The organism is Achromobacter mucicolens (assembly GCF_902859725.1).
Classification (GTDB): domain Bacteria; phylum Pseudomonadota; class Gammaproteobacteria; order Burkholderiales; family Burkholderiaceae_B; genus Achromobacter; species Achromobacter mucicolens.
The window spans coordinates 57672-173014 of the sequence record NZ_CADIJP010000001.1 but is presented as its reverse complement, the minus strand read 5'-3'; the positions used below and the strand labels follow the sequence as shown (position 1 = coordinate 173014).

The window sequence follows — 115343 nt, the reverse complement described above, 5'->3', positions numbered from 1 at the left end:
GGCGCGCCCATTCGTCGGTCAGAGGAATCAGGCGGATCGGCATGGATCGCGCGTGCGGCTCGGCGGCAATGCGCGGCAGGATGCCCACGCCGCGCGTGGCCGCCACCATGCGGCAGATGGCGTCAAAGCTGCGCACCTGAATGCGCAGCCGCATCGCCCGGCCCATGCGGCCGCTTTCCTCGGACAGGCGGGTCGCCAGCGACGTCGCGGGCGGCAGGCCCACGTAGTCGTAGGCCAGCGTGTCCGCGAAGGCGACCTGCGGTTCGGCCGCGAGCGGGTGGCGTTGCGGCACGATCAGCACCAGTTCGTCCAGGCGGTACGGGAAGGTAGCCAGGCCATCTGCCGGTGTGCGATCGGCAAACACGCCGATGTCCGCGCGGTTCTCAAGCACGGCGGTGACGATGTCGATGCTGTTCTGCTCTTCCAGGTCGATCCGCACCGCGGGGTGCTCGTCCATGAAGGCGGCCAGGTCCTCGGGCAGGAACTGCGTCAGCGACGAGGTGTTGGCGGCGATCCGCACCTGCCCGCGCACCCCTTGCGCGAAGTCCGACAGCGCGCCGGCCATCTGTTCCACTTCCTGCAGCACCCGCAGCGCGTGCACCAGGCACGCCTGGCCGGCGTCGGTCAGTTCCACGCCGGCGGCGTTGCGGTACAGCAGGGGCGACCCGAGCGCCGCTTCCAGGTCGGAGATACGCTTGCTGGCCGCGCCCACCGCCAGATGCGACTGGCGCGCGCCGGCCGAGATGCTTCCCTGGCGAGCCACGGAGACAAACAGAGCGAGCGTGACGAGGTCGATCCGGGCAACGTTCATGAAAAAGGACTACAGCACAGGGAAACCGGGCTGAAACTATAGCCGCAGGAAAGCGGGATAAATGTGTCCCTATTTTAGTCCTTCTGACCGGCTCCGCGCGGGCAAGCCTGCCACTACAATCCCGCCTATGAATACGAATAGCCCCACGAACACCCCCGCCAGCCCCCCTGCAGACACCGCCGCAGACGCGTCCGCCCAGCCCGCCGTGAGCCCTGCCGCCGCGCCCGCCGCCGTCTCGGCCGAAACGCAGGCCGCGCTGGCCAGCGCCGCCTATGCGCCCAACAGCCCCGGCGCCACCCACATCCGCAGCTTCGTCCACCGCCGCGGCCACATCACGCAGGGCCAGCTCGCCGCGCTGGAGCGCCTGATGGGCCAATGGTCCATTCCGTACGCCCCCCGCCGCCTGGATCCGGCCGCCGCCTTCGGACGGCAGGCCCCGACGGTGCTGGAGATCGGCTTCGGCATGGGCGAGACCACCGAAAAAATCGCCCTCGCCCGGCCTGGCGACAACTTCCTGGGCGTGGAAGTCTTCAACGCCGGCGTCGGTTCGCTGCTGCGCCGCATCGAAGACTCCAGCATCCAGAACCTGCGCATCATCCAGCATGACGCCGTGGAGGTCGTGCGCGACATGATCGCCCCGGATTCCCTGGCCGGCGTGCACATCTACTTTCCGGACCCCTGGCCCAAGAAGCGCCATCACAAGCGCCGCCTGATCCAGCCCGCGTTCATCTCGCTGCTCGCCAGCCGCATCGCTCCCGGCGGCTACATCCACTGCGCCACCGACTGGGAAGATTACGCGGTGCAGATGCTGGAAGTGCTGAGCGGCGAGCCGCTCTTGAAGAACACCGCTGACGGTTACGCGCCGCGCCCCGACTACCGTCCCCTCACCAAATTCGAGACACGCGGCCTGCGCCTGGGCCACGGCGTCTGGGACCTGATCTTCAAGCGAGCCGCCTGATGCTCTATCCGCCGATCGAACCCTACCGTCAAGGCATGCTGGATACCGGAGACGGACACCAGATCTATTGGGAAATGTGCGGCAATCCCAACGGCAAGCCCGCCGTCTTTCTGCATGGCGGACCCGGCAGCGGCTGCTCGCCCGTGCACCGGCAGTTGTTCGATCCGCAACGCTACAACGTGCTGCTCTTTGATCAGCGCGGCTGCGGCCGTTCGCATCCCCACGCCAGCCTGGACAACAACACCACGTGGCATCTGGTCGCAGACATCGAGCGCCTGCGCGAAGAAATCATGGGCGCGGAAAAGTGGCTGGTGTTTGGCGGCTCGTGGGGGTCGACGCTGGCGCTGGCATATTCCGAAACGCACCCGGCGCGCACCAGCGAGCTCGTGCTGCGCGGCATCTTCGGGCTGCGGCGCGCCGAGATTCAGTGGTTCTACCAGGAAGGCGCGTCGTGGCTGTTTCCCGACCGCTGGGAAGGGTACCTGGCGCCGATCCCCGAAGCCGAGCGCGGCGACCTGGTCGCGGCGTACCACAAGCGCCTGACGGGCAGCGACCCCGCCGAGCAACTGCGTGCCGCCAAGGCCTGGAGCAAATGGGAAGACAGCACCATCACGCTGCTGCCCAGCCCGCGCCACCAGCAAAGCCATGCCGCCGACCGCGCGGCGCTGGCCTTCGCGCGCATCGAGAACCACTATTTCTTCAACGCCGGCTTCATGGAAGAAGGCCAACTGATCCGCGACGCGCACAAGCTGCGGGGCATCCCGGGCACCATCGTGCAAGGCCGCTACGACGTGTGCACGCCCGCGCGCACCGCGTGGGACCTGCATCGCGCGTGGCCCGAGGCGCACTTTCATCTGGTGCCCGATGCCGGCCATGCCTTCGACGAACCCGGCACGCTGGCGCGCCTGATCGCCGCCACCGACGACTACGCCAAACAGTGAGGACCCCTGTCATGCACATCACCCTGAACGGAGACGCCCGCGAGTTCCCGCTGGACACGACGGTGAACGAACTGCTCGAAACGCTGGGCTATGCCGGCAAGCGCGTGGCCGTCGAACGCAACGGCGAAATCGTGCCCAAGAGCCAGCACGCGCAGACGACATTGACCGACGGCGACCAGATCGAAATCGTCGTGGCGGTGGGCGGCGGCTGACCGCCTTATTTGCAGCGCTTCGGCGCCGCACCGCACGTCACCTTGAAGGCCGCTGACACACAGCGGCCTTTTTGCATGCCGCCCGGCGCATGAGGCGGCGTACATCCGCGGATACCAACGTCCTGCGAAGGTGCCAGCATTGTTGCGTAGTCTGGCAAGAGGCTAGCAACCTGTTACACCGCGCCCTCTCGTCGTACGGCAAATGTGCGAGTCATAATCGTTTCTGTCGCGCCGCCATGCCCCCGGCAGGCGCCTTTGGAGCACGCAGGTTTTCTCACCGCAACATCGATAAAAGGAAACACTATGGGTCTGCTCAATTTCATCAAGGACGTTGGAGAAAAGCTCTTCGGCGCCAGCGAGGCTAAGGCCGCGACGGCGGAAGAATTGAAGAAAGAGCTCGATAAGCACGGCCTGAACGCGGATGGCCTGCAAATAACGGTGGACGGCGACAAGGTCACGGTCGCCGGTCAGGCGTTGAGCACGGAAGAGGCCGAGAAGATTTCGCTGGCGCTGGGCAACACCGTGGGCGTGGCCGCGGTGGACAATCAGTTGCAGGTCAAGCAGGCCACGCCGGAAGCCAAGATGTACACCGTGCAAAAGGGCGACAACCTGTGGAAGATCGCCGAAGCGCAATACGGCAAGGGCCAGGGCGCCAAGAACACGCTGATCTTCGAAGCCAACAAGCCCATGCTCACCAGCCCCGACAAGATCTACCCGGGCCAGGTGCTGCGCATCCCGCCGCTGTCGTAAGCGGCCCGCATTCCGACAATCCGGGGGACACCCATGCGTTCTCCGGCTTGTGTCGCGGCGCGGCGCCCCCTGCCCGCCGCGATTGCTTGGCCAGACGCAACGTCTGGCCATTTTTTTGAACGCGCCGATCACTGCGGAGGCCGACAGGCGCGCCTGCGGCTTTACACAGCCTAGGCTAGAATGGCCGCCCCGCCGCCCGGCCGCCCGAAGGCGGGGCAGCCCCCTCGGGGGGCAGCAAGCGAGCAAAGCGAGTGCGGCGTGGGGGCCTATTTCATTCCGAATCGGCCCAAGCCCTTCATGCCGCCCATGGCGCGCATCATCTTGGCCATGCCGCCCTTTTTCATCTGCTTCATCATGCCCTGCATTTGCTCGAACTGAGCCAGCAGGCGGTTGACCTCCTGGACCGGCACGCCGGAGCCGGCCGCGATGCGGCGCTTGCGCGAGGCCTTGATGAGTTCGGGCTTGGCGCGTTCGGCGGCCGTCATGGAATTCAGGATGCCTTCGGTGCGGCGAAGCTGCTTTTCAGCCTGGCCGCCCTGCAACTGGCCGGCGGCCTGCTGGAACTGGGCGGGCAGTTTTTCAAGCAGCGAGCCCATGTCGCCCAGCTTTTTCACCTGGCCGAGCTGGTCGCGGAAGTCGTTCAGGTCGAACTTGTTGCCCGACTTGATCTTGGACGCAAGCTTCTGCGCCTCGGCGATGTCGATGTTCTTCTGCGCCTGTTCAACCAGCGAGACGATGTCGCCCATGCCCAGCACGCGCTGCGCCATGCGGTCCGGATAGAAGGGCTCCAGGCCGTCCAGCTTTTCCGACACGCCGACGAACTTGAGCGGCTTGCCCGTCACGTGGCGCACCGACAGGGCCGCGCCGCCGCGCGCATCGCCGTCCAGCTTGGTCAGGACGACGCCAGTCAGGGGCAGCGCTTCGGCAAAGGCGCGCGCGGTGTTGACCGCGTCCTGGCCCTGCATCGCGTCCACCACGAACAGCGTTTCCACCGGCTTGACCAGGTCATGCAGCGCGCGGATCTCGCGCATCATGGCCTCGTCGATACCCAGACGGCCGGCCGTATCCAGGATCAGCACATCGTAATGATGGCGGCGGGCGTGATCCACGGCGCCGCGCGCGATGTCTTCGGGCTTCTGGCTGGGGTCGGAAGGCAGGAAATCCACGCCGACCTGCGCGGCCACGCTCTTTAGCTGGTCGATAGCGGCCGGACGATAGACGTCGGCGGACACCACCAGCACTTTTTTCTTGCCGGTCTTGCGGCCGTGCTGGGTGTGCTGGCCCTCGGTGAGCCAGCGCGCCAGCTTGCCGGTGGTGGTGGTCTTGCCGGCGCCCTGCAGGCCCGCCATCAGGATCACGGCGGGCGGCTGGACGGCCAGCGACAGTTCGTTGGCGTCGGCGCCCAGGTCGCCGCCCATGAGGGCGGTCAGTTCCTTGTGGACGACGCCGACCAACGCTTGGCCCGGGCTGAGGCTGCCGGCGACTTCTTCGCCCAGCGCCTTTTCCTTCACCCGCGCGACAAAGTCGCGAACGACCGGCAGCGCGACGTCGGCTTCCAGCAGCGCCATGCGCACTTCGCGCAGCATCTCCTGCGTGTTGGCCTCGGTAAGGCGGGCTTCCCCGCGCAGCGTCTTGACGACACGCGACAGGCGTTGAGTTAGGTTATCGAGCATGAGAGGCGTTTCCGCTTAAACTAGTCGATTGAACGGTGGCCGCAGGCGCGGATTCTGCGCTTTCGGGTGACGTGCACCCCAAAGGCCCCATCCAGACAACGGTTTCTATGTCACTAGGCATTGTATTTCACACAGCGGCTGCCTTGGCGTACGCAGTGCTCGGGGGGTCGCTCTGGATCCGCCTGGCCGGCGCCAAGGAAGTGGAACAGACCGGCAAAATTGCCCGTCTGTGCCTGCTGGGCGCCCTGGTTCTCCATGGAATCGGGCTGCAACAATCGATGCTGGGCGCCCAGCATCTGTTCATCGGATGGGCGCTTGCCCTGTCCGCCGCCGTCTGGCTGGGCATGGTGGTGTTCTGGGTGGAAAGCCTGCTCGTGCGCATTGACGGCCTGCAGTTGCTGCTGCTGCCCGCCGCCGCCATCGCCAGCGGGCTTGCCGCCATCTTCCCGCAAGGGCAGTTCGTGCCGCATGCGAACGACGCCTGGCTGCGCGTGCACCTCCTGATCGCCCTGGCGGCCTACGGGCTCATCACCATCGCGGCCCTGCACGCCATGATGATGGCGCTCCTGGACCGCCACCTGCACCGGCCCCTGGACGCGCCGGCCGAGCGCAGCATCATCGGGCGCGTGCTCGATTCACAGCCGCCGCTGCTGGTGCAGGAGCAACTGCTTTTCCGCATCATCTGGATCGGGTTCGTCGTACTGACGCTGGCGGTGGGGTCGGGCTCGATCGCCTCCATGAAGCTGACCGGCAAGATCCTCCCGTTCGACCACAAGACCGTTTTCACGCTGCTGTCCTGGCTGACCTTCGGGGTGCTGCTGGCCGGGCGGCACATCTGGGGCTGGCGCGGCCGCGTCGCCCTGCGCTGGACCCTGACGGGTTTCGGTTTTTTGATTCTGGCCTACACCGGCAGCCGGTTCGTGCTGGAAATGATTCTGCATCGAGGCTGACGTGGGCAAGTTGCTTTTCTGGATCGTTCTGATCATCCTGGTCCTGTTTGTTGCCCGCGTCGCCGGCCGCATGGCCGCCCAGCGGCAGGCCGGCCCGAAGAAAAAGGCGCAGGCCGACGCGGCCCCGCCGACCCTGGAATCCATGGTGCGCTGTGCCCATTGCGGCATCCATCTGCCCCGCTCCGAGGCCTTGCTGCAGAACGGCCAGACCTGGTGCAGCGCCGACCACGCGCGCCTAGGCCCGGCCAAGCGCTGATCCCCAGTCCTCTGGGCGGGCCAAGTGGCCGGATAGGGCAATCGGCGGGCCCACGGCATAATGGGTGCCGGAATCCTCACTCGCTCCCTCCCTATGCCTTTGCTCCTGGATCGACATGGCTGGCTGGCGCCGGCTCCGGGCGTTTCCCTCTTGCGCTCGCCCAACTGCGACACGCGCCCCGCGGGCGCGCAGGTCTCGCTGCTGGTCCTGCACAACATCAGCCTGCCGCCGGGCAAGTTCGGCGGCCCCGAAGTCGCGGGCCTGTTCCTGAACACGCTCGACTACGGCTCGCATCCCTGGCTGGAACGCCTGCGCGGGTTGCGCGTGTCCGCGCACTTTTTCATTCGCCGCGACGGCGGCATCATGCAATTCGTCTCCACGGACCGGCGCGCCTGGCACGCCGGCGTGTCGCGCTTTGCAGGACGCGAGCGCTGCAACGATTTTTCCCTCGGCATCGAACTGGAAGGCACGGACACGCTGCCCTACACTGACGAGCAATACGCGTCGCTACGCAAGCTGACCCACACGCTGCGCGCGCGCTATCCCCTGGTCGCCGCCCAGGGACACGAGCATATCGCCCCGGGGCGCAAGACCGACCCCGGGCCGGCATTCGACTGGACGCGCTTCGGGCGCGACAGCGGCTTTGCGCGGCGGCACCTGCCGCCGCCCTGACCCTTGAAAGGATTGGCTATGTTGAAGATCTGGGGACGCCTGACATCCGTCAACGTTCAAAAAGTAATGCTGGCCGTACGCGAGCTGGCGCTGCCGCACACCTTTGTCCAGGCAGGCGGCCCCTACGGCGTGGTCGACACCGACGATTACGCGGCAAAGCTCAATCCCAACCGCCTGGTGCCGGTCATCGACGACGGCGGCTTCATCCTTTGGGAGTCCAATGCCATCGTGCGCTACCTGGCGGCACGCTACGGCGTGGGCACGCTGTGGCCTGAAGATGTCTGCCTGCGCGCCGACGCCGACCGCTGGATGGACTGGCAGGCGACCGAATGGCAGCCGGCCATGGTGCCGGCATTTCTGGGCCTGATCCGCACGCCCGAAGACAAGCGCGACAAGGCCGCCATCGAGAAATCCGTGCAGCGCTCGAACGCGCGCGCCCTGATCCTGGACCAGGCCCTGCAAGGCCGCGAGTTCATCGTGGGCCGTCATCTCACGATGGGTGACATCGCGCTGGTCGCGGCCGCGCATCGATGGCTCGCCATGCCGATTGAACGGCCCGATACCCCTGCGCTATCGGCGTGGTATCGGCGAGTCATGATGCGCCCGGCCCCGCAAGGCGTGCTGACCTTGCCGCTGGCGTAATCGCGCAGGCTACTCCACCCAGGGCGTCTGGGCCCAGATCTGCCGCAGGCGCGCATCGTCGCCCTTCAGGCGCTCCTGCCACTGCGGCCCGTCCACGTAGTCCATTTCCGTGAACTGCTGCTTCATCTGGGTCTGGAACGCCGGATTGGCCGCCACCTTGCCCAGCGCCTGCCGCAGTTTTTCCGACACGTCGGCGGGCAGGCCCTTGGGCCCGACGATGCCGCGTTCCGAGGCAAACACCAGGTTCACGCCCAATTCCTTGAACGTGGGCACATCCGGGCCCAGCGGCGAGCGCTTTTCGCTCGCCTGCGCCAACACCCGCATATTCTTGCCGTTGTAGGGCATGACCTCGCCCAGATTCAGGCCGCCAATGACGGTATGCCCCCCCAGCACCGAGCTGCGCAACGGGCCCGCGCCGTTATACGGAACGTGATTGAGCTTGGTGCCCGTCTGCGCCTGGAACAACACCAGCGCCAGATGATCGTCGGTGCCCACGCCCGTCGATCCATAACTCACCGCATCCGGCCGTTCCTTGGCGGCAGCGATCAACGCCTGCAAGGTCTTGTATGGGCTGTCGCTGGCCACGCTGAACGCGCTGGGGTCGCGGACCAGGTTGGCCAGGTACGTGAAGTCATCCCCGGTGAAGCCCGCCTGACGCTCGATCGGCAGCGACACCAGCCCCGGCATGTTCGTCATTGCCAGCGTGTAGCCGTCCGGCTTGGCGCGCGCCACGTAGGACAGGGCGATCGCGCTGGACGCGCCCGGCTTGTTCTGGACAACGACGGTCGTGCCCAGTTCCTTTTCCAGGAAGACGGCCAAGGCACGGGCCGTCAGGTCGGTGCCGCCACCGGGCGCAAACCCGACCACCAGTTCGATGGGCCGGTCAGGCCAGGCCCATGCCGGCAAAGCGGCGCAAAGGCCGGCAACGGACAGCGCGGCGCGCACGAGGGTCTTGCTCATAAGCAACATTTTCTTGTCTCCAGTTGTTATGTCATTGGGCCGGAAGGCCGTCTTTGAAATGGTGTGCGCCGTCGTGGCGCGCTACGCCAAGGCGCGATCTGCCGAGGCGGACAGCACCTTGCCGGGATTCATCAGCCCTTGCGGGTCCAGGGCATGCTTGATGCGTCGCATCAGGTCCAGTTCCACCGGACTCTTGTATCGCTCCAGGTCGAGCACCCGGCGTTGGCCGATCCCCTGCTCGGCGCTGATAGACCCGCCGGCCTCGTGCACGCGGTCGTGGACGAGCTGCTGGATCGCCGACTCCGGCACGCCCTGCGGCGGCAGCAGGTTGTAATGCAGATTGCCGTCGCCCAGATGACCGAACACGCGCATGCGCACGCCGGGAAACGCCGTGGCCAAGGCGTGGTCGGTGGCCCGCACAAAGGCAGGGATGCGTGAGGCGGGCAGCGAGATGTCATGTTTGACACACGCGCTGGCCTTGGCCAGTGCCAGGGTGATGCTCTCGCGCAGGTGCCAGAATGCGGCGCTTTGCGAGCCGGACACCGACACTGCCGCATCCAGCGCCTCGCCGGCCTCCAGCGCGGCCGCCAGCACGGCTTCCAGCCGCGTCTGCGCGTGCGTTTCGTCCTCGCTGTCCGATAGCTCCAGCAGCGCGCACCATGCGTCCGCGGGCAGATCGGCGAATGGCAGGCGCTGCTGCGGGAAAGCCTGGACCACGTCACGCAGGCACGCCGCCGACATCACTTCAAATGCGGTCAGTCCGGCGCCGAAGCCCGCGCGTGCGCGTTGCAGCAGTTGCAGGGCCTGCTCAAGGCTGGCGACCGCGATCAGCGCGGTTCGCTGCGCGACCGGCAACGGAAACACTTTGAGCACCGCCGCGGTGATGATGCCCAACGTGCCCTCGCTGCCGATGTACAGATCGCGCAAGTCGTAGCCCGTGTTGTCCTTGCGCAGGCCGCGCAGGCCATGCCAGATCTCGCCCTGCGGGGTGACGACCTCCAGTCCCAACGCAAGCTCGCGCGCGTTCCCGTAACGCAGCACCTGCGTGCCGCCAGCGTTGGTGGCCAGATTGCCGCCAATGGTGCAGCTTCCTTGCGCCCCCAGCGATAGCGGAAAGAGCCGGCCCGCCTGGCGGGCGGACGCCTGCACCGCCTGCAGCACACAACCCGCTTCAACCGTGATGGTGTCGTTGTCCAGATCCAGGGCGCGCACCCGGTTCATGCGCGCCAGCGACAGCACCACGGCAGAACCGCTGACGTCCGGCGTGGCGGCCGCCACCTGTCCGGTGTTGCCGCCTTGCGGGACGATCGGAACTCCGGCTGCCGCGCACAGACGCACGACTTGCGCGACTTCGCCGGTATCGCCCGGCCGCAACACCGCCATGGCCCGGCCCGTCACGGCCTGGCGCCAATCGGTCAAATAGGGCTGGGCCTCCGCGCCCGTCAGCACGTTCGCCTCGCCCAGGCAGGCAGTCAACGCCGCCCGCAGCGCAGCCGGGGTCATGCCTGCATCTCCCGGTCGGCGATCGGCGTGAGCAGCGCGCCGCTGCGCAGGAACGCTGCAACATTATCGAAAACCAGATCTGCCATCGCGGCCCGCGTCTCGTGCGTGGCGCTGCCCGCATGCGGCATCAGGGAAACCTGGTCCAGATCGGCAAAATCGGCGGCATCGGTGGGCTCCTGCTCAAGCACATCCAGCCCGGCGCCGCCCAGCTCGCCCGAGCGCAACGCAGCCAGCGCCGCCGCCTGGTCCACGACGCTGCCGCGCGCGATGTTGACCAGAATCCCCCGCGGGCCCAGCGCGCGAATGACGGGCGCATCGACCAGATGCCGCGTGGCGGCCCCGCCCACGCAAGCCACCACCAGAAAGTCGGCCCACGCGGCCAGGTCCACCAGTGATGCTTCATAGGGGTATGGCGACTGCGGCCTGGGGCTTCGATTGTGATAGCGCACCTGCATGTCGAAGCCCGCGCCCCGGCGGGCGATCGCTTCACCGATGCGGCCAAGTCCCAGGATGCCAAGCCGCTTGCCCGATACCCGGGTCGCAACCGGAAATTGCCCAATGGCGCGCCACTGGCCCGTCTTCACGTAGCGATCGCCCACGGCGGTACGCCGGGCCGCCGAAAGCATCAGCGCCCAAGCCAGATCGGCGACGCAGTCGTCCAGCACGTCGGGAGTGACGCTGATCCCGATGCGCCGGTTGGCGGCGGCGCGCAAGTCCAGGGTGTCGTAACCCACCCCCCAGCTGCACACGGCCTGCAGATTCGGCAACGCGTCGAACATCGGCTGCGTGAAGCCATGCCGGACAGACGTCACCGCAACCCGCGGCTCCGCCAATTCTTCGCCAAATGCCGCGAGGCCCCGCGGTTCCCGCCATGCCTGCAGGACGCGGTAATGGGCGGCCAGGCGCGCATCGAACGCGGCGCCCAGCGATGCGACCTGCACCACCTCGTAGCGGGCAGTCACGCACGGCCTCCCGCGCTGGCGGGAATGTAGTTGGCCGCGGCTGCGGCCTCAGCGAAAGACAGGCCGTCCCGAATGCCGCGCTCCACCCGCTCATCCACCTCCAGCGCGTGCTTTGCCGCCGCCAGCACATCCTGCAACCGCGCGCGCGGCACGGCGATGAGCCCGGTGTCGTCGCCAACGACAAGATCGCCCTCGGCGACCTGCACGCCGCCGATGGTGACGGCTTCTCCCATGGCCTGCAGGCGCAGGCGTGTCTTGCCGGTCAACGGAGTGACATGGCGGCTCGCCAGCCACAGTCCCGTCGCGCGGATTTCATCGACGTCGCGGCAGGCGCCATCGATGACGACAGCGGTTGCCTGGCGCCGCGAGGCGGCCAACGAGGCAATGCCGCCAAAGGTGGAAATGCAGGTCCCCCCGGCGTCCACCATCAGCACGCGCCCGGGGCCTGTGGCAGCCACCAGGCGCCCCACCGCGAAATCGGCGCGGTCAAAGTCTCCCAGGCCGCCCCAGACGTGGCGCGCGGTGACCGCAAAGCCAGCGATACGGCCTTGCCCGCCCCGGCGCTCAATGCCCTGCACCACGCCGGCAATGCCCAGCGTATCCATCGCATCGGCCCAGGTGCTGGTGCCGATGGCGGCGCAGCGCGCCAGCAGTTCTTGATCGTTGTCGCTCATTCAGTAGGTTCTCCCGTCGGTATCGACCGTGCGGCCGCTCAGTCGATCTGTGCGCCGGAGAGCTTGACGCCCTCGGCCCACCGCTTCGCCTCGTCGTTGATGAAGGCCTGGAACTGCTGGGGCGAGCTGTTGTTCACATCGCCGCCCATCTCCTGCAGCCTCTTGGTCATTTCAGGCGTGGCCACGACGCGGGCGACATCCTGGTAGATCTTTTCGCGCAGGGCGTCCGGCATGCTGGCCGGCGCGAAAAGGCCAAACCAGGTCGCGGCCTCGAAGTTCTTCATGCCCGCCTCGGCCATCGTCGGGACCTGCGCGATGGCCTCGACGCGGCGCGGATGCGCCAACGCGATGGCATTGAGCTTGCCCGACTGGATGTGGGGCAACGCGGCCGACAACGTGACGAAGGCCATCTGCACCTGTCCGCCTATCAGGTCGGTCAGCATCGGCGCATCGCCGCGGTACGGCACATGGACCAGCTTGATTCCCGTCCTGGCCTTGAACAGTTCGCCCGTCAGGTGCTGCGGCGTGCCGTTGCCGGTGGACGCCAGGCTCAACCCCTGCGGCGCGGCCTTGCCGTACTTGATCAGATCATCTAGGGTCTTGACCGGCAGCGAGGGCGAGGTCACGAGCACCAGCGGAATCGTGGACGTGAGCGTCAGCGGCGCGAAATCCTTCAAGGGATCGTAGTTAAGCTTCTTGTACAGGCTGGCGCTGATGGTGTGGGCGGCCGTCGTCATGTAGAGGGTGTAGCCATCGCCGGGCGAACGCGCCACCTGCTCGGCGGCTACCGTGGTGCCCGCGCCTGGCCGGTTGTTGACGATGACCTGCTGCCCCCATGCGGCCGGCAGCTTCTCCGCGATAAGGCGCGCGATGACGTCCGTGGCGCCGCCGGCTGGATACGGCACCACCAGCGTCACGGGCTTGTCGGGGTAGCCCGCTGCCTGCGCCGCGGCCCCACCCAACGCCAGCCCCATGCCGATGGCCACGCCGGCAATGCAATTGCGCAACTTCATTGTCCTGTCTCCTGTGGATGTCGTTATCGTGACTACTGAAGTACGTACTGCCCGCCCCGGCGCTCTATGGCACCGTGAGCGCATTCCTCCTTACGGCGTCTGCACGGCCTCCTGCGCCTCGCGCCAGGCCAGCAGCCGATTCACGCCCTCCGCCATGCCGACCCGAGGTTGCCAGCCGATATGTTGGCCAGCCAGGTCATGCGGGATGTGGAAGGCGCCGCCCGACGTCAGGCGCACCGTGCCGGGCGGATCCGGCTTGATTTCAGGCTGAAGGTCGCTCTTGCAGTAGTCCAGCACCAGCCGCACCAGTTCACCGGTGGTGATGGGCGCGGGCCCCGACACATTCACCGCGACATCGGTGGCGGCGCTTTCAAAGGCGGCCACATTGGCGCGCGCCACGTCCGAGACGTGCACGAAATGCTTGGTGTCCGTGCCGTCGCCCGGCAGCACGGGCCGCTCGCCCTTGCGCACACGGTCGTAGGTTTCCATGATGTACAGGGAGTTGGCGGCGCGGTAATGCTGCCGTTCGCCGTAGACCGTGGAGTAGCGCAGCACCACGTAGTCCAGCCCGGCCTTCTGGTAGTACTGGCGGCATAGCTGCTCGCCCATGATCTTGGACGCGCCATACAGGATGGCCGCGGGAGGCGCGCCCACCGAATGGAAGGGGCCGTTCTCGACCAGCGCGCCCGCAATGCCGGTGCCATAGCCATACACGGCATTGGACGAGGCGAAGACAATCTTCTTCACCTTGTTGGCGCGGCAGGCCTCCAGCATGTTCTGCGCGCCACGGATGTTCACGTCCACGGCCTGCCAGGGCGTCTGGGCAAATCCCAGCGTCATGTAGGCGGCAAGGTGCAGCACGCCGTCCACGCCCTCGGTGGCGGTCAGCAGATCGGGCAGGCGCATCAGGTCGCCGCGCACCACTTTCACGCGGGGATTGTCCTGCAGATGCGCGATCGCCTCTGGCGTGCCGAACGCGAAGTTATCCAGCAGGATGACTTCCTTGACGCCGGCCGCCAGCAGCGCATCGGCCGTGTGCGATCCCACCAGGCTGGCCGCACCGGCAATCAGGATGCGCGCGTCGGCCAGGGACAGCGCCGCGCCTTGTTTCTTTTCAGTCGTCATGTTTGCTCAAAGTCCCATCGGTTTGTCGTGCATGCCCCAGTACAGGCTCTTGACCTGGCTATAGAGGCGCAGGCCGTGCAGGCCTTTCTCGCGCCCGATGCCGCTGGCCTTGAAGCCGCCGAACGGGGTCGCGATATGCGATTGCTTGTAGGTGTTGATCCAGATGGAGCCGGCCTCGATCTCACGCGCCACGCGCCAGGCGCGGGCGTAGTCGCCGGTCCACATGCCCGCGGCCAGGCCGAAGGCGGTGTCGTTGGCCTGCTGGACCACATCGTCCTCGTCCTCGAACGGCAGCGCCACCAGCACCGGCCCAAAGATTTCTTCCTGGCACACGCGGGCGCCGTTGCCCAGCCCATCGATCACGGTCGGCAGGTAGAACCATCCGTTGGCCAGTTCGCCCTGTGTGGGCGCCGCGCCTCCGACCAGGACTTTCCCGCCCTCGGCACGGCCAATGTCCACATAGCCCGCCACCTTGTCGCGATGCGCCCGCGAGACCAGCGGCCCCATCTGCGTGGCTGAATCGTCGGGCAGGCCGACGCGGACCTGCCGCGTGCGCTCCACCAGCGCCTGCATGAAACGCCCGTAAATGGACTTCTGCACGAACAGACGCGACCCGGCCACGCAGCTCTGGCCGGCCGACCCGAAAATGCCCGACATCACGCCTGCCACCGCGCGATCGAGGTCGGCATCGTCAAAGACGATATGCGGCGATTTGCCGCCCAGTTCCAGTCCGACCGGAATCAGGCGCTGGCCCGCAATGCCGCCAATGGCGCGGCCGGTTTCGGTGCCCCCGGTGAACGACACCATGCGCACGCCCGGATGCCTGACCAGCGCCGCGCCCACGTCTTCGCCATGGCCGGGCAGAACGGTCAGCAGACCTTCCGGCAGCCCCGCCTCGGCGCAGATGCGGGCCAGTTCCAGCGCCAGTTGCGGCGTTTCCTCGGACGGCTTGATCAGCACCGCGTTGCCCGCGGCCAGCGCTGGCGCGGCCTTTTGCGCTTCGTTCATGATGGGCGAGTTCCAGGGCGTGATGGCCGCGATCACGCCAAAGGGCTCGGCCAAGGCCATGGAAAAGTATTCCCCACGCGGCGACGTCATCTCGTTCTGCCACGTCTCGCACACGGCGGCGTAATAGCGGAAATGCCCGGCCGCGCTGTCGACCATGTTCAGGCATTCCTTCCAGGGCTTGCCGCTGTCCAGCATCTGCAGGCGCGCCAAGGGCTCGCGCTCGGCGGACAGGCGGCGCCCGATTTCGTACAGCGTGGCGGCGCGCTGGTCGGGACGCAGCTTGCGCCAGGGTTTGTTTTGATAAGCGTCCCAGGCGACCGCGACCGCGGTATCAACGTCCTGCGGCAGCGCGCGCGTGACGATGCCGGCAATGCTGCCGTCGGCCGGGTTGATGGAGGTGATGACGGCGTCGCCGTCTTGGCTCTGGCGCCAGTTGGCGCCCAGCCGGAAGGGCTTGTGGCTCGATGCGTCCATAACGTCTATGAATCCGGAGGGCTTCGGTAGACGTCATCATCGTCCGGTCAATTATTAGACACAAATAGATATTTCTTCACTATTATTAGCCGATGGCTATCAATATCAAATACCGGCCGCTCAAGGCGTTTCTGCTTGCGGTGGACACCGGCTCCTTCACCCACGCCGCCAATCACCTCGGCGTGACACAACCGTCCTTCACCGCCCTGATCCAGGACCTTGAAGAAGTGCTCGGCCTGCGGTTATTCGAGCGCACCACGCGCAGCATCAGCCTGACCTCGGCCGGGCAGGACTTTTATGCTCGCGTGCAGCGGCCCATTGCCGACCTCGAAGAGGCCTACCGCAGCCTGGCAGACCTGGCTGCCGTGCGGCGCGGCAATGTGGCGCTGGGCGCCCTGCCCTCGGCCGCCCTGACACTTCTTCCCGCCGCCACCGGCACGCTGCGCCAGGCGCATCCGGCGCTGAAGGTGCGGGTGGTCGAGGCCCACAACGACGAACTGGTCGCCCTCTTGCGCACGAACCAGATCGAGTTCGCCGTGGCCGCGCAGGCCGAGCCGGCGTCCGACCTGACGTTCACACCCTTGGGCGAGGACTGCTTTTGCGCCGTCTTTCCCGCTGGTCACCCGCTGGGCGAGGCCCCGGGCAAGCTGCACTGGCGCGACGTGCTGCGCTACGACCTGATCCTGCTCTCGCAGGGGTCCCATGCGCGCCAACAGTTCGACCGCGCCGTGCGCGATGAGGTCGGGGCGCCGACCACCGCGCTGCGCTACGACGTCACGCACATGGGCACGGCGGCCGGCATGGTGCGTCAGGGGCTCGGCGTCAGTGTGCTGCCGCGGCTGGCGCTGCCGGAACTGAACCTGTCCGGCCTCCTCTGCACGCCCCTCTGCGACGCGTCGGCGCGCCGCTACATCGGCGTGCTGCATCGTCGCGACAGGACGTTGTCGCCGGCCGCGCAGGCGCTGGTCGAGCAACTGGAGACGGCGATGGCCCACATCCAGCAGCGGCTGTTGCCATTGCCCCCGATCACTGCCGACGCCTGAAAGAACTCGACAACTGCGCGACGATCCGTGACGGCTGACCGACAAATTGCAACACTCGCGGGGCGGGATCCATGTAAATATTCGAAGCCGTTCTCAGGCGCACACCGCGGCGCCACAGGCCAAACGCCTCCATCCATGCATCGTTCCCGCCAGATGACTGATGCGTTGGGGGCACCAGGAAGGAGACTTGCTTGACTTGCCAGCCGCCAGAATCCGCAAGCCACACTGCGCTGCATGAAGCGCAACGCCAGATCCTGCTTTCGTCGGCGTCGGGCACGCCGGCCAAGGCATGCCTGGAGGCGCTTACCGATGCCGTCGGCCGCTTGCTTCCCGACGCACGCGCCTGCGTCATTCTGGCGAGCTCGGACCGCGCGACCGTGGACGACGGATATTCCTCGCAATTGCCTGCCGAATTCGCCGCAGACCTGCGCGGACAGTCGATAGATCAGGCGCTCTTCGCGCCGGGCCTTGCCGCGCGGTGTGACCAGCCAACCGGCTGCCTCGATATCGAGGACGCGGCGATGTGGGCGGCGCAGTGGCAATCCCTATGTGTGCAACACGGTATCCGGGCCTGTCACGCCCAGCCCGCACAGGCTGCCGATGGTGCGCCCGTCGGCTGGTTTCTGTTGTTCCTGCCTCAAGCGGCTGCGTTGAGCACCTGGGAGCAGCGTGTCGCGGAGTTCGGCGCATTGGCCGCCAGCATCGTGGTCGAACGGGACCGCGCGGCCGCGCATCTTCGGCATGAAGTCCACGCCCTGGCCAGACTGCAGGCGCTGAGCGCCGAACTCGTCGGCCCCGGCGAATTCGAACCGCTCCTGAAAAAAATCCTGGCCGCCGCGGCCGACATTTCCGGCACCGAGAAAGGCAACATCCAGATCTACGATCCCGCCAAGAACACCCTGAGCATCGCCGTTCACCAGGGCCTGAGCTCACACTTCGTCGAGCATTTCGCGCAGGACGGCTGGGTCGCAAGCTGCGCCGAGGCCGCCAAGAATCTGGCTCGGCTGGTCGTGCCCGACGTCGAACAACTGACGGACCCGCGAGGCATGCCAGGGCTTGAGGTCATCCTGGCGGACAACATCCGGTCGATCCAATGCACGCCGCTGCTCAGCCGCAGCGGCCAGCTGCTCGGCATGCTCAACAACCATTACGCGTGGCCCGGCGGTCCCACCCCAGAGGCCCTGCGCTACATCGATCTGCTCGCGCGGCAGGCCGCCGAACTGCTCGAACGTCATATCGCGGAATCGGAACTGGCGCGCGAACGGCGGCAAAAGGACGAATTCCTGGCGGTGCTGGCGCACGAGCTGCGCAATCCGCTTGCCGCCCTGCGCAACATGCTCGAAGTGCTCAAGCGCGCCGAGCGCGATCCCGCCCTGACGGCACGCGCGCGCGAAGTCATGGACCGCCAGTTGCGCCAGCTGGTCAGGCTGGTCGACGACCTGCTCGACGTCAACCGCATCAACCGCGGCAAGCTCGAACTTCGGCTCACCGCGCTCACGCTCGACGCGGTCCTGCAGCACGCCATCGAGGCTTGCCGCCCCGCCTTGGAACAACACGGGCACCGGCTGAGGCTGGTGCAGCCCGACGCGCAGATCGCGCTGCAGGGCGACGCCGAGCGCTTGACGCAAGTCTTCGGCAACCTGCTCTCGAACGCGGCCAAATACACGCCACCCGGCGGCGACATCGAGCTCTTCGTCGACCCGGGCCAGGACAGCGTCGACGTCACGGTCCGCGACAACGGCTCGGGCATTCCACCCGACCAGCTCGACCGGATCTTCGAGATGTTCACGCAGGTCGACCGGACACCCGAACGCGCGCAGGGCGGCCTGGGCATTGGCCTCATGCTCGTCAAGCGCCTGGTGCAAATGCATGGCGGCACGGTGCGCGCCCATAGCGAAGGCCAAGGCAAAGGCAGCACATTCGTCGTCCGGCTGCCTGTCACCGGCATCCAGGCAGCCGCACCCGAGCAATCCGCCAGCGCGCTGTCGCCCATCGCGCGCAAGGTGCTGGTGGTCGACGACAACCGCGACGCGGTCGAATCAATGGTCGCCGTGCTTGCCCTGGAAGGCCACGACGTCACTGCCGCTTACGACGGCGAAGAAGCCATTGCCCTGGGCAACCAGATCCGTCCACAAGTGGTCCTGATGGACATCGGCATGCCCGGCATGACAGGCCACGAGGCCTGCCGCCACATGCGAACCCTCGACTGGGGCGAGCACGCAACGATTCTTGCGCTGAGCGGCTGGGGCCAGGAAGAGGACCGCCGGGAGTCGATGGAAGCCGGCTTCGATGCACATCTGGTCAAGCCGGTTGATATGGACGTGCTGCTGGAGATGCTGTCTACGATCGAGCGGCGGGGTGGTCGGGGATAGGGGCAAGCAATGCACCTGCTTGACTTCTTTGTGCGACCGCGATGGTCTGCGGCTCCCTCCAAGATGGCCCCTTCCCGCAAGCCAATCCCCCTCACCCCCGCTCCACCTTCCACCCCATCTCCGCCGAAATCCCCGCCGCCGCGCCCTGCACCACCGGCACCATCTCGCGCATGCGCTCCAGCGACATATAAGGCACGGTGCTCGACACGCTGATCGCGGCCACGATGCCGCTGGAGGCATCGCGCACCGGCGCCGCCACGCAGCGGATCGAGGGCTCGTTGTCTTCCAGGTCGAACGCATAACCTTGCGACGCGTAGTCGCGCATGCGGTCGCGGAACGCCTCCCATCCCTGCTGCCCGCCCGGCGCGCGGGATGACACGGGCGCGCCCACGCGATGCAGCGATTTCCATTGCGATTCATCGGCGTCCAGCAGCAGCGCCTTGCCGACGCCGGTTGCGGCAAGCGGCATGCGGTGGCCCACCCGCGAACGCATTTCCAATCCCTTCTTGCCCGGGATTTTTTCCAGATACAGCACGTCGTTGTTGTCGCGCACCGCCAGGTGAATCGTGTCGCCGGTCAGTTCGGCCAGGCTGTCCAGATAAGGACGTGCCAGCGTCGCCAGCGGAAAAGCCTCGCGCGCCTGGAAGCCCAGCTCGATCAGCTTGGGGCCCAGCACGTAGCCCACGCCCGGCAACGCGCGCAGGTAGCGCTCTTGCACCAGACAACTTGCCAGCCGGTGCGTGGTGCTGCGCGCCACGCCGATGCGCGCGCAGATCTCCTTCAGGTCGCGTGCGCCATCGGCCACGGCCTGCACCACGGCAAGACCGCGCATCAGCGTCTGCGTGCCGGCGGGCGCGGCGGCATCGGGGTCCAGCGGGGCGGATGGCTCGGGGGGCAGTGTGGTGGCGGTCATGTTGCGAAGAGAGCGTTGCGGCGCGGCGGGGAAAGATCGGCAAGCATACCCGGCGCCGCGGCACGGATACGTGAGCAAAGATGGATCCACGGCGCTTCGCGGGGCGAACAAGTCATGTCGAGTGCCCATTCAAGGCCGCTTCAAAATCACTTCAAATTCCCTGTATGTGGGATTTAATTCTATATTTTGAGATTTTTCAAGCGCTGGACTAGAATTTTTGCCATTCGTGCGCTGCGCGTCTCCCGCGCGCGCACGGCAGATTTCAGACAACAAGGTCCGCGCCCCCTCGCCCGGTCCCGCGCCCCCGACGGCGCTGCGACGGCGCCCGATGCGCGGCCAGAGACGAGACAGACTCTGATGAATAACGGATCGCCCGCCCGTGCGGCTCTTATCGCGCTGGATTGGGGAACCTCTTCGCTGCGCGCCTACCGCCTGGATGCCACGGGCCGCACGCTCGATACGCGCCATCTGCCCTGGGGCATCATGCGCCTGCCGCAACCGCTGCAGGACGGCGCCGCCACCACCACGTTGTCCGGATTCGAACTGGCTTTTGAACAGGCTTGCGGCGACTGGCTGCGCGCCGAGCCCGCCCTGCCCGTCATCGCGTGCGGCATGGTGGGCAGCGCGCAGGGCTGGAAGGAAGCCGCTTACCTGGACGTGCCCGTCGACCTGGAACGCATCGGCACACTGTTGACCGTAGTGGACCGCGCGGGCGGCACGCCGGTCCACATCGTGCCCGGCCTCATCCAGCGCCACGGCCTGCCCAACGTGATGCGCGGGGAAGAAACCCAGGTGTTCGGCGTGATGGCGGAAGAAGCCAACGTCAACGCCGACAGCGTGCTCATCGGACTGCCCGGCACGCACTCCAAATGGGTCAACGCGCGCCGCGGCCGCGTCACTCACTTTGACACGTTCATGACTGGCGAGGTCTACGCGGCGCTGCGCGGCCATACCATTCTGGGCCGCACGATGGCGGACGCCGCCACCCCTGACCTGGCTGCCTTCGAGCGCGGCGTCAAGATCGCCGGCGCGCCAGCGGGCCGCGCGGGCGTCATGTCCACCATCTTCAGCACGCGCGCGCTGGGCCTGACCGGCGAACTGGCGCCCGAATCGCAGGCGGACTATCTGTCGGGCCTCTTGATCGGCCATGAAGTCGCCGCGCTGGCCGAGATGTTGCGCCAGCAGGGCCAATTGCCCCGCATCGTGCTGTGCGGCGACCCCGCGCTGTGCAAGCGCTACACCCTGGCCATGCAGCACTACGGCCTGGGCGTGCCCGAACAGGCGCAGAACGCGACCGAACGCGGCCTGTGGCACCTGGCCATCTGCGCCGGCCTCGTCATCCCCTCTACCCCGATCCCCGCCTAGGAACCTTCGATGAACCATCCCGGTCTCCAAACCGCCATGGCCCACTGCGGCCTGATCGCCATCCTGCGCGGCATCACGCCCGCCGAAGCCGAGCCCGTCGGGCAGGCGCTGTACGACGCGGGTTTCCGCCTGATCGAAGTGCCGCTCAACTCGCCGGATCCGCTGGACAGCATCCGCGCCATGCGCGCCGCGCTGCCCACCGACTGCCTCATCGGCGCCGGCACCGTTCTCAATCCCGACGACTGCGCACGCATCCAGCAGGCGGGCGGCGAACTCATCGTCATGCCCCACAGCGACCCGGCGGTGATCCGTCAGGCCAAGAAACTGGGCATGGCGTCCTGCCCCGGCGTCGCCACGCCCACCGAAGCCTTCGCGGCGCTGGCCGCCGGCGCCGACGTGCTGAAGATGTTCCCGGCCGAGCAGCTGGGTCCCGCCGTGCTCAAGGCCTGGCGCGCCGTCATGCGCCCGCCGATCGCGCTGGTTCCCGTGGGCGGCATCACGCCCGACAACCTTTCCAGTTACGCCCAGGCGGGCGCCAGCGGCTTCGGCCTGGGCTCCGCCTTGTACAAACCCGGCCTGTCGGCCGAAGCAACCAGCCAGAACGCGCGCGCTTTCGTCGCGGCCTGGCAACGCGCCTATCCTGCCCAGGAGACCCAAGCATGAAGATCACCAAGCTCACCACCTACATCGTGCCGCCCCGGTGGTGCTTCCTGAAGATCGAGACAGACGAAGGCATCGTCGGCTGGGGTGAACCCGTTGTCGAAGGCCGCGCGCATTCGGTTGCGGCGGCGGTCGAGGAACTGTCGGACTACCTGATCGGCAAGGATCCCCGCAACATCGAAGACCACTGGACGGTCCTGTACCGCGGCGGCTTCTACCGCGGCGGCGCCATCCACATGAGCGCACTGGCCGGCATCGACCAGGCGCTGTGGGACATCAAGGGCAAGCACCTTGGCGTGCCCGTCTCGCAGCTTCTGGGCGGCAACGTGCGCGACCGCATCCGCGTGTACTCGTGGATCGGCGGCGACCGTCCCGCCGATACCGCCGCGGCCGCCAAGAGCGCCGTCGAACGCGGCTTCACCGCCGTCAAGATGAACGGCACCGAAGAACTGCAGTACATCGACTCGTTCGACAAGGTCGAAAAGTGCCTGGAGAACGTTGCCGCCGTGCGCGACGCCGTCGGCCCGAACGTGGGCATCGGCGTGGACTTCCATGGCCGCGTCCACAAGCCCATGGCCAAGGTGCTGATGAAGGAACTTGACCCGTTCAAGCTCATGTTCATCGAAGAGCCCGTGCTGAGCGAACACTACGAAGCGCTGAAGGAACTGGCGCCGCTGACGTCCACGCCCATCGCGCTGGGCGAGCGTCTTTTCTCGCGCTGGGACTTCAAGCGCGTGCTGTCCGAAGGCTACGTCGACATCATCCAGCCCGACCCGTCGCACGCCGGCGGCATCACCGAGACCCGCAAGATCGCCGCGATGGCCGAAGCCTACGACGTCGCGCTGGCGCTGCATTGCCCGCTCGGCCCTATCGCGCTGGCCACGTGCCTGCAGATCGACGCCGGCTGCTACAACGCGTTCATCCAGGAACAGAGCCTGGGCATTCACTACAACGCCGCCAACGACCTGCTCGACTACGTCAGCAACCGCGAGGTCTTTGCCTACGAGGACGGCATGGTCGCGATCCCGCAAGGTCCCGGCCTGGGCATCGACGTGAACGAGGAATACGTCAAGGAACGTGCGGCAGTGGGTCACCGCTGGCGCAACCCCATCTGGCGTCACGCCGACGGCAGCTTCGCCGAATGGTAAGCCGATAAAAGAGAGAGGAGACACCATTGTCCACCGCCGCCCACACCGGCCTGCAGAGCGCTCAGCGCCCGACCCGCAGCCGCTACATCATCATGGTGATGCTGTTCATCACCGTAGTCATCAACTACCTGGACCGCAGCAACCTGTCCATCGCCGCACCCGCCCTCAAGGACGAGTTCGGCCTGGACACCTGGCATGAAGGCCTGATCCTGTCGGCCTTCGGCTGGACCTACGCCGCCATGCAGATCCCCGGCGGCTGGCTGGTGGACCGCGTGTCCCCCCGCGTGCTGTACGCCGCCGCGCTGATCCTGTGGTCCGCGGCCACGTTTCATGGGCTTTGCCGGCAGCTTCGTCATCCTGTTCGTCCTGCGCCTGGCCGTGGGCGCGCTGGAAGCCCCGGCCTACCCCATCAACAACCGCGTGGTCACCACCTGGTTCCCGGAACGTGAGCGCGCCACCGCCATCGGCTTCTACACGTCCGGCCAGTTCGTCGGCCTGGCGTTCCTGACGCCGGTGCTGGCCTGGCTGCAGCACCACTACGGCTGGCACATGGTGTTCGTCAGCACGGGCCTGTTGGGCATCATCTGGGGCGTGCTGTGGTTCATGATCTACCGCGAACCGCGCCAGTTCAAAGGCGCCAACGCGGCCGAGATCGAACTGATCCAACAAGGCGGCGGCGTCGTCGACCTGGACACGCGCGTGCGCGAAAAGAAGGCCCCGTTTAACTGGAACGACCTGGGTTTGGTCATGAGCAAGCGCAAGCTGTGGGGCGTGTACCTCGGCCAGTTCTGCCTGACCTCCACGCTGTGGTTCTTCCTGACGTGGTTCCCCACGTACCTGGTCAAGTACCGCGGCATGGACTTCATCAAGTCCGGCTTCCTGGCGTCGGTGCCCTTTCTGGCCGCCTTCATCGGCGTGCTGTGCTCGGGCGTGCTGTCCGACTTCCTGATCCGCCGCGGCGCAACGGTCGGCATGGCGCGCAAGCTGCCCATCATCCTGGGCCTCTTGATCTCCACGTCCATGATCGGCGCGAACTTCACCGACTCCACGCCGTGGGTCATCTTCTTCCTGGCGGTCGCGTTCTTTGGGAACGGCCTGGCGTCGATCACCTGGTCGCTGGTCTCGACGTTGGCCCCGGTGCGCCTCCTGGGCCTGACCGGCGGCGTGTTCAACTTCGTCGGCAACCTGTCGTCGATCTGCACGCCCATCGTCATCGGCTTGCTGGTGTCCAAGGACAACTTCGCACCGGCGATCGTGTACGTGTCGTCGCTGGCGTTGCTGGGTGCGCTGTCGTATATCTTGCTGGTCGGTAAGGTGGAGCGAATCGAGGCTTGAGGACTTGGCCTGGGATTGAACCCTGGCTTTGAATGAATGGGCGTCCTGCGGGACGCCCTTTTTTCTTGTCGATTCCAATACGTCCTGTTTCGTCCTTCACCCAGATACAAACGACATCGTCCCCTTCCGCGTGCTCGGCCGCCGGAGTGATGAATCTGTCACGCACCACCATTGCGCCGCTCCTTTCGTTCGCCGGATCATCCGTCAGCTCGCAGCCCCTTTGCGAGGAGCTGAAGAGACACGGAGTCAGCGCCCCATACGGCTTGACTTTAATTCGTCAATAAACGAATATCCGCATGGTTGAAATCGAACATTACCTGGCGCCTGATGGGCATACGAATCCTTATCTCGATTGGCTGAACAGTCTGCGAGATAACCGCATCAAGGTCGCCGTCATACGCCGAGTTGCACGAATTGAACTCGGCAATTTCGGTGACCACCGCTTTTGCCGCGATGGCATCTGGGAACTGCGCATCGACATGGGGCCCGGCTACCGCCTTTACTACACACTGGTGAGACGCCGGGTCGTACTGCTTCTATGTGGCGGCGACAAAAGCACCCAATCGGCGGATCTTGCGTGCGCCGTCCGCTATCGCAAAGACTGGGAACAAAGACCATGAAAAGCAGATCACACGACGAGGCGATGGCCGAGCTGTACCGCAATGACCCCGGACTGGCCGCGGACCTGATCAACAGCGTTCTGGAGGATGGGGATCAGGCAGAGCTGCTAATCGCGCTGCGTCAACTTACCCAGGCCTTCGGCGGCGTTCAGACAGTGGCATCCACGGCGCGATTGAACCCCACTCAGCTATATCGCACACTCTCCCCAAGTGGAAATCCCGGTCTTAGTAGCCTCACAGCCATCCTGAAGGCAATGGGATTACGATTGGCCGTACAACCGTTGGAGGGGCGGCAAATCGGCTAGCAGCTTCCGGCCCTGGATAACCTCAGCAGCCCTGCATCGCCAGCTTACGCCGGCGCACATTCCCGGCTCGCTGCACCAGCACTAGCGCCAAGCCAGCCGTTGCGATCACCGCGCCGGCAATCGGCACCGCCGCGTAGCCCATGCCCGCCGAGATCACCGCGCCCCCGGCCGCCGCGCCCACCGCGTTGCCCAGGTTAAAGGCGCCCACGTTCATCGACGAGGCCAGTCCCGGCGCATCCGTCGCCGCACGCATCACGCCCATCTGCAGCGGGGGCACCACCGCGAACGTCGCGATGCCGAAGATCAGGAGCGCGATCGCCGCGCCGACCGGCGTCGAGGCCAGCCACGGGAACGCCAGCAGGTCCACAATCACCAGCACCAGGAAGAAAATCAGCGTGCCATCGAGCGAGCGGTCGGCCATGCGCCCGCCCACGCCGTTGCCCAGCGTGAAGCCCAGACCGATCAGCACCAGCATGCCCGTCACGAAAGCCGGCGACGCGCCCGTGATCTCGGCCAGCGTCGGCGCGATGTACGTGTACAGCGTGAACATCGCGCCCGCGCCCAGCACCGTCGTCAGCAGGGCCAGCAACACGGCGGGGCTGCGCAGCACCGCCAGTTCATGACGCACGTTGGGACGACGCCCGGCCTCACCTGCCGGCAACGCCAGCCACAGCGACAGCATTGCGACCAGGCCCAGCACTGCCGTCGCAAAGAACGACATCCGCCAACCGATTGTCTGCCCCAGCCACGTCGCGGCCGGCACCCCGCCCACGTTGGCGATGGTCAGCCCCATGAACATCGTCGCCACCGCGCTGGCCTGCTTATGGCGCGGCACCACGCTGGCGGCCACCAGCGAGCCCAGGCCAAAGAACGCGCCGTGGTTCAGGCTGGTCACCAGGCGGGCCAGCAACAGCGTCGTGTAGTTGGGCGACAGCGCCGACAGGATGTTGCCGATGGTGAAAATCGCCATCAGCAGGATCAGCGCCTTGCGCCGCGACCACCGCGAGAACGCCAGCGTCATCAGCGGCGCGCCGATCATGACGCCGATCGCGTAGGCGCTGACCAGCATGCCCGCGCTGGGGATGGACACGTTCACCCCCTCGGCGATGACGGGCAACAGGCCCATGGGAGAAAACTCGGTCACGCCGATGCCAAACGCACCGACGGCAAGCGCCAACAACGGCGGGCCGGCCTTCACCGGCTGGGTTTCTTGGGGATTCATGCAAGTTCCTTGGGTTCGACGGCGCCGGCAGGACGTTCCTGGGGCGCGCCCGGCCTGAAATGGCCGGCGCATCGGATAGACAGGCGTGCAGTATGACCGCCGGATCCTTGCAGAAAAAGGCGTCTGGCGGGCAAACACTTTTGACTTCAGGTCATTAATCAGCGGATGTCCGACCCGCCGCCTGGGCGCGCCGTCAGGTATGCAGTCCCCAGCGCTTTGCATGCTTGCGCGTGTTGGTCGTGATCCATCGCGTCAGCCGCTCCAGAAGCGTCCGTTCTGTTCCCGACCGTGCTTCGTCCCACAAGCGGGCCTTGACCTGTGCCAGCGCGTCCGGCAATGCTCCGAGAAGCGATTGCGCCACGGCGGCAACATAGCGCGGGTTAAATCCCAGATCGCTCGCCATGGCATCGAGTTGATCCTTGCCAATAGCGCCCGGTTTGTCCTCCCCGCCAATGGCAAACGCGAACCGCGCGCTCAACCCGGGGTAAATCGCCGTGCACATCAAGTCGTAGAACGGCGCAAGGACGTATTTCCCGTCGCCGTCCAGAAGCACGGAGAGATTCTTCGCGTGGCTGTCGTTGTTGCCCACCATCAGGTTGAACAGAATCCACTGCAAAAAACGCTTTACGTCCGGACCACCGACACCCGTCGCTGCCAGCAACTTGCGGCAATCCAACAGCGTCGGACCGCCATCCGATTCGTACTTCACGTTTGAAGGCTTGCCCGCCAACTGGCACAGGTCCAGCTGATGCAGTCGCCGTAATCCGCCCAGTCCGTCGGGCATGCGGTCGTAACGCTGAATCAGACACGCGCGCGTTTCCGGTTGATAAACGGCTTGCGCAACGCCCAACCCAAGTGCTGCCGCCAGTTGCATGACCAGCGTCTCGTTCAGGGCCGATGCCCAGACCCCATCCAGCCCGCGGATGTCCGGCTTGAGGATGTGAGTGGAGGGGGCCGCACCCTCCGGCAGTGCGGGCGAACCGTCAGGCATGACCGTCAGCAGAAGCTTGTCCTGCGCCCCCGCGAGCGAGATCCGCGTGCCTTCAACGTTCTCGGCCACCAGCGCCGGCACGCCAGTTTGCTGCAGACGCGCAGCGATTTCCGGCCAAGTCACGGGTCGATACTGGGCGGGCTGGGGAACTTCCCCCCGCGGCAAAATCGTCAAACCGCTCGCGGTGTCGCCGCCGACGCTGCGCAGCAATCCGAACACCGTCGTCGCATGCCGGCTGGCCTGCAAAAACTTGCGCACGTGGCCTTCGGGCAGCAGGTTTTCGAAGAAGGCGTGGACGGCGTCAGTGGATTGATCACCTTGCACAAGCGGTATCGACGGCGAGATCGGACGGGCGTCCGGATGCGCGATCCATGCGTCGTCATACGCGAAGCGCAGGGGCTGCTCGTCGAACAGGCGCCCGACCTTCTGGCCATCCCGGTAGAGATCGAGCGCGTCTACGTTGCTCATGGCAGCCTCGCGCGCTTGGGTGCGATCTGCACCTCCAGCCCGAGCAGATCCAGCGCATCCAACACCTTCTGCAACTGCAGCGTCGGCTTGCCTCGCTCCAAGTCCACCACAAAGCGATTGCCGGTCCCGGACAGGCCAGCCAGATCCGCTTGCAGCAACCCCTGGGACCGCCGGACGGCTCTTACCAGTTCGCCCAATTCGGCCGAGGTCTGCACCGTCACGGGAAACGCGTCGACGTTCGAACCCATAGCCACCTCCATTTTTACCGTTCGGGAATTTTAGCCAAGTTTGGGCGTATTAAGGCCGCATTTTTCCCGATCGGGAATTTTTTGAGCAAAATTCGAAGAAAGCGCATTAATATTACCGATCGGGAATTTTATATCCTTTTTTGCTTGCCTTGGCCACAAAAATTACCGATCGGGAAGCAAAGCTTCTACAAACAAAAAGGGCGTCCTCCCGGACGCCCTCCATTCACGCCAACGCGCTTACTTCAGCAGCAACGCATTCAACCGCTTCACAAACGCAGCCGGGTCCGCAATTTGCGCCCCCTCGGCCAGCAGCGCCTGATCCAGCAGCAGACGCGCCCACTGATCGAACTCGCTGTCGTCAGCCGAACGGATACGCGCCAGCAGCGGGTGCTCGGGGTTGATCTCCAGCACCGGCTTCACGTTCGGCGCTTCCTGGCCTGCGGCCTTCAGCATGCGCAGCAGGTGCGGGCTGAGCTCGTTCTGGCCCACAACCACGCACGCCGGCGAATCCACCAGGCGCAGCGTCACGCGTACTTCCTTGACCTGGTCTTCCAGCGTCTTTTGCAGGCGCTCGACCAGCGGCTTGAAGTCCTCGGCCACTTCGGCCTGATGCTTCTTTTCTTCCTCGTCGGCCAGCTCCGCCAGATCGAGGCCGCCCTTGGCCACCGACACCAGCGACTTGCCGTCGAATTCACGCAGGTACGACAGCATCCACTCGTCAACGCGATCCGACAGCAGCAGGACCTCGATGCCCTTCTTGCGGAAGATTTCCAGATGCGGGCTGTTGCTGGCCGCGGCGAACGTGTCGGCCGTGACGTAATAGATCTTGTCCTGGCCTTCCTTCATGCGCGACACGTAGTCGGCAAACGACACCGTCTGCGCCTGATCGCCCGAATGGGTCGACGCAAAACGCATCAGCTTGGCAATGCGCTCCAGATTGGCCGCGTCTTCGCCCGCGCCTTCCTTCAGCACCTGGCCGAACTCAGACCAGAACGTTGCGTAGTCTTCCGCCTTGTTCTCGGCCAGGTCTTCCAGCAGCGACAGGATGCGCTTGGCCGAGCCCTCGCGGATGGCGCGCACGTCGCGGCTTTCCTGCAGGATCTCGCGCGACACGTTCAGCGGCAGGTCCGCCGAATCGATCACGCCGCGCACAAAGCGCAGGTACGACGGCAGCAGCTGATCAGCGTCGTCCATGATGAAGACGCGCTTGACGTACAGCTTCACGCCGTGGCGGCCGTCGCGGTCCCACATGTCCATCGGCGCGTGCTTGGGCACGTACAGCAGCTGCGTGTACTCGCTGCGGCCTTCGACGCGATTGTGCGTCCAGGCTAGCGGGTCGTCGTAGTCGTGCGAAACCGTCTTGTAGAACTCGCGATACTGCTCTTCCGTCACCTCGGACTTGTTCCGGGCCCACAGCGCATTCGCCTGGTTCACCGTCTCCAGTTCGTCGGTCTTGACCTGCTCGCCCTTCTCTTGATCCCACTCTTCCTTGGCCATGCGGATCGGCAGCGAGATGTGGTCGGAGTAGCGGCGCAGGATCTCGCGCAGCTTCCAGCCGTTCAGCAGCTCGTCCTCGTCGGCGCGCAGGTGCAGCGTCACGTCCGTGCCGCGGCCCGCCTTTTCAGCGGCGGCAATCGTGAACTCGCCCTGGCCGTCCGATTCCCACTGGATCGCTTCCGTCGAACCGGCGCGGCGGCTCACAACAGTGACCTTGTCCGCCACGATGAAAGACGAATAAAAGCCCACGCCGAACTGGCCGATGAGCTGCGCATCCTTCTGCTTGTCGCCGGTCAGCTGCGAGAAGAACTCGCGCGTGCCCGAGCGGGCGATCGTGCCCAGGTTGGCCACCGCCTCGTCGCGCGACAGGCCGATGCCGTTGTCAGAAATCGTGATCGTGCGGGCGGCCTTGTCGTAGCTGACCGTGATGGCCAGTTCGCCGTTGCCTTCCAGCAATTCCGGCTGGTCGATGGCCTCGAAGCGCAGCTTGTCGCAGGCGTCCGACGCGTTCGACACCAGCTCGCGCAGGAAGATTTCCTTGTTGCTGTACAGCGAATGGATCATCAGATGAAGCAGCTGCTTCACCTCGGCCTGGAACCCCAGGGTTTCGGACGCGGAATTCGTGGCGGTTTGGCTCATAGTTCTACGTGGCTCGGAAAATAAATTAGGGACAAATATCCGGCGGCTAGGGCGATGCGCCTGCGCGGCCGCCGGGAAACCCTACTGATGTGGGGGCCAATGGGAACTTTTCAAGGCCGGGGTGGCGGCCCTGCAACCTGACAACCGGCTGGCCCCAGTAAAATCCCGCACTTTTCTTACCTCCCCCTCCCCGGCCGGCCCTCCCGCCATGCAACCCGCCTCCCTCTCCCAACCCGCCTCCCACGGTGCGCCCGACGCCGCCGACGCCCCCCACGACCTGGTCTACGGCCCCGACGACCGCCCCGCGCCGCCCGTCGCCTTCGTCGCCGCCCTGCAGCATCTGCTGGCCATCCTGGTCCCCATCGTCACCCCCGGCCTGCTCATCTGCCAGGCGCTGGGCGTCAGCAGCCGCGACACGACCCTGATCGTTTCCATGTCGCTGGTCATCTCCGGCATCGCAACGTACGTCCAGTGCAAGCGCTTCGGGCCCCTGGGCGCCGGCCTGCTCATCGTGCAGGGCACCAGCTTCAACTTCGTGGGGCCGCTGATCGCCGGCGGCTCGGTCATGGTCAAGCAAGGCACGCCGGTCGAAGCCGTCATGGCCGCCATCTTCGGCGTCGTCATCGCCGGCTCCTTCGTCGAAATGGGCATCAGCCGCATCCTGCCCTTCGTCAAACGCCTTATCACCCCGCTCGTCACCGGCATCGTCGTGCTGCTGATCGGCCTGACCCTCATCAAGGTCGGCCTCATCAGCATGGGCGGCGGCTTTGGCGCCATGGCCAACGGCACCTTCGCCAGCGCCGAGAACCTGACCCTGTCCGGCCTCGTCCTGGGCACCATCATCCTGCTCAACCGCGTGCCGGTCGTCTGGATCCGCAGCACCGCGCTGGTGCTGGCGCTGGCCGTCGGCTACCTCGCCGCCGCCTACATGGGCCGCCTGGACTTCACCGGCGCCCGCGAAGCCGCCCTCTTCCAGGTGCCGGTCCCCCTGCACTTCGGCCTGGACTTCTCGTGGGCCTTGTTCGTGCCGATGCTGATCATCTACCTGGTCACGTCCCTGGAAGCCATCGGCGACGTCACCGCCACCAGCAAGGTATCGAAGCAGCCGGTTGAAGGTCCGCTCTGGATGCAGCGCATCAAGGGCGGCGTCCTGGTCAACGGCGCGAATTCGCTGCTGGCGGGTGTATTCAACACGTTCCCCAGCTCGGTGTTCGCTCAGAACAACGGCGTCATCCAGCTGACCGGCATCGCCAGCCGCCACGTCGGCGTGTGGATTGCCGGCATGCTGATCCTGCTGGGCCTGTTCCCGGTCGTGGCCGGTATCCTGCAAGCCGTGCCCGAACCCGTCCTGGGCGGCGCAGCCATGGTGATGTTCGGCGCCGTGGCCGCGTCTGGCATCAACATCCTGGCGGGCATCCAGCTGGACCGCCGCGCGCTGCTCATCATCGCTGTGTCTTTGGCGCTGGGATTGGGGGTGTCGCAAGTGCCCGAAATCCTGTCGCACCTGCCGCACTCGGTGAAGAGCGTGCTGGAATCGGGCGTCGCCACCGGCGGGATTTGCGCGCTGGTGATGAACTGGTTCTTGCCTGAGAAGAAGTAAGGATCGATGGGGTGCGTGCAGGGGGCATGCTGCCCCCGGCCAGCCCCCTGAACGGCAGGGCCGCCCGGCCCTCGCCTGACAAGAAGCCAAAGACCGCATATAATCGCGGTCTTCGCATCTCCCGCAGCCGTCACCTGGACGCGCTCGCGACCCCCTAGCCCGGGTGGTGAAATTGGTAGACGCAGGGGACTCAAAATCCCCCGCCGCAAGGCGTGCCGGTTCGATTCCGGCCCCGGGCACCACTAGAAATTCCTAGTACTTACAAGCATCTAGCGCGATTTTTCGTCTCTCCTTGACGCCCTGGATTTTCCAAGTTTGTAAGCTAGGTACAGTTTCGGTACAGTGGCGAAGCCCCGAGCGTACTTTCGGAGCTTTTACACGCATGGCTACTAACGTTAAGACACCCTCCGCCCCCCGGAAAGCCGTTATCCGCAATAGGGGCTGGCCAACTTCATCTAAAACATTCTGCATCAAGCGTGATGATAAAGATTGGCCGCGGCGTATCGAAGACGAAACGGTGCGAGGAGTCTACATCCAGCGAGCATCAGACGAGCGCATGACGCTTGAGTCGGCCCTGACTCGCTACCTGCGCGAAGTCACGCTCACAAAATGGGAATCCACACGCGCGTCAAACCACAAGAAAGCACAGCTATTGCTGAAGCACCTTGGAAAGTACTCCTTAGCCGCCCTGAGCGCCGTCATCGTGGCGCACTACCGCGACGTGCGGCTGGCGGGCGATCCTGAGAACGGCAAACTGGCCACACGCAGCAGCAATACTGTGCGGCTGGAACTGGAGCTGATTAGCCACCTATCCACCATCGCTATCCGAGAATGGGCCCTGGGCCTCGCTCTCAGACCCGCCTCGCAGATCCGCCGCCCTCCGCCAGATGCTAGCCACGATCGTCGACTCACTTCAACAGAGAACAAGCAGTTGCTAGCTGCTGTGGATACAGCGATACGGCTATCGGAAACGGGAGGACTGCGCATGGGCCAGGCCGCCCCGCAAAAGCGCGCGATACGACTCGATTCCACGAGAAACTCATCGCCATGCACCGTCCTGATAACGAAAGCCGCCACGACCATATTTCACGCGGCGCTGAATAACCCAACGCGGCCGCCTCAAACAGCCCTGGTGCTCTTTGGGGAGTTCGGACGTGATGCAGTGCGGCGCTCCTATCTGTTCGTTAAAGCTTGGACCGACGCGAAGAGAAAGGCACGGCTGACGGATTTCCGGTTTCATTTGAGACACGAAGAGGTTAACCCTCGGGGGGGGCCGGTCTAGAAGGTAGTGAAGACCAGTGGACACAAAGCTATGCAAATATTTAAACGATATACACATCTTCGAGCCGAACGTTCGGTTGAAAGTTTGGATGAGTTAAATACCTGACGCCTCTTACAAGTACAAAAAGCGCCCCCCGCGCCGCCGGCCACGATAATCTTACGCAAGGTTTTACCCTCGCATTTACCATACGATATCTATGACCACAAGCACCCAAGCGGAGCTATTCGAGACAATAGCCCCTCCGACGAAGTCGAGAGCAACCATTGATGCAGAGCAATCTGGAACCTTTACACCAAATATGAAGCTCCCCGTGCATCGATGGTTTCGGTATTCAGCCGGCTTCTCGTCTGAGTGGGTGAGGCAAGTAATCGAAAACCGAGCGGCAAAAGTTATACTCGACCCATTCGTCGGCTCAGGAACGGTATGCGTGGAGGCAGACCGCGCCGGAGTCGAATCGTACGGTGTCGAATCGCATCCGTTTGTCTATCGCTTAGCGCGCGGTAAGCTGGCTTGGTCCTCCAGCCCTGAAGCGTTCGAAGCTGCGATTGACACCGTAGAGAAGATTGCTCGTAAGCTGCAACCGAGTAGCTGCGATGAAATTCCCGATCTCCTAAGAAAATGCTATGAAGTCGAAACGCTCGTCGAACTTTTCAAACTTCGCGACGCGTACTTAAGGATTGCCGGAGACCTATCCGAAAATATCCGCCTACTGGTATTCCTCGCGTTGAACGCTATTCTTCGCCAGGCTAGTCACGTTGGGACGGCGCAGTGGCAGTACGTTTTACCCAACAAGCGTAAGGCTAATGTGTCAACCCCATCAGATGCGTTGACCGCACAAGCGATTATCATGGCTCATGACATGCGCGACATGCAAAAGAAACAAACAAGAAGTCTCGCCCAAATACTTCAGAGCGATGCGCGCACACTCAAAGGCATATCTGACGAGCGTGTCGACCTCGTAATAACATCGCCACCGTATGCTAACAACTACGATTATGCGGATGCTACTCGGCTCGAAATGACCTTCTGGGGGGAGATAGGTTCGTGGGGAGATTTGCACGACACGGTCCGTCAATTTCTAATCTGCTCGAGCTCACAACATGCTACGAGTGATAAGTTAAAGCTTGACGACTTACTTGCAAGACCGGCAATTGCACCAATTCGAGACGAACTGACTGCAGTCTGCAATGAATTGGCAGAAGTTCGCTCATTAAAGGCCGGCAAGAAAGCCTATCACACGATGATTGCAGCTTATTTTGGAGATATGGCTGAAACATTCACCGCTTTGCGCCGCGTAACCACGCCTGGAGCGAGCATGTGTCTTGTCATCGGCGACTCCGCTCCATATGGCGTTCATGCCCCTGCTGAGCGTTGGTTTGGAGAGCTTGCAATCGCCTCAGGGTTTAAATCGTGGTCTTTTGAAAAAATACGAGACCGGAACGTTAAGTGGAAAAATCGCAAGCACACTTTCCCCCTTCACGAAGGGCGACTTTGGATCGAAGGGTGAGGCATGGCGCAATCTCCATCACATAAATTCGGTCAAGACTTGGGCAACCTGCTTGAGTATGTTGTTTTATATTTGATTTTGAAGCCACGCCTGGAAAATTTCGCAAAAGCGAAGAGTTTTTATCTAGACTGGCAGAAAAGCAGACGCGCGCGCCCTGGAAAAAAAGTTACGTGGGAGGATAAATATGGGAACACTCACGACTTGGACTTCGTAATTGAGGCAGGCGGCTCAGAAGAAACCCGCGGAATTCCAGTTGCATTCATCGAAGCCGCCTGGCGCCGATACACCAAACATTCAAAAAACAAAGCACAAGAAATACAAGCGGCCATACTTCCCATCATCGAGGCCCACCAGCTCTCCGCACCCTTTTTTGGTGCTGTGTTAGCTGGAGAATTTACTAAGCCGGCACTGGAACAGCTTCGAAGGCATCGGTTTTCCATTCTATACATCCCGTACAGTGATGTAGTGAATGCATTTAAAGCTATAAATTTCGACATTGCGTTTGACGAGAGCACTTCCGACGCCGAATTTACGGCTGCCGATCAACGACTTTTAGCACTCACTGAAGCTGATAAAACAACGCTGCGCAATGCATTAATAGCCGCCTCAAAGACCGAGACGGATGCCTTCATGACTGCGCTACAAAAATCGCTTGAGCGATTGATCACGCGCGTTATTTTAATTCCTCTCTTTGGCACCGAGGTTATATGCAGCAACGTTCAAGAAGCTATCCAACAATTGCATAGGCTGGACAAGATAAAGGCAGCAGGCGCGCTACAAAAAATCGAGGTCATAGTTGACTACGACAACGAAGACTCTATCCGAGCGTCATTCAAAGACGACGACGGTGCGCAGGAGTTTCTGAGGAAGATTGCTCTTTAATAGACAATCCTTGGTGGGCTGACCCGTACGCCTATCTCAAATGCAATTCGGGGTACTGCCGTTCTCGCCGTGGGCCGCGAAAGCCCAAGAACACGCTGAACACGTTCGATCGGCGCGAACGAGCAGCTCACCATCAAGATCGATTTCGCCAAGAGATTCGGCGGGTTGAACAAGGAATTCAAGGCGCTACGCTCAGCGCCGGGCTCGGTGCGGTTCCTGAACACCGACAAGAACACGGCCCGCATGAGCTACTTCACGACGGACGCCGCTGCCATCATCAACGGCCAAACCGCGCCCAACGGTTACACGGTGGAAGCCTTCATCAAGATCGACCGCGATTGGGTGGCGTCCAAGCATGCGTGGATGAACATCATGACCCGCGACGGCAAGCGCGGTGATCTGCCAGGATTTACCGGGGGAGACCCGGAGTCGCCGCCGCTGCTGTTCGCAATTTCGAGCCTGCGCGAAATCCAATGGGAAGTCGTGCCCGATGTGTCAGGCACGCGCGGCGCCAAGGCCAACTGGTCTGGCGAGATCATTCCCGACAAGTGGATGCACGTGGCAGTGGTGAACGACGACACCACGCACGAAACCATTCTGTACGTGGAAGGCGCGCCGGTGCTGCGCAATACGTCGGACGCGCCGGGCCTGGCGACGCTGGCTGCCAATATGCCTTGGGTGATCGGCGCGGGTTCGTGGGATGGCGCGCGGGCCGATGGCTTCTTTGGCAGCGTGGGCGAAGTGCGTATTGTGGATCGGGCGCTACAGCCGATTGACTGGCTGACCGCGCGTCGGCGTTGATCGGTGCACGCGCCGCGATCGGCCCCCGCCGCGGCGCGTGAGTGCATGAGCGCGTTGGTTGTCAACGTCGGTTGGCCCGACGTCGGTTGCGCTCGTTTCAATTTGAGCGGCGCGGCAAACGCCTATCTGTCTGGATTGATATCAGGTAGTACTTAAACCCGCACCCGCTAACGCGGTGCAGGTTTTTCTTCGTCTGGGATAATCCACGAACCCTCAACCATCAGATCCGTCAGAAGCGCGAAACGGCGCGTCGGTAGACCGGTATCGAAACAATGAGCACGTCCGTTGAATCCCTGCTCGTGACCATCGCGCGTGGGATTCACCAGCATTCGAATAACTAAGCCCGTATGCCTCTGAACACCTGGATTTCCCGCTTGCAGACCACGCGCTGCAGCTTGCTTGCCGCATTGGTCTTCTGCGTCTGCCTGCCCGCAACTGCCACGCAGACCACGTCCCCAGACGCCATCCAGCCGCCAACCCTAGTGTGGGGCGCCGTTCCCAGCGCGGATCTCTACCTGCTCGTGGCCAGCCCGCGTCTCAGCAAGCCCGAGCTGCAACAACTGGTGGCCGACAAGATCGGTCGTGGCATTGGCGATAACCAAACCATCACCCAGGTTTGGAGCAATGTGCCGGAACCCATCCAGCTTTGGCTTTCGATCGACCCCGCGCGGCTTCGGGACGCCAAGCTGTCCACGGATCAGGCCTTGGAGGCGCTGGCCTCCAAACTGGGGATTTCCGCCCAGCCCACCCAGGGCGTCCGCCCGCCCCACGCGTGGATCTATTCCGGCGCGACACGCGAGAAGCTCGAAGCCTGGAGTGATGCGCCCCCAAAGCTGGCGGACGGCACCGTCATCAACCCATCGGAATGGGCGACATTGACATACCTGCAAGCGCCGCAATCCTGGGAAGCCTGGAACAAGGTTGGGTTAAGCCTTTCTGTGTCGGCGGAGGCACGCCGCGACTCGTTGGAGAGCGTCGTCAGCGAACGGCTGAAAGCACTGGCGTCCCATCTGCCCGATGACGTGTCGGTATTGATCCTGCCGGCGGGTCGCGGATTGAATGAAGCCGACGGCATATTCGTCACGGTCGGGCGCGACGAGTAGTCCCGCACCCGGCGCTGGTGCCTCCCTGCTCACCTAAGGCCAGGGGAGCAATCAAGCTGCCGCACCTTTACCGCTAGAATTCCGTCGCAGACAGGCTGGACATCACGATCCGGCCAACCAACGGAAAGCTTCATTGGCGCAGGAGGTTCAATGGCAATCAAGGCCGTGGCATTCGACGTATTCGGAACCTTGGTCAACATCGATCGGCCAACCCGTCCGTTCCGCAAGCTGGTCCGCCTGCTGCACGAAGCGGGCCGCCCGCGCCAACGCGACGACGGCATTCGGGCGATGAGCAGTGCGATCGACCTGCGGCAGGCTGCCCGTTTGTTTGGCGGAATGATCAGCGAAGATGCACTAAGCGCACTCGAAGCCGAGCTGCGCGAAGAGCTTGATTCCATCACGTTGTTCCCGGACGCCGCGCCGACGCTGCATGCACTGAAGGCGCGCGGCATCAAGGTGGCGCTGTGTTCCAACCTGGCGGCGCCGTACGGCCCGCCGGTTCTGGACTTGCTGCCGTTTCAGCCAGACTTTTGCGCTTGGTCGTACGAGGCCGGGGCAGTGAAGCCGCAGCCCGAGATCTATCAGTATCTGTGCGAGGGCATTGCTTGCCAGCCCGATGAAGTCCTGATGATCGGCGACACCATCGAGGCCGACATGATCGGGCCTCGAAAGTTCGGCATGCACGGGTATCACCTGGACCGGCACGCAACAACATCGAATTCAGCGGAGTCCGTACGTTCGCTGAGCGATGTGCTTACGCTGATGGCCGCGCGCCATTGACGCCAGGCCGGCCGAATCAGAAGGCGGCCCTATCCGCCCCGGCGCCGCCAAGCCCACCAGACCGCCCCGACCGGCGCAAAGATCGCCAACCACGACCCCCCGTCCCACACCCCATCGCCCAGCAGCGCCGACACCAGCCCCACCACCGAGGCCACGCCTAGCCAGATCGGCACGCGGAACACCTCGCCCGCCGATTGCAGGTTCTCGGTCCGCGCGCCGCGCGCATCAACGTTCTTGCTCATTGCGCTGCCCCTTGCCGATCACCCTGCCGCAGCGCCCCGGCGGTCTCTGCTGCATCCGGGGCCAACGGTTTCGAAGCCGTTGCCGCCTTGGGCTTGCGCAGCCATAGATACAGCCCGCTACCCAGCACCACGATTGCAAAGAGATCCAGCACCGCCCAAAGAATCTTGAGCGGCAGGCCGCCGTAATCACCAAAATGCAGCGGCTGCGATAGGAACAGGGTTTTTACGTACCAGGGCATCTCTCGCGTGTCGGTCAGCTCGCCGTTAGTGGCGTCCACCAGCGCGGGCTTTAGCAGGCGCGAGGTCACGGGCGTGTTGCCCTTCATGAAAAACGTGTAGTGATGCGGACTGGAAAACATCGTCCCCGGAAACGCGACGAGGCTCACCGCCATGTCCGGCACGGCGGCGCGTGCCGTGCGGATGGAAGCTTCCAGATGCGCGGGCTGCGTGACGGGCGGCAGGCCGCGGAACGGCGCGGTCATTTCCGCCATCTGGTCCATCTGCCAGAGGCTAAGCACGACGCGGTTCAGCGTATTGATGCTGCCCGTGATGCCAACGACCAGCAGCCACACGACGGTGACGATGCCCAGCAGGTTATGCCAGTCCAGCCATTTGACACGGGTGCTGCGCTGGGTGCGCAGCGCGCCAAATTTCAGGCGGCGCATGAAGGGGTAATACAGCACCACACCGGACACGATGGCGACCACCATCAAGAGGCCCATCGCACCCAGGAACAGCATCCCCGGCAAGCCGGCGAACATGTCGGTATGCAGCTTGAGCATGACGTACATGAAGCCTTCGTCGGTGGCCGGTTCGTCCAGGACCTTGGCCGTGCGCGAGTCGATGACGACGGCGTTGTTTTCCTCGGGCGGCGCGTCGACGGCGCTGGCCATCGAGACATACGTGATGTCGGGGTGCTCGTCCTGATCCCAAAACATGTAGCGGATGACTTCGCCCGGGCGGCGCTCCAGCGCGGTCTGGGCGATCTGGTCCATGCTGGCGTTAGGCGTGCCAGCGGGCATGGGCGGCGCTTCAACCACGCCCGACAGGTGCTCGATCTCTTCGTGGAATATCAGGGGTAGTCCGGTCACGCACAGCAGCAGCATGAAGACCGTGCAGACCAGACTGCTCCACTTGTGTATCCAGGACCAGGCTTGCGTGGACATCTCAGCTTCCTTAGAAGGCGATGCTGGTCGAGAACGTGTAGGTGCGCGGCGAGCCCACGAACAGGTAGCCTGCCGTGGCGGTGCCCCAGTAGTTCCGGTTGAACAGGTTCTCGACGTTGAAGCGGAAGGTGACGGGGGTGCCGCTGATCTTGGTCTCGTAGCGCGCGCCGGCGTCAACGCGGGTCCAGCTTGGTACCGACAAGGTGTTGTCCGCGTTGGCATACGTCCTGTCGGTGTAGATGACGCGGCCCAACACCGTCAGACCCGGGACGAATGGAGTGTCCCATTCGGCACCCAGGTTGAATTGCCAGTCGGGCACGCCGACGGCCTTGTTGCCCTGCAGGCCAGGCGTGGTGGCCTTGTTGATGACGGCGTCGATGTAGCTGATGCCGCCCAACAGGCGCACGCCCTTGGTGACTTCGCCGGCAAAGCTGGCTTCGACGCCTCGGTTGCGTTGTTCGCCGAATTCGCCAAAGGTGTTGCCCGAGATGCCGGAGCTGGGGCGCGTCAGTTCAAAGAGCGCGACAGTGGCCAGCATGTCGTCGTTCAGGTTGTACTTGACGCCCAGTTCCTTCTGCTTGGACTTGAAGGGCGACAGGGTTTCGCCTGGATTGGTGATGGCCGCGCTGGTGGGCGCGGTGTCGCCCTGCGACAGGCCTTCGACGTAGCTGGCGTAGACCGACAGATCCGGCCGCACCTTGAAGACGACGCCGGCCAGCGGCGTGGTGGCACTCTTGTCATAGCGCGGGCCGCTGGGCTCGCCGTTGGCGAAGTTGTAGTTCTGGCCCTGCACGTTCTGGCGGCGCGCGCCCAGCGTCAGTTGCAGCCGGTCGTCCATGAAACCCAGGGTGTCTGCCAGCGCGTAGCTGGTCAGCTTGGTGCTCTGGTAGCGGTTAAGCGGATTGCTGATGCCGGAGATGGACGGCGTGTCGAAGATGTTGCCGGCGTAGATATTGGAATTGCCCGGCGGGAAACCGGTGTAGAAACCCAGATCTGACTTCTGGTCCAGCAGCGTGTAGCTGAAGGCGACCTTGTGGCTCACGGGGCCGGTCTTGAAGTTGCTGCGCAGGCCGGCTTCGGTGGACTTGCTGTCGACCGTCATCCGCTGCCAGCCGCCGAAGAAGGAGTAATCGCCCTGCGTGTTCTGCAGCACCGGGTTGGCGGCGAAGGCGTCCCAGTCCAGCTTGCGTTGGCCGTAGCCTGCGTAGGCAGTCAGGTAGTCGGTGATGTCGTATTCGATCTTGAACACGCCGGCGGTATTGCGGCCGTCGCTCCAGCCCAGGCCCGGATACGGATTCTTGTTGCTCGGCGCCTCGGGAATCGAGGCCAGGTCCGCGCCAAGCTGAAACTGGCGTACGACGTTGTCGATGCGTTCCTTCTGCCAGATCAGGTCCAGGGAGGACCGCAGCTTTTCACCGCGATAATCCAGCGCAACCGACCCCAGCGCTTCGCGTGTCGACTGGTCCTTGATTGGCGTGTCGCCGTCGCGCAGCATCCCGTTCACGCGGATGCCAAACGCGTTGTCGGGACCGAAGCGGCGTCCCACGTCGGCATGCACGCCAAAGACGGAGTCCGACATGACCGATCCCGTGACCCGGGTGATGGGCTCATCGGTGGCGCGTTTAGGCACCAGATTGACGACGCCCCCCACGCTGCCGCCCGGCGTCATGCCGAAGAGCGCCGCCGACGGTCCCTTGATGATCTCCACGCGTTCCAGGGTCTCGACCGGTGCGCGCCAATAGGGCGTCAGGCCGAACATGCCGTTGAACGCGAAGTCCGCGGTCGGCACATTGAAGCCGCGGATGGTGAGGTCTTCGTTGATGTTGGAACGGGCACTGCTCATGCGCACGGACGGATCCATGGTGGCCACGTCGGCGACCGACCGGGCCTGCTCGTTCTCGATCGTCTGCGCGGTATAGCTGGTGACGCTGAACGGGGTGTCCATGACGGACGTGTTGCCCAGGATGCCCATGCGGGCGCCGCCGCCGATCAGACCGCCGGCGATGGGCGCGGGCGCCTCGCCAAGGGCGACGGGCGCGCTGGTCACCGTAACGGTAGGCAGGACGGTGATCGCGGCCGGCGCCTGCGTCTGCGCCGATACCGAGGCGGCATAAAGCGCGGCGCTGCCCGCCAACGCCTGTTTCACCGCCCGGGCGACGCCCTTCTGCCTGCCTTGACGGCCATTCGATGCTTTACCCACAGCCCCACCCCATGCGTTCTTTTATGTAAAACGCGCATGATAAGCATTCTTATTACATATCGCCACGGGGGTTTGTCTGGATGTGGTGCGGACGCATCAATGTCGCGGGATCCGGATCTCATCCGCCACCGCCAATCGCTTGATGTCCATACCAAAAGTTGTCCATACCAAAGCGCGGGGCACCGTCAAATAATGGCCGCATGACCGCTCAAAAGGCCTAATCCGCCGCCAGATCCTGCGGCTTGAAACGCCTGGCAGCCCGCGCATCGGGCGAACTGCCGCGCGTTTCCCCTTCCTGCGGAACGCCGCGGCCGATAGCCGTCGGGCTGCCGCAGCACACGCCGGTGGCGCGGCGTCCAGCCCTGCCGCCCCCCTCCGAGCCCCTCCCCGACATTTCTCTCCAGCCCCGATCCGCCCGCCGCCAACTGCCAGGTGCGCTTGCCGCAAGGCGCGCCCGCGGGCTGGGGCTGCCTTTGTCCGGCCAGACCGGCCATCCATCACAAGGAGCCATCGACAAACCATTTAGTGGCAATCACACGGTTCTAGCTAACGCTTACCCAATCAGTTGGAGGACACTGTCATGTCAGGAAAGAACAACAACACCCCACGGGTGGACAACCCGGGCGAAGAAGACCAAGGCGGGCCGGCCAACGGCAAGTCCGCTTCCGGGGCGCCCGAGAACCCGGACTCTGACGCCGCCGGGCTCGAAGCGCTGGGCCAAGAGGCGGAACAACAAGCCGTATTTGCCGAAGCGGGCGTATCCAATGATCTGCTGGCGCTGCGGGACGCGATCGAGGCGCAGTTGCTGACCGCGTCCGGCGAATTCCGGACGCTTTCGGATGCTGGCTCTTCCGAAGGCATCGTCGGGGTCGGCATAGGATTGCCGGACCCCACCAATGTCACATTCGGACCGGGCGGGCCCGGTGAGCCCGTGCTGACGATCTTCACCGAGAGCGCCATGCCGCAGGAGGCGGTGCTTGGCCAGGTGGCGCAGGCGGCAGGTACACGCGCCCTATCGAGTGTGCCGGTGCAGCAGGTGCCGGTGGGCGTGGTGGATGCGTATTCGCATCGCGCGCGCCATCGGCCCGCGCCTGCCGGCGTGTCGGTCGGTCACGTCAACGTCACGGCAGGTACGCTCGGAAGCCGGGCGATCGGGCTGACGGCGCCATGGACCAATCGCCATCTGATCCTCAGCAACAACCACGTGCTGGCCAACTCCAACGTCGCCAGCGTGAACGACAGCATCATCCAGCCGGGGACGGCGGACGGTGGCCGGCATCCGGGTGATCAGATTGCCGTGCTGGCACGCTGGGTTCCCATTGCATTTGGCGGCGCGGCGAATTTTGTGGACGCCGCATTCGGCTGGGCGTGGCACGAGCGTATCCGCGGTGATCAATATTATTTATCGGGGGGCAGCGCCGCGTATTACAAAACCGGCACGGCGCCGCTTGCCGCGTCGCTGGGGCTGATCGTCGGCAAAAGCGGCCGTACCACGGGTCTGACTCAGGGCCGCGTGACACAGATTGGCGTGTCGGTTAACGTCAATTATGGCGGCGGCCGCGTCGCGCTGTTCCGTAATCAGATTGCCATTCAGTCCGTCAACGCCAACCCGTTCTCCGCGGGCGGCGATTCCGGCTCGCTGATCTGGCACTGGGCATCCGGGGTGCGACCCGTCGCTTTGCTGTTTGCGGGCGGCGGCGGCACGACGTTTGCCAATCCGATTGCGTCCGTGCTGTCCGCACTGAACATCAGGCTATTGCCCTGATTGACGTTCCGGCCGCCCTGCGCAACCAGGGCGGCCGCTTATCAAGCCATATCCGAAGCACGAGGAGTTGGAGCCATGAGCGACACACGAAAACCCGGACCCGACTTCTCCGGCGCAGGCGCCGTCGAATACAACCCGGATAAAACGCAGGCGGCCAGCGCCGCTGGTCAGACACTCGCCAGCGAGGAAGCAAGGCTGCTTGCCACGCCGGGCGTCGTCTCGGTGGGCGTCACCACGGGCCGCCCCGGCGAAGAAGCGCTTGCCGTGGGCGTGACGGACGCCAACGTCGCGGCGCGCCTGCCCCGCGAAATCAATGGCGTTCCGTTGGTGATTACCGTGACCGGACCGGTGGACGCGCAAGGGCAGCGCTAACGCCCACCCTGTAAGCAGCGTCGGCGTTTCACCCCCCCGGGGTGCGGTCCACGTACACCAGCCCGGCTGCCGCCAGCTTTTCGCGCATACCGTAAATATCCAGCCCCAGTTCCCCGGCGGCCAGCCGCTTGCGCTTGTCTGCCTCGTTGCGCAGGCGCGCGTCGCAGGCATCGGCCACTTGCTCCGCCCGCGCACGCGGCACGATGCACACGCCGTCATCGTCGGCAATGACGACATCCCCGGGTTGCACCAGCGCCCCCGCGCACACGACCGGCACGTTCACCGATCCCGGGGTTGCCTTGACCGTGCCCTTGGCCGATACGCACTTGGACCACACCGGAAACTGCATGTCCTTCAACGCGGCGACATCGCGGCAGCCCGCGTCGATCACCAGTCCTTGCACGCCGCGAGCGCGCATGGAGGTGGCCAGCAGTTCTCCGAACATGCCGTCTTCGCTCGCCGACGCGCAGGCCACGACGACAATGTCGCCAGGGCGGCAGAGTTCAATGGCGACGTGCAGCATCCAGTTGTCGCCCGGCTGCGCCAGCACCGTGATCGCACTGCCCGCGATGGATGCGCCAGCGTAGATGGGCCGCAGAGTGGGCTGCAACAGGCCCGTGCGCTGCTGCGCTTCATGCGCGGTGGCAACGCCTGCCGACGCCAGGCGTGCGATGACCGTGCTGTCCGCCCGCTCGATGTTCCTGACCGCGAGGCTCATGCCAATTCTCCGGTGACCTGCGGGAACACGCGCTGGTAGCCCTCGGCGTACTTGATCTTCAGGTTCGAGTTGCGCGACGCCTGCACGCCGCGTTGCAGGGCGACGCGGGTGTAGTACTCCCACAGGTGTTCCTGCGCGGCCATGGTCTCAAAGGCCCGGCGCTTCTGGTCCCAGACTTCGGAGATATCGAGCAGCACTTCGGGCTTCCATTCGCACTGTTCGGGCTGATGCGGCTCAAAGAGGAATACGGGCGGTGCGCCCAGCACCGCTTGCTCGGGATGATGCCCATGCGCCTGCGCGATCACGCGGGCTTCCTGCGCCACATGGGTCGCCAGCGGGTGGTCGAAGTTGTACGGGTCTTTCTGCGAATGCGTCAGCACGAACTCCGGCTGCAATTCGCGGTAGACGTCCACCAGCTCGAACAGCGCTTCGTCCGATACGCGCAAGGGATAGTCGCCGCAGTCCATGAAGCGGATGTCGGCGCCCAGGATGCCGGCGGCCAGGCGCGCTTCGTCGCGGCGGTCGGCCTTGACCCGCTCCAGCGTCATGCCGGGCTGCTTCCACAGCTTGGCCGATTCGCCGCGTTCGCCAAACGACAGGCACACCACGGTGATTTTCCAGCCGCGCTTGGCGTACAGCGCGATGGCGCCACCCGCGCGCCAGACGAAGTCCGCGGAGTGCGCGCTGACGACCAGCGCGTTCTTTTGCCGTTCCATTTCAGTTCCTTTATGCAGTATTTCGCCCGCGGACCGCGCCGCGGCCCCGGGCTGGCGCAAAGACCATCAATCGGCCTTGATGCCCGCGTCCTGGATGACCTTCGTCCATTTGGTGGTCTCAGCCGCCACGAATTCGCCAAACTGCTTGTCCGTGCCGGGCGTGACCACCGCGCCCATCTCGGCAAAGCGCTTTTTCACGTCGGGGTCATTCAGCGCGGATTGCAGCGCGGCGTTGAGCTTTGCGGTGACGTCGGGCGGCAGATCCTTGGGGCCGATGAGCCCCCACCACACCGTGGCCATCGCGCCCGGCAGGCCTTGCGACACCACGGTCGGCACATCGGGCAGCATGCTCGCCGGCTCGTCGTCCAGCACGGCCAGCGCGCGCAGCTTGCCCGCCTTGACGTGTGAGACGACTTCCAGCGGATTGATGGACATGAAGGAGATCCGCTGTCCCAACAGATCCGTCACGGCGGGCGATCCGCCCTTGTACGGCACGTGCAGCGCCTTCATGCCGCTCTCGCGCTTGAGCAGTTCGCTGGCCAGATGGCCCGAGCTGCCATTGCCGGCCGACGCGTAGGTCAGCTTGTCCGGGTTCGCGCGGCCGTAGTCGGTCAGATCCTTCAAGGTCTTGAACGACGATTCGACGGGCACCACCACCGCCAGCGGCGCATAACCGATCGCGCCCACCGGCGTGAAGTCGCGCGCGGGGTCAAAGGTCAGCTTGGAGAACAGCGCGCCGTTGGCGGCCAGCGTGTTCGATGCGGTCAGCAGCGTGTAGCCGTCCGCCGGGGCGCGCGCCACCGCGTCCATGCCGATGTTCGTCGCCGCGCCGGGGCGGTTGTCGACGATGATCGTCTGCTTCAGCGCGTCGCCCATTTTCTGGCTGACCAGGCGGGTAACGATGTCGACGCCGCCACCCGCGGCGTAAGGCACCACGATGCGGATCGGCTTGTCGGAATAGGCGCCCTGGGCGGCTGCCGGCAGCGGTGCCAGCATCGCGGCCATCAGGGCGCTTACTGCTGCGGCGGCGGCAAAGGTGCGGCGGGACCGGGACGGCGCGTAAGCCTTCATGGTTGTCTCCTGCGTCGTTATGCGTGTTGGTATGGGGGCATGATGCGCGCTGTACACTCATACCGTCCAATACCGTTTTCCACGACGATCTATTTGCTTTCCAAATCGATATGGATTTTCGCCAACTGCGTTACTTCGTCGCCGTCGCCGAGGAACTGAGCTTCAGCCAGGCCGCGCGCCGGCTGCATGTCAGCCAGCCTCCGCTCAGCCTGCAGATCAAGGCGCTGGAAGAAGAGCTGGGGTCGCCGCTCTTGACGCGCACAAGTCGCAGCGTGGAACTGACGCAGGCGGGCGCGTTGTTTCTGGACCAGGCGCGCCGCGCGCTGGCGCATCTGGAACGCGCGGGCGAGGTCGTGCGGCAGTCCGCGCTGGGTGAAACCGGCGAGATCCGCGTGGCATTCACGGCGTCTGTGCCGATGTTCGACGCGTTCCCTCGCATCGTGCACGCCTTTCGCACGGATTTTCCGGGCGTAGGTGTGGACTTGAGTCACCAGTCGACCGGACAGCAACTGCGCGCGCTCGCGTCCAAGGATATCGACGTGGGCTTTCTGCGCCCGTCCATCCTGTTCGTGCCGCCGCCCAATATCGCGACGCTGCCGCTATGGACCGACCGGCTCATGGCCGCCCTGCCCCAATCGCATCCGCTGGCGCGCCGCAACGCGCCGTTGTCGATGACCGACCTGGCGGACGAGTCCTTCATCCTGTTCCCGCGCGGGCTGGGCTGCGGCTTGTTCGACCACGTGGGCGTGCTGGCCAGCCGCGCGGGCTTTGCCCCGCAAGTGGGGCAGGAAGCGCGCGAAGGCGCGACGATCATTGGCCTGGTGGCGGCAGGAATGGGCATCTCGATCCTGCCCGACACCTACATGAAGACGGGCATTCCCGGCGTGGCCTACCGCGAACTGGACACGCCGGATGCGCAAAGCCAGGTATTGCTCGCGTATCGTTCGGAGGATGGGTCCGCGCTGGTGCAGCGGTTCCGCGAAACCGCCCAGGCCGCGCAGTAAAGGAAGCGGCAGCCGCGTCCTTCGCCATGACCTTCCGCCTCTTCGCGCTCACCCTATTGGCCATGCTGGCCTTTGCCGGCAACTCACTGCTTTGCCGGGTTGCGCTCAAGCAGACTGCCATTGATCCCACCACTTTCTTTGCCATCCGCATCGTGTCGGGCGCGCTGATGCTGTGCTTCTTGATGGCGCTTCGCCGGCAGACCGGGCGTGTCGAAGGCACGTGGGCGGGCGCGCTGGCGCTGGTGGGTTATGCGCTCGCGTTCTCGTATGCCTATACGCATGTGGCTGCGGGCACGGGCGCGCTGCTCCTTTTCGGGGCCATTCAAATCAGCATGATTCTGTATGGCCTCGTGGCCGGGGAACGGTTGGCGGCGATGCAATGGGCAGGCACGGCGCTGGCGATCGCCGGACTCGTCGCGTTGATGTGGCCCAGCGCCAATGCGCCACCGGTGTTTTACGGATTGCTGATGATTCTGTCCGGGGTGGCATGGAGCATCTATTCGCTGTTGGGCCGAGGCGCGAAGAACCCGGCCGCCGCGACAGCGGGAAATTTCATCCGGGCAGCGCCCGTCGCGGTGGCGCTGCTGCTCGCGCAGTTCGCCGCCTCCCACGTTCGGTTCGATACCGCAGGCGCGGCCTACGCAGTCGCCTCCGGCGCGGTGACCTCGGGGCTGGGCTACATCCTTTGGTACGCCGCGCTCAAGCAGTTGACCGTGACGCGCGCTGCCACCGTACAGCTCAGCGTGCCTGTGCTGGCGGCGTTGGGCGGGACGGTGTTCCTGGACGAACCGATGACCGCGTTGCTGATCGCGGCGTCGGCGCTAGTGCTGACCGGCGTGTCGCTGGTGATCTTCAACAAGCGCGCGGCGTGAATCGCCGGGGTGCCTGACGTGGGAGCGCAGACAGCCCCGGCTGTCACCGGCCACCTGCATGGCCCGGTCCGTGCGGCTTGTGGTTACCAGCGATACCCGACGTTCAACATGCCGCCGTAGCCCCGCTGACCGCCGTTTCCAGCCTGGCCAAAGAGCTCGCCGCTAACCTGCCACGACTCGCGGACATTGCCTGCCACGCCGATTCGCAGTTCAGCGGCGTCGCGCATGGGCGTTGCCTGGAAGGTCGATGCGCCCACGTTGGCTTTCGCGCTGCCCGAGTTGTGCAGCCAATTGGCTTCGACGTAAGGCCGCACCGGGGACGTGGCGGCGTCGATGCCAAGCGGGTACGCGCGGACACCCACGCGCGAAGTGACCGAACTGGCGGGCGAGTTGTTCAGCGTCATGCTGGGCAGCACCGCGTCCTGGGCGTCGTATCGCGTGTAGGCCACTTGCGCTTGCGGCACGACGACCATCGCACCCAACGCGGAACCGGCAGCGAAGGGCTTGAACGCATATCCCGCTTCCACCGACGCCGTCCAGGTGTTCGAACGGTAGCGAGCCGAGCCCAGTTCGCTATTGATCTCGTTGGAATAGCGGCCGAACTGCAACCACGAATCGGCATACGCACCCAAGCGGGTGGCATCGTCGGCGTAAGCGGTGGCATAGATGCCCACCGAATACCCGGTGACCTTGCCTCGGGCATCGGCACGCATCGCCATGCCGGTGCCCGGGTGGATGAGTTGGGAAGTGGCGTTCGTACGCGCCTCGCCCGCGCCGGCCATGACACCTGCCTTGAGGACGCCTTGCTGACCCAGGCGCGTGCTCACGAGGTCGGCGCCCATCTGCAGCATGGCGGTGTCGGTGTCGATGCTGACCTGACCTTCCTGAAGTTTCATGCCGGTGTGCCGCGCGCCCTCGGTACGTGCCCACACCTGCCGGGACGCGCTGGCGGGCGCAGTTTGACCTGCCGACGTTTGCGCCACGGTCCGATCCGCCAGGCGATGTACGAACATCCGGGTCGCCGCGACCTGATTGCCGATATGCGCGCCGTTTTCCGGTGAGACGTTCTGCAGGTTTCCCGGGACAGAACCGGTTGAACCACCGCCACTGCCAGGAGGCGTAGTCACACCACTACCCGGTGGCGTTTCAGTGCCGCTGCCAGGAGGCGTTTCAGTACCGCTGCCCGGCGGCGTTTCAGTGCCGCTGCCAGGAGGCGTTTCAACGCCACTTCCGGGCGGCGTCTGACCGCCCGGATCCGTGGCGCCGCCTTCTTCCGGCGGCGTCGTTGACGTCAGATACCAATCGGACGCCACGCCGCCCGTGCCGCCCTGAACCAGGAAATAGTCGTAGCCATTCAGAGCCAAGCTAATGGTCGAGGCCCGGTAGCCAGTCGAGTTCGCGTCCAGATAAAAAGCATTGCCTGAAATCGTGGCCCCGTTGGTGGCCTGCACGAGCCGGATGCCTTGCGTGGTCAACGCGCCTGCGCCGCCGGCGTTCAAGACACGCAGCCCGGTGGTGCCCGTGACCGCGCCGCCGTCCACGACGAGCCGGTCGGTCAGGGACGTGTCGTCGCCCAGGTGGGTATTCATGACCAAGGTGCCGCCGCCGATGTAGTCGGAGACGGTAAGCGTCTTGAATCCAGATTGCGCACCCGGAGACACGAACTGCACGACACCCGCGTTGGTCAGGGTCTTGACGGCTGAATCGCCGCGCACGTTCCAAACGCTGCTGGCGTCTAACTTGACGCTGTCCACCGAACCCTGACCCGCGCGCACCGCGCCGGTCCACTCAGTGCCGCTCGCCAGGCCAATGTCGACGCGGCCGCTGTCGGAGGTCAACACGTCGCCCGTCATGAGCGCGCCTATGGCGTTCAGGGTGACGCGTTGCGTCTGGTACGGTTGCCCGGGGACGATTCCCGCGCTGGGGGTCGCCTGCGTTCCAAGCAGGATGCCGCTGGCTTCGTCGCCGCCGGCTCGGGCCACCACGGTGGCGTTCTGGACGGTGATGTCGTGGTCTCCGCCCCTGACGAGAAACCCCACACCATCGTGGGTCTGGAGGTTGCTGCCGTTCGACAGTACGAGCGAGTTGGCGCCCTGCGGCTCGTAGCGCACGCTCTGCACGCCGTTTGCGTTCTGACCCGTCATGATGACTTGCGTGTCGCTCAGCGAAACCGCCGTGTCGCCGGCGCCGATGTTTCCAAGCATCTGCACGCCGATCGAGCCTGTGGATTGCCCGTTCAACTGTGAATTGACAGCGTCGATGCGTGCCTCGTCGGTTGCCCGAAGCGCTGCGCCCGTGATGCCGGACACGTCCACGGTAACGCCGTCCAATGTCACTTGCGTGCCGCGATGGTTGGCACTCACGCCTACCGCATTCATGACTTCGGCCAGGATATGCGTTCCCACGGCGTCGATCGTTGTTGCCGCCGTGTCATCGATCGAGTGTGCATACAGGCCGGCGCGTCTTCCGCGTAAGGTCCCGCCTTCAATCTGTACCGCCCCATTGCGGCTTCGGATCGCATACAAGTTCGCGCGGATGTCCAGGTTCTGTCCGGTCATCACGTGGTTGTTCATCACCGTGACGCCCTCGTTGACCGCGACGGCTTCGCTGCCGATTGTCACGTTCGTCAAAGACGCCGAAGACACACCGGTCTGACTCGCCTCGTTATACAAGAGCACGCCGAAGCTCACCGAATGCGGACCAGCAACCACCGTATCCGTCATGGTCAGGCTGGAACCGTCGACAACGGATATCTGGCCTTCAATGGTGCTTCCTTGAACGGTGACGATGGCATTTTGCGAGATATGCATGGTTGCCGCCGTGGCGTTTTCCGTGCTTCCTGCCTTGACGTGGCTATCGGTCAGCAACAGCGTGCCTTCTTGCACCGAAAGGTCCGCCCCGGTCGCCGCGCCCGTGTCAGCCACGCTGGACACAATGACGTTGGACAGTTCGACGCGCCCGCCTGACTGGACGCGCACGCCATAGGCGTTGACGCCATTGCGGTCAATGCTCTTGATCTCCAGGTCACTTGCCGTGATGACGCCCCCATCGGAGGCACGGACGGTCCCCAGGAATCCGCCCGATCCCGACACGGCTCCGCCAAGCAATTCGATGCGGCCCGCATCGGTCGCAAGCACGGTCGTTGCCTCTGAGGATAGGAGGGAGATGTCGGCATGGACGAAACTATTTTCCTGGGACGCGGACAATGCAGCCCCGGCTTGCGTCTGGATCGTACTGTCCGTGATCGTGATCGAGCCACCGCCTTGGGCATGCGCACCGCGGGCGTCTGCCTCTGCGGTCACGGTGATGCCGTTTACGAAGACGCTGTTGCCCTGGTTGTTGACGCGGATTGCGTCTCCGGTGTTGATGTTGATGCTCGCTCCGGGGAACACCTCCGTCGACGTGTTGCCTTCCGGGTCATCAATGAGGATCGGCGGCATCGGCGCCGCCAACACTATCAAGGGAAAGGCCGGGATCGTGGCGGCGAGAATCGCCGCGACAACCGGGGAAAGGGGGAAGTGCATTGCAAGCTCCGTAACCCGTGCGCGGCTTCGGAGATGCGAAAAGCCAGATGCCGGCCAATTGCAGCGCCGTAGAACCGCCACGAAAAAAAGCGACCATTCTCTTGACGCCCCGCAAGCTCGCACATCGAAAGACTTCTAAAGCTCGCTCCCCCTCTTGCAAAAACGCGGTAACACGCAACAATTCAGACCAGTTCCCGCAACAATGTGCAAAACCGGGACCGACCCGAATTCCGGACGAAAAAAGGGCCGCTTCGAAAAGCGGCCCGCAAACCCAGTCCCGCACCGGGACGGATACCCAAATAACGTGACTTACACGCTGTCCAGCACGGAGCGGTCCACATTGGCCGCCGCAGACGCCGCGTCCTGCATCGCTTCGATGAACACGGGCGCGCACAACCCAGCCACCACCGCCGCCAGATCCGGATCGATATCGTCATAGGCGTGACGCGCGGCCAGCATGTTCAGCGAGCCGATCACCCGCCCCGCATGCCGCACCGGAATGTTGAAGGCCGACTGCAGCCCGCGCTCGATCAGCATCGGCGCTTCGGAGAAAACGGTACGCACGTCGTCTTCGTTGCTGGCGACATACAGGCGCCCTTCTTCCAGCACCAACCGCGACCACGGGCCGTTGCCGGTGGCCTTGAAGCCGCCGAGCGGACTGATGGTGTCGTCCGACGTGTGCAGACGCTTCATCAGCTTGTGGTCCTGCAAGTACAGCAGCGATGTAAACAGCTTGTGGCCGAAGCAGTTTTGCAGCAGGTTGGAGATCACGTCCCACTGCGCCTGCCGGTCGCCGGCCAGCGCCAGATCGCGGGCGTTGCCAGCCAACGCGTGGAATGCGGAGGGCTTGGTCATGCGTTGATTTCCTCGAGCACGACGCCACGCGTGTTCTTGCCGTAGAACAGGATGCCCAGGCCGCCGACCAGCAGGATGGCGGTCATCATCGCAAACACGCCGGCAAAGCCCAGGACCGGATACGCCACGCCAACGATGGTCGGCGATGCAATGGAGCCGATACGGGCAAAGGCGGAGGCCGCGCCCATGCCGGTCGCGCGGATCGACGTGGGATAGATTTCGGCGGTGTAGGTGTATTGGCCGGCGATCACACCGTTCATGCCGAAGGACAGCAGCATGCTCAGCATGATGATCTGATGCTCGCCGCTGGCCAGTGCCAGGCCCAGCGCCGACAGGCACGACAGCAGCATGTAGGCCAGGATCGTGTACTTGCGGCCGATCTTGTCGTTGAAGTACGCGGCCGAGAAGTAGCCCGGGATCTGCGACAGGTAGATCAGGATCGTGTACGAGAAGCTCTTGGTGATGGTGAAGCCGCGCTCGACGAGCAGGCTGGGAATCCACACCAGGAAGGCGTAGTAGCAGAACAGCACGGTGATCCAGAACACCCACACCAGCGCGGTGGTGCCCAGGTATTGCTTGGAGAACAGCGACGCCAGCTTGGCCATGGCGGTCTGCTGGTCCGCGGTCGAGGAAGCAGCCTTGCGCGTGGCGACAGGCGTGGGCAGCGGGCGGCCGGTGCTTTGCTGCACTTCGGCTTCGATGGCTTCGCAGATGCGGTTGGCCTCGGAAGTCTGGCCGGTGTGTTCAAGCCAGCGGGGCGACTCGAACAACGACTTGCGCCACCACAGCAGGAACACGACCGGCACGGAAGCGATGATCATGATGTAGCGCCAGCCGTCGTCGCTCATCGGGACGATGAAGTAGCCCAGGAGCGCCGACATCACGAAGCCGAACGAGAAAAATCCCGCCAGCGCGCCGGTGAAACGGCCGCGGTACTTGCTGCTGACGAACTCGGCCAGGTACGGCGCGATGATGGCGCCTTCCGCGCCCATGCCGATGCCGGCGATCATGCGCAGGATGTAGAACTCGTGATAGTTGCGCGCGAAGGCGTTAACGAACGTGGCCACGCAGAACAGCAGCAGCGCCCACATCATGATCTTCTTGCGGCCGTAGCGGTCGCCCAGGATGCCGGAGAACAGCGCGCCGACCAGGAAGCCGACGTACGTGCTGCTGGCGATCCAGCCGATCTGGCCGGTGGTCAGGCCCCACTGCGTGCGCAGCGAGGGAATGATGAAGGCGATGATGCCGGCGTCCAGTGCTTCGAAGGCGAGCCCGAGGCCGCCGATCATCAGCAGCCGGAAATGAAAGCTGCTGAAGGGCAACCGCTCCAGGCGGTCGGATACGGAAAACATGATGGGGGAAGTTCCGGAGATAAAAGAAAGGGGACCGTCAGCAGGCGTTCTTGTGCAGGAGGCCGCGGTTCATGATGAGCTTGATCGAATCGGGCTTGGTGAGCAGCTCGATGTCGTCCAGGGGATTGCCATCGATCAGCAGCAGGTCGGCGTAGGCGCCTTCGCACACTTCGCCCAAGAGGCCTTCCTGGTTCAGGATCTCGGCGCCGATCAGGGTCGCCTGCTGGATGACCTTGGCATTGCCCAGCACGCGGCTGCGCAGCACCAGTTCATCGGACTGCATGTAGTGGGTCTCGCCCAGCAGGTCGCTGCCGTAGCCCATCTTCACGCCGACTTCGTCCAGGATCTCCAGCGCGGTCAGGCCTTGCGTGCGCACGGTGGCGATCTTCTTGACCGAGTCCAGCGGCAGGCCGTAGCGCTCGCCGTCGTTGGCCAGGCCTTCGTAGGTGATCAGCGTGGGCACCATGTAGGCGCCGTGTTCCTTCATGACCTCGGCGGCCTCGCGGTCGACGAGGTTGCCGTGCTCGATGGTGCGCACGCCGCAACGCACGGCGCGCGTGATGGCGCGCGGGGTGTAGGCGTGGGCCATCACGTAGGTGTTGGCGTTATTGGCCTCTTCGACGATGGCGATGAGCTCGGCTTCGGAAAAGCCCAGGTTCTGGATGGGATCGTTGGGCGAGGCCACGCCGCCGGACGCCATCACCTTGATCTGCGTAGCGCCCTTCAGGATTTCCTCGCGCACGGCCAGGCGGCAGTTGTCCACGCCGTCGACCACGCGGCCGATGTTGCCGATCTTGACCGAGCAGGGGCACGGATCGAGTTCATCGTTGCGCTGGCGGAAGTCGCCGTGGCCGCCGGTCTGGGACAGGGCCTTGCCCGAGCAGAACAGGCGCGGGCCGTCGATGGTGCCGTCCAGCACCGCCTGAGCCAGCGCCCAGTCCGCGCCGCCCGCGTCGCGCACAGACGTGAAGCCGCGGTCCAGCATGCCCTGCATGATGGGCAGCGCGCGCAGCAGCGCCAGCGCGTTGGGCAGGGCCGCCACGCGGCCCAGGTTGAACGACGACGCCACGACGTGCACGTGGCAGTCGATCATGCCGGGCATCAGGGTCATGCCCTTGGCGTCCACCACCTGCGCATCCGCGGCAGCCGGTTCATCGGCGCCAATGCGGGTGATCACGCCATCCTCGACCAGCACGGTCGCGGCGGCTTCAAGGGCCAAGGTTCGGGTATTGAGGATCCTGCAATTCTTGATGACAACCGGCTTCATAAATCGACCACGTAAACAGTTCAAAACGCCGGGAAATCACGGCATGCCGAACTCTACCGGTACAATTCAGGGGTCCGATACCGGGTCTCCCCCTATGCGTTCGACACAAATTTGAACAGCCTTATGAGCATTACTCATACCCCCCTATGAGACGTCGCTGCCCCACCCTTTCCGAGTTGAACGCATTCTCCGCGGCGGCCCGGCACCTGTCGTTTTCCAAGGCGGGCAAGGAACTGTTCGTCACGCAAAGCGCCATCAGCCGGCATATCGCCACGCTGGAAAGCTACCTGGGACATGTGCTGTTCATCCGGGGCACCAATGGGCTGCAACTCACCCGCATGGGCGCCACCTATCTCAGCCTGATCCGGCCGGCCCTGCATACGCTGGAAAGCGCCACGTCGCAGGTGATGGCGACGCAGCAATCCGCAAAATCCCTGAACGTCTCGGCCGCGCCGACCTTTGCGGCGCAATGGCTGTTTCCGCGATTGAAGACGTTTCGCGAGGTCAATCCGGACATCTCCATCAACTTCGTGCGCTATAGCGTGGCCGATTACAAAAGCACCGAGCTCGATTTCGATGCGTCAATCCAATATGGTTATGGCGACTGGCACGACGGCGACGCCAAATATCTGACGGGCCGCGAAACGCGCCTGGTGTGCTCGCGGGAATATCTGGATCAGCACCCCATCGGCAGCCTCGAAGACATCAAGCAATGCACACTGCTGCAACACATCGAGATTCCGCTGTCCTGGGAATATTGGTTCTCGACCTACCTGGGCGATTATGACCGCGCCCGGTTCGGCCCAGGCTTCAATCTGTTTTCGATGATTATCCAGGCCGCATCGTCCGGCTTTGGCGTGGCGCTGATGCCGCACTGCCTGATCGAAAAGGAATTGGCCACGGGGCAGCTGGTGGACATTTTCGACCGGACGTTTGAAAGCCCGCTTGGCTATTATCTCTGTGCGCCGAACTGGCGCAGCAACATGGAAAGCTATGAACGGCTAAGCCAGTGGCTGGCGCACGAGTGTTTTCATGGCGGGCACGGCGGCAACACCGCCATGCCCACGGACGTGCGGCCCGCGTCGGGAAAGCCGGCTCCTGGTCGGATGGCCCCCGCGCAGCCCGGTGAATCCGACTGCCCGTATTGCGGGGCGGCTGGCTAGCTGTCGGGCGCAAACGCCCGCCCCAACCGCCCGCCCCAATCGCCTTTATCCCAGCTTCGCGCAAGCGCGCTTGATGCGCGCGCAGCCTTCTTCCAACTGTTCCATCGACGCCGCGTACGAGATCCGGAAGAATGGCGACACCCCGTACGCCGCACCTTGCAGCACCGCCAGGTTCTCCTCGTCCAGCAGGTACATGATGAAGTCCTCGTCGGTCTTCAACTGCTTGCCCGCGGGCGTCGTCCTGCCCAGCAGCCTCTCGCACGACGGAAACACGTAGAACGCGCCTTCCGGCACATGGCAGTCGATGCCGTCGATGCGGTTCAGGCTGGCCACGATCATGTCACGGCGCGCCTGGAAGATGCGGGTGCGTTCGGCCATGAAATCCTGCGGGCCCGACAGCGCCTCCTGCGCGGCCGCCTGGCTGATCGAAGACGGGTTGGACGTGCTCTGCGACTGCAGCTTGGTCATCGCCTTGATCAGGTCGGCCGGCGCCGCCCCGTAACCGATGCGCCAGCCGGTCATCGCATAGGCTTTGGACACGCCGTTGATGGTGAGCGTGCGCGCCTTCAGGTCCGGGGCGACTTGCGCCAGGGTGGCGAACTGCCGGCCGTCGTACAGGATGTGTTCGTAGATGTCGTCAGACATCAACCAGACATGCGGATGGCGTCGAAGCACTTCGGCCAGCGCCAACAGCTCTTCGCGCGAATAGGCCGCGCCGCTGGGGTTGTTGGGACCGTTCAGAATCACCCAGCGCGTGCGCGGCGTGATCGCCTTGTCCAGGTCGGCGGGCTGCAGCTTGAACCCCTGCGCAGGCGGGCAGGCCACGAAGACCGGCGTGCCGCCCGCCAGCAGCACGATGTCGGGATACGACACCCAGTACGGCGTGGGCACGATCACCTCGTCGCCCTCTTCGACGGTGGCAAGCAGCGCGTTGAAGATGATCTGCTTGCCGCCGTTGCCGACGATGATTTCGCTGGCAGCGTAGTCCAGGCCGTTGTCCCGCCGGAATTTCTCGCGGATCGCGGCCTTGAGTTCAGGCGTGCCGCCCACGTCGGTGTACTTGGTGCGCGACTGCGCCATCGCGCGCACAACCGCCTGCGTGACGTTGTCGGGCGTATCGAAGTCGGGCTCGCCGGCCGTCAGCGCGACGATATCGCGGCCGGTGGCGCGCAGTTCACGGGCCCGCTGGCCCGCCATCGAGCTGGGCGAGGGTTTGATGCGCTGGATGCGCGCGGCGGTCTGGATCATGGAAGGTCCTGGAATTGACGGGTTGCAAGCAAGTGGGGTGCGGGTGCAATCAGGCCGGCGTTACTGCCGCCACTGCCGCAGGTAATCAAGAAAAATCCGGTCCACGCGCGCCTCGTTGCCATCCGAGTGGCCCGCCGAATGCGGCGTGACGAATGCGTTGGGCAGCGCCCATAGCGGCGATTCGGCATCCAGCGGTTCGTGTTCGAACACATCCAGATACGCGCCGGCCAGCGTCTTTGCGCGCAGGGCTTCGATCAGATCGGCTTCAGCCACGATCTCGCCACGCGCCACGTTGACCAGCCGGGCGTGTGGCGCCATGGCGGCGAGCACACGCGCGTCTACCAGCCCGCGTGTGCGATCGCTTAAAGGGCAGGCCAGCACCAGCCAGTCGGCGCGTCCGGCAATGCGTGCCAGATCCTCGAACGCGTGGGTTTCGACGCCATCGGCGGGCGGCGTGGCCGCGCTGCGCACGGCGATGACGTTCAGGCCCAACATCCGCAGATACCCGGCTAGCGTCTGGCCGATCGGCCCCCACCCCACGATCACGGCGGTCTGCCCGGCCAGGTCGCGCGGCAGCAATCCACCGATCAGTGGCGTCCACGTGCGCGCCCGCTGCGCGTCGAACAGGCGGGGAAACTCGCGGGCCAGCGACAGGACCGCGGCCAGCGCGGTCTGCGCCACCACCTGCGCATTGGCCCCGGACGACGTCGTGACGCGCACGCCGCGCGCCTTCAGTTCGCCGAAGATCGGGCGGTCGGCCCCCGCCGAATGCACGTGCACCCAGGCCAGCCTCGGCGACCGGCGCAGCGTGACGTAGAAGGCTTCCAGCGGTTCAAGGACGCGATGCTTGGTCGACAGGCCCGTCACGTCGCGCGAGATGAATGCGACATCCACATCCGCCGGCTCATTGCCGTGCGTCTGGGCCGCAATGACGGGTTCGAAGGAGCGCCCGTCCAAGGCCTGGCTGATAGCGCCGCCAATCCGATCCCGCGTCGATGCGGACATGAGGATGCGCAAGGGTTGTTGTGTGCTCATGTGGGCAATACGCCTGCAGCGCTCATTTCAGTTCACTCTTTGTTGCCAGCGGTGGAGACGGCGCGATGCGCCAGATCGAAGGAAATTCTAGAGCGCGGTTTTCTTCACTACAAATTGTTGGTTTTTGCTTATTATTCGGTTTCACCAATATATTGAACGGTGCGGAGCATGACGGCAAAACGCAGCATCACCCTGCGGCACTTTCGCAGTTTCGTCGCCGTGGCCAACACGGGTTCGTTCACCGTGGCGGCCTCGCAACTGTTCCTGACCCAGTCCTCGCTGACGGCGACGATCCAGCAGTTCGAGGACGCGGTAGGCGTCAAGCTGTTTGACCGCAGCACACGGCGCGTGGCGATGACGCCGGAGGCCGCGCGTTTCAAGGCGGAAGCCGAGCGCATCCTCAGCCAATTCGACGGCGCCTTGAGCGACCTGGAAGCGTTGTCGCAGGGGCGTCAGGGGCATGTGCGGATCGCGGTGGTGGCGTCGGTCACCAACTACTTCCTGGGCGACGCCATCGCGGCGTTCCGCCAGGCTTATCCCAAGATCACGTTCTCGTTGCACGACGCCGGCTCGGAACAGGTGGAAAAGATGATCGCCAACGGCGACATCGATTTTGCGATTTCCACGTCGCATCATGGCTTTGACGAGCTGGTCTACACGCCGCTGTTCGAGGACCGCTACGGCGTAATCTGCGCGGCGTCCTATCCGTACGCGCAAGGCGCAAAGCCCCTGAAGTGGGCTGACCTGGATCCGGCGGAATATGTGGGGTTTACCGAGGACACGGGCATCGGTGCGTTTCTGCGCGCGCATGCCGGCAAGCCTGGGTTCTTCGAGCAGCAGCACGATGAAGTGTCGCGGACGTCGTCGCTACACGCCGTGCTGCGTGGCGGCGGGCGCTACTCGATTCTGCCGGCGCTGGCGGCAAGTTCCATCGCGCCGCCGCAGACCCAGCGGACCGAACCGGGGACGTTCGTGTTTCGGGAATTGAGTTCGCCGCGTTTGTCGCGCGAGGTCTGTCTGATTACGCGGCGGCTGCGGTCGCTGTCGGCAAGTTCCGAGCTGTTCCTGCAGTACATGCGGGACGTGATCAACGAAAAGCCGGTGCCGGCGGGGGTGAAGGTGTCGGGAAAAAGGACCAGGAAGGCGGCGTCTGCCGGTGTCTGACACCCACGCCGGTGGCTACTGCACCGCGATCTTCGCTTCCTTCACCAGCTTGCCCCATTTGGCGCGTTCGGCTTCGATGTGCGCGGTGAAGTCCTGGGGCGAGCCGCCCGTGGCTTGCGCGCCCAGTTCGGTGAGTTTCTTGCGCACGGCCTCGTCGGCCAGGATCGCGTTGACCTCCTTGTTGAGCCGGTCCACCACGGCCTGCGGCGTGCCGGCGGGTGCAACCACGCCGGTCCAGGACAAGGACTCGTATCCCTTCAGGCCCGCCTCGGTCAACGGCGGAATCCCCGGCAGCACCGACAGCGGCGTGGTGCTGGTGACGGCCAGGGCCTTGACCTTGCCCGATTGCGCCAGCGGCACCGCCGACGGGGCGTTGTCGAAGATCATGTTGATCTGGCCGCCGACCAGGTCCACCAGAGCCTGGCCGCTGCCCTTGTACGGCACATGCATCAGGTCCACGCCCGCCATGTTCTTGAATAATTCGCCCGACAGGTGCGTGGAGCTGCCCGCGCCCGAGGATGCAAAGGAATACTTGCCGGGGTTCGCCTTGGCCAGCTTGATCAGGTCGTCGACGCTGGACACCGGCATGTCGTTGTTCACGATCAGCACGTTGCTGATGGACGCGGTGTACACCACCGGTTTCAGGTCGCGGTCGGCCTTGTAGCCCGGGTTGTTGTACAGGAACTCGTTGATGGCCAGGATGCCCGTCGTGCCAAAGAGCAGCGTCTGGCCATCGGGCGCTGACTTGGCCACCATGGCCGCGCCGATGTTGCCGCCCGCGCCCGAGCGGTTCTCAACGACCACCGGCTGCTTGAGCGCCACCGCCAGCCGCTCGGCCAGTAGCCGTCCGATCACGTCCGTCGATCCGCCGGGCGCGAATGGCACGACCAGCGTGACCGGGCCCTTCGGGTAGGCGGTTTGAGCGCCCGAGGCCGTGGCCACGCAGGACAGCACGGCCAGCGCAGCGCAGGCCAGTTTCCACTTTTTCATTTTTTTCCCCTTGATTTTTGGGTTGCTGGTGAAGCAACCCTGCCGATCATAGGGAGCGCAATCCTGCGCCACAAATGAGAAATTCCAGTGGATTAATCGGTGCGATCAATATATTCGGGAATGCCCGGATGCTTAGCCGCGTTGCGGTCCGGCCCCGCGCAGCAGCTTGCCTGGGAGCTCGCCCGTGGCCTGGCCGCGCTCGAAGATCGGCAGGCCGTTGACCAGCGTGGCCGCGTAGCCATCGGCACGCTGCACCAGCCGGCGCCCGCCGCCCGGCAGGTCGAAGACCATTTCCGGGCAGTGGACCTTCAGCGCGTCGGGATCGATGACGTTGATGTCGGCCTTGTACCCTGGCTGCAACAAGCCGCGATCGTGCAAGCCATAGACCAGCGCGGTGTCGCGGGTTTGCCGGCGCACCACGTGTTCCAGCGGCAGAAGCGGGCCGCGGCGGCGGTCGCGCGTCCAGTGGCTGAGCATGAAGGTCGGCATGCTGACATCGCAGATGTAGCCGCAATGCGCGCCGCCGTCGGACAGGCTGTTCACGGTATTGGCGTGCTGCATCAACTGATGAAGGTGATCAAGGTTTTCGTACGAGTAGTTGAAGGACGGGTAATAGAGAATGGCCCGGCCGTCGTTCTCCAGCATCAGGTCGTACACCAGCTCCAGCGGCGGGCGGCCCGTGCGCGCCGCCATGGCCGCCACGCTGTCTTCGGGCGGCGGTTCGTAGTCGGGATTCTGGCCCAGCCGGTAGATCTTGTGAAAGCTGCTGAATAGCGTTTCGGCCCGGCGGTCCAGCAGGCCGCGCTGCTCGCTCATGATTTTCTGGCGGACCTGCGGATCGCGCAGCTGCGCGAGCTTTTCCGGCAGGGGCAGCGCGTGCAGCGCCTGATAGGTCGGATGGGCAATGAAGGGGTGCAGCGAGCTCTGCCAGGAAAACAGTATGCCGAGCGGCCGGCCGCTGATGCCGGCCATGAGCGGCACGCCTTCGTCGCGCGCCTTGTCCAGCGTGCGCACGATCTGCTTCCAGACGTCTGGCGCGCCGTCGGTCTGCTGAAGGTTGAACAGCACGGGCAGACGATTGTGGCGGGCAAGCTGTTCCAACCAGGGGATCTCGCCTTCCATCGCGGGATGGTTGGCCGTCATCTGGAACACGCCGTGGCCGACTTCGCCCATGACCGATCCCAGCGCGCTGATCTCTTCGCCGGTGGCGAACGTGCCCGGGGGATACTTGCGCTCGTCGTACTTGTGCAGGAACGTCCGCGACGTCGAAAAGCCGACCGCGCCCGCCTGCAGGGCAGCGCGCACGACCTCGCGCATGGCCAGCAGGTCCGCGGGCGAGGCCTCGTCGTGATGAATGGCGCGCTCGCCCATCACGTACGCGCGCACCGCGCTGTGCGGAATCTGCGCGCCGATGTCCAGCGCCTTGGGCCGCCGATCCAGCGCGTCCAGGTACTCGGGAAAGGTCTCCCAGTCCCATTCGATGCCTTCGGACAGCACCGAGCCCGGAATGTCCTCGACGCCTTCCATCACCTTGATCAGCCATTCGCGCCGGTCGGGCTTGACCGGCGCAAAGCCCACGCCGCAGTTGCCCATGATGGCGGTGGTAACGCCATGCCATGTTGAGGGACTGAGATACGGATCCCATGTCGCCTGGCCGTCGTAATGGGTATGGATGTCGACCCACCCCGGCGTCACCAGCGCGCCGGCAGCGTCGATCTCTCGCCGCGCCGCGCCCGCCTTGCCGCCGGCCTGGACGATCCTGCCGCCTTCAATGGCCAGGTCGCCCGCCCGGGCGCTGGCGCCCGAACCGTCCACCAGCGTGCCGCCGCGTATCACTACATCGTGCATTGTTGTCTCCCGGGGCCCGCGGGCCCGTCAGCCTTATTCCAATACCAGCCCGATCCGGCGGATCACGTCGCCCCACCGCGCGCTGTCGCGCTGCACGATGGCCGAGAATTCCTTTGGCCCCGCGCCGCTGACCTCGTTGCCCTGCGACAGGATGGTCTGGGTGATTTCGGGGGTCTCCAGCGCAGCGCGAAACACCTGGGCGACGCGCTCGGCCAGTGCGGGCGGCATGTCGCCCGGGCCGAAGATGCCTTGCCACCCCACGATGTTCAGTCCCTCGATCCCCTGCTCTTCCAGCGTGGGCAGTTCTGGCAGCACGCTCAGGCGCCGGTCCGTGGCCGGGCCCAGCAGCTTGACCTTGCCGGCTCGCGCGTTCTCGACCGCCGTGGCGGTGCCGTCGAAGTAAACCTGCACGTCGCCCGCCAAAAGCGCACGGCTGGCGTCGGCGGTGCCCTTGTAGGGCACGTGGACGATGTCGGTGCCCGTCTTCATCTTGAGGATCTCGCCATTCAGGTGCGAGGTCGATCCGGCGCTGTACGAGGCGTAGTTGAGCTTTCCAGGATTTGCCTTGGCGTAGGCGATCAGCTCGGCCGTCGTGGAGAACGGCGCGTTGTTGTTGGCGACCAGCACGGTGGCCGATCTGACCGCCTGCAACACCGGCGTGAAGTCCTTGACCGGGTCGTAGGGCAGCTTTTTGTAGAGGTGCGGATTCTGCGTGTGCGTGACGACGATGGTGTACAGCAGCGTATAGCCGTCCGGCTTGGCGCGCGCCACGTCCTGCGCGCCGATCATCGTGCCCGCGCCCGGCTTGTTGTCGATGATGACGGAGGCGCCCGTCTGCTGCGATACCTTGGCCGCCAGCATGCGCGCCAGCGAGTCCGACCCGGACCCCGCCGGGAATGGCACGACCATGCGTATCGGCTTGCCCGCGGCAGGCCAGGCGTCGGGTTGCGGGGATGGCGCCGCAACGGCCCCCGTACAGGCCAGCATGCTCAGCGCGGCGGCCCAGCCCGCCAGATGGAAGATCGGCTTGCGGTTCATGTTGTCTCCTCCTGCGAGGTTGGCGTGTCGCGGGGCCGCGCAGCGCTCTGTGTCGTGTTTTCCCGGGTTCTTGCAGCGCTTTCACCGACCCGTGGTCAAGCTGTTTTAGTCTTGCAATTGACCCGAATCAATTGCATATTTGGCGCAATTCCGATGAGAAAAATACATGGGCCTGACGATCCGTTCGCTCCAGCACTTTTCCGTCCTTGCCGAAGAGCGGCACTTCTCTCGGGCGGCCCAGCGGCTGCATCTGACGCAGTCGGCGCTGACGCGCAGCATCCAGTCCCTTGAAGAGACGTTGGGCCTGGTGCTGGTGGATCGCGCGTCGATCGGCGTGACGCCGACGCAGGCGGGAAAAATGGTTCTCGATCGTTCGCGCCGCATCCTGGGCGATGTCCTCGCCCTTAGGCGCGAGGCCGAATTGATGAGGGGCCACGACACGGGACACGTGAGCTTCGGCGTCGGGGCCTTTCCGGCGGCGGGGTTTCTGTCGCCGCTGCTGGTCCGCCTGGCCCGCGAACATCCCGGTCTAAGCGTGCATGTCGAGATCGAAAGCTGGCAGCGTCTTCTCGACAAGCTGTTGCAGGACAAGCTGGACTTCGCCGTGGCGGTGACGCACAGCCTGCCGCCGCCGGCGGACTTCATCGTGCGTGCACTGCCGCCGCAGCACGGCGGCCTTTTCGTGCGGGCCGGGCATCCGCTGCAATCGGTGCGAAAACCCAAGCTGCGCGCCGCCTTGGCGCAATATCGCCTGGCCGCCACCGACCTGCCGCAGCGCGCGCGGGAATACCTGGCCAAGCTATATCAGGTGGCCGGCGTGGATGAACTGCCGATTGCGTTTGAATGCGACAGCGTCAGCGCGCTGCGCGACGTGGCTGTGGGAAGCGATGTGGTGCTGTTCTGCACGCGCGAGGCCATCGTCGCCGAACTGGCGCAAGGGACGCTCGTGCCCTTGCCACTGCCCTACCCGGCGTCAGGTCCGCTGACCTACAGCGTCATCCACCGCGCCCGCCGCAGCTTGTCGCCTACCGCGGAACGGATCATCACGTTGGTGCAGGCGTATCTGGCGGGCGAAGGGGGGGGATGATGCGGCGCCGCCGCGCGTGCGGCGGCGAAGTTCCGGCGCGAAATCTGCCGCGAAGGGCTGACCCCCGCGCTGCATCAGGACATTCAAGTTCCCGCGCCGGGTTCCTGTTCGCGCCGCTCCGCTGCTTCCTGCGCGGCAACGTCTTCCAGCTTGACCTGACTGGTGCTGCCATGCGTGGCGGCGCATTGAGCGGGATTCTGGGTGCTTTTGACGCACTCAGCAAACGCCAGCGCCGCGTCGACGGTCGCGAAGTGATACGAATGACCGTCGGCGAACGCGACCTTTCCTTCAACTGAACAATCCATGAGTGCCTCCAGGTTGCGCAAACACCCATCCTATCCGAGCCGGCAGGGAAAATCGACCTCCGCGGCGTCCAGCCGACGCAGGACGGCGGTCAATTCACCCGCTGCGGCAGCACTGCTCGCATCCAGCGCGACAGCGTCGGGCGGATGCGCTGGCTGTGCAGCAGCACGGCGCCAAGCACGCCGATGAATGCCCCGAGCACCGTGTCCACGAAGCGCGCCTCGATCACGTCGACGGGATAGCCCTGTCCCAGATGCGGCGCCTCGGCCAGAAAGATGGTCAAGGGCGTGATCAGCGCCACCGCGCTGGCGTAATGGCGCACCACCAGCGTCTCGATGCCGAACGACAGCGCCATCATCACCACGCTCAGCGTCCAGACATTGAGCGGCAGGCTGAGCAGCGCCCACGCCACGCACAGGCCCACGGCGGTGCCCAGGATGCGGTGCATCTGCCGGCTCCACGCCGCGCGCAGGCTGGCGCCCTGGATGATCGCCAGGCAACTGACAGGCACCCAATACGGCCGCTGCAGTTGCAGCAGTTCGGCCACCAGCAATGAGATGCCGACGAACAGGCCGATGATGACGGAGTCGTACACAACGAAATCGAACGTGGGCCTGGGCGGCTCGACGTGCGGCGGCGGCGGGGCCACGCGCGTCATGTGCAGCGAATACGCAAAGGCCACCAGGCAGGCGACCAGACAACCCAACGCCACCATGCCCACGCGCAATGGCACGTCTTCGATGGTGCCCGGCGTGTACGCGGCGATCGCCGTGGCCATGATGAAAAACAGGCTGCCCGGCGGGCCCAGGCGGTAGCAGCGGCACACCATGTTCACCACCATCGCGATCAGCGTCAGCGCCGCGATCGTGGCGGTTGGCCAGAATTGCGTCAGCGCGCCCAGCGCATAGCAGGCGACCATGCCGAAGGACGCCGCCAGCAACATCATCATGCGGATCTGCAACGAGGCGTTGGGCAGGCTCAGGAACACCATGCCGCCCAGGCTGGACATCAGCCCGTAGTCCATGCGTCCGAAATACGCGCCCACCATCAGCGGCAGACCGGATGACAGCGCAGCGGCCAGCGGCATTTCCCAGCGGCGGTCGCTGGCGTTGACCCGGGTCAGCTCGGTCCAGGTGCCGTGCAACTGCGCCTTGACGAAGGCGAACGGGCGCCTGGGACGGTCGTCTGGACCTGCGGGGTCGTCATGTCGATTCATAGGCTGGCGTGGCGGTGTGGCGTTTTTCGGCCGCTGGCGGCCTGGAAGCAGGCGGCAGGCCGGGCATGCCCGATTCTATCCCCATCAAATTCCGCCTCCCGGATTTAACGGGAATTCCCTGATTCTCCCTCCCGGACCCACTGGTACTATGCGCCGCACTTCAGCCTTCGGCTGAACGATAAACATGCGCCACGCGGCGCGGAGACACCATGAAAGCACTCAAACTGGCTGCGGCAGGAACCGCCTTGTTCATCTCGTCCTGGACCGCCCACGCCGGCGCGACCTTCGAGGCGGTCAAGAGCAAGGGCTTTGTCCATTGCGGCGTATCCACAGGCGTCGCGGGCTTTTCCGTGAACGACAGCAAGGGCGGCTGGATCGGCCTTGACGTTGACCTGTGCCGCGCGCTGGCCATCGCCCTGTTCGGCGACGCGTCCAAGGCCAAGATCCAGGCGATCAGCGCGGTCCAGCGCTTTACCGCCCTGCAATCCGGCGAAGTCGACGTCCTGACCCGCAACACCACGCTCACCCTGACCCGCGACACCACGCTGGGCCTGATCGGCGTGGGCGTGAACTACTACGACAGCCAGGGCATCATGGTGAACAAGTCGCTGGGCGTGAAGAGCGCCAAGGAACTGGAAGGCGCCACCGTCTGCGTGCAGCCCGGCACCACCACCGAGCTGAACCTCGCGGACTGGTTCCGCTCGCAGAACGTGAACTTCAAGCCGGTCGTCGTGGAACGCCTGGACGAGATCATCCGTGCCTTCGCGGTGGGCCGCTGCGACGCCTTCACGGGCGACAAGTCGCAATTGGCCGCCGCGCGCAGCAATCTGGAGAACCCGGAAAAGTACGACATCCTGCCGGAGAACTTCTCCAAGGAGCCGCTGGGCCCCATGGTCCGCCAGGGCGACGAGCAATGGTTCAACCTGGTCCGCTGGACGATGAACGCCATGCTGGAAGCCGAGGAGTACGGCGTCACGTCCAAGAACGTGGACGAGATGCTGAAAAGCACCAACCCGAACATCCAGCGCCTCCTGGGCGTGACGCCGGGCATGGGCAAGAACCTGGGCGTCGATGACAAGTGGGCCTACAACATCATCAAGAACATCGGCAATTACGGCGAAAGCTTCGAGAAGAACCTGGGCCCGAACAGCCCGCTGAAACTCGAGCGCGGGCTGAATGCGTCGTACCGCAACGGCGGCCTGATGTACGGCTGGCCCGTCCGGTAATGCAGCGGATTCAGGCCTTGCCCCCGCCGAACAGGGGCGAGGCCTGGATGCGGTCCAACATTGCCCTTACTGCGCCCGTCAGCGGCCTGTTGGCCCTGACCATCAGGCGCGATTGCGCCGCTTCAAAAATCGGATTGGTGGTGCGAAGCGCCACCAGCTCCCCTCTTGCGACCTCTTCGACGGAATTGGCCGACGTGAACGCCAGCCCCAATCTGCACTCGACATAGCGCTTGAGCGTGACGACCGAGTTGGCGATGAAGCTGGGTGCCAGGACCGTGTTTTCCGACAGTTCGGCCATTTCGATCAGTTGCCGCAACCCGAAGCCGGGCGCCATCAGCGCGACCGGATACTTGGCGACGTCACGCAGAGCCGGGCGCTTGCGCTGGCGAGCCAGGGGATGATCCGGCCAGGCAATCACGCAGAGCGGGTGCGTGCGCGTGTCGACCACGCGGATGGCCGGGTCGGCTGGCGCACCGAACACCACACCGATGTGCGCGTCGTCATGCACCACGGCCCGCACGGCATCTGAAGCGCCGGCCACCCGCAGCGAAACCCGCACGCCCGGATGCTGCCGGCAGAACGCGTCAACCGCGCCGCTCATCAGGATATCGACGAAGCCCTCGCTGGCAACGATCTGGATATCGCCACGCTGCAGACCATTGACCTCGTCAAGGCGCGCCCGCAACGCCTGCTCGCTGGCCTGCCTGTCGCGGCAATGGTCCATCACGATGGCCGCCATGTCGGTCGGCACGATGCCCCGGCCTTTGCGCTCGAGCAGGGCCACGCCCAGTTCCTTTTCCAGAAGCTGGATCTGCCGGCTGACGATCGATGGCTCGACGCCAAGCCGCTCGGCGGCGCCACGGACCGAACCGGTGGTCACCGCTTCAAAGAAGTACTGCAAGCGCCGCGCGCTCAGCCCGCCGTCCATGTCTGTCTCCCCCGGCCGTCGGCCTCAAAGCAATCGTTGCCAAATAGGCAACAAAATCGCGCCAAGCTTACATTGATTACGCGGCATGGGATTGCCAATAATGCGCCTGACCGAAGCCCCGCCGGCGCACGCCGCCCCCCCTTTTCCTTTTCGAGCCGACACGCATGAAACCCTTCGCTTCAATCCTGGCAGCCGCGACGCTTGCCGTGTTCTGCCAGCAAGCCGCCGCCGCGCCGGAGACGGCCTATCCTTCGAAGCCCGTGAAAATCGTGGTCGGCTATGCCCCGGGCGGATCGTCCGACGCGGTGGCGCGCCTGGTCGCGGGCCGCCTGTCGGAGCGATTGGGACAGACCTTCGTCGTGGAAAACCGGCCGGGCGCCGCCAGCAACATCGCGGCGGCGGGCGTGGCGCGTTCGCCCGCCGACGGCTACACGATCCTGCTCGGCTCCAACGCCAGCACGATCAACGTGTCGCTCTACAAGGATCTGCCCTTTGATTTCCAGAAGGACTTTGCGCCGGTGGCGCTGTTGACGCGCTTTCCGAACATCATGGTGGTGAACAACACCGTGCCGGCCAAGACGGTGACGGAATTCATCAGCTACGCGAAGGCCAACCCCAAGGGCATCTTCTTCGCATCTTCCGGCGCGGGCTCGTCCACGCGCCTGTCGGCCGAACTGTTCAAGACGATGGCCGGCGTCGAGATGGAACACGTCCAGTACAAGGGCAGCGCGCCCGCGTTGACCGACCTGATGGCCGGCCGGATACAGGTGATGTTCGATACCGCGCCGTCGGTCATGCCCCTCATCCAGGGCGGCAAGCTGCGCGCGCTGGGCGTCACCAGCGCCAGCCCGCAACCGTTTGCGCCCGAGATTCCGACGATCGACGCCAGCGGCGTCAAAGGTTACGAAGTGACGTCCTGGTATGCCCTGTTCATGCCGGCGGGCACGCCTGCCGGCATCGTCGACAAGCTGAACCGGGAAGTCAACGCGATCATGGCCGAGAAGGATACGCAGGAAAAGCTTGCCGGCATGGTCGCCACGCCGGGCGGCGGCACGCCGGAAGAACTGCGCAAGCACGTCGCCGATGAAATCGTCAAATGGGGCGCGGTCATCAAGGCCTCCGGCGCCACCGTGGACTGAGCAGGCGGACCATGCGCGTATTCACCGGTTCGCTGGCCACCGAAACCAACACGTTCTCGCCGCTGCCCACGTCGCTGGCGGACTTCGCCGATAGAGGCCATTACCCCGCCGGCACGCACCCGCGGGAAATGACCATCTTCAGCGGCCCCCTGTGGGCTGCCCGTCAGCGCGGCGCGGAGCACGGCTGGGACGTGATCGAAGGCATGGCGGCGGGCGCGCAACCTGGCGGCATCACCACGCGACACGCCTATGAAACCCTGCGCGACGAACTGCTCCGGGACCTGCGCGGCGCCTTGCCCGTCGATATGGTGGTCCTGGGGCTGCATGGCGCAATGGTGGCGCAGGGCTATGAGGATTGCGAGGGCGACCTGCTTGCCCGCGTGCGCGCCTTGGTCGGCCCCGACGTCGTGGTCGGGGCCGAACTGGACCCGCACTGCCATCTGTCCGACGCCATGGTGCACAACGCCGACATCCTGGTGGCATACAAGGAGTATCCCCACACCGACATCCGGGAACGCGCCCTGGAACTGGTGGACTTCTGTGCCGCGCAGGCCGCCGGGCGCATCAAGCCGGTGCCGGCGGTCGTCGATTGCGGGATGGTCGTCACCATCCGGACTCCCCAGGAGCCGGCCCGGCGCTACATCGATCGCCTCATGGCGCTGGAGGGACGCGACGGCATTCTTTCCATTTCGGTCGTGCACGGCTTTCCGTGGGGCGACGTTCCCGACATGGGCACCAAGATCCTGGTGTACGCGGACCGCGACGGCGCCGCGGCCCAGACCCTGGCCCGGCGCCTGGCCGATGAACTGATCGGCATGCGCGAGGCGCTGGCCCCCGCATGCCCACAGCCCGACGAGGCCATCAGCCAGGCGCTGGCGTGCGGGGTGACGCCCGTGGTGATCGCCGATGCCGCCGACAATCCTGGTGGCGGCGGGGCGGGTGACGCGACCTTCTTCCTGCATTGCCTGCGTGAGCGCAACGTGCGCAATGCCGTGGTGGGGCCGCTCTGGGACCCCGTTGCCGTGCGTATTGCGTTCAGCGCCGGCGTCGGCGCACGCCTGCAACTGCGCATTGGCGGCAAGATCAGTCCTATGTCGGGCGCCCCGATCGACCTGTCCTGCACCGTCAAGGCGTTGGCGCCGGACATGGTCATGACGGGGCTGTCGGGCTCGCCTTGCGCCGTGGGCAACGCGGCGCGGATAGACGCGGATGGCATCGAGATCGTGCTGATCAGCGTGCGGGCGCAAGCGTTGCATACCGACGTGTTCACACAGCTGGGCTGCCGGCTCGAGGACAAGACGCTAATCGTGGTCAAGTCCGCGCAACACTTTCATACCGCATTCGCGCAGATCGCGCGCCACGTGATCCATGCGGACGCGCCGGGCTCGGTGTCGTTGAATCTTGCCGCACTGCCCTACCGCCGCATCGCGCGCCCGAAGTGGCCAATCGACCCCTGAACTAAGCCGCCCCTAGGGTAAGCCGCAATTTGCGTGCTCTCGCGTGACCCGTACCGTACGAGAAATATGTTTATCGTACAAAGTCCGGATCACATTTTTGGAGCAGCACGTGAAGCAGTAGGTCTATAACCCAAGGGGAAGTCGTCATGAAACGTCGCAGTGCGTTGAAGCTGATGGGGGCCGCCGCCGGCCTGCACCTTACCGGCGCAAGCTGGGCACAGAGCGGGCCGTATCCGTCCCGCGTCATCAAGATCATCGTCTCTTCCACACCAGGCAGCGCCACCGACCTTGCAGGACGGCTGGTGGGCGATCTGCTCTACGCCAAGTACGGCCAGAGCGTGGTAATCGAAAACCGCGCCGGCGCGGGCGGGGTCATCGGCATGCAGGCGGCCGCTGCCTCACGGCCTGACGGCTACACCCTCACCACCGGGGGCCTGGGCCACAACGTGCTGCCGCCCGCCACGCTGCGCGGCCTGCCGATCGACATCCCCGCCGCCCTCCTTCCCATCGCCCAGGTGGCCGAGTTCGTCAACGCCCTTGTCGTGCGCGTGGACCACCCCGCCAACACGGTGCCCGAACTGATCGAACACCTGCGCGCCACCAAGCGCAAGCCGCTGTACGGCAGCAATGGCGTCGGCAGTTCGTCGCAGATGACGGCCGAGCTCTTTGCCATGCGCACCGGATTGAAGTTCGACCACGTGCCCTACAAGGGCGCCAGCGAGGCGCTGGTCGGAACGGCCAATGGCGACCTGGATCTCTGTTTCATGAACCTGCCACCCACGCTGCCGATGGTGGACGGCAAGCGTCTGAAGGCACTGGCGGTGACCAGCGCCTACCGGGCGCGCCAGTTGCCCAACGTGCCGACCATGCAGGAACAGGGCATGAAGGACTTCGACGTGACGAGCTGGCTGGGCATGTATGCGCCCGCGCAGGTTGATCCGGCGATCATCGCGCAGCTGTCCAACACCATCGTCACGGGACTGGCCGCGCCGGAATACCAGACCCGCATCATCAACGCCGGCTTCGAACCCAAGCTGCGCGACGCGGCGCAGTTCCAGGCGTTCTCCAAGGCGGAACTCAAGCGCTGGAGCGAGGTCGCGCAGCAGGCGGGAATCGTGGTGGATTACGGCGGGAAACAGGGATAAGGGGCCGCAAAGGCGGGGCTGCCTCGGCGGCCCCACCTTGGCGGCCACTCCTTGCAGGCCCTCATTCAACGGCCCGTTGCTATGCCTGCCGGACGCGTCAGGCGCGCGCCTGCCAGACCTCGGGGTTGACCATCGCCTGCGGCGCCTTGCCGCCCAGCGCATCCATCAGATTGGCCACCGCCAGGTCGATCATCGCGCGCCGCGTTTCGTGCGTGGCGCTGCCCACGTGTGCCTGCAGCACCACATTCGGCAAGGCGCAGAGCGGGCTGTCGGCCGGCAGCGGTTCCTGCTCCATCACATCCAACCCCGCGCCTGCGATGGTGCCGGCGCGCAACGCGTCGATCAGCGCCGCCTCGTCGATGACCGGGCCGCGCGCCGTGTTGATCAGGTACGCCGTTGGCTTCATCATGCCCAGCTCGCGCTTGCCGATGGAATGGCGCGTCTCCGCGGACAGGGGGATGTGCACGCTCAGCACGTCAGACGACTTGAAGAGTTCGTCGCGCTCGACATAGGTGGCCAGGCCTTCGGCCTGCGGATCTTCGCGGCGGTTGTGATAGATGACCTTCATATCGAAAGCCTGCGCCGCGCGGGCCACGACGCGGCCGATGCGTCCCATGCCCAGCAGCCCCAGCGTCTTGCCGCGGATGTCGCGCGTCAGCGGGAACGCGCCCTTGGTCCAGGCGCCGCTACGCACGAAGGCGTCGCCCGCCACCAGATTGCGCGACAGACACAGCATCAGGCCGATCGTCACGTCGGCCACCGCGCCGTCCAACACGCCGGGCGTATTGCAGATCAGCACTTTGCGCTGTGTGGCGGCCGCCAGATCGACGTTGTCGAACCCCACGGCGAAGTTCGAGCTGACCTTCAGCGCGGGCAAGGCGTCCAGCAGGGCCTGATCGACCTTGGTGCGCACCGTGCAGACCATGCCTTCGATATTCGCGCGCGCATCCGCGTCCAGCACCTCGGCCGGATTCTGTCCGGTAGGCACTTCGACGATTTCGCAACGCGCGGCCAGCTGCTCGCGCAGATCGGGCGGCACGGGCGCGGAAACGATGACTTTGGGCTTTTGATTCATGGGGGCTCCAGAGGGTTCAGGGTTCGATTGCTTCGACGTCGGTGGCAAACACCTGCTGCTCACCGGCGTCCACCAGTGCAGGCTCGGCCGGATGGTCCAGGTACCGGACAATCAGCCAGAAGCCGTCCTGCGGGTTCTCGACGATCTCGGCCAACGCGCCGCCCGCCATGCGCACGCGCACGCCGGGTTGCAGATCGACGAGGTTGATGGATTTGTTGTCGGCCATGCGGTGGCTCCTTGGGGTTCGGACGCGCGGGCTACAGCTCTAGCTGCGATGACGGCACGCGCACGCGGATGCCGTCCAGTTCGGGCGTCATGATGACCTGACAGGACAGGCGGCTGGTCGGGCAACGCTCGGGCACCACTTCCAGCAACGCTTCCTCGGCCATGCCGGGCGGCTCCAGCCGCGCGTGCCAATCGGCATCCACCTGCACGTGGCAGGTGCCGCAGATGGCGCCGCCGCCGCATTCGGCGACGATGCCTTCCAGGCCGTCGCGCCGAGCGGCTTCCATCAGCGACCAGTCATCGGGCACATCCAGCACCTGTTCGGCGCCATCGGGCAACTCAAATATCGCAACGGGCATGTTGTCTCCAGAAGGTTTGATCACGCCGTGGCCGCAGCCACTTCGGGCGCGCCGATGCGCGGCACGCCCTTGATGAACTCCACCGGGCTATCGACCGCTTCGATCGCGGCCAGGCGGCCGTGCTGATAGCGTTCGACCAGCCATCCCTTGGCCGTGGGCAGCAATACATCGCGGCACGGCGCGGCCGGATCGACCAGTCCGGCCATCTGCAGACGGCGGCCCTGCTGTTCGGACCAGAACGTGGGCGGGCGCGCCGCGGGTGGTGCCTTGCCGGCGATGGCGGCGGCCGCCGTGCGCGCCTGCGCCAGTGCGTTCTGCACGCTTTCAATCCGGGCATAGCGCTGCAGCTCGCCCCGAAAGGCGCTGGCGCAGTCGCCGATGGCGTAGACGTCGGGCGCCGACGTGCGGCAGCATTCGTCCACGACCACCCCGTCCAGGCAGATCAGTCCCGCCGCCTCGGCTAGCGCCGTCTCGGCCACCGCGCCAATCGACACCAGCACGAGGTCGGCTTCGACGGCCTCGCCCGTGGCCAGATGCGCGCGCCAACCGGATGCCGTGCGTTCCCAACGCTGCACCGCAGCGCCGTGGCGGATCTCGATGCCGGCCTCGCGGTGCAGGTCGCCCAGCCGCGTGGCCGTGGGTTCGGACACCTTGCCCGCCATCACGTTGCCGCCCTGCTCCAGCACCAGCACGTGCGCGCCCAGCTTGCGCGCCGAGCAGGCCGCTTCCAGTCCCAGATATCCGGCGCCGACCACCAGCAGCCGGATGCCCGGCCGCAGCGCGTCGCGCAGCCGGTGCGCGTCGTCCAGGCCGCGCACCGAGAACACCTGTTCGCCCGCCACGTCGGCAATGCCGCGCGCGCTGGCGCCGGTGGCAAGCACGCAATGCTCATACGCCAAGACGCGGCCCGACGCCGTGCGCAGCGTGCGCGCCGCGGTATCGATGGCGGCCACCGGGTCGCCCGCCACCACGATCACGCGCGACTTCTCGTAGGCACTGCCCGCACGCAACGCGATACGCTCGGCGCTGGTCGTACCGGTCAGCAGGGCCTTGGACAGCGGCGGCCGTTCGTAGGGCGCATGCGTCTCGGCGCCAAAGAGCGCCACGTCGCCTTCCACCCCCGCGGCGCGCAAGGCCCACGCGCACTCCACGCCCGCATGTCCCGCACCGATGATGGCGGTGTGAACCCGCTGCAGGGCCGATGTCGTTTCCATGATGCTCAGGCTCCGAATTTCAGGGAGATGCTGGCCTTGGTGGCGACCTGCTTCCACCGCGCGAGTTCGGCGCGGTTCAGTTCCGCAAACGCATCCGCTCCCGTGGGCCTGGGCTCAAAGCCCGCGGCGCTCAAGGTTTCCACCGACTGCGGCAGCGCCATGCCTTCCTGCAACGCCGCGCTCAGCTTCTGCACGACGTCCGGCGGCATGCCAGCCGGGCCATACAGTCCCAGCCAGCTCGTCACATCGAAATCCGCCACGCCTTGCTCGGCCATCGTCGGCACCTCCGGCAGCTGCTTGCTGCGATAGCTGCTGGTGACGGCGATCGGGCGGATCGAACCTTTGCGGATCAGCCCCATCACCGGCGGCAGATTGCTGAAACTGAAGTCCAGGTTGCCGTTGACCACGTCCACCAGCATCTCGCCGCTGCCCTTGTAGGGCACGTGCAGCAGATTGGTGCCTGTGTGCTGCGCAAAGAACGCGGTGGTCAGGTGCACCGACGAACCGATGCCGTTGGAGCCGTAGTTCAGGCCATCCTTGCTGCGCTTGCGCGCCGTGGCGATAAGATCGTCGACACTGCGTATCGGCGAGTCGGCCCGCACGATCAGCACGTTGATGAATTCGGCCATCTGCGCGATCGGCGTGAAGGCGCGCGACGTATCGAGCGGCAGGCCGGTCACCGTGGCCATCGGCAGCACCATGCCGCCCAGCCCATTGAGCAGCAGCGTGTAGCCGTCCGCTGGCGCGGAAGCCACCTGCTGGCTGCCGATCATGCCGTTCGCGCCCGGCCGGTTCTCCACCACCACGGGCTGACCAAGCTTGCGCGTGAGGATTTCTCCCGCCAAGCGCCCCGCCACGTCCGTGACGCCGCCCGGCGGATACGGCACGATCAGGCGGATCGGCTTGCTCGGGTAAGCCGCGTCGGCGCCCCACGACATTCCCGTTGCCGACATCGCGGCCGCGCCGGCAATGGCCTTCAGTACAGTACGTCTTTGCATGCTGCAACTCCAGGTATGGGCGAGCGCGTCCCGTCGGCGGTCAGGCCCCGAGTGGAAGGAAAACCATCGAATGCCGGCAGACGGGCCGGCTCCGGCAACGGCGCTAGAAGAAGATCGTCAGCGCCTTCGATAAGAGGACGTTCTGATCCAGGTGGATCTCGCGCGACAGAATGGTGAAGCGCCCGTCGCGCCTGCGCAGCACGTCCTCGCGCTTGCCCACGAACAGATTCACTTCGGACTGCAGGCGGTTCTGGTAGATCAGGAAACGCGAACGCACCCGCACCAGGTCGCCGCCGCCGTCATCCGGTGTCACGTCCAGCACGCGGATGTTGGTCACCAGATGCGATACGCGAGAGGCCGGTTCCTCGGCCCAGTGGATACCCGTCTTGATCTGCGCCACGCGCTGGCGCAGCGTGTCGATGCCTTCGTCAAACCACGCCGCATCCTGCTTGCCGGAGTATTCCTGCGCCATCGCGTCGCGGCGCACATTGCGCGTGAGCGGCATGCGATACGTGATGTCCTCGTCCAGCAGGCCCAGCCACTTGTCGAATTCCCGATGGTCCAGCAGGTCGGCCTCGAAGTGCAGGAAGCGATGCGCCTCCCACCAGAGCAGCATGTCGTCCACGCTGTCGTCCTGCGCCACAGGCGGCGCGTTTTCCACGGTTGCGTTCATGCCGCCTCCTCCAGGCGCACCGCGCCTGCCATCAGTTGGTCCCATGACAGGCCGTTCATGAACTGCGCCCAGCGCCGGTAGTAGATGCGCGCGTTTTCCTCGGTGTATTCACCGTTGACCGCACAGCCCGGAATCTCGGGCACGTCCTGCCGGTGGCCCACGCCCATCTGGTAATTGAAGTACAGCTCGCGCGACATCGCGCCCATGCTGGCCTCGGTGGCGCCCGTCCAGTTCTCCATGTCGTCCGATTCCGTCATGCCGCCCGGGCCGGAGTAGCGCAGGAAATAATGGCGTGCCGCTTCCTTGACCGATTCGGGCGCGTCCTTGTCCACCAGGTACATGCGCCACATCTCCATCTCGGTCGAACTGATCGGATGAAACACCGCCAGCGTGCGTGGCTGACGGCCATGGAACGACATGTTCGGGAAGATCGTGCCCACGCTGGTTTGCACGCGCATCGCCGAGCCTAACGTGCGCTCACGGTGTTCGTGGATCTCGCGGTAATACGCCTCGACTTCCGGATAACGCGCGTATTGCGGCGCGTACGGCCCTTCCTCGTAGAACGGCAGCCGGCCCAGCAGGCCGTGGCCCAGTTCGGGAAAGCAGATCGCCGAGCGCGTGGCGGACGCATCGCGCCGCCCCTTGCCGCCGCCCGGGCCGATACCCACGATGTCCACGGACCGGTGGCTGATGTCGTGGTACAGGTCGCCAATGAAATTCTCGGGCGCGAACTTCCAATTGCACTTCACGCGCCACTTCTGCACGCCACCGATCACCTCGGAGCCGCCCGGACTGCCGTTGCGATGGTCCAGCGCCGCATCCAGGTACAGCCGCATGTTGCCGATGTAGTCCAGGAACGGCGGCGCGTTGGGATCCCACGTTGCCCAGATGGCGCCCTTGTAGTTCACCACCTGCGCCACCGTCTTCAGGCCCCACTGCTTCTTGTCCAGTTCGCCCTTGTAGTGCGTGGCGTGGCCGGGCACGCCGACCAGCTCGCCGGGCCGTTCCACCAGCTTGCCGTCGGTGGAAAAGCTCCAGCCGTGGTACGGACAGGTAAACGTGCGGTTATTGCCGTGGTCGTAGCGGCACAGCTTCATGCCGCGATGCGCACAGCTGTTCAGCATGACCTGAATCTGTCCCTGCCGGTCGCGCGTCAGAATCACGGATTCCGTGCCCATGCGCGAAACAAAATAGTCGTCCGGCTTGGGCACCAGGCTTTCGTGCCCCACGAACAGCCACGCACGCGAGAAGATCTGCTTCAGTTCCTGCTGGAAGATCTCTTCGTCCACGAAGATGGACCGGCTGACCAGTCCCTCGTCGGCACGCACCAACTCATCGATCGTCTTCTGACCCATCACCACTTCCCCTTGGAGGATGCCCTTAGTGGGCGCCTACGGCTTGTCGGCCGTGGCCGCCGCTGTACGCAGACGTGCTTCCGTGTTGTCGACGTGCGTGCGCGCATGCTGCCGTGCAAGTTCGACGTCGCCTTTCTCGATGGCGGCAAACAGCGCCTCGTGCTCCTTTTGCGCCTGCGCCCCGCGCCCCGCGATCTTGGCTGACCGCGAACGCGACACGCGCAGGTTCTTCTTGAGCAACACCGCCAGGAAATCGAAGAAATTCAGATAGTGTTCATTGCGCGTCGCACGCGCCACGCAGCGGTGGAACTCCATGTCGGCATCGACACCCACCGCTACATCTCCCGATGCAATCGCGTCGGCCATCTTGCGCAGCGCCAGCCGCATGGCGGCCAGATCGTCCTCGTCACGACGGGCCGCCGCCAACGGCGCGGCCTCGATCTCGAAGCCCCGGCGCAATTCCACGATGCGCAGCACCTGATCCGCATCGCCAATGTCCGCGGCCTGCATGCGCAACACCGACGGCCGCGCCGTCTGCATGACGGTCAGCCCGCGGCCCTGCTTGCTCTGCACGATGCCATCGCCCTTCAGGCGGGAAACCGCTTCGCGCAGCACGGTGCGCGAAACGCCAAGCCGGGTGGCGATGGTCTGCTCTGGGGGCAGCACCTCACCGACCTGGTAATCGCCGCTGGTGATCTCGTCCAGCAGCATCTCGGTCACGCGGTCCGTCAGATTGGGCTCCGACGTAAACGGCACGACCGCATCTTTTTTCAACAGTACTCGGGAAGCTGAATCAGGCATAGGAAGTCTCGTCCGAAAACGTGCATCTCATTGCCAGCCCGCGTTGCCTCGGCTGTGGACACGCCCGGGGTGGGGTGTGTTGAAAATACGATAATCGTATAAGGATATGCGGGGGTATTAGGGGAAGTGCGGGGGTGTGCCCCCTTGGCGCTTACCGTCTGTGACCCGGGGCCGGAATGACCCCGTTTATGATGCCAGGGTAGCGAGTTCACGCGAATGCGTTACTCTCCCCTCCCCAAATCAGTCCGCAAGGAGTCCCCTCATGGCACAAGCCTCCGCCCGTCACATCCTCGTTTCCACCGAAGCGAAGGCCAACGAACTCAAGACCGCCATCGAGAATGGCGCTGACTTCGCCCAGCTCGCCAAGGAAAACTCGAGCTGCCCGTCGAGCCGCGACGGTGGCAATCTGGGTACCTTCGGCCCGGGCCAGATGGTCAAGGAATTCGACACCGTCGTGTTCAGCGCCCCGGTCGGCCAAGTGCAAGGTCCGGTCAAGACCCAGTTCGGCTACCACCTGGTTGAAGTGACCAGCCGCAAGGACTAAGTCCTCGCAGCCAATTGGCTCAAAACGCCGCCGCCCGGAGCAATCCGGGCGGCGGCGTTTTTGCGTCTTGCTTGCCGCGCTGCTTACCGCGGCCTGAGCGGCGTCTTCGGTGCGTTCATGCCGCCGAACGCAAATAACCCCATCTGCGCGCCTGTCGCGCGCGCCAGATAGTCGTTCTTCAGCTTGTCCCGGTCGCCAAAAAGCGCCCCCGCATCGGCGCCCTGCGCCGCGCGGTTCTTGTCGATGTCGTTCTGGGCATCGTGCATGCCCTCTTGCAGCGCGCGCCGCAACGCGGGGTTGAGCGTGGCGGTGTCGTAGTCCTCGCCGGGGCGCAGGCCCAGGGTGGCCATGCGTTCGCGCAGTGCGGTCTCGGATTTGTGTGCGGGTGCGAACCGCAGCAGGAAGGCCAGTTCGTCATAGAACTCGAGCGACGAATACATCTGCGCGCGCGGAACCGGCGCTTTCCATTCCACCTTGGCAGGGGCGGCGGGCGCGGCCCGGTTGCGGAACGCCGATAGCGGCTGCACCTTGAAGCGCGCCTGGATGCGCTTGGCGTTTTCCTGGTCGGCGGGATTGAACCGCTGCGTGCGCGCCACCAGCGTGGCAAGCTGCGTCTCTGACCGAATTACCTTGGTGATGCCCGGGGGCACCTTGCCTTTCCAGGAGGGACCCGCCACGAGAAAGACGCCGCCGCCCATGCCGCGCGAGCCCAGGTCGCCGATGTGGTGCATGTACAGGTCCATGACCTGCAACGATGCATCGCGCCGCTTTTCGACGCGGGGCACGATGACGACGACGGGTTCGGCGCGCAAGTCCAGGGCGGCGTAGGAATACAGATAGGCCGGATCCAGGCCAGCCGCGGCAGCGGACGCCGTGCCGACTGGATTGATGCTATTCACCGGGCCCTTGTATTGCGCCCCCTGCTTGTCCAGGCTGTAGGCATACATGGCCTGGTAGCTGGCGACCATGGGCGCGCCGTAAAGGTAGGATTCGCGCGCGATGCCGCGCGCCTGTTGCGCGGTGAGGCCCTCGATGCCGACGGACTGCCCGGCGGCGGTGTCGTGTGACGGGACCGCACAGCCGGACAAGACGCCCGCCACGACGATGGCGGCAACCAGCCCCATGAACGGACGGCAGGCGGCCCGGCAAAATCCGGTGCTAATCTGGCGGTGGCGCATTCAGGGCTCCGACATGACGGGATGGCGCAGGCGCCCGATGGCGGCGGCGGATTACGCCAGGGCTCGAATTCCGGGGGATTCTGTCATATTTCCCCGGCATGTAGAAGTAACAGTGCACCGCAACGGTGCGACAGGAAAGACACAGCAGCATGCCAACGCAAGACCCCAGCATGACCGGTCCGGACGGAGAGGCGTTCAACATTCGCGCGTCGTCGTACTTCGTGTTGCAGGCCGTGCACTGCTGCGCGGCTTGCAACACGCTGTCGCGCGTGGCCGCGCTGGCCGTGCCGCCCGGCCACGAAAGCACCGAGGGCGACCTGGAACTGGATGAGGACGACGCGGATAGCACGGGTCTGGATCCGCTGGCGTTTCAGGACTGGCTGTTCGGACCCGCGCAATGGCAGTCGATGCCGGGGCCGGCCATGATCTCGTCGACACGGGCTCTTGCGTCCGACGTGGCGCAGACACTGCAGACGCTTGCGCCGACCTACCGCCAGAACCCCGCCCTGTCAGGGGAATGGTGCAATTTCTGCGAGCATTGCGACCAACCCATCTGGGATGGCGCGTTGTACCCGACGCCGGGGCAGGCCTTTTGCCCGCCCGATGCCGACGCCGCTGCGCACATATCGGCGCAACGGGTCGACGCGCCGTTCGCGGCATTTTTCGGCATGTGCTGGACGGACAGCTACCGCAACAAGTGGCCCTTGTTTGCGCGCCTGGGCTTCGCGTGCAGCGAGGGGGATTGATTCCCGCCCTCGTGGCGCAATGTCAGGCGCTTTGCAGCAGATCCTGAGGCACTTCCAGTCGCCGCGCGGGGATGGCCGCGAAGGCGCTTTCCGTGGTGCTGGCGTCCGTGGTCAGGTGCTGGATCAGGTCGACCGTGGTGGAGCGGCGGGTCAGCATCAGGCACGTGACCTCGTCGCCCGCCACGCGGGTGGCGTGCCAGCAGCCCGGCCGCATGCACACGCCCTGCCCCTGCGCCACATGAAAGGCCGCAAGCGTGGCCAGGTCGGGCGAACCGTCCGCGGCGCTGCGCGCCACGATCTGGATGATGCTGCCTGTCAGCGGGACGATCGCCTGCTGCGTCAGCAGGTGCTTTTCCAGACTGGCGACTTCGACGGACTGGCTTCGGTAATTGACCCAAAGCACCTCGGCGTCGCCGCCCGCGCCCGTGTTGAACAGGTGCTCGTGCCAGAAGTCGGTGGCCGGGTTCGTAAACAGCGGAACGCCGTTGCCGTCCGGCATGGGCTTGCCCAGCATCCACCCGTAGGCATTGAAGGCATCAGGCGAGAGATCGTGGATTTCAAGCTGCGAATTACTCGTCATGCGGGAACCTGTGATGGCTTAGCGCCGCGTTTGGGGAATTCGGCGTCGTAGTCGAAATCGCCCCGCGCTATGGCCTCCAGGATGGCAACACGCCGGTCTGCGGCGCGCTTGAGGTTGGCGGCGGTGGGTTTGACCCGGATACGCTCGACACAATGCCGGCCGTCATAGAAGAAGCCAATCTCGATGGACGATTCGGATGCGGGGCGCACCCCTTCGAATCCCGTGCTCATCGCGTGCTCTCCAAGTTGCCGATGGCAGACATGATAAACGCAACGATGTGACAGTCGTCGCTGGCATACACTGCCCAGATCCCCCCACCCGAGGACGCGCAACATGGCCATCGACCTGACGTCGCACTATGTGTATCTGGACGCCGCCGGCGCCGCCGCCACCGTGACGGGCGGCGACGCATTCTGGTCCCAATCTCCGGAAGACCTTGAGCAATACGGGCGCGGCTGGCTCGTGTCCGAGTACGAATTCGCGTCCGACTGGCCGCAATGGGAGATGCACCCCGGCGCCGACGAGATCGTGCGGCTGATGTCTGGGGCGGCCGAACTGCACCTGGAATGGCCCACGGGGATCCAGATCGTGAAAATGCTGGCCGGCGATGCCTACGTGATTCCGAAGGGCGCCTGGCACACCGTCAAGGTCATTGAGCCCTGTCGCATGCTGCACATCACCATGGGCGCGGGCACGCAGCACCGGCTGGCGTAGCGCCGCTTCCCGTCTGCGCCTCGCCGGCCGCACCTTGCCTGCCGCACCTAGCCGGCCGCACCTAGCCCGCCGCGCCCACCGGCCGCGCGCGCTGGATCTCGCTGTCGTCGATCGGCCAGTGCAAGGCGGCCGACAGCACGCCCAGCGCCATCGCCCCCAGCCAGATCAGGTCATAAGAGCGCGTGGCTTCGAATACCACGCCGCCCAGCCACACGCCCAGAAACGAACCGACCTGATGGCCAAAGAACACGAAGCCGAATAGCGTGGTGATGTAGCGCACGCCAAATACCTGCGAGATCAGGCCGTTGGTGAGCGGCACCGTGCCCAGCCACACAAAGCCCATGACCGCCGCGAACGCGTAGACCGACCACGTGGATAGCGGCACCAGGATGAAAAGCGCAATGGCCGCGGTTCGGATCAGATAGATGCCCGCCAGCAGGTACTTGCGCCGGTGATGCGCGCCCAGGATGCCGCAGACATAGGTGCCCATGACATTGGTGAGCGCAATGATGGCCAGCGCGGCGACCGCGTCCGATGCGCGCAAGCCCTTGTCCATCAGGTAGGCGGGCAGGTGCGTGCCGATGAACGCCAGCTGGAACCCGCAGGCCAGGAATCCCAGGTTCAGCAGCCAGAATCCGGGGCGCGCGAAGGCCTCGCGAAGGGCCTCGCGCAGCGACAGGTTTGCGTCGGGCGCACCGGCATCGCGCAGACGGTTCGCCGGCTCGCGCAGCGGAAACGCCAACGGCAACAGGATAGTCAGCGCCACGGCAAAGGCCAGCACGGCCGCGACCCAGCCCCAGCCCCCGATCAGCCATTGCGCCGCGGGCACCATCGTGAACTGTCCAAGGCCCCCGACGGCTCCCGCCACGCCCAGCGCCCAGCTTCTGCGTTCGGGCGGCACCAGGCGGCTGAGCGCGCCATAAATGGCCGCGAACGCCGTGCCCGACAGCGCGATGCCGATGCACACCCCCGCCGTCCACATGAAGCCCGCAGGCGTCGTGGCGTGCGCCATGCCGGCCAGGCCCACCGCATAGAAGACCAACCCGCCTGCGATCACCTTGGCCGAACCATAGCGGTCGGCAATCATGCCGGTGAAGGGCTGCACGATCCCCCACGTCAGGTTCTGCACGGCCAGCGCGATGGCGAAGGTTTCGCGGCTCCAGCCGCGGTCCATGGTGACGGGCAGAAGAAACAGGCCCTGCACATGGCGCACGCCCAGGGCAAGGCCCATGACGACGCCACCGGCCAGCACCAGCAGCCACAGCTGCGATGCATCCAGGGAAGATTTTTGGGGGGTGGACATGGCGAACCTCTCACAAGGAAACGTCGCCCCCGTTCAGGCGGGCATTGGCGCTATTACAGGGTCGCCAGACGCGAGGCTCAACCGATTATTTTTTGCCCGCTGCATGCGTGGAGGGAATGTCACGGCGGTGCGCAAAACCGCACTAGTGACCGAGACGGCCGCCTGAATCGGACGGCTCGGCCAACCTTCAACGTGTGCACAAAAAAAGAAATTGCGCGATGTTTTTGAAATATGGCGGGAATTACCGCAAATATCGGCCCGAGACTCTGACATGTTAACGCTTCGTTTTTGATGGTTACATCTCCCGATCCGTCCCCGGGCACCGCTGAGTACAGTGGCTGCCTTCCCAATCCTTCGGCAGGCATCGACTCATGTGGCACGCCCGGTCCGGCACGTTCGTTTCCGCGGTTGTTAACCGCGCCCGCAACCCATGACGGCGGCGCCCATCTTCAAGCCGCTGGCGCTTGCGGCGGCGCTGGCCGGGATGGCGCTCCTGGCGCCGGTCACTTCGCACGCGCAAACCAACTGGGCGCAGCAGTGCGCGTACAACAATTTCGGCGAAGGCGCGGGCACATCGTGCCACCAGCCATTCCAGGAAGGCCTGGCGGCTGTGCTGGTGGGCACCGCCGATGGCGATTCCGCTGCCTGGGGTTTTATCGACAAGCAAGGCGTCATGGCCATCGCGCCGGCGTATTCGGAAGCCCGCTCCTTCCAGAACGGGCTGGCCGCCGTCAGCCAGCAGGATCTCTGGGGTTACATCGACCCCCGGGGACGCTGGGTCATCCCGCCGCGCTTTAGCGACGCGACCGGATTCAACGCGCAAGGCACGGCGCTGGCCGAAGAGGACGGACGGGATGTGCTGATCGACCGTCAGGGCAAGGTCGTGAAGACCTTTCCGCTGGGCACGCGCACCTCGGGGTTTGAGCCCGGCCAGAAGCTGGCGGCGATGGAAATTCCGACGCCGCCGCGCCTGGTGAACACCGTAACCGGCAAGCCTGCCGCGCTGCCCGAAGGGGTGATGGCGCTGGCCGCGCCGACCAGCGGCCAACTGCCCGCGCAGACGCGCGATTCGCGCTACGGCGGCTGGTGGGGTCTGCTGGATCAAAACGGCACCTGGGCAATCAGCCCGCAAGTGCTGCGCTCGCTCGCCCCGCCGTTGCGCGATGGCGATGTGGTGGCCGTGAACCGCGAACGGGCATGGGAATTCGTGGATGTGCGCGGCGAGGCGCTGTCGGCCGAGCGTTACGAACGCGTGGAGCGGGTGGCGCCGGGCATATGGCTGGTGCGGGTCGCGGATGGCGGGACGTTGCTGCTGGATGGCAAGCTCCAACCCATGCACACGTTCGAAAGCGACTATGTGGGTGTGCGGGAGCAAGACGGCTGGCGCTTTGCCGCCGAGCCCGGCATGACGCTGCTGATCGATCCCGAGGGCAGGCTGCAGCTGATTCCCTTGCGCAGCGGCGAGGTCAAGATTCATCAAGGGCGCGCGTGGGTCTACGGCGCGGCGCGGCGCGCGACCGGTGCAGCCGACGCGGCCGGCGACGCGATGAGCGCGGAAGATCAAGCCCATGCCGCCGATGCGGCGGCTGCGGTGCAGGCGGCGTCCGAAGCGGAGACTGCGGCGGCTTTCCAGGACGCGCCGGTTGCCGCACATGCCGCAACCGATATTGCCCAAGCGGCAACGGAGGCAGATGCGGCGCCTACCGAGGCGACTCAAGCCGAGGCTGCCGCAGGCGATGCCATGGCGGCTGACGCAGAGCAAGCCGATACAGCGGCAGATGCTGCAATGGACGCCGCCACCGCCGCGGCAGACGCCGCGCAAACGACCGCCAGCGCCAACGCAGACGAATCGCTTTACCAAGTCTACGGCCGGGACGGCCTTGGCATCCTCGACGAGGCCTCCCTCGCGCAACTACGCGCCTACGACGTCAGCGAGTTCCACTACGCGCGCACGACCGCCCGCGATGACGATGCCCCGCTGGCGCTCCTGCGTCCGCACGACTATGGCCAGCCGACCGGCATCCTCACGGCGGCGGGCAAGATCGTCACGAATCCGGATTGGGCGAACATCGATACGTACGACGTCACGCTGCCCCTCGTGGCGCGCACCAGGAACTACCAAGCCGGTGCGATCGGCGTGGACGGCGCGTGGGCCATCGAACCGCGCTACACCGAGATCCGCCCCTTCAAGGGCCCCTACACCTGGGCCCGCACGAAGGACATGCTGCGCGGCGACGCACTGCTGATCGATGCCCGCGGGCAGGAAGTGTCCGTTCCCGCGTACGTGCTGGAAGAGGCCTCGCGCCTTGACGGCGAACTGCTGCACTACTACGCACGCAACGAAAACCGCCAGCGCCGCTCGGGCCTGTGGAACGTGCGCAAGGGCGCGCCCGCGCTCAAGCCGGCCTACGAGCAGATACAGGAGTTCGAGGACGACTGGGCCAAGGTCCAGGACAAGAACCGCTGGGGCGTGGTCAACCGCGAGGGCCAGTGGGTGGTGCCCGCCCGCTACAACGGGGCCTACGACCTGGAATACCTGGGCAATGGCCTGATGCTGGCCGAAGCGCCAGAGGGAAAGCGCAATCGCGGCGGCTACACCGAACGCGCCTACCGCGTCATCAACCTGCGCACCGGCAAAACAAGTGAGCCCGTGGTCGGCAAGCCGCAGAAGCTTGCCGATGGGCGCTTTCTCGGTGAATTGGCCGACGCAAGCGCTGTCCTGATCGATGCAGAGGGCGCCTCCATCCGCTTGTCGGAGGGCCGGCCCAACAACAAGCAGCAATTCGGCGACTGGCTTTACATCGACTTTGACGAACGCGAAGGCGCCATCGATGCGAGCGGCAACATGAAGGTGCCCGCGCAATACGGCGAATTCAATCCGTTCTTTACGCAGCCCGAAGGCCTGGCGCGCGCCAATATCGGCGCGGGCTATCGCGTGATCGACCAGACCGGCAAGACCCTGCTCGAACAGTGGGGCGACGCCACGCCGCTGGCATCGATGCAGCGCGTCGTCGTCAATGACCACGAGAGCGGATCGAGCATTCTGGTGGACCTGCAAGGCCGCGAGGTCACCCGCCTGCCCGGCCGCTACGCCATCGACAGCGACAAGGCCAGCGAGGGCGTGGCGCCCTACAGCGACGGCGACAACAAGTACGGCTTCATCGACGCAAACGGCAAGCGCGTCGTGGGCGCGCACTTCAACCAGCTTGGCCGCATGAAGGACGGACTGGCGCGGGCGCGCCGCCTGGAGCGCACGGGCAAGCTGTACGGCTACATCGATCTGACCGGACGCTATGCGATTGCGCCGGCGTTCACGTGGGCCGGCGACTTTTCGGAAGGCCGCGCGCTGGTGCGGCGCAATCGGCTCATCGAGTACATCGATACCCAGGGCAAGACCACCGCGCTGTTCGGCGTGCTGTGCGACACGGTGGTGATCGTGGATGCAGAGGACCGGCAGAGCTGGCCGCCCCGGAAACTCACCTGCCCCGAGGCCGCTGGCATCTCGCCGCCGGCAGTCGACAACGCCATCGCAGAATGATCATGACGTCACGCGTGCTACGAACCACCCGCCTCGCCTGCGCATTGGCCGCGCTGGGCGCATCCCTGTCCGTTCAGGCGCAGACCGGCTACGTGCAGCCGGGCCACATCTATTGCCTGGCCGAATCCGATTATCCGGCTTATCCGGCTGCCGACGACATCTCCGCGCGCAACCCCTTCAGCAACGGCTGCATCCGGGATCTGCAGGACGGCCGCGCCGCGGTGCTGCTGCCGTCAGCCATCGAGAACATCGACCGAGTGCCGCGCGACAACTCGCTGCGCCGCCACGCGTGGGGCTTTCTGGACCAGAACGGCCGCGTCGCGATCGAGCCGATCTTTGAGGAAGTGGGCGATTTCCGCCACGGGCTTGCCGCCGTGCGGTGGCAAGGCAAGTGGGGCTACATCGACCGCAATGGCCGCATGGCCGTGCGCCCGCGCTACGACACGGCACAGGACTTTGTCGAGGTCGGGTTGGCGGCGGTGACGCTGGACGGCAAGCCGTTGCTGATCGACCGCCAGGGCAATCCGGCGGGCGAGCCGTTCGACGAGGTGGTGCGTGCCGTGCGCCTGTTCGATGGCGTGCCCGCGCGGGCCACGGTTCAGTACAAAGAGGAGTACCGTTCAACCAGCGGCGAACGCCGCTTCGGCGGAAACGGTGTCGTCATCACGCGGCCGCTGGGCGACAAGGGCCTGTACATCGCCACCAACGGCCAAGCCAAGTACGGCGTGGTGGACAAGGACTGGAACTGGGTCGTGGACCCGGTGTTCGACGACATCTCCTTGCAGGACGACGGCAATCTGGCCTCGGGCTACGGTCCGGACGGCTCCGTGCTGGTGACGGCGGACGGCAAGCTGATCGGCGCGGATCAGCAGTACGAAAGCATCCTGCCGGTGGGCAAGGCTTTCTACAGCGCGCAGTTGCCGCAGCGGGGCGGCTTTGCGGTGATGGACCGCACCGGCACGATCGTGGCCACGCTGACAACTGAAGAAGGCCAGACGTCGCAGCGCCACGCCGACACCATTCTGTATCGGTCGGGCGACAAGCTGATGGCACTGGTGCCCGGCCATGCCGCGCCGGTCACGTTGGGCGCGGGACTGTCGGCCGGCGACGAACTTGAGGGCTATGTCCTTTTCGTGGACGAATCCCGCCGCGCCGCCGGTTTGCTGACGCCGACCGGCGCGTGGCTGCACGGCGGCACGGCGCCCGCATGGCTCGCGGACGCCCGCCGCCTGCAGACGCGCGAAGGCAATCTGTGGCTGTCCGACGAGCAAGGCTCCCTGCTCAATGTGGTGGACAAGGACGGCAAGCCGCTGCTCAAACCCGAGACGGTAGAGGCGCTTCAGAACCAGCAACTCCAGCCGCTGCCAGCCGGCGTCCCGGGCGGTCCGCTGGGCCTGCTGGGTCAAAGCCACTGCAATTGCGACGACACACAAGTGGGTCTGCTGCTTGCCGATGGCAGCATGGTCACCGATCCGTCCTGGTCTGCCGTAACACCGCTGGACGACACCGATTATGAAAACGCCGCAGCCCTGACAGCGGACCAGTTGCGCTACGCGGCCGAAACCGACGACGGCATGTTGCTGCTGGACGCGCGCGGCAAGCGCATCGACCTGCCCGCGCAGCAGCACATCGGCATGTTCCGTCATGGCTACGCGCAGGTGTATGGCGACGGCGTGGTGCGCATGATCGACCGCGCGGGCAAGACGTTCGAGCTGCCCGAGAACTTCGATACGCAGGTCGTGGCGCCCGGCGTGGCGCGCTTTGTGCAAACGGCGGCAGACGGCGCGCCGTGGGGTCTGTACGATTTTGCAGCCGGCAAGCTGCTGGCCGCCCCAACGTTCCGCAGCATCGGCGACTTCCAGAATGGCCAGGCGATCGCATCGCTGGGCGCGGGCCGGGTCGGCGTCATCGACCTGCAAGGCAAGTGGGTCGTGCCTGCCAGCCACCACGGCGTGGAGCGCGTGAACGACACGCTATGGCGGGTGACGCAGCCCGGCAAGCAAGAAGACGAATATGACCGTCCCGCCGCACTGTTCAATACGCGCGGCCAGGCGCTGACCGCCTTCATGCGCGGATTGCAGGTGGGCGATTTTGGGGATGGCTCTGTCAGCGCGGGCAACAGCGAGCGCCGTTGGATCATCTCGCCGGACGGCTCGGACGCGCTGGACATGAAGGATGCCGACTACCTGCGGCTGGGCGACTGGATGGAGATCCGCCGCGCCGACCGCGAAGGCTACCTGAACGGCAAGGGCGCGTGGCAGATCGCGCCGGCAGCCCGCACCGGCACCCTCTTCCAAGGCACGCCGGCGCGCGCGCTGACGTCCAACGCCAAGGGCACGCAGGTCATGGACGCCAACGGCAAGATCCTGGCCACCCTGCCCCGCGGCGAATGGACGTGGCCGCCACGCTCCGACCTGCTGATCCGGTATTACTCGGCCGACCGGGGCACCATGACGGACTACACGGACTTGTCCGGCAAGACCCGGTTGACGGTGGAAGGGTTTGGATCGGGTTTCTCCGAAGGCCGCGCCGTCACACATCTGTCTGGCGGCGGCATGCGCTGGGTTGATGCCAAGGGTGCGCTGACGGGGCCGGCATTCGACGCGCTGGGTCCGCTGCGCGAAGGTCTGGCGCCAGCCGCCAGCGACCGGCGCTACGGCTATGTCGATAGCACGGGCACGTTCGCCATTCCGGCGGAATACCGGGCCTTGTCCGGTTTTGAGAACCAGCGTGCGGTGGTATCCACGGACGACGACTCGCGGATCATCGACAACGCCGGCAGCCTGGTCGCACAGGTCAGGATGCAATGCGGCATCCGCACCCTCTACGGCGCGGCCGGCCAGCGGCTGTGGCCGCTGCGCATGCCGCACGGCTGCAAGCGTACCGAGGCGTCGCGCGCCTACTGAGCGTCCAGCGCCAGATAGCGGCCGGTCTGCACGATTGCTTCGCGTTCCTTGAAGCTGGTCAGCCGGTCCGCCATTGCGCTGCTGTCGCCCGTCAGCCGAATCGCTCGAAGCGTCTCCTGCATCGCGTGGATCGCCGCGCGCTGCAGGTCCGACGGGATGATCGCCAGGCGGTAGCCCATCGCCGCCAGGTCTGGCAGCGGCACCAGCGGCGTCTTGCCGCCATAGAACATGTTGATGAGCTTCAAGCCCGGCAGCCGCTCGGCAATGGCGCGGATCTGCGCCAGCGTCTCCGGCGCCTCGACAAAGATCATGTCGGCGCCGGCCTTCAGGTACAGCTCGGCGCGGGCGATGGCCGCGTCGAACCCTTCGACCGCGATGGCGTCGGTGCGCGCGATGACCAGCGTGTCAGCGTCGGCAAGCGTCTGGCGCGCAATGTGGACCTTGCGGGCCATCTCGCCGGCATCGACCAGGCTCTTGTCGTCCAGGTGGCCGCAGCGCTTGGGAAAGGACTGGTCTTCGATATGAAACGCCGCCACGCCCGCGCGCTCCATCATGCGCACCGTGCGTTCCACATTGGCCGATCCGCCAAATCCGGTGTCCGCGTCCGCCACGACGGGCAGGCCACTGGCGTCGACAATCTTTTCCACACGGTCCATCACTTCGGTGAAGCTGAGCAGACCAATGTCCGGGTAGCCGGCGGCGCGCGCAATGGCGCCGCCGCTGGCGTAGACCGCTGAGAATCCGGCCGCGGCAACCAGGCGGGCCGACAGGCCGTCGAAAGCGCCGGGCGCCACGACGATGTTTTCAGAGAGCTGCTGGCGCAACCGCGCGCCGGGGGATAAGTGGGCAGTCATGGGGGGCCTTCAAGGGAACAGGTTCATACCCGCATGATCTGCGCCCCCCATTAGAATGTCCAATATATGGAATATTTCCTATCAGTACTCTTTAGATATCAATATGGAACTGCGCCATCTTCGCTATTTCGTCGTCACTGCCGAGGCCCAGCATTTCACGCGCGCGGCCGAGTTGCTGGGCATGGCGCAGCCGCCGCTCAGCCAGCAGATCCGCCAGCTTGAAAAGGAAGTGGGCACGCCCCTTTTTGACCGCACGGGCCGCGGGGTGACGCTGAACGAGGCGGGACGCGCGTTCCTGGCGTGCGCGCAGGACATCCTGCAACGCGCCGATGCGGCCGTGCGCACGGCCCAGCGTGCCGCGCGCGGCGAGGTGGGCGAACTGACGTTGGGATTCACCGAGTCGGCGTCTTTCAACGGCGTGGTGACCGAGCTGATCCGCCAGTACCGCGAACGCTACCCGGAAGTTGAAATGACGCTGTCGCAGGGCGACAGCGAAACGCTGGTGGCGCAACTGCGCGACGGCGCGATCGACGCCGCGTTCGTGCGCCCGCCCTTTGCGCTGGACGGCGGATTGACGTTCACGCAACTGGTGGAGGAACCGCTGGTTGTGGCGATGCCGATGGGCCATGCGCTGGCGCGCCGCAAACGGCTCGCGCCCGCCGATCTGCAGCAGGAAACCTTCATCCTGTACTCGCGCAAATCGGGCTACGGCCTCAGCGCGGACATCATGGCGGCGTGCCGGCAGCACGGGCTGAGCCCACGCATCGGGCAACAGGCGCCGCAGTTGTCATCGGCCGTGAACCTGGTGGCGGCGGGGATGGGCGTGGCGATCGTGCCGGCTTCGCTGCGCCCCCTGCGCCCGGACGGCGTGCTTTACCGGCCATTTGCGCTGGATTGGCCGCGCGCGGTGCTGGGGTTGGCCGTGCGCGATGCAACCGGTGCACGGGCCGCCAATCTGCTTGCGCTGGCGCGGGCTCGCCGCAAACCCTGACGCGCTTTCCTGGCCTGCACGCTCAATCGTCGTGCGATTCGTGCACGGCAATTGCGCCGCGCTTCCAGTAGCTGGCGGCGCGGATGCGGCTCTTGTCGATACCGTGTTGGGCCACCATGATCTCGCGCACCGCTTTCGCGGTGGCCGATTCCGCCGCCACCCACACATAGCCTTCGCCCTGCGGCAACGCCAGCTCGCGCGCGGCTTGCAGCAAGAGCGTGCTGTAGCCCGGCGCGGTCCCGTTGCGATGCAGCCAGCGCACCGATGCCTTCGCGGCCGTTTGCAGCGGGATTTCATTCTCTGCCGCCGGCACTTCGATCAGCACCAGCGCCTGCGCCGAGGCGGGCAGTTCTTCCAGCCGGCGCGCGATGGCGGGCAGCGCGGTCTCGTCGCCGATCAACACATGCCAGTCGAACGCCGTGGGCACCACAAACGAACCGCGCGGTCCGCCGATGCCCAGTTGCTGGCCGGGCGCGGCCTGTTCGGCCCAGGTCGAGGCCGGGCCGTCGCCGTGCAGCACGAACTCGATCTCCAGTTCCTGGCGCGCCGTGTCGAACCGGCGCGGGGTGTAGTCGCGCGCGGCGGGCCGGGGCGCGCCGTCGGGAAACTTGATGCCGTCCGGCCCGGCAGTGGGCAGCACGGGCGGTTGCGAGGGATCGGCGGGGAAAAAGATCTTCACGTGATCGTCGAAGGACGCGGACACGAAGTCCTGCAAGTCTTCGCCGGTGAAAGTCACACGGGCCAGCAGCCCGGCGATGCGCTCGACGCGCGCCACGGTCAGGGTGCGCATCTTGAGGGTGTGGCGCACGCGCGCCACGGTGAGGTCGCTTTGATTCATGGGTACTCCAGTCAGTTGGGACGGGATCAGGCGCCGGACTTGCCGTTGATCTCGTCGGTCGCACGCGCCAGGATGCCGGCGATGCGTCGTTGTTCGGCGGGCGAGGCGTCGGTGCGATCCAGTAGCGCGCGCTTGAGCGCCTGGCGCGCCTTAACGAATTCGGGCAGCCAGCCGGTGCGGGTGTCCTCGCCTTCGGGCCCGGTCTCGCGCGGCTGGCCGCTCCAGGCCTGGCGCATGTAGTCCATCTTGCGCGCCACGTGCTTGAGCTTGTTGAACATCAGCGTCAGACGCTCGCGGTTGGCGTCCAGGTGCGCCTTGCCGGGTTCCGCGAGGTGATAGCGCTTCTTGGCGCCTTCCTGTTCGACGGTGGCGTAGCCCAATTCTTCCAGATAGGTAAGCGCGGGATACACCATGCCGGGGCTGGGCGTGTAGAAGCCGTTGCTGAGCGCGCCCAGCGCCTTGATGAGTTCGTAGCCGTGGCTGGGGTTTTGCTCCAGCAGGCCCAGCAGCATCAGTTGCAAGTCGTCGCTGGACACCTTGCGGCTGCGGGTGAAGCCGCGGCCGTCGCCGCCGAAGCCGTCTGCGTCGCCGTGGCCGTGGGCGCCACCCGAGAACCAGTCGCCGCCCGCGCTGGCGTGACGCGGATGGTGATCATGATGATGGCCGCCGTGATGGTCGGAATGCGGGGCGTGGGGATGGGCGTGGCCGTGGCGACCATGATGCTGACAATGGCCGCGATGGCCATGGGCGCGGCGTCCGCCGGCAGCGCGCTGGACGGCGGCGATGAACGAAAAGGGGGACATGAATGCCTCTTACGATATGTCTTACGATAGCTCGTACGATATACCTGGCGGTTTGTAGGCGTCAACTCCCCCGTTCGTTTTCCGCCGCCGGCAGGTCTTCAGCGCGTCTTATCGCAGCGGCTCGCACGGCGCGGTGGCCCCCCCTGCACCCATTGGGCGAAGTCCGCCGCCTTGGGCTCGTCCGGCGCGGGCGCATAGACCACGAGCCGCAGGTGGCGGCTTTCATCAACGCTCAAGGTGGCGTGTTCGAATGCGATATCACCCAGTGATTCCACATGCAGCGTACGCAGGCCCATGCACGAACCATGCACGTCGTGTTCGCGCCACCAGGCCCGGAAATCGGGCGACACCCGTTCCAACTCATCGACCAGTTCGGCGATGTCGGGCACGCCGGCGGCGCTGGCGAAGTCGCGCCGGAACGACGACAGCATGCGAGGCGCCTGCGCGGTCCAGTCCACGAAGCGCTCGCGCATCGCGGGGTCCACGAACAGCATCCAGAGCAGGTTGCGGCGGCCCGGCGCCTGCCCGGAAAAATTGAACACCTTGTCCGCGGCGGCGTTCCACACCACCACGTCCCAACGCAGATTCAGGATGTACGCGGGGCGCGCGGGCAGGTCGTCCATCAGGCGGCGGACCTGCGCGGGCACGGTGCACCACGTGCGGCCGGTCTCGGCCGGCGGGCGCTGATGCGCCAGCAGATAGAGGTGGCGGCGCTCGGCATCGTCCAGCCGCAGCACGCGCGCCAGGTTTTCCAGAAACGCCGCTGACACGCTGATATTGCGGCCCTGTTCGAACCACGTGTACCAGGCCAGCCCGACGCCCGCGAGCGCCGCGACCTCCTCGCGCCGCAACCCGGGCGTGCGGCGACGGCGGCCGGGCGGCAGCCCAAGGTCGGCGGGGCTGAGCCGCTCGCGGCGCAGGCGCAGGAATTCGGAAAGATCGGCGCGGGTGCGGTCCAGACGGTGCGCCGCAGCCGGCGCGGGCGGGGTTGGGGGCAGGGATGCGGTCATGACGCTGTTGCAGGAAGTAATAGCATAAACAGCTAAATTGTATAAGGCTGAAGGTCCGACCAGAATAGCGCCGATCCTGACTTCCTGGCCTTTTCCATGTCGACCTCCTGCCTTCCCGCCACGCCCTCGCCCGCGCTCACGGACGCCGATTCGCCGCGCCTGGGCAGTCTTGGTCTGGCCGTGCTGCTCTCCGGCGGATTCATCACGATCTTCGACCTCTTCGTCGTGAACGTTGCCATCCCCAGCATGCAAGCCACGCTGTCGGCCAGCTTCGCGCAGATCAACTTCATCATCGCCGCCTACGAACTGGCGTACGGGGTGCTGCTGATCGCGGGCAGCCGGCTGGGCGACCGGCACGGCAGGCGGCGGCTGTTCATGCTGGGCATGGCGGGTTTCGCATTGGCATCCGCGTTGTGCGGCCTGGCGCCCACGCCGGACACGCTGATCGCCGCGCGCATTGTGCAAGGCGCCGCGGCGGCCCTGCTGTTTCCGCAGGTGTATGCGCTGATTCGCGTCAGCTTCGAGGGCCACGCGCGGCGCCGGGCGTTTGCGTTGCTGGGCATGACGCTGGGCCTTGCGGCCATCGCCGGGCAGGTGCTGGGCGGATGGATCGTCCATGCGGATCTGTTCGGCCTGGCCTGGCGCACCATCTTCCTCGTCAACCTGCCCCTGGGCCTCTTGGCTTGCTGGCTGGCGCGTCACATCCCTGAATCCGCCGAACCTTCCGGCGCGGCGATGGATTGGGCTGGGGCCGCTCTCGTGGGGCTGGGGTTGGCGTTGCTGCTGCTGGCGCTGATCGAGGGGCCGGCTCGTCAATGGCCCGCCTGGACGCTCGCCTGCGGCGCGGCGTCAGTCGCCGCGTTGACGGCATTCGTGCGGTTGCAGCGCCGGATCGCCGCGCGCGGAGGCGCGCCGCTGGTGGACATGGCCTTGCTGACGCAGCCGCGCTTTGCGGCCGGGTGCCTTGTCGTGATGCTGGTGTTCTCCACCGCCAGCGCCATGTTTCTTTGCTATGCCCTGCTGGTGCAGACCGGTTTCGGCCGCGATGCGCTGACGGCCGGGCTGATCTTCGCGCCAGCCAGCGCCGGGTTCGTCGCCGGCTCGATGGCCGCGCCCCGGCTGGTTGCCCGGTATGGGACTCGGGCGATCGCGCTGGCCGCGCTACTGTACGGCGGCGCGACGGCTGCCCTGATGCTGCACACGGAATTTGCGGGCGCCGATCTGGACCCTTGGACGCTCTTGCCCGCGCTGGTGTGGCTGGGCGCGGCGCAAGGCGCGGTCAACACGCCGCTGGTGAACCTGGCGATGGGACTGGTCCAGGACCGCCACGCGGGCATGGCCGCCGGCGTGGTGTCGACACTGCAGCAGGTGGGCGCGGCGCTTGGCGTATCGGCCGCGGGCATGCTGTATGGCGGTGCGCTGCAAGCCCATGCGGATGCGGGCGTGGCCGAACGCCATGCGCAGGCATTCGCGTCAGCCATGCAGTTCAACGTCGCGGCCATTCTTCTGGCGGCCGCGCTGTTGTGGCGGCTGGGCCGTCAGCGCTGACCGCGTTCGGACTTGTGGCGCGACCGTGCCGGCGCGTTTACCCCGCGGACAATTCGCGGGCGCGCTGCTGCGCCTTGTGCACCGCCTGCGTGATGGCCTCGGCCACGCCCGCCTGCTGCATATGCGACAGCGCGGCGTAGGTGGTGCCGCCCTTGGAGGTGACGCGCTCCTGCAATTCGGTGAGCGGCACGTCTTCGCTGGCGGCAAGCTCTGCCGCGCCGCGGAAAGCGGCGACCGCGAGCCTGCGGGCGTCGGCAGGCGTGAAGCCCAGCTCGACAGCGCCCTTCTCCAGCGCCGCCATGAAGTGAAACACGTAGCCGGGACCGCTGCCGGTCACCGCGGTGACGGCGTCGATCATGGCTTCGCTGTCGGTCCAGATGCGCTCACCGACGGCCGCGAAAAGCGCGTCGACCTGATCGCGCTCGGCCTGCCCGCAGGCCGGGGTGGCGTACAGGCCGGTCATGCCCAGCCCCACCTTCGCCGGCGTATTGGGCATGGCTCGCACGATGCGCGCGTGGCCGCCCAGCCAGTCCGACAATGCCGCCAGTTCCACGCCCGCCGCGATGCTGACCACCGTGGCGTCGGCCGGCAGATGCTGGCGGACCTGGCCACACGCCTCGCGCAGCACCTGCGGCTTGGTGGCCAGCACGCACAGGCCCGCGTCGCCGATGTCGCTGCTGACCTGCTCCAGGCACGGCAAGCCGCGCGCGACCAGCGCCTCGCGCGTGGGCGCGTAGGGCTCGATCACCAGAAAATCGGTCAGCGCCCGGCCCTGGCCGAGCAGCCCGTCGATGATGGCGGAGGCCATATTGCCGCCGCCGATGAAGACGATCTTTTCACGCATGTTGCTTCAGTTCCAAAGAGGGATTGCGGACCGGGCCGGCGTGGCTGCAACGCCGGCGCGCGGGATGGAGATTCGACAGTCTACGGGCATCGCGATACATCACGCCTTCGTCAGCGGCACGCCTGCCTGCGACGACGAACGCGTGCCCGGCAGCGGATGGCAGGACTCGGGGTGATAGGTGTGAACCACCGACAACTTCACGCGGTCGCTGCGGTTGCCCTGCGCGGCGTGCAACGTGCGGCAGTGAAAGAACACGACGTCGCCCGCCTGCAGTTCCGGACAGACGGCGCGCGCGATCCAGTCGGCGTTCTGCGGCACGTCCTCGCGGAAGAACTTCTTTTCGTCGAATTGTTCCGGCGTATAAGCCGCCGTGTGCGAACCAGGAATGAACGACAGGCCGCCGTTGGCGCGCGTCTCTGGCCCCAGGGCCAGCCAGCAGGACACCAGGTCCGTGTCCGAGAACGACCAATAGCGGATGTCCTGGTGCCAGCCGGTCAGGCTGCCGTACGCGGGATGCTTGGTCATCACGCAGTTGTGGTGCACCGTGGACAGCACGGGCGTCTCGTTGAAGTAGCGCTGCAGCCACTGCCCGATGCGCGGATTGGTGGCCCATTGCGCGAACAACGGATCGCGCGCGTAGGCGTTGAGCAGCCGGCGCACCGTCAGGCCGCCTTCGGCGGTGCGCGATGCCGGTGCACCGGGGTAGCGCAGGTCGGCTTCGTATTCGATGGGTGCGACGTGATCGCGCAAATGGCGCTCGGCCAGCGCGCGCAGCGCGGCGACCTCTTCCAGGCTGGCGAACTGGCGCGCCACCACGAATCCCTGCTCACGCAGCACGGCTATCTGATCATCAGGCAATAACCCGGACATCTCGATCCTCACAGCCCGCGTCGGAAAGCGGCGCGTCTGCGGGCGGGCAGGCGCGCACCGGCAAGGCGCCGGTCACGCGGGATGGCTAGATTACCAAAACGGCCTCAGCCCGCGGGGGTCTTCTCGGGGTGGACGGCAGGCGCGCCGAGCCGGGCAGCGTCGCGCTCCTGGACTTCGTGGTGAACCCATTCGCGCCAGACGGCCACCAGCAGCGCCATCAGCACCGGGCCGACGAACAATCCCACGATGCCCATGGTCTTCACGCCGCCCACCAGCCCGAAGAAGGTTGGCAGGAACGGCAGCTTGACCGGGCCGCCCACCAGACGCGGGCGCAGCGTCTTGTCGACGATGAACAATTCCACGCTGCCCCAGACCATCAGCGCGATGCCCGCGACCACATGGCCCGAGCCCACGAGATACAGGGACACCAGCGTGAATGACAGCGGCGCGCCCCCGGGGATCAGGGCCATGAACCCGGTGACCACGCCCAGCAACACGGGCGACGGCACGCCCGCGACCCAATAGGCGATGCCCAGCACGACGCCTTCGCCCAGCGCGATCAGGCCCATGCCGGTGACCGTGGAGTTGATGGTGGCGGGCACCACGCGCGAAAAGCGCTGCCAGCGCGCCGGCAGGATGCGTTCGCCCAGCACATCCAGTTGCGCGACCATGCGGATGCCGTCCTTGTAGACGAAGAACAGCGTGATCAGCATGAAAAGGACCGTCAGCAGCAACTGGAAGACGTTGCCCGTGGCGGCCAGCGCCATGCGGTAGATGTTGCCAAGGTGCTCGCCGCTGACCGCTTCGACCAGCGCGCCCAGCGCGTGGGGCTGGCCAATATAGGATTCCCAGTATTGCGCCAGGCGGTCGCCCACGACCGGCATCGAGGAAATCCATGCGGGCACGTCCACGCCATGCCGGTTGGCGGCGATGGCCCAGGCGACGAACGCGCTGGCTTCCTTGATGGCATAGGACAGGGCCAGCGACAGCGGAACGATCAGCACCACGACGACGACCAGCAGCGCGAGCGACGCGGCGACTGCCGTGCGGCCGCCGCACCGGACGACGAGGCGTTGATACAACGGCCAACTGGCCAGGCCGATGATCAGCGCCGCCAGGGCCGGGACCAGGAATCCGCTAAGAAAGTAAACCCCCGCCAACAGCACAAGCAGCAACAGCCATCGGGCGATGAGGTAAGCGGGTAGAACAGGCTGCATAGCGCGAATCGACTGTAAGGGCGTTGTAGGCTTTGACTGTCGGACTATACAGACGTTTCATGCGATTCGAGGGACGTAAGGGCTGTATTTACTACGGGGTTTCCCGCGCTTAACGCACATGGCGGACCCGAGGGTCCGCCATGTCGTTGCGCCGGATGCGATGACTTACAGCAGGTATTCGGCGGCTTCTTCGCGCGCAGTGCGGCGGCGCGGGGCCATGTCGGCCAGCGCGGGAATGGCCGGCACAGGCGGTTGCGCCTGCGTGGTCTGACCCTGGTTGCGCTGGTACACGGCGCAAGAAGCGGCGGCTGGATCGGTCTCGTCGCGGCCGCTGAGCAGCGGACAGCCGGCAAACAGGTCGGCGACCCAGTCGGTGAAGGCCCGCACCTTGGGCGACAACTGCCGGCTCTGCGGATACAACACCGAAATGGCCGTCGAGCTGGGTTTCCACTGCGGCAGGATCTCGATCAGCTCGCCCGATTGCAGGTACGGCAGCGCCATGTAGCGCGCAGTCTGGATCAGGCCGAAGCCTTTCAGGCCGCAATCCAGGTACGCGCCCGCTTCGTTCACGGCCACCGTGCCCTTCATGTCCACTTCCTGGTGCTTGCCGTCCACCTTGAAGTCCCACGCGCAATTGCGGCCGGTGCGGCTGGAAAAATAATGCACCGCATGGTGATCGCGCAGCGATTCGATGGTTTGCGGCATGCCGTGGCGCGCCACATACGTGGGGGACGCGCAGGTCACGGTCTGCAGGGTGCCGATGCGGCGGGCAACTAGGCTGGAGTCTTCGAGGTCGCCGGCGCGGATCACGCAGTCCACGGCTTCCTGGACCATGTCGACCGGACGGTCGCCCAGGCCCAGCACCAGCTCGACGTCGGGGTATTTGTCGTGGAAATCACACAATGACGGGATCAGGATCAGCCGGCCGATGCAGGTCGGCACGTCGATGCGCAGGCGGCCCTTCAGACGCAGGGCGGCTTCCTGGAAGCACGCCTCGGTTTCTTCCACGTCGGCCAGGATGCGCACGCAATGCTGGTAGTAGCCCGCACCATCGGGCGTCAGGCCAATGCGGCGGGTGGTGCGGTTCAGCAGGCGCACGCCCAGGAGGCGTTCCAGATTCTGAATGATGGTGGTGACGGTGGTGCGCGGAAGCGATAGGCTGTCGGCCGCCCGGGTGAAGCTATTGGCGTCCACGACGCGCACAAACACCTGCATAGCCTGAAAGCGGTCCATGGCAAGGGTGTCCTTAGGCAAATAAGTCGGGGTGAACGGAGCATAACCCGATTTCGCCGCTGATTAGTCATTCTCCACGAACAGTGTTGCCGGGAAAGACAGGTTTATCCGCCCGGACAAAACACTCAGAATGCAAACCATCTTGAAGTGCCCTTGCCGCCCGGCGCAAGAAAAGGGCATGTCAATCCTCAGATTCCGCACCGCAGCGGCCCGCCCTTACCCGGTGGCCACCGCCTCCAGATCAGCGACCCCGGTCGATGCTGCATTGCAGCATATCCATATGACCCCGGATTCTTAGGACTGGCATCCCCGCACCGCCGTCTTCTGTTTTCCCCGCATTCCGGGCAAGCGCGCTTCCGCCTCTAAAGAACCACTCAAGGAAACACCATGGTTTCGCGTAAACGTATTGCTGTGCTCGTCGTATTTGCAGCCGTGCTGGCGGCCGGTGGCGGCTACGCCCTCACCCGCGGTCCCGCGGGCGGCAATGTCGCCATGGCGCAGGGCGCCCCCGCCGCGCCCCCGGTCGAGGTGGCCGAGGTGGTCAACAAGACCATCGTCGACTGGCAGCGCTATTCCGGCCGGCTGGAGGCCATCGACCGCGTGGACATCCGGCCGCTGGTGTCCGGCACGCTGACCGCCGTCCACTTCAAGGACGGCAGCATCGTCAAGAAGGGCGACGTGCTCTTCACCATCGACCCGCGCCCCTACGCGGCCGAGGTGGACCGCGCCGCCGCCGCGCTGACGGCCGCCAAGGCCCGAGCCGCCTACACGGCGTCCGAACTGGCCCGCGGCCAGCGCCTCTTGGCCGACAACGCCATCGCCCGCCGCGACTTCGAGGAAAAGCAGAACGCCGCCCGCGAAGCCGCCGCCAACCTGCAAGGCGCGCAGGCCGCGCTGGACTACGCCAAGCTGAACCTGGGCTACACCCGCATCGAGGCGCCCGTGGACGGCCGCGTCTCGCGCGCCGAGGTCACGGTGGGCAACGTGGTGGCCGCCGGCGCCGCGTCGGTGCCGCTGACCACGCTGGTGTCGGTGTCCAAGATGTATGCATCGTTCGACGTGGACGAACAAACGTTCCTGCGTTACGTGAACCCGGTGCGCAACGGCCGCGCCGGCGCGGTGCCGGTCGAACTGGGCCTGGCCAACGAAGATGGCTACTCGCGCACGGGCGCGGTGCAATCGGTGGACAACCGCCTGGATGCCACCTCCGGCACCATTCGCGTGCGCGCCGAATTCGACAACGCCGACGGCACGCTGCTGCCGGGTCTGTACGCCCGCATCCGGCTGGGCGGCAGCGAACCGCGCGCGGCCGTGCTGATCGACGAACGGGCCATCGGCACGGACCAGGACAAGCGCTTTGTGCTCGTGCTGGACGACAAGAACCACGCCGTGTACCGCCAGGTGAAGCTGGGCGCCAACCAGGAAGGCCTGCGCGTGGTGGATTCGGGCCTTACCGCCGGCGAGCGCATCGTCGTCAACGGCCTGCAGCGCATCCGCCCCGGCGATGCCGTGACCCCCACTGTCGTCCCCATGGTTGCGGCCAAACGTAGCCCCGGCAACCCGGTCAAGACCGCCTCGGCACAGAACTAAGCCGACGCGTCGAACGAGAACGTTTATGAATATCTCGAAATTCTTCATCGACCGGCCGATCTTCGCCGGCGTCCTATCTATCCTGGTGCTGCTGGCGGGCCTGTTGGCCATGTTCCAGCTGCCCATCTCCGAATACCCGGAAGTCGTGCCGCCGTCGGTGGTGGTGCGCGCGCAGTACCCGGGCGCCAACCCCAAAGTCATCGCCGAAACCGTCGCCTCGCCGCTGGAAGAATCCATCAACGGCGTGGAGAACATGCTGTACATGCAGTCGCAGGCCAACAGCGACGGCAACCTGACGCTGACGGTGAACTTCAAGCTGGGCGTGGACCCGGACAAGGCGCAGCAGCTGGTGCAGAACCGCGTGTCGCAGGCGCTGCCGCGCCTGCCGCCGGACGTGCAGCGCCTGGGCGTGACCACGGCCAAGAGCTCGCCCACGCTGACGCTGGTGGTCCACCTGATCTCGCCCAACGACCGCTACGACATCACGTACCTGCGCAACTACGCGATCCTGAACGTGAAGGACCGCCTGTCGCGCATCACGGGCGTGGGTGAAGTCACGGTATGGGGCTCGGGCAACTACTCCATGCGCGTGTGGCTCGATCCGCAGAAGGTCGCCCAGCGCGGCATGACCGCGTCCGAAGTCGTCAACGCGATCCGCGAGCAGAACGTGCAGGTCGCGGCCGGCGTGATCGGCGCCTCGCCCACGCAGGGCGACGTGCCGCTGCAGCTGAACGTGAATGCGCGCGGCCGCCTGCAGACCGAGGACGAATTCCGCGACATCATCCTGAAGACCTCGCCGGACGGCGCGGTCACACACCTGTCCGACGTGGCGCGGGTTGAGCTGGACGCCCAGGAATACGGCCTGCGCTCGCTCTTGAACAACAAGCAGGCGGTGGGCATGGGCATCATGCAGTCGCCGGGCGCCAACGCGCTGGACGTGTCCAGCCAGGTGCGCGCGGCGATGGCCGAGCTGGCCCAGGACTTCCCGCCGGGCGTGGAATACCGCATCGAATACGATCCCACGCAGTTCGTGCGCTCCAGTATCGAGGCCGTCGTGCACACGCTGCTCGAAGCCATCGCGCTGGTCGTGCTGGTGGTGATCCTGTTCCTGCAGACCTGGCGCGCGTCCATCATCCCGCTGCTGGCGGTGCCCGTGTCCATCGTCGGCACGTTCGCGCTCTTGCTGATGTTCGGCTACTCCATCAACGCACTGTCGCTGTTCGGCATGGTGCTGGCCATCGGGATCGTGGTGGACGATGCCATCGTGGTGGTCGAAAACGTAGAGCGCAACATCGCGGCCGGCTTGAGTCCGCGCGACGCGACCTATCGCGCCATGCGCGAAGTCAGCGGTCCCATCATCGCCATCGCGCTGACGCTGTGCGCCGTGTTTGTGCCCCTGGCCTTCATGACGGGCCTGACCGGCCAGTTCTACAAGCAGTTCGCCATGACCATCGCCATCTCGACGGTGATCTCGGCCTTCAACTCGCTGACCCTGTCGCCCGCCCTGTCGGCCCTGCTGCTCAAGAGCCACCACGACAAGCCCGATTGGCTGACCCGCGGCATGAATCGCGTCTTCGGCCGCTTCTTCAACTGGTTCAACAACATGTTCGGCCGCGCGTCCGAGTCCTACGGCACGGGCGTGGCCAGCGTCATCCGCCGCAAGGCCGGCGCGATGGGCGTCTACGCCGTGCTGGTCGCCGCGACCCTGGGCGTGTCGTACCTGGTGCCCGGCGGCTTCGTGCCCGCGCAGGACAAGCAGTACCTGATCGGCTTCACGCAGCTGCCCAACGGCGCCTCGCTGGATCGCACCGAAGACGTGATCCGCCGCATGAGCGACATCGCCCTGAAGGAACCCGGCGTGCAGTCGGCCATCGCCTTCCCCGGCCTGTCGATCAACGGCTTCACCAACAGCTCCAGCGCCGGCATCGTGTTCGTCACGCTCAAGCCATTCGACGAACGCCGGGGCGCCGAGCTGTCCGGCAACGCCATCGCGGCCTCGCTGAACCAGAAGTTCGCAGCCATCCAGGATTCGTTCATCGCCGTGTTCCCGCCCCCGCCCGTCATGGGCTTGGGCACGCTGGGCGGCTTCAAGCTCCAGCTGGAAGACCGCGCGGCGCTGGGCTATGCCGAACTGGACAAGGCCAAGCAGGCCTTCCTGGAAAAGGCGCGCCAGACGCCCGAACTAGGCCCCACGTTCTCCAGCTACGAGATCAACGTCCCGCAGCTTGACGTGGACCTGGACCGCGTAAAGGCCAAGCAGCTGGGCGTGCCGGTGACCGAAGTCTTCGACACCATGCAGATCTACCTGGGCTCCATGTACGTCAACGACTTCAACCGCTTTGGCCGTGTGTTCCAGGTGCGTGCGCAAGCCGACGCGCCGTTCCGCGCGCACGCCGACGACATCCTGCAACTGAAGACCCGCAACGCCGCCGGCGACATGGTGCCGCTGTCCTCGCTGGTCACGGTCAAGCAGACCTTCGGCCCGGAAATGGTCGTGCGCTACAACGGCTACACCGCCGCCGACATCAACGGCGGCCCGGCCCCCGGCTTCTCGTCCGACCAGGCGCAGGCCGCGGCCGAGCGCGTCGCCGCAGAAACCCTGCCGCGTGGCGTCAAGTTCGAATGGACCGACCTCACGTACCAGCAGATCCTGGCGGGCAACGCCGGCCTGTGGGTGTTCCCGATCAGTGTGCTGCTCGTCTTCCTGGTGCTGGCCGCGCTGTACGAAAGCCTGACCCTGCCGCTGGCCGTGATCCTGATCGTGCCGATGAGCATCCTGGCGGCGCTGACCGGCGTCTACCTGACCGGCAACGACAACAACATCTTCACGCAGATCGGCTTGATGGTGCTGGTGGGGCTGTCGGCAAAGAACGCGATCCTGATCGTGGAGTTCGCCCGGGAGCTCGAGATGAACGGCCGCACGCCGCTGGAAGCCGCCATCGAGGCCAGCCGCCTGCGTCTGCGTCCCATCCTGATGACGTCCATCGCGTTCATCATGGGCGTGGTGCCGCTGGTGCTGTCGTCGGGCGCCGGCTCCGAAATGCGCCACGCCATGGGTGTCGCCGTGTTCTTCGGCATGCTGGGTGTGACCCTGTTCGGCCTGTTCCTCACGCCGGTGTTCTATGTCCTGCTGCGTTCGCTCGGCGGCAAGAAGCTGCACTCGGCCGCGCCGCATGAAGCGCCCGTCTGCGTGCCGCACATCGACCCGAACGCGCCGCCCGCCCCGCAACACCACGCGTAGGCCGGCAAACCAGAGTAGCCAGCGCGTCCTGTCCAGTGGGATGGGACGCGCGCCAAAGAGAAACGTCATGATGATGAAAAGAATGACCCGAGGATCCGCCCTGCTCGCCCTGCTGCTGGTGCTGGCCGGCTGCGCGGTGGGTCCCACCTACGAGCGGCCCTCGGCCGACACGCCGGCGGCCTTCAAGGAAGCCGCCCTGCCCGCGTCCGAAGCCGGCACGTGGAAGCCCGCCGAGCCGTCCGAAGACGCGCTGCGCGGCGCCTGGTGGAAAGTGTTCGGCGACGAAGGCCTGAACCAGCTCGAAGAGGAAGCCCAGCGCGCCAACCAGGACCTGAAGGCCGCCGCGGCCCGGCTGACGCAAGCGCGCGCCCTGCAGCGCGAAGCGCGTTCCGGCTTCTTCCCCAGCCTGGACGCCGGCTTCGGCCCCAACCGCCAACGCCCGTCGGCCGTGTCGCAAGGCCTGCCCGACGGCACGTCCACGTCGCCCGTCACCACGTGGCGCGCCCAAGGCGCCGTGTCCTACGAGGCCGACCTCTTCGGCCGAGTCGCATCGACCGTGGACGCCGCCACCGCCGACGCGCAGCAAAGCGAAGCGCTGTACCGCTCGGTGCTGCTGGCCCTGCAAGCCGACGTCGCCACCACCTACTTCCTGGTGCGCGAACAGGACGCCGAGTCGCGTCTGTACCACCAGACCGTCAAGCTGCGCACGGACACGCTGCAACTCATCCAGCGCCGGTATGACGCCGGCGACATCAGTGAACTGGATCTGGCGCGCGCCAAGGCTGAACTCGCGTCGGCGCAATCCGAGGCCCTGGGCATCGACCGCCGCCGCGCCACCGCAGAACACGCGCTGGCCGTCCTGCTGGGCCGCGCCCCGTCGGAATTCACGATGCCGCCGCAGCCCATCGAACAGATCGCGCTGACCATCCCCGCCGGCCTGCCGTCCACGCTGCTCGAACGCCGCCCCGACATCGCCGCCGCAGAACGCGCCATGGCCGCTGCCAACGCCCGCGTCGGCGCCGCCAAGTCCGCGTTCTTCCCGCGCCTGGACATCACCGGCGCCTTCGGCTACGAGTCCTCGGAGCTGGGCAACCTCTTCCAATGGTCCAGCCGCACGTTCCTGCTGGGCCCCCTGGTCGGCGCCGCCCTGTCCATGCCCATCTTCGACGGCGGCCGCCGCCAGGCCGGCCTGGACCGCGCCCGCGCCGTCTACGAGGAAGACGTCGCCGTCTACCGCCAGACCGTCCTGAACGCGTTCCGCGAAGTCGAAGACAACCTGGCCAACCTGCGCATCCTCGCTGACCAGACCAAGGCCCAGAATGCAGCCGTCGAAGCCGCCGCCCGCGCCGCAAAGCTCTCGCACACGCAGTACCGCGAAGGCTCCATCAGCTACCTCGACGTGATCGAAGCCGACCGCAGCGTCCTCTTGCAACAGCGCGTCTCGGTCCAATTGACCGGGGAACAGGCCCGCTCGACAGTGGGACTGATCCGCGCCATCGGCGGCGGCTGGGAGAATCCGGTGCCGCCGGAGAAGGTGGCGGCGAAGTAAGGGCGACGCGGCAGCAGCAAGTGCTCGCGTCAGGTGTCTGGCGCCCGCATGGGAAACCCGTTAACTGCGACGGGGGCTCCTGCGATGTCGGACACCTGACCGGCTACGTCGCGCCATGAGATGACCGAGCCAGATTTGGCTCGCCCAGGCCAAATCTGGCCTGAATTTCTTTTTTTGTTTTCAAGGACTTAATAAAACCGAGCCACACATGGCTCGACATTGCGGGCGAGAAAAACACTTTCCGTTATTTTTGGCAATCCACGACGAAGTGGCGACGCACGCAAATGCAGATAAGCACTTGAAAACAAAGCATAAACATGCGTGGAAGCCCTAACTGGCACGGACTTTGCGTTGAAGGTTGAGCCATCGCCGATGGCACAAGGGCCGATCAGGCCCTTTCGCAACCTTCACAGGAAACCAGCAAATGCCGACTCCCGCCTATATCAGCATCCAGGGCAAGACCCAGGGCAACATCACCCAAGGCGCGTTCACTGCCGACTCCGTGGGCAACGTCTACCAGGAAGGTCATGAAGATCAGATCCTGGTCCAGGAAATCGAACACCTGATCGCCACGCCGACCGACCCGCAAAGCGGCCAGCCGTCGGGTCAGCGCGTCCACAAGCCCTTCGTGTTCACGGCGCCCCTGAACAAGGCCACCCCGTTGATGTATCAGGCCCTGGCCTCAGGCGAAATGCTGCCGGAAGTCGAGGTGAAGTGGTATCGCACCTCGACCGAAGGCAAGCAGGAGCACTTCTTCACCACCAAGCTCGAAGACGCCACCATCGTCAACATCAACACGGCGCTACCGCACGCGCAAGACCCGAGCAAGGCCGAGTACACCCAGCTGGTCAAGGTCGCCATGGCCTATCGCAAGATCACCTGGACCCACGCCATCGCCGGCACTGAGGCCTCGGACGACTGGCGCAAGCCGCAAGAAGCCTGATCCCGGGCTTCTGAGCATGGCCGGCGCATCGCGCGCCGGTCGTGCGGTAAGCCCCGGGATGCCGAGTCCCTCTCCCGCACCTCAAGCCATCTCATTTCAGGAATCCCAGCGTGAGACCCATTGTTCTTGTTGGACACCGGCACAACTGCCCCGTCCATGGCAACGGCACGGTCGTCACCGGCGCAAGCGAAGCCATGGTCGATGGACGCGCCGTGGCGCGCATCGGCGACCGCATCAGCTGCGGCGCCATCATTCAAACAGGCTCGCCCGGCACGATCATCGAAGGACAACCAGCTGCACGCCAAGGCGACCGGACCAGCCATGGCGGCACACTCGTAGAGGGCGAAGCCGGCTGGCTGGTGGAGTAACCCACATCCTTTCAGATGGCAGGAGCGCTCTGTCAGCGCCCTGCCTCCTCACCGCAGATTTCACCGTTGCGCGCTCCGCGCCAATGGCACCTGCCGCGCACGTTGCGCCGGCGTCGCCGCGCCCGAGGCGTGCCCCTGAACCCCATCCTCTAGAAGCGTCTGCGGCAAGGCAAAGCCCTTGAACAGCGGCTGGGTGAACGGATTATTGGCCTTCTCGGTACTGATGCGGTAACGCATGCCGCCGTCCGGGGCGGCGAAGCTGATGTCCACGCTAGTGCTGGTGGCGCCGTTGAGCCGAGCTTGGCTGAGCAGGCGGTAAAGCGACCATGGACCGCGATAACTCAGCGCGCTGCTGCTCCCCCCCGCGTGCACCAACGTCATGCGGCTCTCATTGCTGGACGCCAGCGTGTTCGGCCAGATCAGTGCCGTGCTGGTGGTAGGACCGTGGTTGTAGCTGACCAACTGGCCTTCCACGCTCAGCGAGCTGCTGCGTTTGCTTGGCGCCATGCCCAGCGGCTCGACGTGGAACTGCACGCCCAACGACCCGCGGCTGTTGAAGAAGGCGTCTCGGATCCTTTCCGCGGCCTCAAGCTGAGTCAACACGTCCGCTCGCACCAGATAACCGCCCAGGCTCTCGGAATACAGCGCCTCCAGATTGTCCTCGATGAACAGGTTCAGATACTTTTCGCGGAACTGCTGCAGGCGCCCCTGCGGACCGAAAAACGCCGTAAAGTCGTCCAGTGCCACTTCCTCACGGCTGGTCGGATTGAACGGATAGCGGTTCGCGAGACGCTCGCGGTAGAACCGATACACATCGATATCCCAGCGGCGCTCCAGTTCTCGCAATGCTTCTACCAGAATGACCCGCGAGGACTCATTGGCCAGCTTGCCCACCTGGCGGTTCAAGGGCTCCGGCAGGCCGGCCGCAATGCGTTGCAGATTGCTGATGGGATCGGGCCCCTTCAGCCCGAAACGCTCCAGCACCACACCAAGCGCCGACTTGCCGCGATCGGGGCTGTCGTGCACCGTGCGCACCTTGTCCTGCACGCTTGAAATTGCCACCAAGGTCTCGTCCAGATAGGACGCCCGATCCCCCTTGGCCTGCAGCAGTTGGCTCATGGGTGCAAACGCGCGAGAGATGCCGAGAATCGGCCCGGCTTCCTGCGCATCCTTGTCGGCGGCCGCCCTGTCCGTCACGCCCGCAACTTGCGCAGGCGTGGCGCCCTTGCTTGCGAGCGCGGAAACGCCCGCTGCCGGTGTATCGCCAAACTCACTGTTGTCGCGCACCGTTTCCACCAGCCGGCGCAACGGTGCCGCAGGGCTGGTCACCGTGCCCAGGACATTGACCGCCTCGGCCAGGTCGTGAAAGTCGCGCACCTCAAGCTGATTCAGGTTGCGTTGCCACGTGTCGATGTAGTCGCGGCCATAGATGGCCTGGATTCGTTCGGCCAGCGCGCGCTTGTCGGCCCGCGAATAATCGATGTTGCGCCGCTCCCCCAACGCCCATTGATCGATCATCGCCAGCTCGGTCAGATCCTGGCTGTGCGGCGCAAAGTAGCCGTGGAATCCCTTGGCCGTCAACAGCGCGTCGATGCGGCCGTCGGACACATGCTCCGGCGCCCCTTCCTTGTCCAAGCCCGTGGGCTGATAGACGACGTCAAAGGCCGGTCCGATCTCGTTGCGCAGGTCGAGCGGCGACCTCAGGGTGTCACCCGCTTGACGGCGCATGGTCATGTAAACGCGCTGCGGCAGCGGGATCTGCCGCAGGTCGCGCTGCACGACCGACACGCGCTCATGAAACTGAGGCAACTCGGTATCGGCATACTTCATCGCGTAATCCAGGTGTCGCATCAACGCGCGCTGCACCTTGTCTTCGCCGGGAAAAGCCTGGGCCCATTGATGCCCCATCCAACGCTCCACGACCGGCGGCCGGCGGTTGGGGCGGTCTTCGATCATGCGGTACACCCGCAACGCTTCGAGCTGCGCATCGCTGTCCACCACCGTCCCGTCAAGATGCTCCATCACGCCATCGGCGAGCGCCGGCAGAAATCGTTGAGACAGCAGCGTGAGATAGGCCTGATCCACTTTGGGCCCAATCTTCCATCCCTGATAAAGGCCCATGTCTGCCACAAATGGCCACGCCTCGCGGTGATCGCCATACACCGCCACCGCGCTGCTAATCTGGTCCAGCGGTTGAAGCAGATTGCGGCCAGTCGTATCCAGCTTGCCGTCGATGGCGTGGGCGCTGAAAGCGCGGCTGCGTTCCAGCACGCTCATCGCCTTGTCCCGGTTCACGCCGTAGTAGTGATACCAGCCACCGATAAGGACTGCGCTTCCCAGCGACGCCGCACAGAAGCGCAATGCCAACGCCCGCCTTTTTTCCGCCCGCACGCGCGGGTTATCGCCGGCAAGACCGGCTTCGGGGTAGACGACACGCTGGAACAGTTGCTGGGCGAAGTACACCATGGCGCGGCCGCTGGGGTGCGCGGTCGGAACCGGCTCACGGATATCGTAGTTTTGCGACGAAGATGACAAAAAGGCGTTGGTCAGCACGCCTTGCTGGAAGACCGACGACAGAAACACGCCGCGCGGCAATGCCGGCGTGAGATATCGGTCGCTGCCCAACACATCGGTCAGAAACTCCATCAAGAGCGCCCGCATGCCGGTCAGCTGCCGGGCCAGCGAATAGAGGGCTTCGCGCCGGCTCAGTTCGCGCACATCCGCCAACGCATCGAAGACCTGCTCATTGAGGCGCTTGAGGAACTCATCGTATTGCGCGCCGAGTTCGTCGCGCCAGGCGTCGTAACGCTGAACGGAGTCGAGCGTAAACGTAAAGCCGAAGATGTCCTCGCGCACGGACTTGGTTAGCCGGGAAAACAGCGGTTCGAAGCCTTCGAGCAGGTCGAATTTGCTCAACACGACATACAAAGGAGGCCGGGTACCAAGTTGACGCGTGAGTTCGGCCAGCCGGGCCCGCAACAACGAAGCCAGCGCCTTGCGGTCGCTGGGCTGCTGATTGAGCAAGGTCACCAGGCTGACAATCAGCACGACGCCGTTGAGCGGCCGGCGGCTGCGACTTCGCCCCAACCAGCCTACGAAACTTTCCCACAGGCGGGGATGCAGGTCCTCGGGCAAGCGCGGGCGTTCGGCAACGGCTCCGGGTGGCGATTGTTCATTGTCCTCGGAAGCGGCAGCCTGTCCCAGGTGTCCCGGAATCTGAGGCTGGCTAATCAGTTCGCCAGGCGGATCGATCAGCACAGCATGATCGCCTATCCACCAGTCGATCCGATAGATCCTGTCGGCGTCTGCCTCCAGCCGTTGGCTGCCCGCCTTGACCTCGCCGGTCAGCGAGAAAGTCTGGCTGGACCGGTTGATGAAACTGGTCTTTCCGGCGTTCTCCTGCCCCAGCACGAGATACCAGGGCAATTGATAGAGCGCGTTGCGGCCTTTCAGGTTGGCCTGGAGCAGGCCGAGACTCTTATCCAGATCGCGTTCCTGGGCTTGCACGTGCCGCAAGCAGGGATCGTCTTCTTGCTGCTGCGCTTGGGCCCGTTCTGCTTCCAACGCCACGTTCCGCCTGCGCAGCCCAATAGCCCACACCAGCAACGGCAGCACCAGCACCACAAGCGTCGCCATTACGCGGGCGGCGACACTGGCCAGAGGTTGGTATTCGTCCACCGTCCACAGGGGGCCCAGCCACCAAATAGCTGCCAGGGCAATCACCAGCATCATCAGCAACGCCAAGGGCAAACCCTGCTTTGTCCACCTCAGTATGGGCTGGCCATAACGTTTCACCTTCGACCCAATCTTAAACATGAGGTTGCTCCATTTTCTTGCATTCGATTTCGGTGTGCAGATGCCGCTCCAGCAGGCTGAACAAACTCGGCTCCCACTGCGCTGCGGTCGCGCCTTGCATGATCTGATGTGCCCGCGCGTAAAGCCCATCTGCCAGCCACGCCAGACCGCGGGCGCCGAGCAATTCGGCGGCGATCGCGATGACATGGCAACCATGCCGCGGATCGGCAGATGCCTTCTGAAGAGTGTCCAGACGCCTGAGCATCGATTCCACGCCCGTCGCTTCCAGCGCCTCGCGCAACTCGTCACGCAGCACGGGATACTCATGTCCCGCGCCTAGCTTGGTGCTAGCGTCATCAGCGCCGCTGATCCAGGCCTGCGTCTCGCCATCGACGAAGGCCCGGCCATCGGCGAACTGCAATTTCACAAGCGCTGGCAGTTTTGCGACAAAGCGCTCAGTGGCCTGCCGTATGGCTTCGGCGACGTTCTGCATTTCCAGTCGCCGTGCGATGCCGGCCGCCAGATAGCTGCCGCGCAGCCAATACGGTGACGAGGTGATGCTTTTCTCGACCCGTTGAAGCAGGGCCGGATCGACCGCATTCGCTCTCAGCGCATCCCAATAGGCCTCAGCGGTCTCGGCGGGAACGGCCATCAGCTCGGTCCGAAGCGTATCCTTGCGGGTCGACGGCGCAATGCTCAGGTGCGCCCAAAGGGCAAAGCGGCGCAGCAGATAACCCGTGGGGTCATAGGCATCCTGGTGGTTGATGAGGTCGGCGATGGCCAGCAGCGAGCGCCGCGTTTCGCGCTCGTTGCCTGATCCCACCGCGACAGGCGTGAAGAACGCCTCGGTGATTCCAGACGTCTGCGATGAAAGTTCGTGGTGCGCCTCGGCGAGTTCAGGCGCGCGAGTCGCTTCGGACTTCAACCTTAGCTGCGCTTCCAGTCGCGTTAGCGCCGGCATGTCCAGCTTCGTTTCGCTCGCGCAGCCCTGCAGCTTGTCCAACGCCTGCTGAGCGGCTTTGTAGTATTCGTCAGCGTATCCGGCGCCGTCCAACCTGGTCAGCGCCTCGGCCAGACGCTCAAGCTGCTGGGACATCAGGCGCCGCTTGGCCAGCAAGCCAGCAGCGCCAGGTTTTGGGTGGCTTTCGGTCCAGTACTGACAGCTTATGCCGGCCAATACGCCGGCCGCCTCGGCCCAGCCGCGCCAACCGCCTGCGCGCATGCGGGCGGTTGACAATTGCGCAGCAACGCGCAAATGCTTGCACTGCGATTGCAGGTACTGACGCGAAGCGCAATCCACATAGCCCCAATCGATGGACGCCTCTTGCAATCCACCGAGCTTCATCATTTCGGTTTCGATGCCCTGGAAGGCGTTGTCTTCCTCGTCGAAATCTCCGGCCGGCCGATCGGGCGATATGGGCGAAAGAATGCTGTCGAGATCCAGCGGGGGAAATGTGCTCACCAATGACAAGCCTCGCGTTGTTGCGCCATCAATTCATGGAGCGCTGCCGCATCGAACGTGAGCCCGTCAAACATGGCGTGGTCGCTCTTTAATTGCACCAGCTGAGCCGGCCGCGTCAGATAGCGAAGCTGCTCTATGGCGACCAGCCCGCGGCCGGCGTCGGTCACCGTGCCATCGTCCACGACCAGCCAGGGCCGGCTCGCTGTTATTTGCCTGCCATCAAGCAGCAGGCGGATGTGCACGCGGCTTACCTCGAGGGGTTGCGCCGTGATGAGTTGCAGGCGCGAGATGTTTTGCAGGCAACTTATCGCCAGCAGTGGCGGCGGCGCGCTTGCCTCCCGGGCAGGCGCGGAGATCACGACCTTGTGCTGGCCGGGTATCGCATCGTCCAAGCGCAACAGCAACATGCCGAACTGATCTGCCTTGCGGCGTGACTCGTTGCGCTGCACCAGCGCCACGATGTCCGGCACGCGTACCAACTCGGGCAGCGCGATCACGGGTGATTCGGTGCCCGCAGCGGCCGCAGGGGGGGTACCCGCTTGCGCGTCGAAACAGGCAAGCCGCTCGATCGCCGACACGATGGTCTTGCAGTCACGGCCCGACGCCATCGCGCCCGATGCCGCAGCGCAGCCCGCCAGCACCGTGGCAGCAAGCAGCAACGCCCGAAATCGCTTCATATTGCTTCCTCTCCAGTCAGATTCAGATCCAGGCACTTGCGCGCCAAGGTGCGTTTGGGAATGCCCAAACTCTGCGCGGCCACACGGCGCGACCCTGCGGCCTGGCGTAGACGGTCTTCCAATAACAAGCGCTCGAACGCGGCCAGCGCTTCGGGAAGGTTGTCGGTGTGCCATAAACGCTGCAGGATGGCGTCTCCCGTCTCATCGTTCTCCGGCGCGTCCACGCCGCGCGTCAGCTCAACCAGCCGGTTGGTCTGGATACGCTTGCCCGCAGGTGTGCGCTCTGCCGCTGCCAGCACCAAACTGCGCAGCTCCCTTACGTTGCCCGGGAAACGATGGCGCTGGAGCTGCGCCATCGCGTTGTCGGAAATTCCGGCAACCCGCCCGGGAAAGGACCGGTTGTGCTCAAGCAGAATGTTGGCCACCAGCGCCGGGATGTCTTCGAGGCGCTCGCGTAAGGGGGGAATGTGCAGCGTCAGCTGGCGAATGCGGAAGTACAGGTCTTCGCGGAACTGGCCATCCCGCACCAGATCCGCCAAGGCGCGATGGGTTGCGCAGATCAGCCGAAAATCGGAAGGAAGCTCTCGTGTCGCGCCCACTGGCCGGTATTTTTTTTCATTGAGCAGGCGCAGCAGAGTCCCCTGCAGACTTAAGGGCATATCGCCGATTTCGTCCAGAAACAGCGTGCCTCCATCGGCTTCGGCGACCAGGCCTGTCCGAGCCTGAGTCGCGCCGGTGTAGGCGCCGCGGACAGCGCCAAATAGTTCGGCCTCGATGAGATCCTTGGGAATGGCCGCGCAATTGACCGGCACAAACTTTCCCTTG

At 65.3% G+C, this 115343-nt stretch carries 100 protein-coding genes, 1 tRNA gene and 2 pseudogenes (2 of these 103 cut by a window edge); 47 read left to right on the top strand and 56 right to left on the bottom strand.

Translation table 11 applies throughout. The annotated features are described in order from the left end of the window. Positions 1 to 811: the 5' portion of a LysR substrate-binding domain-containing protein gene (locus tag HV786_RS00775; protein ID WP_056324924.1), read on the bottom strand. The gene continues 86 nt to the left of window position 1, outside the view; 811 of the gene's 897 nt are visible here — the first part of the coding sequence; the start codon lies at positions 809 to 811; its stop codon lies beyond the left edge, outside the window. Between the two features lie 127 nt (positions 812 to 938). Here HV786_RS00775 and trmB point away from each other — a divergent pair, with 127 nt between their 5' ends. The 4 genes from trmB (at position 939) to lysM (ending at position 3672) form a co-directional block, all read left to right on the top strand. After that, the gene (trmB, locus tag HV786_RS00770) at positions 939 to 1769 is read left to right on the top strand and encodes a tRNA (guanosine(46)-N7)-methyltransferase TrmB (RefSeq protein WP_254599426.1); all 831 of its coding nucleotides are present in this window, start codon (positions 939 to 941) and stop codon (positions 1767 to 1769) included. Next, entirely contained in the window at positions 1769 to 2710 is a 942-nt protein-coding gene (gene pip, locus HV786_RS00765) for a prolyl aminopeptidase (protein ID WP_128829321.1), read from the top strand. The genes trmB and pip overlap by 1 nt, the downstream gene beginning before the upstream one ends. Before the next feature lie 11 nt (positions 2711 to 2721). Next, positions 2722 to 2922: a sulfur carrier protein ThiS gene (gene thiS / locus HV786_RS00760; RefSeq protein ID WP_128829322.1), complete on the top strand. Its 201-nt coding sequence runs from the start codon at positions 2722 to 2724 to the stop codon at positions 2920 to 2922. 303 nt (positions 2923 to 3225) lie between these two features. Next, positions 3226 to 3672 (top strand): peptidoglycan-binding protein LysM, encoded by a 447-nt coding sequence (gene lysM, locus HV786_RS00755; protein ID WP_056324913.1) that lies wholly within the window; start codon positions 3226 to 3228, stop codon positions 3670 to 3672. A 266-nt stretch (positions 3673 to 3938) separates the two neighbouring features. Here the strand turns inward: lysM and ffh are convergent, their stop codons facing one another. Beyond that, the gene (ffh, locus tag HV786_RS00750; protein WP_056324911.1) at positions 3939 to 5345 is read right to left on the bottom strand and encodes a signal recognition particle protein; all 1407 of its coding nucleotides are present in this window, start codon (positions 5343 to 5345) and stop codon (positions 3939 to 3941) included. Between the two features lie 107 nt (positions 5346 to 5452). Here ffh and HV786_RS00745 point away from each other — a divergent pair, with 107 nt between their 5' ends. From HV786_RS00745 to HV786_RS00730, 4 genes are all read left to right on the top strand, one after another. After that, positions 5453 to 6295 (top strand): cytochrome C assembly family protein, encoded by an 843-nt coding sequence (locus HV786_RS00745; protein WP_062839871.1) that lies wholly within the window; start codon positions 5453 to 5455, stop codon positions 6293 to 6295. A gap of 1 nt (position 6296) precedes the next feature. Further along, a complete protein-coding gene (locus HV786_RS00740) occupies positions 6297 to 6551 on the top strand; it encodes a PP0621 family protein (protein ID WP_128829324.1) in 255 nt (84 codons plus the stop codon). A 93-nt stretch (positions 6552 to 6644) separates the two neighbouring features. Beyond that, on the top strand, positions 6645 to 7223 hold the full coding sequence (ampD, locus tag HV786_RS00735; protein WP_128829325.1) for a 1,6-anhydro-N-acetylmuramyl-L-alanine amidase AmpD: 579 nt from the start codon (positions 6645 to 6647) through the stop codon (positions 7221 to 7223). A gap of 18 nt (positions 7224 to 7241) precedes the next feature. Further along, positions 7242 to 7865 carry a glutathione S-transferase family protein gene (locus HV786_RS00730; RefSeq protein WP_128829326.1) on the top strand — a complete coding sequence of 208 codons (624 nt, stop codon included), beginning with the start codon at positions 7242 to 7244 and terminating at the stop codon, positions 7863 to 7865. A 9-nt stretch (positions 7866 to 7874) separates the two neighbouring features. On the opposite strand, the gene HV786_RS00725 is transcribed toward HV786_RS00730, so the two are convergent. The 7 genes from HV786_RS00725 to HV786_RS00695 form a co-directional block, all read right to left on the bottom strand. Then, complete coding sequence (locus tag HV786_RS00725) at positions 7875 to 8825, bottom strand: tripartite tricarboxylate transporter substrate binding protein (protein ID WP_252870315.1); 951 nt, start codon at positions 8823 to 8825, stop codon at positions 7875 to 7877. An 81-nt stretch (positions 8826 to 8906) separates the two neighbouring features. Further along, entirely contained in the window at positions 8907 to 10328 is a 1422-nt protein-coding gene (locus HV786_RS00720) for an FAD-binding oxidoreductase (protein WP_128829328.1), read from the bottom strand. Continuing rightward, entirely contained in the window at positions 10325 to 11290 is a 966-nt protein-coding gene (locus HV786_RS00715; protein ID WP_175209693.1) for a 2-hydroxyacid dehydrogenase, read from the bottom strand. The genes HV786_RS00720 and HV786_RS00715 overlap by 4 nt, the downstream gene beginning before the upstream one ends. Continuing rightward, positions 11287 to 11964: an RraA family protein gene (locus HV786_RS00710; protein ID WP_128829329.1), complete on the bottom strand. Its 678-nt coding sequence runs from the start codon at positions 11962 to 11964 to the stop codon at positions 11287 to 11289. The genes HV786_RS00715 and HV786_RS00710 overlap by 4 nt, the downstream gene beginning before the upstream one ends. A 38-nt stretch (positions 11965 to 12002) precedes the next feature. After that, entirely contained in the window at positions 12003 to 12977 is a 975-nt protein-coding gene (locus HV786_RS00705) for a tripartite tricarboxylate transporter substrate binding protein (protein ID WP_128829330.1), read from the bottom strand. A gap of 90 nt (positions 12978 to 13067) precedes the next feature. Then, positions 13068 to 14102, bottom strand: a complete 1035-nt coding sequence (locus HV786_RS00700) for an NAD-dependent epimerase/dehydratase family protein (protein ID WP_128829331.1) — start codon at positions 14100 to 14102, stop codon at positions 13068 to 13070. A 6-nt stretch (positions 14103 to 14108) separates the two neighbouring features. Further along, positions 14109 to 15584 (bottom strand): aldehyde dehydrogenase, encoded by a 1476-nt coding sequence (locus tag HV786_RS00695; RefSeq protein WP_128829332.1) that lies wholly within the window; start codon positions 15582 to 15584, stop codon positions 14109 to 14111. Between the two features lie 92 nt (positions 15585 to 15676). On the opposite strand from HV786_RS00695, the gene HV786_RS00690 reads away from it, so the two are divergent. Then, on the top strand, positions 15677 to 16627 hold the full coding sequence (locus tag HV786_RS00690; protein ID WP_128829333.1) for a LysR family transcriptional regulator: 951 nt from the start codon (positions 15677 to 15679) through the stop codon (positions 16625 to 16627). Positions 16628 to 16818: 191 nt separating this feature from the next. Beyond that, a complete protein-coding gene (locus HV786_RS00685; RefSeq protein WP_128829334.1) occupies positions 16819 to 18999 on the top strand; it encodes an ATP-binding response regulator in 2181 nt (726 codons plus the stop codon). A gap of 91 nt (positions 19000 to 19090) precedes the next feature. Here the strand turns inward: HV786_RS00685 and HV786_RS00680 are convergent, their stop codons facing one another. Next, positions 19091 to 19912: an IclR family transcriptional regulator gene (locus HV786_RS00680; protein ID WP_128829335.1), complete on the bottom strand. Its 822-nt coding sequence runs from the start codon at positions 19910 to 19912 to the stop codon at positions 19091 to 19093. Between the two features lie 357 nt (positions 19913 to 20269). Here HV786_RS00680 and HV786_RS00675 point away from each other — a divergent pair, with 357 nt between their 5' ends. The 6 genes and pseudogenes from HV786_RS00675 (at position 20270) to HV786_RS00650 (ending at position 25345) form a co-directional block, all read left to right on the top strand. Continuing rightward, positions 20270 to 21277, top strand: coding sequence for a 2-dehydro-3-deoxygalactonokinase (locus HV786_RS00675; protein WP_128829336.1), 1008 nt, complete (start codon positions 20270 to 20272; stop codon positions 21275 to 21277). A gap of 9 nt (positions 21278 to 21286) precedes the next feature. Continuing rightward, complete coding sequence (locus HV786_RS00670; protein ID WP_128829337.1) at positions 21287 to 21940, top strand: 2-dehydro-3-deoxy-6-phosphogalactonate aldolase; 654 nt, start codon at positions 21287 to 21289, stop codon at positions 21938 to 21940. After that, positions 21937 to 23085 (top strand): galactonate dehydratase, encoded by a 1149-nt coding sequence (dgoD, locus tag HV786_RS00665; RefSeq protein ID WP_056324857.1) that lies wholly within the window; start codon positions 21937 to 21939, stop codon positions 23083 to 23085. Before HV786_RS00670 ends, dgoD begins: the two co-directional genes overlap by 4 nt. Before the next feature lie 26 nt (positions 23086 to 23111). Beyond that, positions 23112 to 24420, top strand: a pseudogene (locus HV786_RS00660) (MFS transporter). A gap of 296 nt (positions 24421 to 24716) precedes the next feature. Further along, positions 24717 to 25040, top strand: coding sequence for a type II toxin-antitoxin system RelE/ParE family toxin (locus HV786_RS00655; RefSeq protein WP_175209690.1), 324 nt, complete (start codon positions 24717 to 24719; stop codon positions 25038 to 25040). Continuing rightward, entirely contained in the window at positions 25037 to 25345 is a 309-nt protein-coding gene (locus HV786_RS00650; protein ID WP_128829339.1) for a helix-turn-helix domain-containing transcriptional regulator, read from the top strand. The genes HV786_RS00655 and HV786_RS00650 overlap by 4 nt, the downstream gene beginning before the upstream one ends. 22 nt (positions 25346 to 25367) lie before the next feature. Here the strand turns inward: HV786_RS00650 and HV786_RS00645 are convergent, their stop codons facing one another. The 4 genes from HV786_RS00645 to htpG form a co-directional block, all read right to left on the bottom strand. Further along, on the bottom strand, positions 25368 to 26567 hold the full coding sequence (locus tag HV786_RS00645) for an MFS transporter (RefSeq protein ID WP_128829340.1): 1200 nt from the start codon (positions 26565 to 26567) through the stop codon (positions 25368 to 25370). A gap of 193 nt (positions 26568 to 26760) precedes the next feature. Further along, positions 26761 to 28026 (bottom strand): type II toxin-antitoxin system HipA family toxin, encoded by a 1266-nt coding sequence (locus tag HV786_RS00640; RefSeq protein WP_128829341.1) that lies wholly within the window; start codon positions 28024 to 28026, stop codon positions 26761 to 26763. Further along, on the bottom strand, positions 28023 to 28274 hold the full coding sequence (locus HV786_RS00635) for a type II toxin-antitoxin system Y4mF family antitoxin (RefSeq protein WP_128829342.1): 252 nt from the start codon (positions 28272 to 28274) through the stop codon (positions 28023 to 28025). Before HV786_RS00635 ends, HV786_RS00640 begins: the two co-directional genes overlap by 4 nt. A 237-nt stretch (positions 28275 to 28511) precedes the next feature. Further along, positions 28512 to 30410 (bottom strand): molecular chaperone HtpG, encoded by a 1899-nt coding sequence (gene htpG / locus HV786_RS00630; RefSeq protein WP_128829343.1) that lies wholly within the window; start codon positions 30408 to 30410, stop codon positions 28512 to 28514. A 208-nt stretch (positions 30411 to 30618) separates the two neighbouring features. Between htpG and HV786_RS00625 the strand changes: the two genes are divergently transcribed. The 8 genes and pseudogenes from HV786_RS00625 (at position 30619) to HV786_RS00590 (ending at position 38365) form a co-directional block, all read left to right on the top strand. Continuing rightward, complete coding sequence (locus HV786_RS00625) at positions 30619 to 32010, top strand: uracil-xanthine permease family protein (RefSeq protein WP_128829344.1); 1392 nt, start codon at positions 30619 to 30621, stop codon at positions 32008 to 32010. 157 nt (positions 32011 to 32167) lie between these two features. After that, positions 32168 to 32252, top strand: a tRNA-Leu gene (locus HV786_RS00620). 140 nt (positions 32253 to 32392) lie between these two features. After that, positions 32393 to 33292, top strand: coding sequence for a site-specific integrase (locus HV786_RS00615; RefSeq protein ID WP_420809617.1), 900 nt, complete (start codon positions 32393 to 32395; stop codon positions 33290 to 33292). Positions 33293 to 33488: 196 nt separating this feature from the next. Further along, positions 33489 to 34799 (top strand): DNA modification methylase, encoded by a 1311-nt coding sequence (locus HV786_RS00610; protein WP_175209688.1) that lies wholly within the window; start codon positions 33489 to 33491, stop codon positions 34797 to 34799. Between the two features lie 3 nt (positions 34800 to 34802). Beyond that, a complete protein-coding gene (locus HV786_RS00605; protein WP_175209686.1) occupies positions 34803 to 35681 on the top strand; it encodes a hypothetical protein in 879 nt (292 codons plus the stop codon). A gap of 31 nt (positions 35682 to 35712) precedes the next feature. After that, positions 35713 to 36482, top strand: a pseudogene (locus HV786_RS00600) (LamG domain-containing protein); the annotation flags it as partial. Positions 36483 to 36829: 347 nt separating this feature from the next. Further along, positions 36830 to 37585: a hypothetical protein gene (locus HV786_RS00595; RefSeq protein WP_128829345.1), complete on the top strand. Its 756-nt coding sequence runs from the start codon at positions 36830 to 36832 to the stop codon at positions 37583 to 37585. 150 nt (positions 37586 to 37735) lie between these two features. After that, complete coding sequence (locus tag HV786_RS00590) at positions 37736 to 38365, top strand: HAD family hydrolase (RefSeq protein ID WP_128829346.1); 630 nt, start codon at positions 37736 to 37738, stop codon at positions 38363 to 38365. A 29-nt stretch (positions 38366 to 38394) separates the two neighbouring features. Here HV786_RS00590 and HV786_RS00585 read toward each other — a convergent pair whose 3' ends face one another. The 3 genes from HV786_RS00585 to HV786_RS00575 are packed head-to-tail and all read right to left on the bottom strand — an operon-like array spanning position 38395 to position 41973. Next, complete coding sequence (locus HV786_RS00585) at positions 38395 to 38607, bottom strand: hypothetical protein (RefSeq protein ID WP_128829347.1); 213 nt, start codon at positions 38605 to 38607, stop codon at positions 38395 to 38397. Then, positions 38604 to 39773, bottom strand: a complete 1170-nt coding sequence (locus HV786_RS00580) for a PepSY-associated TM helix domain-containing protein (RefSeq protein ID WP_128829348.1) — start codon at positions 39771 to 39773, stop codon at positions 38604 to 38606. Before HV786_RS00580 ends, HV786_RS00585 begins: the two co-directional genes overlap by 4 nt. A gap of 10 nt (positions 39774 to 39783) precedes the next feature. Further along, a complete protein-coding gene (locus tag HV786_RS00575) occupies positions 39784 to 41973 on the bottom strand; it encodes a TonB-dependent receptor (RefSeq protein WP_128829349.1) in 2190 nt (729 codons plus the stop codon). A 580-nt stretch (positions 41974 to 42553) separates the two neighbouring features. Between HV786_RS00575 and HV786_RS00570 the strand changes: the two genes are divergently transcribed. Both HV786_RS00570 and HV786_RS00565 read left to right on the top strand, forming a co-directional pair. Beyond that, positions 42554 to 43738: a chymotrypsin family serine protease gene (locus HV786_RS00570; protein ID WP_218895224.1), complete on the top strand. Its 1185-nt coding sequence runs from the start codon at positions 42554 to 42556 to the stop codon at positions 43736 to 43738. Positions 43739 to 43813: 75 nt separating this feature from the next. Further along, a complete protein-coding gene (locus tag HV786_RS00565) occupies positions 43814 to 44110 on the top strand; it encodes a hypothetical protein (protein ID WP_128829350.1) in 297 nt (98 codons plus the stop codon). Between the two features lie 28 nt (positions 44111 to 44138). Here the strand turns inward: HV786_RS00565 and HV786_RS00560 are convergent, their stop codons facing one another. From HV786_RS00560 to HV786_RS00550, 3 genes are all read right to left on the bottom strand, one after another. Then, complete coding sequence (locus HV786_RS00560) at positions 44139 to 44828, bottom strand: 4-carboxy-4-hydroxy-2-oxoadipate aldolase/oxaloacetate decarboxylase (RefSeq protein ID WP_128829351.1); 690 nt, start codon at positions 44826 to 44828, stop codon at positions 44139 to 44141. Beyond that, positions 44825 to 45544 (bottom strand): PIG-L deacetylase family protein, encoded by a 720-nt coding sequence (locus tag HV786_RS00555; protein WP_062841221.1) that lies wholly within the window; start codon positions 45542 to 45544, stop codon positions 44825 to 44827. The genes HV786_RS00560 and HV786_RS00555 overlap by 4 nt, the downstream gene beginning before the upstream one ends. A 66-nt stretch (positions 45545 to 45610) precedes the next feature. After that, positions 45611 to 46615: a Bug family tripartite tricarboxylate transporter substrate binding protein gene (locus HV786_RS00550; RefSeq protein ID WP_128829352.1), complete on the bottom strand. Its 1005-nt coding sequence runs from the start codon at positions 46613 to 46615 to the stop codon at positions 45611 to 45613. 110 nt (positions 46616 to 46725) lie between these two features. Between HV786_RS00550 and HV786_RS00545 the strand changes: the two genes are divergently transcribed. Both HV786_RS00545 and HV786_RS00540 read left to right on the top strand, forming a co-directional pair. After that, positions 46726 to 47619 carry a LysR family transcriptional regulator gene (locus tag HV786_RS00545; protein ID WP_128829353.1) on the top strand — a complete coding sequence of 298 codons (894 nt, stop codon included), beginning with the start codon at positions 46726 to 46728 and terminating at the stop codon, positions 47617 to 47619. A gap of 26 nt (positions 47620 to 47645) precedes the next feature. Beyond that, entirely contained in the window at positions 47646 to 48491 is an 846-nt protein-coding gene (locus HV786_RS00540) for a DMT family transporter (RefSeq protein ID WP_128829354.1), read from the top strand. A gap of 83 nt (positions 48492 to 48574) precedes the next feature. Here HV786_RS00540 and HV786_RS00535 read toward each other — a convergent pair whose 3' ends face one another. The 4 genes from HV786_RS00535 to HV786_RS00520 form a co-directional block, all read right to left on the bottom strand. After that, positions 48575 to 52015, bottom strand: a complete 3441-nt coding sequence (locus HV786_RS00535; RefSeq protein ID WP_128829355.1) for an autotransporter family protein — start codon at positions 52013 to 52015, stop codon at positions 48575 to 48577. 309 nt (positions 52016 to 52324) lie between these two features. Next, entirely contained in the window at positions 52325 to 52870 is a 546-nt protein-coding gene (locus tag HV786_RS00530; RefSeq protein WP_128829356.1) for a GAF domain-containing protein, read from the bottom strand. Continuing rightward, positions 52867 to 54222 carry an MFS transporter gene (locus tag HV786_RS00525; RefSeq protein WP_128829357.1) on the bottom strand — a complete coding sequence of 452 codons (1356 nt, stop codon included), beginning with the start codon at positions 54220 to 54222 and terminating at the stop codon, positions 52867 to 52869. The genes HV786_RS00530 and HV786_RS00525 overlap by 4 nt, the downstream gene beginning before the upstream one ends. A 37-nt stretch (positions 54223 to 54259) precedes the next feature. Next, entirely contained in the window at positions 54260 to 55489 is a 1230-nt protein-coding gene (locus tag HV786_RS00520) for a metal-dependent hydrolase family protein (protein ID WP_128829358.1), read from the bottom strand. A 176-nt stretch (positions 55490 to 55665) separates the two neighbouring features. Between HV786_RS00520 and HV786_RS00515 the strand changes: the two genes are divergently transcribed. Further along, positions 55666 to 56652 carry a LysR substrate-binding domain-containing protein gene (locus tag HV786_RS00515; protein ID WP_128829359.1) on the top strand — a complete coding sequence of 329 codons (987 nt, stop codon included), beginning with the start codon at positions 55666 to 55668 and terminating at the stop codon, positions 56650 to 56652. 45 nt (positions 56653 to 56697) lie between these two features. Here HV786_RS00515 and HV786_RS00510 read toward each other — a convergent pair whose 3' ends face one another. Continuing rightward, entirely contained in the window at positions 56698 to 57900 is a 1203-nt protein-coding gene (locus HV786_RS00510; RefSeq protein ID WP_128829360.1) for a pyridoxal phosphate-dependent aminotransferase, read from the bottom strand. 60 nt (positions 57901 to 57960) lie between these two features. After that, positions 57961 to 58935, bottom strand: a complete 975-nt coding sequence (locus tag HV786_RS00505) for a D-2-hydroxyacid dehydrogenase (RefSeq protein ID WP_128829361.1) — start codon at positions 58933 to 58935, stop codon at positions 57961 to 57963. A 168-nt stretch (positions 58936 to 59103) separates the two neighbouring features. Here HV786_RS00505 and HV786_RS00500 point away from each other — a divergent pair, with 168 nt between their 5' ends. After that, positions 59104 to 60099, top strand: a complete 996-nt coding sequence (locus HV786_RS00500) for a LysR family transcriptional regulator (protein ID WP_128829362.1) — start codon at positions 59104 to 59106, stop codon at positions 60097 to 60099. Between the two features lie 15 nt (positions 60100 to 60114). On the opposite strand, the gene HV786_RS00495 is transcribed toward HV786_RS00500, so the two are convergent. The 3 genes from HV786_RS00495 to HV786_RS00485 form a co-directional block, all read right to left on the bottom strand. Further along, positions 60115 to 61089: a Bug family tripartite tricarboxylate transporter substrate binding protein gene (locus tag HV786_RS00495; RefSeq protein ID WP_128829363.1), complete on the bottom strand. Its 975-nt coding sequence runs from the start codon at positions 61087 to 61089 to the stop codon at positions 60115 to 60117. 132 nt (positions 61090 to 61221) lie between these two features. Next, positions 61222 to 62937, bottom strand: a complete 1716-nt coding sequence (locus HV786_RS00490) for an N-acyl-D-amino-acid deacylase family protein (RefSeq protein ID WP_128829364.1) — start codon at positions 62935 to 62937, stop codon at positions 61222 to 61224. A gap of 33 nt (positions 62938 to 62970) precedes the next feature. Continuing rightward, positions 62971 to 63975 carry a Bug family tripartite tricarboxylate transporter substrate binding protein gene (locus tag HV786_RS00485; protein WP_128829365.1) on the bottom strand — a complete coding sequence of 335 codons (1005 nt, stop codon included), beginning with the start codon at positions 63973 to 63975 and terminating at the stop codon, positions 62971 to 62973. Positions 63976 to 64141: 166 nt separating this feature from the next. Here HV786_RS00485 and HV786_RS00480 point away from each other — a divergent pair, with 166 nt between their 5' ends. Next, positions 64142 to 65062: a LysR family transcriptional regulator gene (locus HV786_RS00480; RefSeq protein ID WP_128829366.1), complete on the top strand. Its 921-nt coding sequence runs from the start codon at positions 64142 to 64144 to the stop codon at positions 65060 to 65062. 83 nt (positions 65063 to 65145) lie between these two features. Here the strand turns inward: HV786_RS00480 and HV786_RS00475 are convergent, their stop codons facing one another. Together HV786_RS00475 and HV786_RS00470 are read right to left on the bottom strand one after the other, a co-directional pair. Beyond that, on the bottom strand, positions 65146 to 65388 hold the full coding sequence (locus HV786_RS00475) for a hypothetical protein (protein ID WP_226847303.1): 243 nt from the start codon (positions 65386 to 65388) through the stop codon (positions 65146 to 65148). A 68-nt stretch (positions 65389 to 65456) separates the two neighbouring features. Further along, positions 65457 to 66581: an FUSC family protein gene (locus HV786_RS00470; protein WP_128829367.1), complete on the bottom strand. Its 1125-nt coding sequence runs from the start codon at positions 66579 to 66581 to the stop codon at positions 65457 to 65459. 209 nt (positions 66582 to 66790) lie between these two features. Here HV786_RS00470 and HV786_RS00465 point away from each other — a divergent pair, with 209 nt between their 5' ends. After that, a complete protein-coding gene (locus tag HV786_RS00465; RefSeq protein WP_128829368.1) occupies positions 66791 to 67807 on the top strand; it encodes an amino acid ABC transporter substrate-binding protein in 1017 nt (338 codons plus the stop codon). A gap of 10 nt (positions 67808 to 67817) precedes the next feature. Here the strand turns inward: HV786_RS00465 and HV786_RS00460 are convergent, their stop codons facing one another. Further along, positions 67818 to 68735: a LysR family transcriptional regulator gene (locus HV786_RS00460; protein WP_128829369.1), complete on the bottom strand. Its 918-nt coding sequence runs from the start codon at positions 68733 to 68735 to the stop codon at positions 67818 to 67820. Positions 68736 to 68899: 164 nt separating this feature from the next. Here HV786_RS00460 and HV786_RS00455 point away from each other — a divergent pair, with 164 nt between their 5' ends. The 3 genes from HV786_RS00455 to HV786_RS00445 all read left to right on the top strand — a co-directional run bounded on the left by HV786_RS00455 (position 68900) and on the right by HV786_RS00445 (position 72476). Further along, positions 68900 to 69874, top strand: a complete 975-nt coding sequence (locus tag HV786_RS00455) for a Bug family tripartite tricarboxylate transporter substrate binding protein (protein WP_128829370.1) — start codon at positions 68900 to 68902, stop codon at positions 69872 to 69874. A gap of 11 nt (positions 69875 to 69885) precedes the next feature. After that, positions 69886 to 71331, top strand: a complete 1446-nt coding sequence (locus HV786_RS00450) for a M81 family metallopeptidase (RefSeq protein WP_128829371.1) — start codon at positions 69886 to 69888, stop codon at positions 71329 to 71331. A 146-nt stretch (positions 71332 to 71477) separates the two neighbouring features. Next, positions 71478 to 72476 (top strand): Bug family tripartite tricarboxylate transporter substrate binding protein, encoded by a 999-nt coding sequence (locus HV786_RS00445; protein WP_252870316.1) that lies wholly within the window; start codon positions 71478 to 71480, stop codon positions 72474 to 72476. 97 nt (positions 72477 to 72573) lie between these two features. Here the strand turns inward: HV786_RS00445 and HV786_RS00440 are convergent, their stop codons facing one another. The 8 genes from HV786_RS00440 to HV786_RS00405 all read right to left on the bottom strand — a co-directional run bounded on the left by HV786_RS00440 (position 72574) and on the right by HV786_RS00405 (position 79176). Beyond that, positions 72574 to 73551 carry a 2-hydroxyacid dehydrogenase gene (locus HV786_RS00440; protein ID WP_128829372.1) on the bottom strand — a complete coding sequence of 326 codons (978 nt, stop codon included), beginning with the start codon at positions 73549 to 73551 and terminating at the stop codon, positions 72574 to 72576. A 16-nt stretch (positions 73552 to 73567) separates the two neighbouring features. After that, on the bottom strand, positions 73568 to 73777 hold the full coding sequence (locus tag HV786_RS00435; RefSeq protein WP_056324762.1) for a hypothetical protein: 210 nt from the start codon (positions 73775 to 73777) through the stop codon (positions 73568 to 73570). A gap of 31 nt (positions 73778 to 73808) precedes the next feature. Then, complete coding sequence (locus tag HV786_RS00430) at positions 73809 to 74135, bottom strand: 2Fe-2S iron-sulfur cluster-binding protein (protein WP_056324760.1); 327 nt, start codon at positions 74133 to 74135, stop codon at positions 73809 to 73811. Positions 74136 to 74155: 20 nt separating this feature from the next. After that, positions 74156 to 75349, bottom strand: a complete 1194-nt coding sequence (locus HV786_RS00425) for an FAD-dependent oxidoreductase (protein ID WP_254599425.1) — start codon at positions 75347 to 75349, stop codon at positions 74156 to 74158. Positions 75350 to 75354: 5 nt separating this feature from the next. Beyond that, positions 75355 to 76347, bottom strand: coding sequence for a Bug family tripartite tricarboxylate transporter substrate binding protein (locus HV786_RS00420; protein WP_252870318.1), 993 nt, complete (start codon positions 76345 to 76347; stop codon positions 75355 to 75357). A gap of 103 nt (positions 76348 to 76450) precedes the next feature. Then, on the bottom strand, positions 76451 to 77020 hold the full coding sequence (locus HV786_RS00415) for a 3-phenylpropionate/cinnamic acid dioxygenase subunit beta (protein WP_056324755.1): 570 nt from the start codon (positions 77018 to 77020) through the stop codon (positions 76451 to 76453). Further along, on the bottom strand, positions 77017 to 78375 hold the full coding sequence (locus HV786_RS00410; RefSeq protein WP_128829373.1) for an aromatic ring-hydroxylating oxygenase subunit alpha: 1359 nt from the start codon (positions 78373 to 78375) through the stop codon (positions 77017 to 77019). Before HV786_RS00410 ends, HV786_RS00415 begins: the two co-directional genes overlap by 4 nt. A 36-nt stretch (positions 78376 to 78411) precedes the next feature. Further along, positions 78412 to 79176 carry a FadR/GntR family transcriptional regulator gene (locus HV786_RS00405; RefSeq protein ID WP_082586342.1) on the bottom strand — a complete coding sequence of 255 codons (765 nt, stop codon included), beginning with the start codon at positions 79174 to 79176 and terminating at the stop codon, positions 78412 to 78414. A gap of 262 nt (positions 79177 to 79438) precedes the next feature. Here HV786_RS00405 and HV786_RS00400 point away from each other — a divergent pair, with 262 nt between their 5' ends. Continuing rightward, the gene (locus HV786_RS00400; RefSeq protein ID WP_056324750.1) at positions 79439 to 79720 is read left to right on the top strand and encodes a peptidylprolyl isomerase; all 282 of its coding nucleotides are present in this window, start codon (positions 79439 to 79441) and stop codon (positions 79718 to 79720) included. A gap of 83 nt (positions 79721 to 79803) precedes the next feature. Here the strand turns inward: HV786_RS00400 and HV786_RS00395 are convergent, their stop codons facing one another. Further along, positions 79804 to 80898 (bottom strand): DUF1254 domain-containing protein, encoded by a 1095-nt coding sequence (locus tag HV786_RS00395; RefSeq protein ID WP_128829374.1) that lies wholly within the window; start codon positions 80896 to 80898, stop codon positions 79804 to 79806. Between the two features lie 149 nt (positions 80899 to 81047). Between HV786_RS00395 and HV786_RS00390 the strand changes: the two genes are divergently transcribed. Next, positions 81048 to 81644 carry a hypothetical protein gene (locus HV786_RS00390; RefSeq protein WP_128829375.1) on the top strand — a complete coding sequence of 199 codons (597 nt, stop codon included), beginning with the start codon at positions 81048 to 81050 and terminating at the stop codon, positions 81642 to 81644. A gap of 22 nt (positions 81645 to 81666) precedes the next feature. Here the strand turns inward: HV786_RS00390 and HV786_RS00385 are convergent, their stop codons facing one another. Together HV786_RS00385 and HV786_RS00380 are read right to left on the bottom strand one after the other, a co-directional pair. After that, positions 81667 to 82224 carry an ureidoglycolate lyase gene (locus tag HV786_RS00385; RefSeq protein ID WP_128829376.1) on the bottom strand — a complete coding sequence of 186 codons (558 nt, stop codon included), beginning with the start codon at positions 82222 to 82224 and terminating at the stop codon, positions 81667 to 81669. After that, on the bottom strand, positions 82221 to 82454 hold the full coding sequence (locus HV786_RS00380; RefSeq protein ID WP_128829377.1) for an Arm DNA-binding domain-containing protein: 234 nt from the start codon (positions 82452 to 82454) through the stop codon (positions 82221 to 82223). Before HV786_RS00380 ends, HV786_RS00385 begins: the two co-directional genes overlap by 4 nt. Positions 82455 to 82557: 103 nt before the next feature. Between HV786_RS00380 and HV786_RS00375 the strand changes: the two genes are divergently transcribed. Then, on the top strand, positions 82558 to 82938 hold the full coding sequence (locus tag HV786_RS00375; protein WP_128829378.1) for a cupin domain-containing protein: 381 nt from the start codon (positions 82558 to 82560) through the stop codon (positions 82936 to 82938). Between the two features lie 61 nt (positions 82939 to 82999). On the opposite strand, the gene HV786_RS00370 is transcribed toward HV786_RS00375, so the two are convergent. Further along, positions 83000 to 84241, bottom strand: coding sequence for an MFS transporter (locus HV786_RS00370; protein WP_128829379.1), 1242 nt, complete (start codon positions 84239 to 84241; stop codon positions 83000 to 83002). Positions 84242 to 84671: 430 nt separating this feature from the next. Here HV786_RS00370 and HV786_RS00365 point away from each other — a divergent pair, with 430 nt between their 5' ends. Together HV786_RS00365 and HV786_RS00360 are read left to right on the top strand one after the other, a co-directional pair. Further along, the gene (locus HV786_RS00365) at positions 84672 to 87779 is read left to right on the top strand and encodes a WG repeat-containing protein (RefSeq protein WP_175209684.1); all 3108 of its coding nucleotides are present in this window, start codon (positions 84672 to 84674) and stop codon (positions 87777 to 87779) included. A gap of 2 nt (positions 87780 to 87781) precedes the next feature. Continuing rightward, the gene (locus tag HV786_RS00360; protein ID WP_128829381.1) at positions 87782 to 90685 is read left to right on the top strand and encodes a WG repeat-containing protein; all 2904 of its coding nucleotides are present in this window, start codon (positions 87782 to 87784) and stop codon (positions 90683 to 90685) included. On the opposite strand, the gene HV786_RS00355 is transcribed toward HV786_RS00360, so the two are convergent. Further along, positions 90679 to 91539 (bottom strand): isocitrate lyase/PEP mutase family protein, encoded by an 861-nt coding sequence (locus HV786_RS00355; protein ID WP_128829382.1) that lies wholly within the window; start codon positions 91537 to 91539, stop codon positions 90679 to 90681. The genes HV786_RS00360 and HV786_RS00355 overlap by 7 nt on opposite strands. A 103-nt stretch (positions 91540 to 91642) precedes the next feature. Here HV786_RS00355 and HV786_RS00350 point away from each other — a divergent pair, with 103 nt between their 5' ends. Then, complete coding sequence (locus HV786_RS00350) at positions 91643 to 92530, top strand: LysR family transcriptional regulator (protein ID WP_175209682.1); 888 nt, start codon at positions 91643 to 91645, stop codon at positions 92528 to 92530. A 22-nt stretch (positions 92531 to 92552) separates the two neighbouring features. Here HV786_RS00350 and HV786_RS00345 read toward each other — a convergent pair whose 3' ends face one another. The 3 genes from HV786_RS00345 to HV786_RS00335 form a co-directional block, all read right to left on the bottom strand. Next, entirely contained in the window at positions 92553 to 93368 is an 816-nt protein-coding gene (locus tag HV786_RS00345) for a siderophore-interacting protein (protein ID WP_175209680.1), read from the bottom strand. A gap of 26 nt (positions 93369 to 93394) precedes the next feature. After that, complete coding sequence (locus tag HV786_RS27260; protein WP_252870320.1) at positions 93395 to 94171, bottom strand: PadR family transcriptional regulator; 777 nt, start codon at positions 94169 to 94171, stop codon at positions 93395 to 93397. Between the two features lie 98 nt (positions 94172 to 94269). Further along, positions 94270 to 95181, bottom strand: coding sequence for a helix-turn-helix transcriptional regulator (locus HV786_RS00335; RefSeq protein WP_175209678.1), 912 nt, complete (start codon positions 95179 to 95181; stop codon positions 94270 to 94272). A 96-nt stretch (positions 95182 to 95277) separates the two neighbouring features. Here HV786_RS00335 and HV786_RS00330 point away from each other — a divergent pair, with 96 nt between their 5' ends. Next, entirely contained in the window at positions 95278 to 96729 is a 1452-nt protein-coding gene (locus tag HV786_RS00330) for an MFS transporter (protein ID WP_128829383.1), read from the top strand. A gap of 37 nt (positions 96730 to 96766) precedes the next feature. Here the strand turns inward: HV786_RS00330 and proC are convergent, their stop codons facing one another. The 4 genes from proC to HV786_RS00310 form a co-directional block, all read right to left on the bottom strand. Next, on the bottom strand, positions 96767 to 97573 hold the full coding sequence (gene proC, locus HV786_RS00325) for a pyrroline-5-carboxylate reductase (protein WP_056324707.1): 807 nt from the start codon (positions 97571 to 97573) through the stop codon (positions 96767 to 96769). 99 nt (positions 97574 to 97672) lie between these two features. Next, positions 97673 to 98443, bottom strand: coding sequence for a phytanoyl-CoA dioxygenase family protein (locus HV786_RS00320; protein WP_128829384.1), 771 nt, complete (start codon positions 98441 to 98443; stop codon positions 97673 to 97675). Positions 98444 to 98547: 104 nt separating this feature from the next. Next, a complete protein-coding gene (locus HV786_RS00315) occupies positions 98548 to 99660 on the bottom strand; it encodes an AI-2E family transporter (protein WP_062841256.1) in 1113 nt (370 codons plus the stop codon). 165 nt (positions 99661 to 99825) lie between these two features. Further along, positions 99826 to 100893, bottom strand: a complete 1068-nt coding sequence (locus tag HV786_RS00310) for a LysR family transcriptional regulator (protein WP_128829385.1) — start codon at positions 100891 to 100893, stop codon at positions 99826 to 99828. A 387-nt stretch (positions 100894 to 101280) separates the two neighbouring features. On the opposite strand from HV786_RS00310, the gene HV786_RS00305 reads away from it, so the two are divergent. From HV786_RS00305 to HV786_RS00285, 5 genes are all read left to right on the top strand, one after another. Then, a complete protein-coding gene (locus HV786_RS00305) occupies positions 101281 to 102483 on the top strand; it encodes an efflux RND transporter periplasmic adaptor subunit (protein WP_175209676.1) in 1203 nt (400 codons plus the stop codon). A 25-nt stretch (positions 102484 to 102508) separates the two neighbouring features. Then, positions 102509 to 105724: an efflux RND transporter permease subunit gene (locus HV786_RS00300; protein ID WP_062841259.1), complete on the top strand. Its 3216-nt coding sequence runs from the start codon at positions 102509 to 102511 to the stop codon at positions 105722 to 105724. A 67-nt stretch (positions 105725 to 105791) separates the two neighbouring features. Further along, positions 105792 to 107273, top strand: coding sequence for an efflux transporter outer membrane subunit (locus HV786_RS00295; RefSeq protein ID WP_420809616.1), 1482 nt, complete (start codon positions 105792 to 105794; stop codon positions 107271 to 107273). 424 nt (positions 107274 to 107697) lie between these two features. Then, positions 107698 to 108216, top strand: coding sequence for an Hcp family type VI secretion system effector (locus tag HV786_RS00290; protein WP_063954754.1), 519 nt, complete (start codon positions 107698 to 107700; stop codon positions 108214 to 108216). A gap of 110 nt (positions 108217 to 108326) precedes the next feature. Continuing rightward, positions 108327 to 108584, top strand: coding sequence for a PAAR domain-containing protein (locus HV786_RS00285; RefSeq protein ID WP_128829995.1), 258 nt, complete (start codon positions 108327 to 108329; stop codon positions 108582 to 108584). A 60-nt stretch (positions 108585 to 108644) separates the two neighbouring features. Here HV786_RS00285 and tssM read toward each other — a convergent pair whose 3' ends face one another. The 4 genes in view from tssM to HV786_RS00265 are tightly spaced (each overlapping or abutting the next) and all read right to left on the bottom strand, a layout consistent with a single transcriptional unit that may run on beyond the window. Beyond that, the gene (gene tssM, locus HV786_RS00280) at positions 108645 to 112400 is read right to left on the bottom strand and encodes a type VI secretion system membrane subunit TssM (protein ID WP_128829996.1); all 3756 of its coding nucleotides are present in this window, start codon (positions 112398 to 112400) and stop codon (positions 108645 to 108647) included. Further along, positions 112393 to 113841, bottom strand: a complete 1449-nt coding sequence (tssA, locus tag HV786_RS00275; protein WP_128829997.1) for a type VI secretion system protein TssA — start codon at positions 113839 to 113841, stop codon at positions 112393 to 112395. The genes tssM and tssA overlap by 8 nt, the downstream gene beginning before the upstream one ends. Continuing rightward, entirely contained in the window at positions 113838 to 114518 is a 681-nt protein-coding gene (gene vasI / locus HV786_RS00270; RefSeq protein ID WP_217284735.1) for a type VI secretion system-associated protein VasI, read from the bottom strand. Before vasI ends, tssA begins: the two co-directional genes overlap by 4 nt. Next, on the bottom strand, positions 114515 to 115343 hold the 3' portion of the coding sequence (locus tag HV786_RS00265) for a sigma 54-interacting transcriptional regulator (protein WP_175209673.1). The gene runs 734 nt beyond the window's last position; 829 of the gene's 1563 nt are visible here — the last part of the coding sequence; its start codon lies off the right edge, out of view; its stop codon occupies positions 114515 to 114517. The genes vasI and HV786_RS00265 overlap by 4 nt, the downstream gene beginning before the upstream one ends.

Coding starts and splice junctions, on each gene's coding strand:
- trmB (WP_254599426.1), top strand. CDS start 939: ATGAATACGAATAGCCCCACGAACACCCCCGCCAGCCCCCCTGCAGAC.
- pip (WP_128829321.1), top strand. CDS start 1,769: ATGCTCTATCCGCCGATCGAACCCTACCGTCAAGGCATGCTGGATACC.
- thiS (WP_128829322.1), top strand. CDS start 2,722: ATGCACATCACCCTGAACGGAGACGCCCGCGAGTTCCCGCTGGACACG.
- lysM (WP_056324913.1), top strand. CDS start 3,226: ATGGGTCTGCTCAATTTCATCAAGGACGTTGGAGAAAAGCTCTTCGGC.
- ffh (WP_056324911.1), bottom strand. CDS start 5,345: ATGCTCGATAACCTAACTCAACGCCTGTCGCGTGTCGTCAAGACGCTG.
- HV786_RS00745 (WP_062839871.1), top strand. CDS start 5,453: ATGTCACTAGGCATTGTATTTCACACAGCGGCTGCCTTGGCGTACGCA.
- ampD (WP_128829325.1), top strand. CDS start 6,645: ATGCCTTTGCTCCTGGATCGACATGGCTGGCTGGCGCCGGCTCCGGGC.
- HV786_RS00730 (WP_128829326.1), top strand. CDS start 7,242: ATGTTGAAGATCTGGGGACGCCTGACATCCGTCAACGTTCAAAAAGTA.
- HV786_RS00725 (WP_252870315.1), bottom strand. CDS start 8,825: ATGAGCAAGACCCTCGTGCGCGCCGCGCTGTCCGTTGCCGGCCTTTGC.
- HV786_RS00720 (WP_128829328.1), bottom strand. CDS start 10,328: ATGACCCCGGCTGCGCTGCGGGCGGCGTTGACTGCCTGCCTGGGCGAG.
- HV786_RS00710 (WP_128829329.1), bottom strand. CDS start 11,964: ATGAGCGACAACGATCAAGAACTGCTGGCGCGCTGCGCCGCCATCGGC.
- HV786_RS00705 (WP_128829330.1), bottom strand. CDS start 12,977: ATGAAGTTGCGCAATTGCATTGCCGGCGTGGCCATCGGCATGGGGCTG.
- HV786_RS00700 (WP_128829331.1), bottom strand. CDS start 14,102: ATGACGACTGAAAAGAAACAAGGCGCGGCGCTGTCCCTGGCCGACGCG.
- HV786_RS00695 (WP_128829332.1), bottom strand. CDS start 15,584: ATGGACGCATCGAGCCACAAGCCCTTCCGGCTGGGCGCCAACTGGCGC.
- HV786_RS00690 (WP_128829333.1), top strand. CDS start 15,677: ATGGCTATCAATATCAAATACCGGCCGCTCAAGGCGTTTCTGCTTGCG.
- HV786_RS00680 (WP_128829335.1), bottom strand. CDS start 19,912: ATGACCGCCACCACACTGCCCCCCGAGCCATCCGCCCCGCTGGACCCC.
- HV786_RS00675 (WP_128829336.1), top strand. CDS start 20,270: ATGAATAACGGATCGCCCGCCCGTGCGGCTCTTATCGCGCTGGATTGG.
- HV786_RS00670 (WP_128829337.1), top strand. CDS start 21,287: ATGAACCATCCCGGTCTCCAAACCGCCATGGCCCACTGCGGCCTGATC.
- dgoD (WP_056324857.1), top strand. CDS start 21,937: ATGAAGATCACCAAGCTCACCACCTACATCGTGCCGCCCCGGTGGTGC.
- HV786_RS00655 (WP_175209690.1), top strand. CDS start 24,717: ATGGTTGAAATCGAACATTACCTGGCGCCTGATGGGCATACGAATCCT.
- HV786_RS00650 (WP_128829339.1), top strand. CDS start 25,037: ATGAAAAGCAGATCACACGACGAGGCGATGGCCGAGCTGTACCGCAAT.
- HV786_RS00645 (WP_128829340.1), bottom strand. CDS start 26,567: ATGAATCCCCAAGAAACCCAGCCGGTGAAGGCCGGCCCGCCGTTGTTG.
- HV786_RS00640 (WP_128829341.1), bottom strand. CDS start 28,026: ATGAGCAACGTAGACGCGCTCGATCTCTACCGGGATGGCCAGAAGGTC.
- HV786_RS00635 (WP_128829342.1), bottom strand. CDS start 28,274: ATGGGTTCGAACGTCGACGCGTTTCCCGTGACGGTGCAGACCTCGGCC.
- htpG (WP_128829343.1), bottom strand. CDS start 30,410: ATGAGCCAAACCGCCACGAATTCCGCGTCCGAAACCCTGGGGTTCCAG.
- HV786_RS00625 (WP_128829344.1), top strand. CDS start 30,619: ATGCAACCCGCCTCCCTCTCCCAACCCGCCTCCCACGGTGCGCCCGAC.
- HV786_RS00615 (WP_420809617.1), top strand. CDS start 32,393: ATGGCTACTAACGTTAAGACACCCTCCGCCCCCCGGAAAGCCGTTATC.
- HV786_RS00610 (WP_175209688.1), top strand. CDS start 33,489: ATGACCACAAGCACCCAAGCGGAGCTATTCGAGACAATAGCCCCTCCG.
- HV786_RS00605 (WP_175209686.1), top strand. CDS start 34,803: ATGGCGCAATCTCCATCACATAAATTCGGTCAAGACTTGGGCAACCTG.
- HV786_RS00595 (WP_128829345.1), top strand. CDS start 36,830: ATGCCTCTGAACACCTGGATTTCCCGCTTGCAGACCACGCGCTGCAGC.
- HV786_RS00590 (WP_128829346.1), top strand. CDS start 37,736: ATGGCAATCAAGGCCGTGGCATTCGACGTATTCGGAACCTTGGTCAAC.
- HV786_RS00585 (WP_128829347.1), bottom strand. CDS start 38,607: ATGAGCAAGAACGTTGATGCGCGCGGCGCGCGGACCGAGAACCTGCAA.
- HV786_RS00580 (WP_128829348.1), bottom strand. CDS start 39,773: ATGTCCACGCAAGCCTGGTCCTGGATACACAAGTGGAGCAGTCTGGTC.
- HV786_RS00570 (WP_218895224.1), top strand. CDS start 42,554: ATGTCAGGAAAGAACAACAACACCCCACGGGTGGACAACCCGGGCGAA.
- HV786_RS00565 (WP_128829350.1), top strand. CDS start 43,814: ATGAGCGACACACGAAAACCCGGACCCGACTTCTCCGGCGCAGGCGCC.
- HV786_RS00560 (WP_128829351.1), bottom strand. CDS start 44,828: ATGAGCCTCGCGGTCAGGAACATCGAGCGGGCGGACAGCACGGTCATC.
- HV786_RS00555 (WP_062841221.1), bottom strand. CDS start 45,544: ATGGAACGGCAAAAGAACGCGCTGGTCGTCAGCGCGCACTCCGCGGAC.
- HV786_RS00550 (WP_128829352.1), bottom strand. CDS start 46,615: ATGAAGGCTTACGCGCCGTCCCGGTCCCGCCGCACCTTTGCCGCCGCC.
- HV786_RS00545 (WP_128829353.1), top strand. CDS start 46,726: ATGGATTTTCGCCAACTGCGTTACTTCGTCGCCGTCGCCGAGGAACTG.
- HV786_RS00540 (WP_128829354.1), top strand. CDS start 47,646: ATGACCTTCCGCCTCTTCGCGCTCACCCTATTGGCCATGCTGGCCTTT.
- HV786_RS00535 (WP_128829355.1), bottom strand. CDS start 52,015: ATGCACTTCCCCCTTTCCCCGGTTGTCGCGGCGATTCTCGCCGCCACG.
- HV786_RS00530 (WP_128829356.1), bottom strand. CDS start 52,870: ATGACCAAGCCCTCCGCATTCCACGCGTTGGCTGGCAACGCCCGCGAT.
- HV786_RS00525 (WP_128829357.1), bottom strand. CDS start 54,222: ATGTTTTCCGTATCCGACCGCCTGGAGCGGTTGCCCTTCAGCAGCTTT.
- HV786_RS00520 (WP_128829358.1), bottom strand. CDS start 55,489: ATGAAGCCGGTTGTCATCAAGAATTGCAGGATCCTCAATACCCGAACC.
- HV786_RS00510 (WP_128829360.1), bottom strand. CDS start 57,900: ATGATCCAGACCGCCGCGCGCATCCAGCGCATCAAACCCTCGCCCAGC.
- HV786_RS00505 (WP_128829361.1), bottom strand. CDS start 58,935: ATGAGCACACAACAACCCTTGCGCATCCTCATGTCCGCATCGACGCGG.
- HV786_RS00500 (WP_128829362.1), top strand. CDS start 59,104: ATGACGGCAAAACGCAGCATCACCCTGCGGCACTTTCGCAGTTTCGTC.
- HV786_RS00495 (WP_128829363.1), bottom strand. CDS start 61,089: ATGAAAAAGTGGAAACTGGCCTGCGCTGCGCTGGCCGTGCTGTCCTGC.
- HV786_RS00490 (WP_128829364.1), bottom strand. CDS start 62,937: ATGCACGATGTAGTGATACGCGGCGGCACGCTGGTGGACGGTTCGGGC.
- HV786_RS00485 (WP_128829365.1), bottom strand. CDS start 63,975: ATGAACCGCAAGCCGATCTTCCATCTGGCGGGCTGGGCCGCCGCGCTG.
- HV786_RS00480 (WP_128829366.1), top strand. CDS start 64,142: ATGGGCCTGACGATCCGTTCGCTCCAGCACTTTTCCGTCCTTGCCGAA.
- HV786_RS00470 (WP_128829367.1), bottom strand. CDS start 66,581: ATGAATCGACATGACGACCCCGCAGGTCCAGACGACCGTCCCAGGCGC.
- HV786_RS00465 (WP_128829368.1), top strand. CDS start 66,791: ATGAAAGCACTCAAACTGGCTGCGGCAGGAACCGCCTTGTTCATCTCG.
- HV786_RS00460 (WP_128829369.1), bottom strand. CDS start 68,735: ATGGACGGCGGGCTGAGCGCGCGGCGCTTGCAGTACTTCTTTGAAGCG.
- HV786_RS00455 (WP_128829370.1), top strand. CDS start 68,900: ATGAAACCCTTCGCTTCAATCCTGGCAGCCGCGACGCTTGCCGTGTTC.
- HV786_RS00450 (WP_128829371.1), top strand. CDS start 69,886: ATGCGCGTATTCACCGGTTCGCTGGCCACCGAAACCAACACGTTCTCG.
- HV786_RS00445 (WP_252870316.1), top strand. CDS start 71,478: ATGAAACGTCGCAGTGCGTTGAAGCTGATGGGGGCCGCCGCCGGCCTG.
- HV786_RS00440 (WP_128829372.1), bottom strand. CDS start 73,551: ATGAATCAAAAGCCCAAAGTCATCGTTTCCGCGCCCGTGCCGCCCGAT.
- HV786_RS00435 (WP_056324762.1), bottom strand. CDS start 73,777: ATGGCCGACAACAAATCCATCAACCTCGTCGATCTGCAACCCGGCGTG.
- HV786_RS00430 (WP_056324760.1), bottom strand. CDS start 74,135: ATGCCCGTTGCGATATTTGAGTTGCCCGATGGCGCCGAACAGGTGCTG.
- HV786_RS00425 (WP_254599425.1), bottom strand. CDS start 75,349: ATGGAAACGACATCGGCCCTGCAGCGGGTTCACACCGCCATCATCGGT.
- HV786_RS00420 (WP_252870318.1), bottom strand. CDS start 76,347: ATGCAAAGACGTACTGTACTGAAGGCCATTGCCGGCGCGGCCGCGATG.
- HV786_RS00415 (WP_056324755.1), bottom strand. CDS start 77,020: ATGAACGCAACCGTGGAAAACGCGCCGCCTGTGGCGCAGGACGACAGC.
- HV786_RS00410 (WP_128829373.1), bottom strand. CDS start 78,375: ATGGGTCAGAAGACGATCGATGAGTTGGTGCGTGCCGACGAGGGACTG.
- HV786_RS00405 (WP_082586342.1), bottom strand. CDS start 79,176: ATGCCTGATTCAGCTTCCCGAGTACTGTTGAAAAAAGATGCGGTCGTG.
- HV786_RS00400 (WP_056324750.1), top strand. CDS start 79,439: ATGGCACAAGCCTCCGCCCGTCACATCCTCGTTTCCACCGAAGCGAAG.
- HV786_RS00395 (WP_128829374.1), bottom strand. CDS start 80,898: ATGCGCCACCGCCAGATTAGCACCGGATTTTGCCGGGCCGCCTGCCGT.
- HV786_RS00390 (WP_128829375.1), top strand. CDS start 81,048: ATGCCAACGCAAGACCCCAGCATGACCGGTCCGGACGGAGAGGCGTTC.
- HV786_RS00385 (WP_128829376.1), bottom strand. CDS start 82,224: ATGACGAGTAATTCGCAGCTTGAAATCCACGATCTCTCGCCTGATGCC.
- HV786_RS00380 (WP_128829377.1), bottom strand. CDS start 82,454: ATGAGCACGGGATTCGAAGGGGTGCGCCCCGCATCCGAATCGTCCATC.
- HV786_RS00375 (WP_128829378.1), top strand. CDS start 82,558: ATGGCCATCGACCTGACGTCGCACTATGTGTATCTGGACGCCGCCGGC.
- HV786_RS00370 (WP_128829379.1), bottom strand. CDS start 84,241: ATGTCCACCCCCCAAAAATCTTCCCTGGATGCATCGCAGCTGTGGCTG.
- HV786_RS00365 (WP_175209684.1), top strand. CDS start 84,672: ATGACGGCGGCGCCCATCTTCAAGCCGCTGGCGCTTGCGGCGGCGCTG.
- HV786_RS00360 (WP_128829381.1), top strand. CDS start 87,782: ATGACGTCACGCGTGCTACGAACCACCCGCCTCGCCTGCGCATTGGCC.
- HV786_RS00355 (WP_128829382.1), bottom strand. CDS start 91,539: ATGACTGCCCACTTATCCCCCGGCGCGCGGTTGCGCCAGCAGCTCTCT.
- HV786_RS00350 (WP_175209682.1), top strand. CDS start 91,643: ATGGAACTGCGCCATCTTCGCTATTTCGTCGTCACTGCCGAGGCCCAG.
- HV786_RS00345 (WP_175209680.1), bottom strand. CDS start 93,368: ATGAATCAAAGCGACCTCACCGTGGCGCGCGTGCGCCACACCCTCAAG.
- HV786_RS27260 (WP_252870320.1), bottom strand. CDS start 94,171: ATGTCCCCCTTTTCGTTCATCGCCGCCGTCCAGCGCGCTGCCGGCGGA.
- HV786_RS00335 (WP_175209678.1), bottom strand. CDS start 95,181: ATGACCGCATCCCTGCCCCCAACCCCGCCCGCGCCGGCTGCGGCGCAC.
- HV786_RS00330 (WP_128829383.1), top strand. CDS start 95,278: ATGTCGACCTCCTGCCTTCCCGCCACGCCCTCGCCCGCGCTCACGGAC.
- proC (WP_056324707.1), bottom strand. CDS start 97,573: ATGCGTGAAAAGATCGTCTTCATCGGCGGCGGCAATATGGCCTCCGCC.
- HV786_RS00320 (WP_128829384.1), bottom strand. CDS start 98,443: ATGTCCGGGTTATTGCCTGATGATCAGATAGCCGTGCTGCGTGAGCAG.
- HV786_RS00315 (WP_062841256.1), bottom strand. CDS start 99,660: ATGCAGCCTGTTCTACCCGCTTACCTCATCGCCCGATGGCTGTTGCTG.
- HV786_RS00310 (WP_128829385.1), bottom strand. CDS start 100,893: ATGGACCGCTTTCAGGCTATGCAGGTGTTTGTGCGCGTCGTGGACGCC.
- HV786_RS00305 (WP_175209676.1), top strand. CDS start 101,281: ATGGTTTCGCGTAAACGTATTGCTGTGCTCGTCGTATTTGCAGCCGTG.
- HV786_RS00300 (WP_062841259.1), top strand. CDS start 102,509: ATGAATATCTCGAAATTCTTCATCGACCGGCCGATCTTCGCCGGCGTC.
- HV786_RS00295 (WP_420809616.1), top strand. CDS start 105,792: ATGATGATGAAAAGAATGACCCGAGGATCCGCCCTGCTCGCCCTGCTG.
- HV786_RS00290 (WP_063954754.1), top strand. CDS start 107,698: ATGCCGACTCCCGCCTATATCAGCATCCAGGGCAAGACCCAGGGCAAC.
- tssM (WP_128829996.1), bottom strand. CDS start 112,400: ATGTTTAAGATTGGGTCGAAGGTGAAACGTTATGGCCAGCCCATACTG.
- vasI (WP_217284735.1), bottom strand. CDS start 114,518: ATGAAGCGATTTCGGGCGTTGCTGCTTGCTGCCACGGTGCTGGCGGGC.